The 115343-nt window shown below is 69.7% G+C and carries 77 protein-coding genes and 1 pseudogene (2 of these 78 only partly in view); 39 read left to right on the top strand and 39 right to left on the bottom strand.

Going from position 1 to position 115343, the window contains the following annotated elements; translation table 11 throughout:
• Together QXK92_RS28625 and QXK92_RS28620 are read right to left on the bottom strand one after the other, a co-directional pair.
• Positions 1-59: the beginning of a 3-oxoacyl-ACP reductase gene (locus tag QXK92_RS28625; protein ID WP_306247458.1), read on the bottom strand. The gene continues 847 nt to the left of window position 1, outside the view; only the first 59 of its 906 coding nucleotides appear in the window; the start codon lies at positions 57-59; its stop codon lies off the left edge, out of view.
• A gap of 25 nt (positions 60-84) precedes the next feature.
• Positions 85-276, bottom strand: coding sequence for a ferredoxin (locus QXK92_RS28620; protein ID WP_055581977.1), 192 nt, complete (start codon positions 274-276; stop codon positions 85-87).
• A gap of 215 nt (positions 277-491) precedes the next feature.
• Between QXK92_RS28620 and QXK92_RS28615 the strand changes: the two genes are divergently transcribed.
• From QXK92_RS28615 to QXK92_RS28600, 4 genes are all read left to right on the top strand, one after another.
• Positions 492-1673: an acyl-CoA dehydrogenase gene (locus QXK92_RS28615; RefSeq protein ID WP_306247456.1), complete on the top strand. Its 1182-nt coding sequence runs from the start codon at positions 492-494 to the stop codon at positions 1671-1673.
• A gap of 25 nt (positions 1674-1698) precedes the next feature.
• A complete protein-coding gene (locus QXK92_RS28610; protein ID WP_306247454.1) occupies positions 1699-2784 on the top strand; it encodes an acyl-CoA dehydrogenase family protein in 1086 nt (361 codons plus the stop codon).
• A gap of 99 nt (positions 2785-2883) precedes the next feature.
• Positions 2884-4386 carry a long-chain-fatty-acid--CoA ligase FadD17 gene (gene fadD17 / locus QXK92_RS28605; protein ID WP_306247452.1) on the top strand — a complete coding sequence of 501 codons (1503 nt, stop codon included), beginning with the start codon at positions 2884-2886 and terminating at the stop codon, positions 4384-4386.
• Positions 4387-4570: 184 nt separating this feature from the next.
• Positions 4571-8767: a PE family protein gene (locus tag QXK92_RS28600; protein WP_306247450.1), complete on the top strand. Its 4197-nt coding sequence runs from the start codon at positions 4571-4573 to the stop codon at positions 8765-8767.
• 145 nt (positions 8768-8912) lie between these two features.
• Here QXK92_RS28600 and QXK92_RS28595 read toward each other — a convergent pair whose 3' ends face one another.
• The 3 genes from QXK92_RS28595 to QXK92_RS28585 form a co-directional block, all read right to left on the bottom strand.
• Positions 8913-10460, bottom strand: a complete 1548-nt coding sequence (locus QXK92_RS28595; RefSeq protein WP_306247448.1) for an acetolactate synthase large subunit — start codon at positions 10458-10460, stop codon at positions 8913-8915.
• Positions 10457-11287 (bottom strand): amidohydrolase family protein, encoded by an 831-nt coding sequence (locus QXK92_RS28590; protein ID WP_306247447.1) that lies wholly within the window; start codon positions 11285-11287, stop codon positions 10457-10459. The genes QXK92_RS28595 and QXK92_RS28590 overlap by 4 nt, the downstream gene beginning before the upstream one ends.
• Before the next feature lie 464 nt (positions 11288-11751).
• On the bottom strand, positions 11752-12519 hold the full coding sequence (locus tag QXK92_RS28585) for a fructosamine kinase family protein (RefSeq protein WP_306247445.1): 768 nt from the start codon (positions 12517-12519) through the stop codon (positions 11752-11754).
• 223 nt (positions 12520-12742) lie between these two features.
• On the opposite strand from QXK92_RS28585, the gene QXK92_RS28580 reads away from it, so the two are divergent.
• The 3 genes from QXK92_RS28580 to QXK92_RS28570 all read left to right on the top strand — a co-directional run bounded on the left by QXK92_RS28580 (position 12743) and on the right by QXK92_RS28570 (position 44221).
• Positions 12743-20728: a PE family protein gene (locus tag QXK92_RS28580; protein WP_306247443.1), complete on the top strand. Its 7986-nt coding sequence runs from the start codon at positions 12743-12745 to the stop codon at positions 20726-20728.
• A 345-nt stretch (positions 20729-21073) separates the two neighbouring features.
• Positions 21074-32533, top strand: coding sequence for a PE family protein (locus QXK92_RS28575; RefSeq protein ID WP_306248035.1), 11460 nt, complete (start codon positions 21074-21076; stop codon positions 32531-32533).
• A gap of 1074 nt (positions 32534-33607) precedes the next feature.
• Entirely contained in the window at positions 33608-44221 is a 10614-nt protein-coding gene (locus QXK92_RS28570) for a hypothetical protein (protein WP_306248033.1), read from the top strand.
• 19 nt (positions 44222-44240) lie between these two features.
• On the opposite strand, the gene QXK92_RS28565 is transcribed toward QXK92_RS28570, so the two are convergent.
• Positions 44241-45881: an acyl-CoA synthetase gene (locus tag QXK92_RS28565; protein ID WP_306247441.1), complete on the bottom strand. Its 1641-nt coding sequence runs from the start codon at positions 45879-45881 to the stop codon at positions 44241-44243.
• 64 nt (positions 45882-45945) lie between these two features.
• Here QXK92_RS28565 and QXK92_RS28560 point away from each other — a divergent pair, with 64 nt between their 5' ends.
• The gene (locus QXK92_RS28560; RefSeq protein ID WP_055582018.1) at positions 45946-46755 is read left to right on the top strand and encodes a crotonase/enoyl-CoA hydratase family protein; all 810 of its coding nucleotides are present in this window, start codon (positions 45946-45948) and stop codon (positions 46753-46755) included.
• A gap of 257 nt (positions 46756-47012) precedes the next feature.
• Positions 47013-47879, top strand: a complete 867-nt coding sequence (locus tag QXK92_RS28555) for a hypothetical protein (RefSeq protein ID WP_306247440.1) — start codon at positions 47013-47015, stop codon at positions 47877-47879.
• Here the strand turns inward: QXK92_RS28555 and QXK92_RS28550 are convergent.
• Positions 47851-49071: a cytochrome P450 gene (locus QXK92_RS28550; protein ID WP_306247438.1), complete on the bottom strand. Its 1221-nt coding sequence runs from the start codon at positions 49069-49071 to the stop codon at positions 47851-47853. The genes QXK92_RS28555 and QXK92_RS28550 overlap by 29 nt on opposite strands.
• Before the next feature lie 45 nt (positions 49072-49116).
• On the opposite strand from QXK92_RS28550, the gene QXK92_RS28545 reads away from it, so the two are divergent.
• Complete coding sequence (locus QXK92_RS28545; RefSeq protein ID WP_306247437.1) at positions 49117-49827, top strand: acetoacetate decarboxylase family protein; 711 nt, start codon at positions 49117-49119, stop codon at positions 49825-49827.
• Between the two features lie 57 nt (positions 49828-49884).
• On the opposite strand, the gene QXK92_RS28540 is transcribed toward QXK92_RS28545, so the two are convergent.
• On the bottom strand, positions 49885-50916 hold the full coding sequence (locus tag QXK92_RS28540; RefSeq protein ID WP_306247435.1) for an LLM class F420-dependent oxidoreductase: 1032 nt from the start codon (positions 50914-50916) through the stop codon (positions 49885-49887).
• Between the two features lie 70 nt (positions 50917-50986).
• Here QXK92_RS28540 and QXK92_RS28535 point away from each other — a divergent pair, with 70 nt between their 5' ends.
• Genes QXK92_RS28535 through QXK92_RS28515 form a run of 5 tightly spaced genes read left to right on the top strand, consistent with a single transcriptional unit; the run spans position 50987 to position 55534 of the window.
• The gene (locus tag QXK92_RS28535) at positions 50987-51985 is read left to right on the top strand and encodes a Zn-ribbon domain-containing OB-fold protein (protein WP_306247433.1); all 999 of its coding nucleotides are present in this window, start codon (positions 50987-50989) and stop codon (positions 51983-51985) included.
• A gap of 15 nt (positions 51986-52000) precedes the next feature.
• Positions 52001-53062 (top strand): thiolase domain-containing protein, encoded by a 1062-nt coding sequence (locus tag QXK92_RS28530; protein ID WP_306247430.1) that lies wholly within the window; start codon positions 52001-52003, stop codon positions 53060-53062.
• Positions 53062-54255 (top strand): thiolase domain-containing protein, encoded by a 1194-nt coding sequence (locus QXK92_RS28525; RefSeq protein WP_306247428.1) that lies wholly within the window; start codon positions 53062-53064, stop codon positions 54253-54255. Before QXK92_RS28530 ends, QXK92_RS28525 begins: the two co-directional genes overlap by 1 nt.
• The gene (locus QXK92_RS28520) at positions 54252-55133 is read left to right on the top strand and encodes a TIGR03619 family F420-dependent LLM class oxidoreductase (protein WP_306247426.1); all 882 of its coding nucleotides are present in this window, start codon (positions 54252-54254) and stop codon (positions 55131-55133) included. Before QXK92_RS28525 ends, QXK92_RS28520 begins: the two co-directional genes overlap by 4 nt.
• The gene (locus tag QXK92_RS28515; protein ID WP_306247424.1) at positions 55130-55534 is read left to right on the top strand and encodes a nuclear transport factor 2 family protein; all 405 of its coding nucleotides are present in this window, start codon (positions 55130-55132) and stop codon (positions 55532-55534) included. The genes QXK92_RS28520 and QXK92_RS28515 overlap by 4 nt, the downstream gene beginning before the upstream one ends.
• A gap of 104 nt (positions 55535-55638) precedes the next feature.
• On the opposite strand, the gene QXK92_RS28510 is transcribed toward QXK92_RS28515, so the two are convergent.
• The gene (locus QXK92_RS28510) at positions 55639-56172 is read right to left on the bottom strand and encodes a gamma carbonic anhydrase family protein (protein ID WP_306247422.1); all 534 of its coding nucleotides are present in this window, start codon (positions 56170-56172) and stop codon (positions 55639-55641) included.
• A 123-nt stretch (positions 56173-56295) separates the two neighbouring features.
• Between QXK92_RS28510 and QXK92_RS28505 the strand changes: the two genes are divergently transcribed.
• Complete coding sequence (locus tag QXK92_RS28505) at positions 56296-57495, top strand: Rieske 2Fe-2S domain-containing protein (RefSeq protein WP_306247420.1); 1200 nt, start codon at positions 56296-56298, stop codon at positions 57493-57495.
• Positions 57496-57500: 5 nt separating this feature from the next.
• A complete protein-coding gene (locus QXK92_RS28500; RefSeq protein ID WP_306247418.1) occupies positions 57501-57941 on the top strand; it encodes a hypothetical protein in 441 nt (146 codons plus the stop codon).
• Between the two features lie 87 nt (positions 57942-58028).
• On the opposite strand, the gene QXK92_RS28495 is transcribed toward QXK92_RS28500, so the two are convergent.
• The 7 genes from QXK92_RS28495 to QXK92_RS28465 all read right to left on the bottom strand — a co-directional run bounded on the left by QXK92_RS28495 (position 58029) and on the right by QXK92_RS28465 (position 64462).
• Positions 58029-59174 carry a sulfotransferase gene (locus QXK92_RS28495; protein WP_306247416.1) on the bottom strand — a complete coding sequence of 382 codons (1146 nt, stop codon included), beginning with the start codon at positions 59172-59174 and terminating at the stop codon, positions 58029-58031.
• Positions 59174-59956 carry an SDR family oxidoreductase gene (locus QXK92_RS28490; protein ID WP_306247414.1) on the bottom strand — a complete coding sequence of 261 codons (783 nt, stop codon included), beginning with the start codon at positions 59954-59956 and terminating at the stop codon, positions 59174-59176. The genes QXK92_RS28495 and QXK92_RS28490 overlap by 1 nt, the downstream gene beginning before the upstream one ends.
• Positions 59953-61080: a hypothetical protein gene (locus QXK92_RS28485; protein ID WP_306247411.1), complete on the bottom strand. Its 1128-nt coding sequence runs from the start codon at positions 61078-61080 to the stop codon at positions 59953-59955. The genes QXK92_RS28490 and QXK92_RS28485 overlap by 4 nt, the downstream gene beginning before the upstream one ends.
• A 91-nt stretch (positions 61081-61171) precedes the next feature.
• Positions 61172-61474, bottom strand: coding sequence for a hypothetical protein (locus tag QXK92_RS28480; protein WP_306247409.1), 303 nt, complete (start codon positions 61472-61474; stop codon positions 61172-61174).
• 126 nt (positions 61475-61600) lie between these two features.
• A complete protein-coding gene (gene dmpG / locus QXK92_RS28475; protein ID WP_306247407.1) occupies positions 61601-62644 on the bottom strand; it encodes a 4-hydroxy-2-oxovalerate aldolase in 1044 nt (347 codons plus the stop codon).
• Positions 62641-63555 (bottom strand): acetaldehyde dehydrogenase (acetylating), encoded by a 915-nt coding sequence (locus QXK92_RS28470; protein WP_306247405.1) that lies wholly within the window; start codon positions 63553-63555, stop codon positions 62641-62643. The genes dmpG and QXK92_RS28470 overlap by 4 nt, the downstream gene beginning before the upstream one ends.
• 121 nt (positions 63556-63676) lie before the next feature.
• Positions 63677-64462, bottom strand: a complete 786-nt coding sequence (locus QXK92_RS28465) for a 2-keto-4-pentenoate hydratase (RefSeq protein WP_306247404.1) — start codon at positions 64460-64462, stop codon at positions 63677-63679.
• Between the two features lie 72 nt (positions 64463-64534).
• Between QXK92_RS28465 and kstD the strand changes: the two genes are divergently transcribed.
• Entirely contained in the window at positions 64535-66217 is a 1683-nt protein-coding gene (gene kstD / locus QXK92_RS28460; RefSeq protein ID WP_306247402.1) for a 3-oxosteroid 1-dehydrogenase, read from the top strand.
• 1 nt (position 66218) lies between these two features.
• Positions 66219-67079 (top strand): MaoC/PaaZ C-terminal domain-containing protein, encoded by an 861-nt coding sequence (locus QXK92_RS28455; protein ID WP_306247400.1) that lies wholly within the window; start codon positions 66219-66221, stop codon positions 67077-67079.
• A gap of 53 nt (positions 67080-67132) precedes the next feature.
• On the opposite strand, the gene QXK92_RS28450 is transcribed toward QXK92_RS28455, so the two are convergent.
• The 7 genes from QXK92_RS28450 to QXK92_RS28420 all read right to left on the bottom strand — a co-directional run bounded on the left by QXK92_RS28450 (position 67133) and on the right by QXK92_RS28420 (position 74027).
• The gene (locus QXK92_RS28450) at positions 67133-67978 is read right to left on the bottom strand and encodes an endonuclease domain-containing protein (RefSeq protein ID WP_306247398.1); all 846 of its coding nucleotides are present in this window, start codon (positions 67976-67978) and stop codon (positions 67133-67135) included.
• Between the two features lie 127 nt (positions 67979-68105).
• Positions 68106-69263 (bottom strand): lipid-transfer protein, encoded by a 1158-nt coding sequence (locus QXK92_RS28445; protein ID WP_306247396.1) that lies wholly within the window; start codon positions 69261-69263, stop codon positions 68106-68108.
• Positions 69264-69659: a MaoC family dehydratase gene (locus tag QXK92_RS28440; RefSeq protein WP_065047546.1), complete on the bottom strand. Its 396-nt coding sequence runs from the start codon at positions 69657-69659 to the stop codon at positions 69264-69266.
• Positions 69656-70606 carry a bifunctional MaoC family dehydratase N-terminal/OB-fold nucleic acid binding domain-containing protein gene (locus tag QXK92_RS28435; protein ID WP_306247393.1) on the bottom strand — a complete coding sequence of 317 codons (951 nt, stop codon included), beginning with the start codon at positions 70604-70606 and terminating at the stop codon, positions 69656-69658. Before QXK92_RS28435 ends, QXK92_RS28440 begins: the two co-directional genes overlap by 4 nt.
• A complete protein-coding gene (gene fadE29, locus QXK92_RS28430; protein WP_306247391.1) occupies positions 70603-71766 on the bottom strand; it encodes an acyl-CoA dehydrogenase FadE29 in 1164 nt (387 codons plus the stop codon). The genes QXK92_RS28435 and fadE29 overlap by 4 nt, the downstream gene beginning before the upstream one ends.
• Positions 71767-72771 (bottom strand): acyl-CoA dehydrogenase family protein, encoded by a 1005-nt coding sequence (locus QXK92_RS28425; RefSeq protein WP_306247389.1) that lies wholly within the window; start codon positions 72769-72771, stop codon positions 71767-71769.
• A 5-nt stretch (positions 72772-72776) separates the two neighbouring features.
• Positions 72777-74027, bottom strand: a complete 1251-nt coding sequence (locus tag QXK92_RS28420; protein ID WP_306247387.1) for a cytochrome P450 — start codon at positions 74025-74027, stop codon at positions 72777-72779.
• A gap of 132 nt (positions 74028-74159) precedes the next feature.
• Between QXK92_RS28420 and QXK92_RS28415 the strand changes: the two genes are divergently transcribed.
• From QXK92_RS28415 to QXK92_RS28405, 3 genes are read left to right on the top strand one after another with little or no spacing between them, the layout of a single operon-like run.
• Complete coding sequence (locus tag QXK92_RS28415; RefSeq protein WP_306247385.1) at positions 74160-75323, top strand: steroid 3-ketoacyl-CoA thiolase; 1164 nt, start codon at positions 74160-74162, stop codon at positions 75321-75323.
• A 3-nt stretch (positions 75324-75326) separates the two neighbouring features.
• Positions 75327-75713, top strand: a complete 387-nt coding sequence (locus QXK92_RS28410) for a hypothetical protein (RefSeq protein ID WP_306247383.1) — start codon at positions 75327-75329, stop codon at positions 75711-75713.
• A 9-nt stretch (positions 75714-75722) separates the two neighbouring features.
• Entirely contained in the window at positions 75723-76178 is a 456-nt protein-coding gene (locus QXK92_RS28405) for a nitroreductase family deazaflavin-dependent oxidoreductase (RefSeq protein ID WP_306247381.1), read from the top strand.
• A gap of 84 nt (positions 76179-76262) precedes the next feature.
• On the opposite strand, the gene QXK92_RS28400 is transcribed toward QXK92_RS28405, so the two are convergent.
• Together QXK92_RS28400 and QXK92_RS28395 are read right to left on the bottom strand one after the other, a co-directional pair.
• Positions 76263-77177, bottom strand: coding sequence for an SDR family oxidoreductase (locus QXK92_RS28400; protein ID WP_306247379.1), 915 nt, complete (start codon positions 77175-77177; stop codon positions 76263-76265).
• Between the two features lie 19 nt (positions 77178-77196).
• Positions 77197-77979 (bottom strand): SDR family oxidoreductase, encoded by a 783-nt coding sequence (locus QXK92_RS28395; RefSeq protein WP_306247376.1) that lies wholly within the window; start codon positions 77977-77979, stop codon positions 77197-77199.
• 66 nt (positions 77980-78045) lie between these two features.
• Between QXK92_RS28395 and echA20 the strand changes: the two genes are divergently transcribed.
• From echA20 to QXK92_RS28365, 6 genes and pseudogenes are all read left to right on the top strand, one after another.
• Positions 78046-78804: a (7aS)-7a-methyl-1,5-dioxo-2,3,5,6,7,7a-hexahydro-1H-indene-carboxyl-CoA hydrolase gene (echA20, locus tag QXK92_RS28390; RefSeq protein WP_055581943.1), complete on the top strand. Its 759-nt coding sequence runs from the start codon at positions 78046-78048 to the stop codon at positions 78802-78804.
• Position 78805: 1 nt separating this feature from the next.
• Positions 78806-78874 (top strand): annotated as a pseudogene (locus QXK92_RS28385) (16S rRNA (guanine(966)-N(2))-methyltransferase RsmD); the annotation flags it as partial.
• Complete coding sequence (gene ipdA / locus QXK92_RS28380) at positions 78872-79756, top strand: cholesterol ring-cleaving hydrolase subunit IpdA (RefSeq protein ID WP_306247997.1); 885 nt, start codon at positions 78872-78874, stop codon at positions 79754-79756. The pseudogene QXK92_RS28385 and the gene ipdA, both read left to right, overlap by 3 nt.
• Positions 79753-80496, top strand: a complete 744-nt coding sequence (gene ipdB, locus QXK92_RS28375; RefSeq protein WP_306247374.1) for a cholesterol ring-cleaving hydrolase subunit IpdB — start codon at positions 79753-79755, stop codon at positions 80494-80496. The genes ipdA and ipdB overlap by 4 nt, the downstream gene beginning before the upstream one ends.
• Positions 80496-81563, top strand: coding sequence for a (3aS,4S,5R,7aS)-5-hydroxy-7a-methyl-1-oxo-octahydro-1H-indene-4-carboxyl-CoA dehydrogenase (ipdC, locus tag QXK92_RS28370; protein WP_306247372.1), 1068 nt, complete (start codon positions 80496-80498; stop codon positions 81561-81563). The genes ipdB and ipdC overlap by 1 nt, the downstream gene beginning before the upstream one ends.
• A 30-nt stretch (positions 81564-81593) precedes the next feature.
• On the top strand, positions 81594-83603 hold the full coding sequence (locus QXK92_RS28365) for a fatty acid desaturase (protein ID WP_306247370.1): 2010 nt from the start codon (positions 81594-81596) through the stop codon (positions 83601-83603).
• 375 nt (positions 83604-83978) lie between these two features.
• On the opposite strand, the gene QXK92_RS28360 is transcribed toward QXK92_RS28365, so the two are convergent.
• From QXK92_RS28360 to kstR2, 3 genes are all read right to left on the bottom strand, one after another.
• On the bottom strand, positions 83979-84839 hold the full coding sequence (locus QXK92_RS28360; RefSeq protein WP_306247368.1) for an endonuclease domain-containing protein: 861 nt from the start codon (positions 84837-84839) through the stop codon (positions 83979-83981).
• 129 nt (positions 84840-84968) lie between these two features.
• Entirely contained in the window at positions 84969-86138 is a 1170-nt protein-coding gene (gene fadA6 / locus QXK92_RS28355; RefSeq protein WP_306247366.1) for a steroid 3-ketoacyl-CoA thiolase FadA6, read from the bottom strand.
• A gap of 2 nt (positions 86139-86140) precedes the next feature.
• Complete coding sequence (kstR2, locus tag QXK92_RS28350; RefSeq protein ID WP_306247364.1) at positions 86141-86743, bottom strand: TetR family transcriptional regulator KstR2; 603 nt, start codon at positions 86741-86743, stop codon at positions 86141-86143.
• A gap of 644 nt (positions 86744-87387) precedes the next feature.
• Between kstR2 and QXK92_RS28345 the strand changes: the two genes are divergently transcribed.
• The 4 genes from QXK92_RS28345 to QXK92_RS28330 all read left to right on the top strand — a co-directional run bounded on the left by QXK92_RS28345 (position 87388) and on the right by QXK92_RS28330 (position 95058).
• Positions 87388-89055: a PPE family protein gene (locus QXK92_RS28345; RefSeq protein ID WP_306247362.1), complete on the top strand. Its 1668-nt coding sequence runs from the start codon at positions 87388-87390 to the stop codon at positions 89053-89055.
• A 402-nt stretch (positions 89056-89457) separates the two neighbouring features.
• Positions 89458-91161 (top strand): PPE family protein, encoded by a 1704-nt coding sequence (locus QXK92_RS28340; protein WP_306247995.1) that lies wholly within the window; start codon positions 89458-89460, stop codon positions 91159-91161.
• Positions 91162-91556: 395 nt separating this feature from the next.
• Entirely contained in the window at positions 91557-93203 is a 1647-nt protein-coding gene (locus QXK92_RS28335; protein WP_306247360.1) for a PPE family protein, read from the top strand.
• Between the two features lie 199 nt (positions 93204-93402).
• Positions 93403-95058, top strand: a complete 1656-nt coding sequence (locus QXK92_RS28330; RefSeq protein WP_306247358.1) for a PPE family protein — start codon at positions 93403-93405, stop codon at positions 95056-95058.
• 9 nt (positions 95059-95067) lie between these two features.
• Here QXK92_RS28330 and QXK92_RS28325 read toward each other — a convergent pair whose 3' ends face one another.
• The 3 genes from QXK92_RS28325 to ipdE1 all read right to left on the bottom strand — a co-directional run bounded on the left by QXK92_RS28325 (position 95068) and on the right by ipdE1 (position 98315).
• A complete protein-coding gene (locus QXK92_RS28325; RefSeq protein ID WP_306247355.1) occupies positions 95068-95973 on the bottom strand; it encodes a hypothetical protein in 906 nt (301 codons plus the stop codon).
• Positions 95974-96381: 408 nt separating this feature from the next.
• Positions 96382-97170: a (5R,7aS)-5-hydroxy-7a-methyl-1-oxo-2,3,5,6,7,7a-hexahydro-1H-indene-carboxyl-CoA reductase gene (gene ipdF / locus QXK92_RS28320; RefSeq protein WP_306247353.1), complete on the bottom strand. Its 789-nt coding sequence runs from the start codon at positions 97168-97170 to the stop codon at positions 96382-96384.
• Positions 97167-98315 (bottom strand): acyl-CoA dehydrogenase IpdE1, encoded by a 1149-nt coding sequence (gene ipdE1 / locus QXK92_RS28315; protein WP_306247351.1) that lies wholly within the window; start codon positions 98313-98315, stop codon positions 97167-97169. The genes ipdF and ipdE1 overlap by 4 nt, the downstream gene beginning before the upstream one ends.
• Before the next feature lie 58 nt (positions 98316-98373).
• On the opposite strand from ipdE1, the gene fadD3 reads away from it, so the two are divergent.
• Genes fadD3 through QXK92_RS28290 form a run of 5 tightly spaced genes read left to right on the top strand, consistent with a single transcriptional unit; the run spans position 98374 to position 104143 of the window.
• Positions 98374-99954, top strand: a complete 1581-nt coding sequence (gene fadD3, locus QXK92_RS28310) for a 3-((3aS,4S,7aS)-7a-methyl-1,5-dioxo-octahydro-1H-inden-4-yl)propanoate--CoA ligase FadD3 (RefSeq protein WP_306247349.1) — start codon at positions 98374-98376, stop codon at positions 99952-99954.
• A gap of 1 nt (position 99955) precedes the next feature.
• Positions 99956-101089, top strand: a complete 1134-nt coding sequence (locus tag QXK92_RS28305; RefSeq protein ID WP_306247347.1) for an acyl-CoA dehydrogenase family protein — start codon at positions 99956-99958, stop codon at positions 101087-101089.
• Positions 101089-102027 carry an acyl-CoA dehydrogenase family protein gene (locus QXK92_RS28300; RefSeq protein WP_306247345.1) on the top strand — a complete coding sequence of 313 codons (939 nt, stop codon included), beginning with the start codon at positions 101089-101091 and terminating at the stop codon, positions 102025-102027. The genes QXK92_RS28305 and QXK92_RS28300 overlap by 1 nt, the downstream gene beginning before the upstream one ends.
• The gene (locus tag QXK92_RS28295) at positions 102024-102980 is read left to right on the top strand and encodes an acyl-CoA dehydrogenase family protein (RefSeq protein ID WP_306247343.1); all 957 of its coding nucleotides are present in this window, start codon (positions 102024-102026) and stop codon (positions 102978-102980) included. The genes QXK92_RS28300 and QXK92_RS28295 overlap by 4 nt, the downstream gene beginning before the upstream one ends.
• On the top strand, positions 102977-104143 hold the full coding sequence (locus QXK92_RS28290) for a pyridoxal phosphate-dependent aminotransferase (protein WP_306247341.1): 1167 nt from the start codon (positions 102977-102979) through the stop codon (positions 104141-104143). Before QXK92_RS28295 ends, QXK92_RS28290 begins: the two co-directional genes overlap by 4 nt.
• On the opposite strand, the gene QXK92_RS28285 is transcribed toward QXK92_RS28290, so the two are convergent.
• Positions 104108-104950 (bottom strand): arylamine N-acetyltransferase, encoded by an 843-nt coding sequence (locus tag QXK92_RS28285; protein ID WP_306247339.1) that lies wholly within the window; start codon positions 104948-104950, stop codon positions 104108-104110. The genes QXK92_RS28290 and QXK92_RS28285 overlap by 36 nt on opposite strands.
• 96 nt (positions 104951-105046) lie before the next feature.
• Here QXK92_RS28285 and QXK92_RS28280 point away from each other — a divergent pair, with 96 nt between their 5' ends.
• Together QXK92_RS28280 and QXK92_RS28275 are read left to right on the top strand one after the other, a co-directional pair.
• Positions 105047-108076 (top strand): serine/threonine-protein kinase, encoded by a 3030-nt coding sequence (locus QXK92_RS28280; RefSeq protein ID WP_306247337.1) that lies wholly within the window; start codon positions 105047-105049, stop codon positions 108074-108076.
• Between the two features lie 107 nt (positions 108077-108183).
• Positions 108184-108630, top strand: a complete 447-nt coding sequence (locus QXK92_RS28275) for a hypothetical protein (protein ID WP_306247335.1) — start codon at positions 108184-108186, stop codon at positions 108628-108630.
• Positions 108631-108738: 108 nt separating this feature from the next.
• Here the strand turns inward: QXK92_RS28275 and QXK92_RS28270 are convergent, their stop codons facing one another.
• The 7 genes in view from QXK92_RS28270 to QXK92_RS28240 are tightly spaced (at most 44 nt apart) and all read right to left on the bottom strand, a layout consistent with a single transcriptional unit that may run on beyond the window.
• Positions 108739-109443, bottom strand: coding sequence for a hypothetical protein (locus QXK92_RS28270; protein ID WP_306247333.1), 705 nt, complete (start codon positions 109441-109443; stop codon positions 108739-108741).
• Entirely contained in the window at positions 109440-110405 is a 966-nt protein-coding gene (locus tag QXK92_RS28265) for an MlaD family protein (RefSeq protein WP_306247331.1), read from the bottom strand. The genes QXK92_RS28270 and QXK92_RS28265 overlap by 4 nt, the downstream gene beginning before the upstream one ends.
• Complete coding sequence (locus tag QXK92_RS28260) at positions 110402-111406, bottom strand: MlaD family protein (RefSeq protein WP_306247329.1); 1005 nt, start codon at positions 111404-111406, stop codon at positions 110402-110404. The genes QXK92_RS28265 and QXK92_RS28260 overlap by 4 nt, the downstream gene beginning before the upstream one ends.
• The gene (locus tag QXK92_RS28255) at positions 111403-112527 is read right to left on the bottom strand and encodes an MlaD family protein (RefSeq protein ID WP_306247327.1); all 1125 of its coding nucleotides are present in this window, start codon (positions 112525-112527) and stop codon (positions 111403-111405) included. Before QXK92_RS28255 ends, QXK92_RS28260 begins: the two co-directional genes overlap by 4 nt.
• Before the next feature lies 1 nt (position 112528).
• The gene (locus QXK92_RS28250; RefSeq protein WP_306247326.1) at positions 112529-113485 is read right to left on the bottom strand and encodes an MlaD family protein; all 957 of its coding nucleotides are present in this window, start codon (positions 113483-113485) and stop codon (positions 112529-112531) included.
• 44 nt (positions 113486-113529) lie between these two features.
• Positions 113530-114546, bottom strand: coding sequence for an MlaD family protein (locus tag QXK92_RS28245; protein ID WP_306247324.1), 1017 nt, complete (start codon positions 114544-114546; stop codon positions 113530-113532).
• A protein-coding gene (locus QXK92_RS28240; RefSeq protein WP_306247322.1) for an MlaD family protein crosses the window boundary here: on the bottom strand, positions 114543-115343 show its 3' portion. 189 nt of this gene lie beyond the right edge of the window; the window shows 801 of its 990 coding nt (coding positions 190-990); the start codon falls outside the window, past its right edge; it ends in the stop codon at positions 114543-114545. The genes QXK92_RS28245 and QXK92_RS28240 overlap by 4 nt, the downstream gene beginning before the upstream one ends.

Genomic DNA, 115343 nt, shown 5'->3' with positions numbered 1-115343 from the left:
GCACCGGTCACCACCGCGACCTTGCCGGACAGATCGGTCGCGTTCGTAGTGCTACTCAATTTATGAATACCTCTAGTTTCTTCGTCAGTCCTCGCGCAGCAGTGCCGCCCGCGGGCATTCCGCGATCGCCTGCTCGGCCAGATCCTCCTGATCCGGCGGAATGGGATCGGTCTTCACGACGGCATAGTCCTCGTCGTCCAGGTCGAAGATATCGGGTGCAATTCCCAAGCACACCGCGTTACCTTCGCACCGGTCACGGTCGACGATCACTCGCATGGCACCCTCCTTGAAACCTGGGCTGGAGTAGGGAAACACGCCTGGTCCAAACTCGATCAGTATCCAGCACCACCCTAGGGCCCTGATACGGATGACCATAGGGTCGCTGGATTCCCAGACTAGAACGTGTTACAACCGGGAGAACGAATGGGTGGCCGCCGGCGTGGTTTCGGTGCCCGCCCACAGAGACGATCGCTCGATCGGAGGCGGCGGGAATGCGCATCAGTTACACCCCCGAACAGGAGGAGCTGCGTCGCGAGCTGCGGTCCTACTTCACCAAGCTGATGACACCGGAGCGCCGTGAGGCGCTGAGCTCGGTACAGGGCGAATACGGCACCGGCAACGTGTACCGCGAGACCGTCGCGCAGATGGGCAAAGACGGGTGGCTCACCCTGAACTGGCCCAAGGAGTACGGCGGTCAGGACCGCGAGCCGATGGACTCGCTGATCTTCACCGACGAAGCGGCGATCGCGGGCGCACCGGTGCCGTTCCTGACGATCAACAGCGTGGCCCCGACGATCATGGCCTTCGGCACCGACGAGCAGAAGAAGTTCTTCCTGCCCAAGATCGCCGCGGGCGAGCTGCATTTCTCCATCGGCTATTCGGAGCCGGGGGCGGGCACCGACCTGGCCAACCTGCGCACCACCGCGGTGCGCGACGGCGACGAGTACGTGATCAACGGCCAGAAGATGTGGACCAGCCTGATCGCCTACGCCGATTGGGTATGGCTCGCGGTACGCACCAACCCGGAAGCCAAGAAGCACCGCGGCATCTCGATGCTGGTGGTGCCCACCACCGCCGAAGGATTCTCGTGGACGCCGGTGCACACCATGGCCGGTCCGGACACCAGCGCCACCTACTACACCGACGTGCGGGTGCCGGTGACCAACCTGATCGGCGAGGAGAACGCGGGCTGGAAGCTGGTGACCAACCAGCTCAACCACGAGCGGGTCGCACTCGTCTCGCCGGCCCCGATCTTCATGTGCCTGCGCGAAGTTCGGGAATGGGCCCAGAACACCAAGGACGCCGGCGGCGGACGGCTCATCGACTCGGAGTGGGTGCAGCTCAACCTGGCCCGCGTGCACGCCAAGGTCGAAGTGCTCAAGCTGATCAACTGGGAGCTCGCGTCTGCGTCGAGTGAAAACCTTTCCCCCGCAGACGCTTCAGCGGCCAAGGTGTTCGGGACCGAACTGGCCACCGAGGCCTACCGGCTGCTCATGGAGGTGCTGGGCACCGCGGCGACGCTGCGTCAGGACTCCCCCGGCGCCCTGCTGCGGGGCCGGGTCGAGCGGATGCACCGGGCGTGCCTGATCCTGACGTTCGGCGGCGGCACCAACGAAGTCCAGCGCGACATCATCGGCATGGTTGCCCTCGGGCTGCCCCGGGCCAACCGCTGAATTTTCCGGCAGGAGAAGGATATTCATGGATTTCTCGACAACCGAAGCCGCACAGGACCTCGGCGGACTGGTCGACACCATCGTCAACTCGGTGTGCACGCCCGAACACCAGCGCGAGCTGGACAAGCTTGACCAACGCGTCGACCGCGACCTGTGGCGCAAGCTCGTCGACAGCGACATCCTGACCAGCGCGGCCGCCACCCAGGTGGGCGGCGACGGTTTCGGCGTCCTCGAACAGGTGGCGATCCTGGTCGCGCTCGGCCACCAACTGGCGGCGGTGCCGTATCTCGAGTCGATCGTGCTGGGCTCGGGCGCCCTGGCGCGGTTCGGTTCCGAAGAGCTGCAGCAGAGCTGGGGCTCCGACGCGGTGCGCGGTGAGAAGATTCTGACGGTCGCTTTGGACGGAGAAATGGGCGACGGGCCGGTGCAGGCGGTCGACGGCCGGCTCACCGGAAGCCGAACCCAGGTGTCCTACGGCCCTGCCGCCGACGCGTTCCTGGTGCCCGCTGAAACCGATTCCGGCACAGCGGTCTTCCTGGTCGCCGCCGACGACCCCGGGGTGACGGTGACGCCGCTGCAGACCACCGGGCTGGGCAGCGTCGGGCACCTGGCACTGGACGGTGTTGCGGTGGACGACGCGCGCCGCGTGGGTGGTGCCGAGGTGGTGCTCTGGCTGCGCACGATCTCGACCCTGGGCCGCAGCGCCTACCAGCTCGGTGTGCTGGAGCGCGGTTTGCAGATGACGGCCGAATACGCCCGCACCCGTGAGCAATTCGACCGCCCGATCGGCAGCTTCCAGGCGGTGGGTCAGCGGCTGGCCGACGGCTACATCGACGTCAAGGGCCTGCGGTTGACGTTGACCCAGGCCGCGTGGAAGGTCGCCGAGGACATCCCGGCCGAAATCGACGTGGCGTCCGCGGCATTCTGGGCGGCCGACGCCGGCCACCGGGTGGCGCACACGATCGTGCACGTGCACGGCGGTGTGGGTGTCGACACGGATCACCCGGTGCACCGGTACTTCCTGTCCGCCAAGGAAACCGAGTTCGCGCTGGGTGGAGCCACCGGGCAGCTGCGGCAGATCGGACGCGAACTCGCGGAGACTCCTGCTTAAAGGCGTGGGCCCGGCCCCGCTCCGGCGAGCGTGAAGCCAGCTTCACAGTCGACGTCGAACGTGAAGCCAGCTTCACATTCGAGATGAAGAGGAAGTGACGTGAGCGAACCCACGGTCACCGCACTGCTGCGACCACTGGCCGAAATCGACGACCGCGGCGTGTATTTCGAGGATTCCTTCACCAGTTGGCGGGAACACCTGCGTGACGCTGCGGCCCTGGTGGCGACGGTGCGGGAGCGCCTGGACCCCGCCCGGCCGCCGCACGTCGGCGTGCTGCTGGAAAACACGCCGTTCTTCTCGGCGGTGCTAGTCGCGGCCGGACTGTCCGGGATTGTGCCGGTGGGCCTCAACCCGGTGCGCCGCGGCGCGGCGCTGGCCCGCGACATCGGCCATGCCGACTGCCAACTGGTGCTTGCCGATACGAATTCCGCTGCGGCGCTGGACGGGATCGAGCACCTCAACGTCGACTCAACAGAATGGGCCGATGAGATCGGCGCTCACCGAGACGCCGATCTGGAGTTCCAATCCGCTTCTCCAGCAGACCTTTTCATGCTGATCTTCACTTCGGGAACCAGCGGCGAGCCCAAGGCGGTGAAGTGCAGTCACGGCAAGGTTGCCGGCGCCGGCTTGGGAATGGCGCAGCGCTTCCGGCTCGGCGCCGACGACGTCTGCTATGTGTCGATGCCGCTGTTCCACTCCAACGCGGTGCTGGTCGGTTGGGCGGTGGCAGCGGCATGCCAGGGTTCCGTGGCGCTACGGCGCAAGTTCTCGGCGTCCGGGTTCCTGCCCGACGTACGACGCTATGGCGCCACCTACGCCAACTACGTGGGCAAGCCACTGTCCTACGTGCTGGCCACCCCGGAGCAGACCGATGACGCGGACAACCCGTTGCGGGCCGTCTACGGCAACGAGGGCGTGCCGCGCGACATCGAGCGGTTCGCCTCCCGGTTCGGCTGCCGCGTTCAGGACGGCTTCGGATCAACCGAACTCGGAGTGGCGATCGCCCGCACCCCCGACACCCCGCCGGGTTCGCTGGGTCCGCTGCCGGACGGCGTGGAAATCGTCGACCCGGAAACCGGCGCGCCCTGCCCGCCGGGTGTCGTCGGCGAGCTGGTCAACACCAAAGGCGCCGGCGGTTTCGAGGGTTACTACAACGACCCTGACGCCGAGGCCGCCCGCATGGCCGGGGGCATCTACCACAGCGGTGATCTCGCTTACCGGGACGACGCGGGCTACGCCTATTTCGCCGGGCGACTCGGTGACTGGATGCGGGTGGACGGTGAGAACCTGGGCACCGCCCCGATCGAACGGGTGCTGCTGCGCCATCCGTCCGTGACCGAGGTCGCGGTCTACCCGGTGCCGGACCCGGTGGTCGGCGACCAGGTGATGGCGGCCGTCATCCTGGCACCCGGCACGCAGTTCGACCCGCAGGAGTTCCGGACGTTTCTGTCCGGGCAGACCGATCTCAGCCGCAAGCAGTGGCCGTCGTACGTACGGGTGAGCGCCGGCCTCCCCGGCACGATGACCTTCAAGGTGCTCAAGCGTCAGCTCTCGGCCGAAGGCGTTGACTGCGGCGAACCGGTATTTCAGATTCCCCGTTGAGCTGACGACCAGGGCTCCTGACAACCCCTCTCAGCAGCCGAAATGCACGATTTCTCGCTCAGATCGCGCTATTACGCGTGAATCCAACAACGCGCTGTGGAGACGCGATACGATCCGCGCCTAACACTTGCATCGCTGCTTGCCTGGCCGCCGCCGGGCCGCATTATTTCTTGCGAGGTGCCGGATGTCATACCTGCTGGTAATGCCGGAAACAGTGACGTCGGTGGCCACGAATCTGACCAGCCTGGGCTCGACCATCAGCGCCGCGACCCAGGCGGCCGCAGCTCCTACCACGGGGCTGGTGTCGGCCGCCGCCGACGAGGTGTCGACCGCCATCACCAACCTGTTCGCGCAGCACGCGCAGGGGTACCAGATGCTGGCGGGCCAGGCGGAGGCTTTCCACCAGCAGTTCGTGGCGGCGCTGACCTCCGGTGCGAACTCGTATGCCGCCGCCGAGGCGGTCAACCTCCGGCTGGCCGCGGCCGCTGCGACCGACCCCATCCAGGCCTTGCTGTCCCGCCCGATCATCGGAAACGGAGCCAACGCCACGACGCCGGGCGGCAACGGTGGCGACGGCGGGTGGTTGTTCGGTAGCGGCGGCGCCGGCGCTGCGGGAGGCCCGGGCCAGCCCGGCGGCAACGGCGGCTCGGCCGGGTTGTTCGGCAACGGCGGCTTCGGCGGCGCCGGTGGCAGCGGCGGGGCCCGCGGCGGTAACGGCGGAAACGGTGGCCTGCTGTTCGGCGCGGGCGGTGGCGGCGGCATCGGCGGCGTCGGCGCGGCCGGCGGCGGTCTGGGTGGTGCCGGTGGCACTGGGGGCAACAGCTCGTGTCTGTTCGGCGGCGGCGGTGTCGGGGGCGCCGGCGGCCAGGGCGGCGCGGGCGGCGGCACCGGCGGCCACGGCGGCGACGGCGGCAACGGGGCGTGGCTGTTCGGCACCGGCGGCAAGGGCGGCGCCGGTGGCATCGGCGCTCCGGGTGCCGTCGGCGGAGGCGGCGCCGGCAACGGCGGCACCGGCGGCAACGGCGGGGCCGGCGGCCTGTTCATGAACGGCGGCGACGGCGGTGCCGGCGGCCAGGGCGGTGACGGCGGTGCCGGCAAGGCCAGCCTCGTCGTCGGCGGCACCGGCGAAAACGGCGGTTTGGCCGGCAACGGAGGGGCCGGTGGACAAGGCGGCGCGGGCCCGGTGCTGTTCGGTCACGGTGGCGCGGGTGGCGCCGGAGGCCAGGGTGGTACCGGCGGAAGCGGCGGGCAGGGCGGCGCCGGTTCCACCGTGATCGCCGCCGGCACCGGCGGTGACGGCGGCAGCGGCGGCGCCGCCGGACCGGGCGGAAGCGCAGGGGTCTCCGGCACGCTGTCCAACGCAGGGCTGTCCGGCGGCGTCGGTGCCGGCGGTACCGGCGGGACCGGCGGACAGGGCGGCACGGGCGCCGACGGGGCCGCCCAACTGGTGGCCGGCAAAGACGGCAACAACGGCTTCGCCGGTGGCCAGGGCGGCAAGGGCGGGACCGGTGGTGCCGCCGTCACGGGTGGCGTTGCCGGCAACGGCGGCCTGGGCGGCGCCGGCGGACAGGGCGGCAACGCCAGCGCGGGAGCCGACGGGGCGGCAGGCGGTAACGACGGCGGCAACGGCGGGATCGGCGGCAAGGGCGGTGTTGCCGGTGCCGGCGGTTCGGCAGGCACCGGTGGCGGCGGCAAGGCCGGCGCGACCGGCGCCGGTGGCAACGGCGGCCTCGGCGGAGACGGTGGCAACGGCACCACGGGCGGCAACGGCGCCGACAACTCCGGCACGGCCAACGCGGCCGGTGGAGCCGGTAAGGCGGGCGGCAACGGCGGTAGCGGCGGTGCCGGTGGTGGCGCCGGTGGCGCCGGGGGCACCGGCGGCACCGGGGGCACGGGTGGCGACGGCGCGGGCGGCGGCACCGGCGGACATGCCGGCAACAACAGCACCAACTCGCCGACCGGCGGCATAGGCGGCGCGGGTGGTGCCGGCGGCGCTCCGGGCGCGGGCGGGGCAGCGAACGGTGGAACCGCGGGTGCCCTGGGCAAGGGCGGTAATGGCGGGCTGGGCGGTGACGGCGGCGGTGGCGGCAGCGGCGCCAACGGCGTCGGCGGCGGCGCCTCCGGCTTCGCGGGTGGCGACGGCGGTGCCGGCGGCGGCGGTGGCGCCAACGGCCTCAACGGCGGGCTCGGTGGCAGCGGTGGGAAGGGCGGCGCCGGCGGTAGTGGCGGCACCGGCGTTGCCGGGGGCACGGGCAGCACGGGCACCGGTGCCGCACCGGCCGGCGGCACTGGTCAGACCGGCGGTGACGGCGGGAACGGCGGTGCGGGCGGCGCCGGCGGTAGTGCCGGCGGCCCCGGGGGCAGCGGCGGAGCCGGTGGCGACGGCGGCAAGGCCGGCAACGCCGGCAACGGCGGCCAGGGGGGCAATGCCGTCCAACCCAACAGTGGCGTCAACATCGCACCGAACGGCGGCACCGGGGGCACCGGCGGAAACGGCGGCATCGGTGGCACCGGCGGGACCGGCGGCGCCGCGGGCGCCGGAGGTTCCGGGGGCGCCGGCGGCAACGGCGGAAACAGCGGCGACGGCGGCAAGGGCGGCGGCGGCGGCAAGGGCGCGCCGGGCGGCATCCTGGACACCGACGCTGCAGCCGGTTCCGGTGGAGCCGGCGGTCAGGGCGGCAATGCCGGCAATGGTGGCACCGGCGGTACCGGTGGTGCGGGCGCGACGAAGGCGCCCGCCGGCAACGGAGGCAACGGCGGCAACGGCGGTAACGCGGGCAGCGGCGGCAACGGCGGCCTCGGTGTGTCCGGCGGTAACGCCCTGGCGGCGTCGGGCAGCGACAGTGCCGGTGCCGGCGGCGACGGCGGCAATGCGGGCGTGGCCGGTAACGGCGGCGCCGGAGGCAAGGGCGGTAACGGTCTCACCGGCGGTTCCGGCGGCGCCGGCGGCAACGGCGGTACCGGCGGTACCGGCGGCATCGGCGCGAACGGCGCCGATGGCACCAACAGTTTCAATGTCTCGACCGGGCCGACATCGAACGCCGGCGACGGCGGTGCCGGGGGCGACGGCAGCAAGGGTGGCGGGCCTGGCGCCGGCGGGGCCGCCGGCGGCGCTGGCGGTAATGCGGGCAACGCGGGCAAGGGCGGCAACGGTGGTGCCGGCGGTCAAGCCGGCAACGGCGGCAAGGGCGCCGACGGCATAAACCTCCCGGTTCCGCCGACCTCAACGGCCGCGACAGGATTGCCTAACCCGGGTAACCCGGGTGGAACCGGGACAAACGGCGCCACCCAACTTCAGCAGGGCGGAACGGGCGGCGCGGGGATCGACTTGACGAATACCAACGACAACCAGTTCGCCTTCGCCGGAAACGCCGGCGCCGGCGGCACCGGCGGGCAGAGTGCGCCCGGCGGCACGGGCGGTGCCGGCGGCAATGCAACCGAATCCGGCAAGGGCGGCACGGCCGTCGGCGGCATCGGGGGCAACGGTGGGGCCGGCGGGGCCTTTGGCGCCGGCGGTAAGGGCGGCGCCGGCGGCACGGCCACCGCGAACAACGACAACGGGGTGGCTACCGGCGGCAATGGAGGCAACGGCGGCAACGCCACCGACGGCACCGAGACCATCAACCCCCCCGTCGGGCCGCCCATAGTCAAATCTCTCGGCGGCAACGGTGCCGCGGGGGGCAATGGAGGTAACGGTGGGGACGCGTCAGCGACTGGGACAAACGGCAAAGCGACCGGCGGCAATGGCGGCGACGGCGGCAACGGTGCCAGCGGTGGCATCAATGCGGGTAGAGGCGGCACCGGTGGCCTCGGCGGCCGTGGCGGGGACGGCGGCCTGAATGGCGGAAGCGGAGCCGTGGGGGGCGCGGGAGGCGTCGGTGGTGACGGCGGCAAAGGCGCGGTCGGTGGCAACGGCGGCAACGGCGGCAACGCCGGTACCGGCACAGGCGGGGCCGGTGGATCCAGCATCAACGGCACCGCCGGTGACGGCGGGGCCGGCGGAACCGGCGCCAGGGGCGGCGACGCTGGCGCTGGCGGTAACGGCGGTGCCGGTGGTCAGAGCGGGGGCGCTGGCGGTACAGCCGCGAATGGCGGCGCTGGCGGGTCCGGCGGTACAGGGGGTGCGGGTGGCACCGGCGGCAACGGCGGTTCCGCAGGACTAGGTGCCGGTGGCATCGGAGGTATAGGCGGTACCGGCGGCGACAGCGGGGCCGGTGGCACCGGCGGGAGCGGCGGGCTATCGGGAAGCAGTACACAGGGTCAATCGGGCATCGCCGGTGGATTGAGCAACACGGGTACGGCCGGCGTCGTCACAGCCGGTGGAGCCGGCGGGGCCGGGGGTGCTGCCGGTGCCGGAGGCTCTGGCGGCATTGCCGTTTGACCTCTTCACACATCGAGGTGCTGACGGGGTTAAACCGGACCGAATTCCAATAACGAGGGAATCGCGGACCTCAAGGCTGCAGCGAGTCAGGCGGGGCGTCTGAGCTCGGACCGGACGGCGGACGCTGCGCCTCAGTCACGATCAGCTACCCCAACAGCGACGGCACCACCGCGTCGATCAGGTGCGGGCCCGGTTCGGCGAAGGCGTCGCGCAGTGCGTCGGCGAGTTCTTCGCAGGTGGTGGCGCGTCGGGCCGGCACCCCCATCCCTTCGGCGATCTTGACGAAATCCATTGTGGGACGGGAGATATCGAGGAGATCTTTGGCTTTCGGCCCCGGCCCGGCCTCAACGCCGACGCGCTGCAACTCGAGCCGCAGGATGTCGTAGGCGCCGTTGTTGTAGATGACGGTGGTGACGTCCAGCAGTTCCCGTGCCTGTGACCACAGCCCGGAGATCGTGTACATCGCCGACCCGTCGGATTCCAGACACAGCACCGGACGGTCGGGTGCGGCCACGGCTGCGCCGACTGCGGTCGGGATGCCGTATCCGATTGCCCCGCCGGTCAGCGTCAGCCAGTCGTGGGCCGGTGCTCCGGCGGTCGCCGCCGGCAACATCAGGCCCGAGGTGTTGGATTCGTCGACGACGATGGCCCGCTCGGGTAACAGCGCGCCGATCACCTCGGCCGCCGACGCGGACGTGAGGGCGCCCGACGGCAGCTGGGGACGGGAGGCGGGCGCCAGCGGCGCGGTCGCGCCAGGCGCCACTTCGTCTGCCAAAGCGTCCAAAGCGGCTGCGGCACCGTCATATTCGGCCAGCACATGCACGTCGCAACCGGACGGGACCAGGTCGCTGGGCATCCCTGGATAAGCGAAGAAGGAGACCGGCGACCTTGCCCCGGCCAGCACCAGATGCTTGGCTCCGTCGAGTTGGGCCGCGGCGGCCTCGGCGAAGTAGCCCAGCCGCTCGATAGCCGGCACCCCGGCGCCACGCTCCAGTCGGGTCGGGAACGTTTCGCACAGCAGGCGGGCGCCGGTGGCCTCGGCGATCCGCACGGCCGCGGACAGTCCCGGTCCGCGGGTGGCGTCTCCCCCGACCAGGATGGTGGTCGGTTCACCCGAGCGCAGCACGTCGGCCACCTTGCTGACGTCGACGCTCACGGCGGACGGAGCGGCGCCGTCGACCGTCGCGGGCTGGGCGCCCTCGGACCAGGAGGCGTCGGCGGGCAGGATCAGCGTGGAGACGAACGACCCGGACATGCTGGCCGCGATGGCGTCGGCAGTGTCGGCGCCGACATCGGCCGCGGTCACAGTTCTGCGCACCCATCCCGACACCGTGCCGGCGACCGCGTCGATGTCGGATTCCAATGGGGCATCGTACTTTTTGTGGTAGGTGGCGTGATCGCCGACGACGACCACCATCGGTACCCGGGCGCGGCGGGCGTTGTGCAGGTTGGCCAGACCGTTGCCCAGTCCGGGCCCGAGGTGCAGCAGCACTGCCGCCGGGCGCCCGGCGATGCGCGCGTAACCGTCCGCAGCACCCGTGGCGACACCCTCGAAAAGCGTGAGCACGCCCCGCATTTGGTCGACGGTGTCCAGCGCCGCGACGAAGTGCATCTCCGAGGTGCCGGGGTTCGAGAAACACACGTCGACGCCGCCGTCGACCAAGGTGTTGATCAGAGCCTGCGCACCGTTCACGTGTCCACCTTTCGTTGCAACCTGAAAACCCGCTCGGCGTTGTCGTGCAGGAAGTCCCGCCGAGCCTCGTCGCTGAGTCCCAGTTCGTCAAGACCCGCCAGTGCGTGCTCGTGGGCAATCATCGGGTAGTTGGTCCCGAACAGGACTTTGCGTTGTCCGGTACCGGTTTTCATGAACCGGACCAATTCGCCGGGGAGCCGGCGGATGGTGTAGGCGGACGTGTCGATGTAGACATTCTCGTGTTTGCGGGCCACCGCGACCATTTCCTCGGTCCACGGGTAACCGACGTGCCCGCACACGATCACCAACTCCGGGAAGTCGAGAGCGACCTGGTCGATGTAGGGGATCGGGCGTCCGGTCTCCGATGGGCGCAACGGTCCGGTGTGCCCTACCTGAGTGCAGAACGGCACTTTCGATTCGACGCACTGGGCGAACAGGGGGTAGTAGCGCCGGTCGGTCGGCGGGGCGTTCCACAGCCACGGCACCACCCGCAACCCGACGAACCCCTCCTGCACGCGGCGCCGCAGCTCGCGCACGGCCTCCATCGGACGGTCCAGATCGACGGTCGCCAGGCCCTTAAAACGGTTGGGGTGCAGGTGAATCCACTCGCCGACCTCGTCGTTGGACACCAGGTCCTGGCCCGCCGGGCCGAGCCACGCGCTGAGCAGCCCGAGTTCGACGCCGGCGGCGTCCATCGCGGCCACGGTCACGTCGATAGGGATCTCGGCGTCCGGCATGGACCCACCGGTCCAGCGGCGCAGCGAGGCCAACATGTCGCTACGCAGGAACCGCTGCGTCGGATGCTGCATCCATACATCGATCGTCATCGCGCTCTGACACTAGCGCGATGAGGATGCCCGGCGGGGTTCGCAGTACGCGTGGCGGCCGATCCCTCAATCGCGGGAGAGAATTTCATCCGCTCAATCCACCATTCGCCCGCGAGACCTGCGGTCAAAGACGGGCGAAGTATCGGCGAGCCGAACAACGGCGCCGCAAGCGAATCCACTCAGCCAGGGGATAAATCAGGATGTCGGTCCTATTCGGTCCCCAGAAATGCTGTCGGCGCGCGTGACCGAGGTAGCAGGGATCGGTTCGCCATTACGTCTGCGAACGCGGCGCCCGCCCCTTTGACTGTGACAATCGATTCAGACCACACCGCGGGAGGCAGCGCAGGCGGCACCGGGGGCGTCGGCGCAAACGGCGCAGTCGCCGGGCTGGGCGGGCGGGCGGATCGGCGTCAACGGAAAGGCCAGCAGTCGGGGAAGGGGCAGGCTGCTCCGGCAGGTGGACCTCAGGCGCCCAACGCGGAGCGGGCGGCAGCCCGTGTCTGCCCGGCATACCCGTCGCCGAACAGCACCACGTGCGCCAGCAACGGGTACAGCTGATGCAGCCCAATCCGGTCGCGCCAGCCAGGTTTCAGCGATCGAGCCTGCTGATAGCCGGCCAGGACTTCGTCGCGGTGGTGGCAGCCGAACAACGCAAGCATCGCCAGGTCGGTCTCGCGGTGGCCGCCGTGAGCGGCCGGGTCGATCAGCACCACTCCGTCCCGCGTCCACATCACGTTGCCGCTCCACAGATCTCCGTGCAACCGCGCTGGCGGATCGTCGTCGTCGAAATCCCCTGCCTCACAACGCACCACGACGGCGTCGATCGCTTGCCGCGTCGCCGCGTCGAGCTGCCCGGCCGCCAGCTCCGCCATCGGCACCAATCGCTCGCGGGCATAGAACGTACCCCAGCGTTGGTGGTGTCGCAGGGACATCGGCAGTGGCTGCAGCAGCGGACCGAAGAACCCTGGCCCGTCCCAGCCGTCGGGTCCCGCACCGAACGCCGGGGCACCCGCGTCGTGCATCACGGCCAGCCGGGAGCCGAACTCGCGCGCCGCGTCGCGCCTCGGTGCTGCCGGCGCCAGCCGGCGCAGCGTCAGGCTGGTGGCATCGACGGCCAAGACCTGCGCGCAGGGCACTCCCCCGCCGACCTCGGAAAGCCACTGCAGCCCTGCCGCCTCGCACGCGAAGAAGCCGGCCGGTGCTGCCGGATTGCGTTTGACGAATTCGGTCACGAGGACGCCGACAGGACGATATGCAGCATGCGTTCGGACTGTAGACCGCTCCGCATTTCGAAAACCAGGCGGTCCGAAAGCTGTTGAGCATTTTGGAATCCCGTTCGACACCGCGGAAATACACCTCGAAAAAATTGGTGACTTATTGCACTGATGACGAATAAGATCCCGAGCTACGCGCCATTTCCGCGGGTTCTATCCAGCGTTGGTTGGGAGCTGTGCCATGTCGTTCGTAGCGATCTCACCGGAATTCTTAATAACCGCCGCTGGTGATCTGGCGCGGGTGGGATGGTCGCTTAACGCGGCCAACGCCACGGCCGCCGCGCCGACCACAGATTTGCTGGCCGCCGCTGCCGACGACGTGTCAGCCCAGATCGCTGCGCTGTTCGGCGGTTACGGCCGCGACTATCAGGCGCTCAGCGCACGGCTGGCTGCGTTTCAGGAGCAGTTCGTGGCAGCGCTCAGCGGCGGAACCGTTGCGTATGCGGCCGCCGAGTCGTTCAACGCCGAGCAGGCATTGCTCGGCCTCATCAACGCGCCCACCCAGACGTTGCTGGGACGTCCGCTGATCGGCGACGGAACCAACGCCACCACCCCGGGCGGCCGCGGTGGTGACGGCGGGATCCTCTACGGCAACGGCGGGAACGGCGCCGCCGGCGCGGCCGGGCAGGCCGGTGGTGCAGGCGGCGCGGCCGGCCTGTGGGGCAACGGTGGCGCGGGTGGCAACGGCGGATCCGGCGGGGCGACCGGCGGCGCGGGTGGTGCCGGCGGCTGGTTGGTCGGCGTCGGCGGCGCGGGCGGCACGGGCGGCATCGGCGGCGGCACCGGTGGGTCCGGAGGCAGCGGCGGGTTCTTGTGGGGCGGCGGCGGTGCGGGTGGCAACGGCGGGTTCGGTGGCGGCGCCGGCGGCGCCGGTGGTCGCGCCGAGTTGTTGTGGGGAGCTGGTGGGGCGGGCGGCCACGGTGGTGCCGGTGCCGATGGTGGCGCCGGCGGCCGGGGCGGCGCGGGTGGTGACGGCGGCTGGTTTGCCGGCGGTGGGGCCGGCGGCAACGGCGGAGCCGGAAGCGCGGGCGGCGACAGTCTCACCATCGGCGGCACCGGCGGGACCGGTGGAGCCGGTGGTGACGGCGGCGCGGGTGGTCGCAGCGCACTGTTCCTGGGGGCCGGTGGACAAGGGGGCCTGGGCGGGTCCGGAGGAATCGGCGGTGGCGGCGGCAACGGCGCCGACGGCAGCATCGCCGGCCTCGGTGGCATCGGTGGTGCGGGCGGCACCGGAGGTAACGGTGGCGCGGCCGGCCTGGGCGGGGCGGGAGGTGTCCGGCAGCTGTTCGGCCTCGACGGCGCGGCGGGTGCCTCGGGTACGGGCGGCACTGGCGGTTCCGGCGGCGCGGGTGGAGCCGGCGTGTCCGGCACGGACTCCCTGGCCGGCAGCGGTCTCGCCGGCGGCACCGGTTTCGCCGGCGGGGCCGGCGGCGCCGGCGGCGCGGGTGGCAATTCCGGTCCCGGCGGGGTCAACGGCTCCGGTGGCACCGGCGGGGTCGGCGGCGTCGGCGGCGGCGGTGGGGCCGGCGGATCGGGCACGCTCAACGGTTCGGTCGGTGGCAACGGCGGACAGGGTGGAGCGGGCGGCAACGCCGGCGCCGGGGGTTCAGCAGGGACCGGGGGCGCCGGGGGTGTTACCGGCAAGGCGGGTACGGGCGGCACCGGTGGTGCCGGTGGCGCGGGCGGGGCGGGCAGCGCTGGCGTCGACGCCATCGCCGGACTCGGCGGCTTCGGAGGTAGCGGGTTCGCCGGCGGCGAGGGCGGCGCCGGCGGTCAGGGCGGGAACAGTTTCGCTGGCGGCATCAACGGTTCCGGCGGTGCCGGCGGCGGCGGCCTCGGCGGGGCGGGCGGCGCCGGCGCGGACAACCTCACCGGATTCGGCGGCGCCGGCGGCGACGGCGGAGCGGGCGGCGGCGGGGGCAACGCCGGCGCCGGCGGACTGGCCGGCACTGGCGGTACCGGTGGCGCGACAGGCAGTTCCGGCAACGGAGGCAACGGCGGCGCCGGTGGTGACGGCGGAACCGGAGCGGCGGGGATCATCGCCGGACAGGACGGATTCGCCGGCGGTAAAGGCGGGTTGGGCGGTGCGGCGGGCAGCGCCGACACCGGCGGCACCAACGGCAGCGGCGGGGCGGGCGGTCGCGGTGGCGACGGCGGCGTAGGGCGAGCCGCCGTGCCGGGCACCGGCGCTTCGGGAGGCGCCGGTGGTACCGGCGGTGTGGGCGGCGACGGCGGCACCGCTGGCTTCGGCACGGGTTTGGGCGGTAGCGGTGGCGCGGCCGGGGCCGGCGGCGACGGCGGGGCCGGTGGCGCCGGCAGCGCCGGCGGTGCCCTTAGCGTCAACGGCGGTATGGGTGGTGCGGGCGGCACCGGCGGCCAAGGCGGCATGAGCGGCCTGAACAGCAATGGCCTGAGCGGCGTGAGCGGGACCGGAGGCAGCGGCGGCCAGGGCGGCACCGGTGGCGCCGGCGCCACCAACACGCTGGGCCCGGCAGGCAATGGCGGAGACGGCGGCGCGGGCGGTAACGCCGGCGCGGGCGGCGTGGCCAACCTGGGGGGCCTCATCGGAAGCGCCGGGACCGGCGGGACCGGTGGTGCCGGTGGTACCGGTGGTACCGGTGGCAACGGTGCGAGTGTCGCGCTGGACGGCTTCGGCGGTGGCAAGGGCGGCCAGGGTGGTGTGGGCGGCAGCGCCGACGCCGGCGGCACCAACGGCAGCGGAGGCACGGGAGGCCGCGGCGGTGACGGTGCGACCGGGAAGTCGGCCCCCGCCGGTACGGGCGCGACCGGCGGCAGTGGCGGCCTCGGCGGTTCGGGTGGCGACGGCGGCAACGCGGGCGCGGGTGCCGGAGCCGGCGGTGTCGGCGGAGCGGCCGGCACCGGCGGTAACGGCGGCGCCGGCGGTACGGGCGGCAGCGGTGCCCTCAACAGTGGCGGTGGTTTGGGCGGCCACGGCGGACAGGGCGGCCAAGGTGGAATGGCCGGCCTCGACACCTCCGGTTTCACCAGCGCTGCCGGCGGCACCGGAGGCAACGGCGGCCTGGGTGGCGCCGGTGGCGCCGGCGGAGCCGGCACCCTGATGACCGCAGGCAGCGGCGGCGACGGTGGCGCCGGTGGTGATGCAGGGACAGGGGGCTGGGCCAATGTCGGCGGAGTCGCCGGCAACGCGGGCACCGGCGGCACCGGTGGCAGCGGCGGCGCCGGGGGTACCGGCGCGAACGGCAGCGGCGCCGGCCAACCCGGCTTCGGAGGCGGAAGAGGTGGCCAGGGCGGGGCTGGCGGAAGCGCCGATATCGGCGGCACCAACGGTGCCGGTGGCGCCGGCGGCCGTGGCGGAGACGGCGGCGCCGGAAAGGCCGGGGCCGCCCTGACCAGCGGTGTGGGCGGCCAGGGCGGGTCGGGCGGACAAGGCGGCGACGGTGGCAACGCCGGCTCAGGTCTCGGGGCACTCGGCGCCGGAGGGACGGCGGGGGTCGGCGGCGACGGCGGTGCGGGTGGCGCAGGCGGTAGCGGTGCCGGTGGCGTCGACGGCGGCTTCGGCGGCAACGGTGGGCAGGGCGGCCAGGGTGGCATGGGCGGCCAGCAAACCGGCGGCTTCAGCAGCGTCGCCAGCGGTACCGGTGGCAACGGCGGCCAGGGAGGTGCGGGCGGCGCCGGCGGAGCGGGAACTTCGACGACGGCCGGGAGTGGCGGCACGGGCGGGACCGGCGGCGACGCCGGTCTGGGCGGCGTCGCCAACACCGGCGGCGTCGTCGGCAACGCCGGGACCGGTGGCACGGGCGGGACCGGCGGCGACGGCGGTGCCGGCAGCGGCGGGACCGCGCCCGGCCAGGCCGGTTTTGACGGTGGAGCCGGGGGCCTGGGCGGCAACGGTGGCAGCGCCGAGGCGGGCGGCACCAATGGCGCCGGAGGTGCGGGCGGTCGCGGCGGCGACGGCGGGGCCGGCAAGGCGGCCGCCGCGTTGACGGGGGCTACCGGAGGCAATGGCGGCAACGGAGGCGCGGGCGGCTCCGGCGGCATCGCCGGTTCGGGCAACGGCGCGGTCGCCGCCGGCGGCGCCGCGGGTAGCGGCGGAAACGGCGGGGCCGGCGGTGCGGGCGGCAGCGGAGCACTCAACACCGATGGCGGTGCGGGCGGTGCCGGCGGCAGGGGTGGCGAGGGAGGCGCCGGGGGCGTCGGCACCGGAGGGTTCGCCAGCGCCATCGGCGGCACGGGCGGCAACGGCGGACTCGGCGGCGCCGGCGGCGCCGGCGGGGCCGGCACGTTGAACACCGCTGGAAACGGCGGCGCCGGTGGTGCCGGTGGTGATGCGGGCAACGGCGGCTCGGCAAACATCAATGGGTTCGCCGGAAAGGCGGGCGTCGGCGGCACGGGCGGCGCCGGCGGCGCCGGCGGGACCGGCACCGCGGGCACCGGTGTCAGTCAGCCCGGCTTCGGCGGCGGACACGGCGGACAAGGCGGCGCTGGCGGCAACGCCGAGGTCGGCGGCACCAACGGCAGCGGCGGCGCCGGCGGCCGCGGCGGCGACGGTGGGGCGGGCAAGACCGGTCCGGCCACGACCAGTGCCACCGGCGGTGACGGTGGGAAGGGCGGCGATGGTGGTTACGGCGGCAATGCCGGCAATGGCGCCGGTGCATCCGGTGCAGGTGGTGCGGCCGGCGGCGGCGGCAACGGCGGTGCCGGCGGGGCCGGCGGCAGCGGCGCTCTGAACATCACCGGCGGGTTCGGCGGTGCCGGCGGCCAGGGCGGCCAGGGCGGCATCGGCGGTCTGGACACGGGCGGGGTCAGCAGTATCGCCAGTGGCACCGGCGGTAACGGCGGAGCGGGTGGCGCCGGCGGGGCAGGCGGTGCGGGCACGTTGGGCACGGCAGGCAACGGGGGCATCGGCGGGCGTGGCGGCGACGCCGGTAGCGGCGGCTTCGCCAACATCGGCGGCGTCGCCGGTAATGCGGGTACCGGCGGAGCCGGGGGGGCCGGTGGTGCCGGTGGCGCCGGCGCCGCCGCCAGCGGCACGGGACAGGCCGGTTACTCCGGTGGTGAAGGCGGGTTCGGCGGGAACGGCGGCACTGCCGACGTCGGGGGCACCAACGGCGCCGGCGGCGCCGGCGGTCGCGGGGGCGACGGCGGAGCCGGCAGAGCTGCCGCACCCGGCAGCGGCGCCATCGGTGGCGCCGGTGGCAACGGAGGCGGCGGCGGCATTGGCGGCAACGCGGGAAGCGGTGCGGGTGCGGCCGCCCTCGGCGGTGCTGCCGGTGCCGGCGGCAACGGTGGTGCAGGTGGCACCGGTGCCAGCGGGTCGGCCGACACCAACGGCAGCGACGGCGGCGCCGGCGGTCGCGGCGGCCAGGGCGGCATCAGTGGTCTCGACAGCAGCGGGCTCAGCAGCGCCGCCGGTGGAAGCGGCGGCAACGGCGGTCAGGGCGGCGCCGGTGGGGTGGGGGGTACCGGCACCCTCGGCACCGCCGGTACTGGCGGAAATGGCGGCGCGGGCGGCGACGCCGGGGCCGGCGGGTCGGCGAACCTCGGCGGGGTAGCAGGGAAGGCGGGTGCCGGCGGCAGCGGCGGGGCAGGTGGCAACGGCGGCAACGGCGCCAATGCCAGCGGCGTCGGCCAGGCGGGCTTCGGCGGCGGCCAAGGCGGTCAGGGCGGCCAAGGCGGGCTGGCCGATACGGGAGGTACCAATGGCGGCGGCGGCGCGGGCGGGCGCGGCGGCGACGGCGGCGCCGGCCGGGCCAACAGCCCGCTCAGCAGCGGCATCGGCGGCCAAGGCGGAGCCGGAGGCGCCGGAGGCGCCGGCGGCAACGCCGGCGCGGGTAGCGGCGCCTTCGCCGCCGGTGGCGCGGGCGGCACCGGCGGCAACGGAGGTGCCGGCGGGACCGGCGGCAGCGGCGCCGACAACACCAGCGGTGGCGACGGAGGTGCCGGCGGCCAAGGCGGTCAGGGCGGCATGAGTGGCCTGAACACCGGAGGCTTCAGCAGTGCACTTAGCGGCACCGGCGGCAATGGCGGCCAAGGTGGTGTCGGCGGTGCCGGCGGCGCCGGCGCGTTCAGCGGTGGCGGCACCGGTGGCACCGGCGGCGCCGGCGGCCAGGCCGGTTCCGGCGGCGTGGCTAATGCGGGCGGCGTGGCCGGCAATGCCGGCAACGGCGGCAACGGCGGCGCCGGCGGCAACGGCGGCACCGGAGCCGGCGGCGTCGGAGCAGGCCAGGCGGGCTTCTTCGGAGGCCAGGGCGGTCTCGGTGGCGCCGGCGGAGGCGCAGATACCGGCGGGATCAACGGCAACGGCGGGGCCGGCGGCCGCGGCGGCGATGGCGGAGCCGGTGTCGTCGGCACGCCGTCCTCCTCAGGTGGCCTCGGCGGTGACGGCGGGGCCGGTGGCAGCGGCGGCTTCGCCGGCTTCGGCAGCGGCGCGTCCGGCAGCGGCGGTGTCGGAGGGGCCGGTGGCAGCGGCGGATCGGGCGGCGCCGGTGGCAACGGCCCGCTCGACGTCAATGGCGGCGACGGTGGAGGCGGCGGCAGGGGCGGTGACGGCGGTATCGGCGGGGTGAACACCGACTTCAACAGCAGCGCGGTGAGCGGCACCGGAGGCAATGGCGGTCAAGGCGGCGCCGGCGGCAAGGGTGGCGCGAGCTCAACCTTCGGTGTGGCAGGAAACGGCGGCACCGGCGGCACCGGCGGTAACGCAGGCACGGGCGGTGCCGCGAATGTCGGAGGGGTGCGAGGCAATGACGGGGTCGGCGGAACCGGTGGCGCGGGCGGTGCGGGCGGTAGGGGTGCCGACGCCGTCTTCCCGGGCCAGGCCGGTGCAAACGGCGGCCACGGAGGAGGCGGCGGAGCGGGCGGCAACGCCGGTTTGGGCGGTGCCAACGGGGTCGGCGGTGCCGGTGGCCGCGGCGGCGACGGCGGGGCCGGATTCGAGGGCGCAGGCAACGCCGGTGGCACTGGCGCTCCCGGTGGCAACGGCGGCGACGGCGGAATGGGCGGTAACGGCGGCAACGCCGGCAGCGGCGGCGGCGTTATCGCAAATGGTGGTGCAGCAGGGAACGGCGGCAACGGCGGTGCCGGCGCCAAGGGCGGTCTCAGCACTCTGGGCGCAGTCGGCAGCCAAGGCGGCCAAGGCGGCCAAGGCGGGCAGGGCGGCATGGCCGGCGCGAATTCCAACGGATTCAACGGCGCCGGTGGCGGCGGCGGAAACGGTGGTCAAGGCGGCACCGGCGGCACCGGTGGGGCAAGCATCAGCAGCACTGGCGGTAACGGCGGCACGGGCGGCAACGGGGGCGCGGCCGGTGCCGGCGGCAGCGCCGGTTTCGGCGGCACCGTCGGCAAAGCGGGCGTCGGCGGCAACGGCGGCGCGGGAGGCGCCGGCGCCCCAGGCAGCATCGGTGACCCGAACGGCACAAGCAACGGCTACGACGGTGGCGCCGGTGGCCAGGGCGGACTCGGGGGTGACGCGGGCGTCGGGGGCATCAACGGCAACGGCGGGACCGGCGGACGCGGTGGCGACGGTGGAGCCGGTACGCAGCCACCGCCGGTTGCGATTGGTCCGGGCGGCAACGGCAGCAACGGCGGCAACGGCGGCAACGGCGGCAACGGTGGTTTGGCCGGCTCGGGCGCCGGCACGGCAGGCAAGGGCGGAGCGGCCGGGGACGGCGGCGACGGCGGAACCGGTGGGGCCGGCGGGGTCGGGGGCCCTTCTGCCTTCGGTGGCACCGGCGGCACCGGCGGCAACGGCGGTCAGGGCGGCGTGGGCGCCCCGGCCGTCGGCAACAACGCCAACGGTGGCGACGGCGGCAACGGCGGCGGCGGTGGTCTCGGCGGCGCAGGCGGCAAGGGCGGCCTGAACGCCAATGGCGGCAACGGCGGCCTGGGTGGCAACGGCGGTTCGGGTGGCGGCGGCGGTTCGCCCACCGGCAGCGGGGCAGGCGGTGCAGGCGGCGACGGTGGCAACGGCGCCGCCGGCGGCAAGGGCGGCGACGGCTCAGGCTCTCCCGCCGACGGCGGCATGGGTGGCAACGGCGGTAACGGCGGCAGTGGCGGCGACGGAATCGGCGCCCCGGGCGGACCGGGCGGCGCCGCCGGCGATGGTGGCCTCGGTGGCACCGGCAGCGGTGGCGGCAACAACGGCGTCAGTGGTGACCCAGGCACCCCGGGAAATCCAGGCGCGTAGCGCGGCCAGCCGGCGCTAATCGTGGCCTTACATCGTCGCGCAGATATCCGGCGACGTTTGCCAGCAGCAAACCTTCCTGTCCCGCTTCGGCATCCCGCCCGTCCTCTGGGCCATCTGCAATCAGCAGCGTTCTCTCATAGCGATGTCCGCCCAGCGTTATCCAAGGTCAATAAACGAAATCGAGCCGACAGACTCAACCATGAGTGGATCAATCAAGATCACACCTTAGGTACCGAGTGTGCTCAAAACAGTGACATAAAGCCCGGCAAATCATAAGATCCGCGCAAGCGATCCCGGCGTGGGGCGGAATTGTGAACTCGTCCCCTGCTGCCTGGAGCCGTTTCGATGTCGTTCCTCTGGGTCTCCCCCGAAGCCGCCGCCGCCGCGGCAACGGACCTCTCGAGACTCGGCGCTTCGGTTGCTGCGTCCAGTTCGGCCGCCGCCGTCCCGACGACTCAGGTGCTGGCAGCGGCCAGCGATGAGGTGTCGCTTCGCATCGCCGCCCTGTTCGGTGCCCATGGCCGCGAATATCAGGCTGTCAGCGCTCTCGTGGAGCAGGTGCAATCCCAGTTCACCCTGACTCTGCGGGCCGGCGCGGGCTCGTACGTGTGGACAGAGGTGGAGAACGCCCAGCGGGCCGTGCTCGGTGTGATCAACGCGCCCACGATGACGCTGCTGGGCCGGCCGCTGATCGGTGACGGCGCCAACGCCACGACGCCGGGAGGTGCCGGAGGCGACGGCGGGATCCTGTTCGGCAACGGCGGTGCCGGAGCGGCCGGCGCTGCTGGTCAGGCCGGCGGGGCCGGTGGGTCGGCGGGTCTGTGGGGCAACGGTGGGCCAGGCGGCGCGGGCGGCGCGACTGCCAGCGGTGGAGCCGGCGGTAACGGTGGATGGCTGCTCGGTGTCGGAGGCACCGGCGGGATGGGCGGGACCGGCGGCGGCACCGGGGGGGCCGGCGGTAACGGTGGCTTGTGGTGGGGCGGCGGCGGCACCGGCGGCACCGGCGGCATCGGTGGCGGCACCGGGGGCGCCGGCGGGCGGGGTGAGTGGTTCTTCGGCGCGGCCGGTGACGGCGGCGCGGGTGGCTCCGGCGGCGGCGTCGGTGGGGCCGGCGGTGACGGCGCGCTCGTCTGGGGCGGTGGGGGCGCCGGCGGCAGCGGCGGGTACGGCGGCGGCACGGGCGGGACGGGCGGACGTGCCGCGCTGCTGTTCGGCTGTGGTGGCGCCGGCGGCGCGGGCGGTATCGGCACGACGGGTGTTCTCGGCGGCGACGGCGGGGCCGGGGGGGCCGGCGGCACTGGGTGGTTATTCAGCGGCGGTGGTGCCGGCGGGGCTGGCGGAGCAGGCGGAACCGGCATTGCCGGGGCGGACGGCGGCGCACTCGGCGGGCTTGGCGGGACCGGTGGCAGCGGAGGTGCCGGCGGCGTCGGCGGCCGTGGCGCGCTGTTGTTCGGTCCCGGCGGTCACGGCGGTACCGGAGGAGCCGGTGGTATCGGCGGCATCGGCGGCCGGGGTGGTGACGCCGCTCTTGGCGGGGTCGGCGGCACCGGCGGCACCGGTGGCACCGGCGGTACTGCCGGTCAGGGTGGAGCGGGCGGAGCGGGCGGTTTCCTGAGTTTCGGCGGCGTGGCAGGTGGAACGGGCGCTAACGGAACCGGTGGCGCAGGCGGTGCCGGCGGTGCGGGCGCCGCCGGAACGGACGCTGCAGCTGGTTCGGGCGCTGTCGGCGGTACTGGTTTCGCCGGTGGCACGGGCGGCGCGGGCGGTGTCGGCGGAGGCAGCGGAGCGTTGCAAGGAGCCGGCGGCGCCGGTGGCCAAGGCGGGGTCGGCGGCACGGGCGGCGCCGGAGGTTCGGGTTCGTCCGGCGGTCTGAACACCCCCGGCGTGGCCGGCGGACAGGGTGGCACCGGTGGGACCGGGGGCGCGGCAGGACTCGGTGGCGCCGGATCAGTCGCGGGGGCCGCGGGCCTCGCCGGCGATGGTGGTGCGGGCGGCAAGGGCGGTACCGGCGGATCCGGTGGGGCGGGGTTGGACGCTGTCGCGGCGGGCGCCCAGGGCGGTCAGGGTGCGGCCGGCGGCGCCGGGGGCCAGGGCGGCACGGGCGGAGCGGCGGGGGCTGGAACCGGCGGTCACCAAGGTGCTGGCGGCACTGGCGGTCAGGGTGGCCGGGGTGGGGTCGGTGGTTCCGGGGCAGACGGTGCTGACGGCAGCGATCCTCTGGTGGCTGCACAGGCCGGTGGTCAAGGGGGCACCGGCGGCTCTGGTGGCGCGGCCGGAGCCGGCGGGACCGGCTTCAGCAATGGAGCGGCGGGAACGGCCGGGGACGGCGGGGCCGGTGGTGCGGGCGGCAGCGGCGGTAAGGGCGCTGACAACAGCACGGTCGCCGCGACCGGAACGCAGGGCGGCCAGGGTGGTGCCGGGGGTGCCGGGGGCAGCGGCGGTACTGGCGGCGCCGCGGGCGCCGGAACCGGCGGCCAACAGGGTGCCGGCGGTGCCGGCGGCAATGGCGGCGCAGGCGGTGGGGGTGGCCAGGGCGGCAGTGGCGCAAAGGGCACCGACCCGCTCGTTGCTGCTCAGGCGGGGGGTCAGGGCGGGACTGGCGGCACCGGCGGAGCGGCCGGAGCGGGCGGGTCGGGTTCGTCGAAAGGCTCATCAGGAGTCGCCGGTGACGGCGGCGCCGGTGGCGTCGGGGGCACCGGCGGCCAGGGCAGCGATAACAACACGATCGTGGCGCCCGGCGCCCAGGGCGCGCAGGGCGGTGCCGGCGGTGCCGGTGGCCAGGGCGGCAGCGGCGGCGCTGCCGGGTCGGGCGGCGGCGGTCAGCAAGGCGCCGGCGGCAAAGGCGGTCACGGCGGGCTCGGCGGCACCGGCGGCGTCGGCGGTACCGGCGCAACGGGCACAGATCCGCTGGCCGCTGCTCAGGCCGGTGGAAAGGGTGGGACCGGCGGGACTGGTGGCGCGGCCGGAGCGGGCGGTTCCGGATCGAGCACGGGCGCAGCGGGCACTGCTGGTGACGGCGGCGCCGGTGGCGTCGGCGGGACTGGCGGCAAAGGTGCGGACAACACCACTGTTGCGACAACCGGCCAACAGGGCGCTCAAGGCGGTGCCGGTGGCGACGGTGGGCGCGGTGGTGATGGCGGAGCTGCCGGGTCGGGTGGCGGTGGTCAGCAGGGGGCAGGCGGCAAGGGCGGCGTCGGTGGAGTCGGCGGCACGGGTGGCGCGGGTGGTTCCGGTACCGACAACAACGCGAACCTTGGGGTCGTCGGCGGCACCGGCGGCACCGGCGGCGTGGGTGGTGCCGGCGGTGCCGCCGGCCTGGGCGGTTCCGGTTCCACCGCAGGAGCGTCGGGCACTGCCGGCGATGGCGGCGTCGGCGGGGTTGGCGGTGTGGGCGGCAAAGGTGGTGCCGGCAGCGCCGGTGCCGCGGGTGGCGGTGCTGGTGGGCAGGGCGCTGCCGGTGGCGACGGCGGCCAGGGCGGTGCCGGCGGGGCAGCCGGCGCCGGCGGCGGTGGGCAGCAGGGAGCCGGCGGCAAGGGCGGCATTGGTGGCGTCGGTGGCGTCGGCGGCGTTGGTGGTGCCGGCGTGGACAACAGCACCAACCCAGGTGTGGCGGGTGGTGCAGGGGGTATCGGCGGTGCCGGTGGTACCGGCGGTGCCGCCGGTGTCGGCGGGACCGGATCGAGCACCGGCACATCGGGCAGCGCCGGTGACGGCGGGACCGGCGGCATCGGTGGCACCGGCGGCAAGGGCGGTGCCGGAGTCAGTGGTGTCGCGGGTGGTGGCGCTGGTGGCCAAGGTGCTGCCGGTGGCGACGGCGGCCAGGGCGGCGCCGGTGGCGCGGCAGGAGCCGGTGGCGGCGGCCAGCAGGGAGCCGGCGGTAAAGGCGGCACCGGTGGTGTCGGTGGCGTCGGCGGCGTCGGCGGTGCCGGCACCGACAACAGCACCAACCCGGGTGTCGCGGGTGGCGCCGGTGGCATTGGCGGCGTCGGCGGCACCGGCGGCGCAGCAGGCCTCGGCGGCACCGGCTCGACCCTCGGCGCATCCGGAACAGCCGGTGACGGCGGCGTTGGCGGTGGCGGCGGCGTCGGCGGCAAGGGCGGTGCCGGCAGCACCGGCGCCGCGGGTGGCGGCACTGGCGGTCAAGGTGCCGCGGGTGGTGACGGCGGCCAGGGCGGCGCCGGCGGCGCGGCCGGAGCCGGTGGCGGTGGCCAGCAGGGAGCCGGCGGCAAGGGCGGCATCGGTGGCATCGGTGGCGTCGGCGGCGTCGGCGGTGCCGGCACCGACAACAGCACCAACCCGGGTGTTGCAGGTGGCGCCGGTGGCACCGGCGGCGTCGGCGGCACCGGCGGCGCAGCAGGCCTCGGCGGCACCGGCTCGACCCTCGGCGCATCCGGAACAGCCGGAGACGGCGGCGTTGGCGGTGGCGGCGGCGTCGGCGGCAAGGGCGGTGCCGGCAACACCGGCGCCGCGAGTGGCGGCACTGGCGGTCAAGGCGCCGCGGGGGGTGACGGCGGCCAAGGCGGCGCCGGCGGCGCGGCCGGAGCCGGTGGCGGCGGCCAGCAGGGAGCCGGCGGTAAAGGCGGCACCGGCGGCGTCGGCGGCGTCGGCGGCGTCGGCGGTGCCGGCACCGACAACAGCACCAACCCGGGTGTCGCGGGTGGCGCGGGCGGCACCGGCGGCGTCGGCGGCACCGGCGGCGCAGCAGGCCTCGGCGGCACCGGCTCGACCACTGGCGCATCCGGAACAGCCGGAGACGGCGGCGTTGGCGGTGGGGGCGGCGTCGGCGGGGGTGGCGGTGTTGGCAGCACCGGCGCCGCCGGTGGCGGTGTTGGAGGTCAAGGGGCCGCGGGTGGCGACGGCGGAAAGGGCGGCACCGGCGGCGCCGCTGGAACCGGCGGCGGCGGCCAGCAGGGAACCGGCGGCAAGGGCGGCACCGGTGGCGTCGGCGGCGTCGGAGGCGTCGGCGGTGCCGGCACCGACAACAGCGCCAACCCGGGTGTGGCAGGTGGCGCCGGTGGCACTGGTGGCGTCGGCGGTACCGGCGGCGCAGCCGGTCTCGGCGGCTCCGGCTCGACCATCGGCGCATCCGGAACGGCCGGAGACGGCGGCGTTGGCGGCGGGGGCGGCGTGGGCGGCGGCGGTGGGGCTGGCAGCAGCGGCACCGCGGGTGGCGGCGCCGGCGGTCAGGGAGCCGCGGGTGGTGACGGCGGCCAGGGCGGCGCCGGCGGCGCAGCCGGAGCCGGTGGCGGCGGCCAGCAGGGAGCCGGCGGCAAGGGCGGCATCGGCGGCGTCGGCGGCGTCGGCGGCGTCGGCGGTGCCGGCACCGACAACAGCACCAATCCGGGTGTGGCAGGTGGCGCCGGTGGCGCCGGCGGGATCGGCGGAACCGGCGGCGCAGCCGGCCTCGGCGGGTCCGGCTCGAGCACCGGCGCATCCGGAACATCCGGAGACGGCGGCGCTGGTGGCATTGGTGGTACCGGCGGCAAGGGCGGAGCCGGAATTGGCGGTGTCGCGGGTGGTGGCGTTGGTGGTCAGGGTGCCGCGGGTGGCGACGGCGGGCAGGGCGGTGCCGGCGGTGCAGCAGGAGCCACCAACGGCGGCGCGGCGGGCACCCAGGGTGCCGGCGGAAAGGGCGGGATCGGCGGTACCGGTGGAACCGGTGGGCAAGGCGGCACCGGCACGGACAACAGCACAAACCCAGGTGTCGCAGGTGGCGCCGGCGGCACCGGCGGGATCGGCGGTACCGGCGGCGCAGCCGGTCTGGGCGGGTCCGGATCGAGCACCGGCGCATCGGGCACCGCCGGTGACGGCGGCGTTGGCGGTGCGGGCGGCACCGGCGGCAAGGGTGGTGCCGGAGTTACTGGTACCGCGGGTGGCGGAACCGGCGGCCAGGGCGCGGCGGGTGGAGTCGGCGGAAAGGGCGGCGCCGGCGGCGCAGCGGGAGCCACCAACGGCGGCACCGCCGGTATCCAAGGCGTGGGCGGCCACGGCGGCGTAGGAGGCACTGGTGGCGTCGGCGGCCAAGGCGGCGCCGGCACCGACAACAGCGCCAACCCCGGCGTCGCAGGTGGCGCGGGCGGCGTCGGCGGCGTCGGCGGGACAGGCGGTGCCGCTGGTGTAGGCGGGTCCGGATCGAGCACCGGCGCATCGGGCAGCGCCGGTGACGGCGGCGTTGGCGGTGCGGGCGGCACCGGCGGCAAGGGTGGTGCCGGGGTTACTGGTACAGCGGGTGGCGGAACCGGCGGCCAGGGCGCAGCGGGTGGAGACGGCGGAAAGGGCGGCGCCGGCGGCGCGGCCGGATTCGGCGGCGGCGGTCAGCAGGGCGCAGGCGGTCAGGGCGGCATCGGCGGCGCCGGTGGCGTCGGCGGCCAAGGCGGGACCGGCACCGACAACAGCGCAAACCCGGGCGTGGCCGGCGGCGCGGGTGGCATCGGCGGCATCGGTGGCACCGGAGGCGCGGCAGGCCTCGGTGGCTCCGGATCGAGCACGGGAGCGTCCGGCACCGCGGGTGACGGCGGGGTCGGCGGCGTCGGCGGGACCGGCGGCAAGGGCGGCGCCGGGGTTACTGGTACCGCGGGTGGCGGAACCGGCGGTCAGGGCGCGGCCGGTGGCGACGGCGGAAAGGGCGGCGCCGGCGGCGCAGCCGGATCCGGCGGCGGAGGGCAACAGGGCGCTGGCGGCCAGGGTGGCGCCGGCGGTGTCGGTGGTGTCGGAGGCGTCGGCGGTGCCGGCGTCGACAACAGCACCAACCCCGGCGTGGCCGGCGGCGCCGGTGGTGTCGGCGGCGTCGGCGGCACGGGAGGTGCGGCCGGCCTCGGAGGCTCCGGGTCAACCGTCGGCGCGTCCGGCGCGGCCGGTGACGGCGGTGTTGGCGGTGTCGGTGGGACGGGTGGCAAGGGTGGTGCCGGGAGCACCGGCGCCACAGGCGGCGGTGTCGGTGGCCAAGGTGCTGCCGGAGGTGACGGCGGGCAAGGCGGCGCCGGCGGCGCGGCCGGATCCGGCGGCGGCGGGCAACAAGGCGCTGGCGGCCAGGGCGGCACCGGTGGTATCGGCGGCATCGGCGGCCAAGGCGGGACCGGCACCGACAACAGCGCCAACCCAGGTGTCGCAGGCGGCGCGGGTGGCATCGGGGGTGTCGGCGGCACTGGCGGCGGCGCCGGTTTTGGCGGCTCCGGGTCCAGCACCGGCGCCTCAGGTACCGCCGGCGACGGCGGCGTTGGCGGCGCCGGCGGGACCGGTGGCAAAGGCGGTGCCGGCAGCGTCGGCACCAGCGGTGGTGGCACCGGCGGTCAAGGGGCGGCTGGAGGTGACGGCGGCAAAGGTGGCGCTGGAGGCGCAGCCGGAGCCGCCAATGGCGGCACCGCCGGTATTCAGGGCGGCGGCGGACAAGGCGGCATGGGTGGCGCCGGCGGAACCGGCGGCCACGGCGGGACCGGCACCGACAACAGCGCCAACCCGGGTGTCGCAGGCGGCGCGGGTGGCATCGGCGGCACCGGCGGCACTGGCGGCGCGGCCGGCCTCGGCGGGTCCGGGTCCAGCACCGGCGCCTCCGGCACGGCCGGCGACGGCGGGGTCGGTGGTGTCGGCGGCACCGGCGGCAAGGGCGGACAAGGCAGCACCGGGACCGCCGGTGGCGGGACTGGCGGTCTGGGCGCGGCCGGTGGTGACGGCGGCCAGGGCGGTGTCGGCGGCGCAGCCGGAGCGACCAACGGCGGCACCGCCGGTACCCAAGGCGTGGGCGGTCAGGGCGGCATCGGTGGTGTCGGTGGCGTCGGTGGCCTTGGCGGTGCCGGCGTCGACAACAGCACCAACCCCGGCATCGCCGGCGGAGCCGGGGGCACCGGCGGCATCGGAGGCACCGGAGGCGCAGCCGGCCTCGGCGGATCAGGATCCAGCACCGGCGCCTCCGGAACAGCCGGTGACGGCGGCACCGGTGGTGTCGGCGGGACCGGCGGCAAGGGCGGCGCCGGGGTTACTGGTACCGCGGGTGGCGGGACCGGCGGTCAAGGGGCGGCTGGCGGTGACGGCGGCCAGGGCGGTGCCGGCGGCGCAGCCGGAACTGGCGGCGGCGGCCAGCAGGGCGCGGGTGGCCAGGGCGGTGTAGGCGGCGTCGGTGGGACCGGTGGCGACGGCGGTGTTGGCACCGACAACAGCACTAACCCAGGTGTCGCAGGCGGCGCGGGCGGTATCGGCGGCGTCGGAGGCACCGGAGGCGCGGCCGGCCTCGGCGGATCCGGGTCCAGCACCGGCGCCTCCGGCACGGCCGGCGACGGGGGCACCGGCGGCGTCGGCGGCACCGGCGGCAAGGGCGGTGCCGGGGTTACTGGTACCGCGGGTGGCGGGACCGGCGGTCAAGGGGCGGCTGGCGGTGACGGCGGCCAGGGCGGTGCCGGCGGCGCAGCCGGAACGGGCGGCGGCGGCCAGCAGGGAGCAGGTGGCAAGGGCGGTATCGGCGGCGTCGGTGGCACCGGTGGCGACGGCGGTGCCGGCACCGACAACAGCACTAACCCCGGTGTGGCTGGCGGCGCGGGCGGCATCGGCGGTGTCGGTGGCACCGGTGGCGCAGCCGGTCTCGGCGGATCCGGGTCCAGCACCGGCGCCTCCGGCACGGCCGGCGACGGCGGGGTTGGCGGCGTCGGCGGCACCGGCGGCAAGGGCGGTGCCGGGGTTACTGGTACCACGGGTGGCGGGACCGGCGGCCAGGGCGCAGCCGGCGGTGACGGCGGCCAGGGCGGTGCCGGCGGCGCAGCCGGAACGGGCGGCGGCGGCCAGCAGGGAGCAGGTGGCAAGGGCGGTATCGGCGGCGTCGGTGGGACCGGTGGCGACGGCGGTGTTGGCACCGACAACAGCACCAACCCGGGTGTGGCCGGCGGCGCGGGCGGCGTAGGCGGCGTCGGTGGCACCGGAGGCGCGGCCGGCCTCGGTGGCTCCGGCTCCAGCACCGGCACATCCGGCACGGCCGGTGACGGCGGGGTTGGTGGTGTCGGCGGGACCGGCGGTAAGGGCGGCGCTGGAAGCACTGGGACCAGCGGTGGCGGGACCGGTGGCCAGGGCGCGGCCGGTGGTGACGGCGGCCAGGGCGGTGCCGGCGGCGCGGCCGGAGCGACCAACGGCGGCACGGCCGGCACCCAAGGCGTGGGTGGCCAAGGTGGCATCGGTGGCGTCGGTGGCGTCGGCGGCGTTGGCGGTGCCGGGACCGACAACAGCGCCAACCCCGGTGTCGCGGGTGGCGCGGGCGGCATCGGCGGTGTCGGCGGCACCGGCGGCGCGGCCGGCCTGGGCGGGTCCGGCTCGAGCACCGGCGCATCCGGAACAGCCGGTGATGGCGGCACCGGCGGTGTCGGCGGCACTGGCGGCAAGGGCGGACAAGGCAGCACCGGCACCACGGGTGGCGGGACCGGCGGCCAGGGCGCAGCCGGCGGTGACGGCGGCCAGGGCGGTGCAGGCGGCGCAGCCGGTGCCACCAACGGCGGCACCGCCGGAACCCAAGGCGTTGGTGGCCAAGGTGGCATCGGCGGAACCGGCGGCCAAGGCGGCCACGGCGGGACCGGCACCGATAACAGCACCAACCCCGGCATCGCGGGTGGCGCGGGCGGCGTCGGCGGTACCGGCGGCACGGGCGGAGCAGCCGGCCTCGGCGGGTCCGGCTCGAGCACCGGCGCCTCCGGCACGGCCGGTGATGGCGGCACCGGCGGGGTCGGCGGCACCGGCGGCAAAGGCGGACAAGGCAGCACCGGCACCACGGGTGGCGGGACCGGCGGCCAGGGCGCAGCCGGCGGTGACGGCGGCCAGGGCGGCGCCGGCGGCGCAGCCGGAGCGACCAACGGCGGCACCGCCGGAACCCAAGGCGTTGGTGGCCAAGGTGGCATCGGTGGTGTCGGCGGTGTCGGTGGCGTTGGCGGTGCGGGCGTCGACAACAGCACTAACCCCGGCATTGCGGGTGGCGCGGGCGGCGTAGGCGGTATCGGCGGCACGGGCGGCGCGGCCGGCCTCGGCGGGTCCGGCTCGAGCACCGGCGCATCGGGCACCGCCGGCGACGGCGGGGTCGGTGGCATTGGCGGCACCGGCGGCAAGGGCGGCGCCGGAAGCACCGGCACTACGGGCGGCGGTGCTGGCGGTCAGGGCGCGGCCGGTGGTGACGGCGGAAAGGGCGGCGCCGGCGGCGCGGCCGGAGCCACCAACGGCGGCACGGCCGGCACCCAGGGTGCAGGTGGCCAGGGCGGCATCGGTGGTGTCGGCGGCCAAGGCGGCCACGGCGGGACCGGCACCGACAACAGCACCAACCCCGGCGTCGCCGGTGGCGCGGGCGGCACCGGCGGTATCGGCGGCGCCGGAGGCGCAGCCGGCCTCGGCGGATCAGGATCCAGCACCGGCGCCTCCGGCACGGCCGGTGACGGCGGGGTCGGTGGCATCGGCGGGACCGGCGGTAAGGGCGGCGCTGGAAGCACTGGGACCAGCGGTGGCGGGACCGGTGGCCAGGGCGCGGCCGGTGGTGACGGCGGCCAGGGCGGCGTCGGCGGGGCTGCCGGAGCGACCAACGGCGGCACCGCTGGCACCCAAGGCGTGGGCGGTCAGGGCGGCATCGGTGGTGTCGGTGGCGTCGGAGGCGTTGGCGGTGCCGGCGTCGACAACAGCACCAACCCCGGCATTGCGGGTGGCGCGGGCGGCATCGGCGGTATCGGCGGCACGGGCGGAGCCGCAGGCCTCGGTGGATCCGGGTCCAGCACCGGCGCCTCCGGCACGGCCGGTGACGGCGGCACCGGTGGTGTCGGCGGGACCGGCGGCAAGGGCGGGGCCGGGACCGCAGGGAGCAGCGGCGGCGGGACCGGTGGCCAGGGCGCGGCCGGTGGTGACGGCGGCCAGGGCGGCGCCGGCGGCGCAGCCGGATTCGGCGGCGGCGGCCAGCAGGGCGCGGGCGGTCAGGGCGGCATCGGTGGTGTCGGCGGCGTCGGTGGCCATGGCGGGACCGGCACCGACAACAGCGCCAACCCGGGTGTGGCTGGCGGCGCGGGCGGCGTCGGCGGTATCGGCGGCACCGGCGGCGCGGCCGGCCTCGGCGGATCAGGATCCAGCACCGGCGCATCCGGCACAGCCGGTGACGGCGGGGTCGGTGGCATCGGCGGCACCGGCGGCGCTGGTGGACAAGGCAGCACCGGCACCGCCGGTGGCGGAACCGGCGGCCAGGGCGCGGCCGGCGGTGACGGCGGCCAGGGCGGTGCCGGCGGCGCAGCCGGATCCGGCGGCGGCGGCCAGCAGGGCGCGGGCGGTCAGGGCGGCATCGGTGGTGTCGGCGGCGTCGGAGGCGTTGGCGGTGCCGGCACCGACAACAGCACCAACCCGGGTGTGGCTGGCGGCGCGGGCGGCGTCGGCGGTATCGGCGGCACCGGCGGCGCGGCCGGCCTCGGCGGATCAGGATCCAGCACCGGCGCCTCCGGCACAGCCGGTGACGGCGGGGTCGGTGGCATCGGCGGCACTGGCGGCGCTGGTGGACAAGGCAGCACCGGCACCGCCGGTGGCGGGACCGGCGGCCAGGGCGCGGCCGGTGGTGACGGCGGCCAGGGCGGCGCCGGCGGCGCAGCCGGAGCGACCAACGGCGGCACCGCCGGCACCCAAGGCGCCGGTGGCCAGGGCGGCATCGGCGGCATCCGGTGGAGTCGGTGGCGATGGCGGTACCGGCACCGACAACAGCGCCAACCCGGGTGTTGCCGGTGGCGCGGGCGGCCTAGGCGGTATCGGCGGCACCGGCGGCGCAGCCGGCCTCGGCGGATCCGGGTCCAGCACCGGCGCCTCCGGCACGGCCGGTGACGGCGGGGTCGGCGGCATCGGCGGCACCGGCGGCGCTGGTGGACAAGGCAGCACCGGCACCGCAGGTGGCGGGACCGGCGGCCAGGGCGCGGCCGGTGGTGACGGCGGCCACGGCGGCGCCGGCGGCGCAGCCGGAGCGACCAACGGCGGCACCGCCGGCACCCAAGGCGCCGGTGGCCAGGGCGGCATCGGCGGAATCGGCGGCGTCGGAGGCGTTGGCGGTGCCGGCACCGACAACAGCACCAACCCGGGTGTTGCCGGTGGCGCAGGCGGCATCGGCGGCATCGGCGGCACCGGCGGCGCAGCAGGCCTCGGCGGGTCCGGGTCCAGCAACGGCGCATCCGGCACGGCTGGTGACGGCGGGGTTGGTGGCGTTGGCGGCACCGGCGGCTTGGGCGGGGCCGGAACCGCAGGGAGCAGCGGCGGCGGGACCGGCGGCCAAGGCGCGGCCGGTGGAGACGGCGGCCAGGGCGGCGCCGGCGGCGCAGCCGGAACGGGCGGCGGCGGCCAGCAGGGCGCGGGTGGCCAGGGCGGCATCGGTGGTGTCGGCGGCGTCGGAGGCGTTGGCGGTGCCGGCGTCGACAACAGCACCAACCCCGGCATTGCCGGCGGCGCGGGGGGCATCGGCGGTATCGGCGGCACCGGCGGCGCAGCCGGCCTCGGCGGGTCCGGGTCCAGCACCGGCGCCTCCGGCACCGCCGGCGACGGCGGGGTTGGCGGCGTCGGCGGGACCGGCGGCGCTGGTGGACAAGGCAACACCGGCACCGCCGGTGGCGGGACCGGTGGCCAAGGCGCAGCCGGCGGTGACGGCGGCCAGGGCGGTGCCGGCGGCGCTGCCGGAGCGACCAACGGCGGCACCGCCGGCACCCAAGGCGTGGGTGGCCAGGGCGGCATCGGCGGCGTCGGCGGCCAACGGTGGCCACGGCGGTACCGGCACCGACAACAGCACCAACCCCGGCATCGCCGGCGGCGCGGGCGGCACCGGCGGTATCGGCGGCACCGGCGGCGCAGCCGGCCTCGGCGGATCCGGCTCCAGCACCGGCGCCTCCGGCACAGCCGGTGACGGCGGGGTCGGTGGCGTCGGCGGCACCGGCGGCAAGGGCGGCGCTGGAAGCACTGGGACCAGCGGTGGCGGGATCGGTGGCCAGGGCGCGGCCGGCGGTGACGGCGGGCAAGGCGGTGTCGGCGGTGCAGCCGGAGCCACCAACGGCGGCAACGCCGGCACCCAAGGCGCGGGCGGCCAAGGCGGCATCGGCGGAGTCGGCGGCCAGGGCGGCCACGGCGGGACCGGCAGCGACAACAGCACCAACCCCGGCATTGCGGGTGGCGCGGGCGGCATCGGCGGTATCGGCGGCACCGGCGGCGCAGCCGGCCTCGGCGGATCCGGATCCAGCACCGGCGCCTCCGGCACAGCCGGCGACGGCGGCGTCGGTGGCATTGGCGGCACCGGCGGCAAAGGCGGACAAGGCAGCACCGGCAGCACAGGTGGCGGGACCGGTGGCCAAGGCGCAGTCGGTGGTGACGGCGGCCACGGCGGCGCCGGCGGCGCAGCCGGCGCCACCAACGGCGGCACCGCCGGCACCCAAGGCGCAGGCGGCCAAGGCGGCATCGGCGGCGTCGGCGGCCAACGGTGGCCACGGCGGGACCGGCACCGACAACAGCACCAACCCCGGCATCGCGGGTGGCGCAGGCGGCACCGGCGGCATCGGCGGCACCGGCGGAGCAGCAGGCCTCGGCGGATCCGGCTCCAGCACCGGCGCATCCGGAACAGCCGGCGACGGCGGCACCGGCGGTGTCGGCGGCACCGGCGGCAAAGGCGGACAAGGCAGCACCGGCACCAGCGGCGGCGGGACCGGCGGCCAAGGCGCGGCCGGTGGCGACGGCGGCCAAGGCGGCGCCGGCGGCGCAGCCGGAGCCACCAACGGCGGCACCGCCGGCACCCAAGGCGCAGGCGGCCAAGGCGGCATCGGCGGCGTCGGCGGCCAAGGCGGCCACGGCGGGACCGGCACCGACAACAGCACCAACCCCGGCATCGCCGGTGGCGCAGGCGGCACCGGCGGCATCGGCGGAACCGGCGGCGCCGCAGGCCTCGGCGGGTCCGGGTCCAGCACCGGCGCATCCGGAACAGCCGGTGACGGCGGCACCGGTGGTGTCGGCGGGACCGGCGGCAAGGGCGGCGCCGGGACCGCAGGGAGCAGCGGCGGCGGGACCGGCGGCCAAGGCGCGGCCGGCGGTGACGGCGGTCAGGGCGGTGCCGGCGGCGCAGCGGGCGCCACCAACGGCGGCACCGCCGGAACCCAAGGCGCCGGCGGTCAAGGCGGCATAGGCGGCGTCGGTGGCCAGGGCGGCACAGGCGGCACCGGCATTAACAACACCACCAACCCCGGCATCCCCGGCGGTGACGGCGGTGCGGGCGGCGTTGGCGGAACGGGCGGCGCGGCAGGAAAGGGCGGCACTGGCTCGAGCACCGGCGCGGCCGGCACCGCCGGCAACGGCGGCGTAGGTGGCACCGGCGGCACCGGCGGCCAAGGCGGGCAAGGCAGCACCGGCACCGCAGGTGGCGGCACCGGCGGGCAAGGCGCGGCCGGTGGAGACGGCGGCCAAGGCGGCGCCGGCGGCGCAGCCGGAGCCACCAACGGCGGCACCGCCGGCACCCAAGGCGCAGGCGGTCAAGGCGGCATAGGCGGCGTCGGCGGCCAAGGCGGCACGGGCGGCACCGGCGTCGACAACAGCACCAACCCCGGCATTGCGGGTGGCGCAGGGGGCACCGGCGGGATCGGCGGAACCGGCGGCGGTGCCGGCAAGGGCGGCACTGGCTCGACCACCGGTACGGCCGGCACCGCGGGTAACGGCGGAGTCGGTGGCACCGGTGGCACCGGCGGCAAGGGCGGGCAAGGCAGCGCCGGCACCAGCGGTGGCGGCATCGGCGGCCAGGGCGCGGCCGGTGGTGACGGCGGCCAAGGCGGCACGGGCGGCGCAGCCGGCGCCACCAACGGCGGTACCACCGGTATCCAGGGCGCCGGCGGCAAGGGCGGCATCGGCGGAATCGGCGGCCAAGGCGGCACCGGCGGTATCGGTACCGATAACAGCGCCAACCCCGGCATCGCCGGCGGAGCCGGTGGAACCGGGGGCACCGGCGGCACCGGCGGCGCAGCCGGCAAGGGCGGCACCGGCTCCACCATCGGTACGGCCGGCACCTCCGGCAGCGGCGGCGTAGGCGGGACCGGCGGTACCGGCGGCCAGGGCGGACAAGGCAGCACCGGCACCAGCGGCGGCGGCATCGGCGGCCAAGGCGCGGCCGGCGGCGACGGCGGCCAAGGCGGCACGGGCGGCGCAGCCGGCGCCACCAACGGCGGCACCGCCGGAAACCAGGGCGCCGGCGGCAAGGGCGGCATCGGCGGAATCGGCGGCCAAGGCGGCACCGGCGGTATCGGTACCGACAACAGCACCAACCCCGGCATCGCCGGCGGCGCGGGCGGTACCGGCGGCACCGGCGGCACCGGCGGCGCAGCCGGCAAGGGCGGCACCGGCTCCACCATCGGTACGGCCGGCACCGCCGGCAGCGGCGGCGTAGGCGGGACCGGCGGCACCGGTGGCCAGGGCGGACAAGGCAGCACCGGCACCAGCGGTGGTGGCACGGGCGGCCAGGGCGCGGCCGGCGGCGACGGCGGCCAAGGCGGCGCGGGCGGCGCGGCGGGAGCCACCAACGGCGGCACCGCCGGAAACCAGGGCGCCGGCGGCAAGGGCGGCATCGGCGGAATCGGCGGCCAAGGCGGCACCGGCGGTATCGGTACCGACAACAGCACCAACCCCGGCATCGCCGGCGGCGCGGGCGGTACCGGCGGCACCGGCGGCACCGGCGGCGCAGCCGGCAAGGGCGGCACCGGCTCCACCATCGGTACGGCCGGCACCGCCGGCAGCGGCGGCGTAGGCGGGACCGGCGGCACCGGCGGCCAGGGCGGACAAGGCAGCACCGGCACCAGCGGCGGCGGCACCGGCGGCCAGGGCGCGGCCGGCGGCGACGGCGGCCAAGGCGGAGCCGGCGGCGCGGCGGGAGCCACCAACGGCGGCACCGCCGGAAACCAGGGCGCCGGCGGCAAGGGCGGCATCGGCGGAATCGGCGGCCAGGGCGGCACCGGCGGTATCGGTACCGACAACAGCACCAACCCCGGCATCGCCGGCGGCGCGGGCGGTACCGGCGGCACCGGCGGCACCGGCGGCGCAGCCGGCAAGGGCGGCAGCGGCTCGACGACAGGAGCCGCCGGCACAGCCGGCGACGGCGGCGTCGGAGGCACCGGCGGTACCGGCGGCCAGGGCGGACAAGGCAGCACCGGCACCAGCGGCGGCGGCACCGGCGGCCAGGGCGCAGCCGGCGGCGACGGCGGCCAAGGCGGAGCCGGCGGCGCGGCGGGAGCCACCAACGGCGGCACCGCCGGAAACCAGGGCGCCGGCGGCAAGGGCGGCATCGGCGGAATCGGCGGCCAAGGCGGCGCTGGCGGTATCGGCACCGACAACAGCGCCAACCCCGGCATCGCCGGTGGCGCCGGAGGCACCGGCGGCATCGGTGGCACGGGCGGGGCGGCCGGCCTGGGTGGTGCCGGATCAAGCACCGGCGCGGCCGGCACCGCCGGCAACGGCGGCGCAGGTGGCACCGGAGGAACGGGCGGCAAGGGCGGACAAGGCAGCACCGGCACCAGTGGTGGCGGCATCGGCGGCCAGGGAGCAGCCGGCGGCGACGGCGGCCAGGGCGGTGCCGGCGGCGCAGCCGGCGCCACCAACGGCGGCACCGCCGGAAACCAGGGCGCCGGTGGCAAGGGCGGCATCGGCGGAATCGGCGGCCAAGGCGGAACGGGCGGTAACGGCGTCGACAACAGCGCCAACCCCGGCACCGCAGGTGGTGCCGGCGGCACCGGCGGCAGTGGTGGCACCGGCGGCGCAGCGGGCAAGGGCGGCTCGGGTTCGACCACCGGCGCGGCCGGCACCGCCGGCAACGGCGGCGCAGGTGGCGCCGGCGGCACCGGCGGCAAGGGCGGACAAGGCAGCACCGGCACCAGTGGTGGCGGCATCGGCGGCCAGGGAGCAGCCGGCGGCGACGGCGGCCAAGGCGGTGCCGGCGGCGCAGCCGGCGCCACCAACGGCGGCACCGCCGGAACCCAAGGCGCCGGTGGCCAGGGCGGCATCGGCGGCACGGGTGGAACGGGCGGCCAGGGCGGCGTCGGCACCGACAACAGCGCCAACCCCGGCACCGCAGGTGGTGCCGGCGGCACCGGCGGCAGTGGTGGCACCGGCGGCGCAGCGGGCAAGGGCGGCTCGGGTTCGACCACCGGCGCGGCCGGCACCGCCGGCAACGGCGGCGTGGGCGGCGCCGGCGGCACCGGCGGCAAGGGCGGACAAGGCAGTACCGGCACCAGTGGTGGCGGCATCGGCGGCCAGGGTGCGGCCGGCGGTGACGGCGGCCAAGGCGGTGCCGGCGGCGCAGCCGGAGCCACCAACGTCGGCACCGCCGGAACCCAAGGCGCCGGTGGCCAGGGCGGCATCGGCGGCACGGGTGGAACGGGCGGCCAGGGCGGCGTCGGCACCGACAACAGCGCCAACCCCGGCATCGCGGGTGGCGCCGGCGGCACCGGCGGCAGTGGCGGCACCGGAGGCGCAGCGGGCAAGGGCGGCTCGGGTTCAACCACCGGCGCGGCCGGGACCGCCGGCAACGGCGGCGTGGGTGGCACCGGCGGCACCGGCGGTAAGGGCGGTGCCGGTAGCGCCGGCGCGATTGGCGGCGGCGCCGGCGGCCAAGGCGCGGCTGGCGGTGACGGCGGACAGGGCGGTACCGGCGGCCTAGCCGGGACAACCAACGGCGGCACCGCCGGAACCCAAGGCGCCGGCGGACAGGGCGGCATCGGCGGAATCGGCGGCCAAGGAGGAACGGGCGGTACCGGCGTCGACAACAGCGCCAACCCCGGCATCGCCGGTGGCGCCGGCGGCACCGGCGGCAGTGGCGGCACCGGAGGCGCAGCGGGCAAGGGCGGCTCGGGTTCAACCACCGGCGCGGCCGGCACCGCCGGCAACGGCGGCGTGGGTGGCACCGGCGGCACCGGCGGTAAGGGCGGTGCCGGTAGCGCCGGCGCGATTGGCGGCGGCGCCGGCGGCCAAGGCGCGGCTGGCGGTGACGGCGGACAGGGCGGTACCGGCGGCCTAGCCGGGACAACCAACGGCGGCACCGCCGGAACCCAAGGCGCCGGCGGTCAGGGCGGCGTCGGCGGCCAAGGCGGCGTTGGCGGCCAAGGCGGGTTCGGCACCGACAACAGCACCAACCCCGGCATCGCGGGTGGCGCCGGGGGCACCGGCGGCAGTGGTGGCACCGGCGGCGCGGCCGGCAAGGGCGGTAGCGGTTCGACGACGGGTGCCGCCGGCACGGCCGGCAACGGCGGCACCGGTGGCACTGGCGGCATCGGCGGCATGGGTGGACAAGGCAGCACCGGCGCGATCGGTGGCAGCACCGGCGGCCAGGGAGCCGCCGGCGGCGACGGCGGACAAGGCGGTGCCGGCGGCGCAGCCGGAGCCACCAACGGCGGCACCGCCGGAACCCAAGGCGCCGGCGGACAGGGCGGCGTCGGCGGCAAGGGCGGACAGGGCGGCACCGGCGGCATCGGCACCGACAACAGCACCAACCCCGGCACCGCCGGCGGTGCCGGGGGCACCGGCGGCAGCGGCGGCACCGGCGGCGCGGCCGGCAAGGGCGGCAGCGGTTCGACGTCAGGAGCCGCAGGCACGGCCGGCAACGGCGGCACCGGCGGCACCGGAGGCACCGGCGGCATGGGTGGACAAGGCAGCGCCGGCGCGATCGGTGGCGGCACCGGCGGCCAGGGCGCCGCCGGAGGCGACGGCGGACAGGGCGGTGCCGGTGGCGCCGCGGGTAAAGCGAACGGCGGCACGGCTGGCGTCCAGGGCGCCGGCGGACAGGGTGGCTTCGGCGGCAAGGGTGGCCAGGGCGGCACCGGCGGCATCGGCACCGACAACAGCACCAACCCCGGCATCGCCGGCGGCGCCGGGGGCACCGGCGGCACCGGCGGCACCGGCGGCGCAGCCGGACTCGGTGGGACCGGCTCGACCACGGGCGCGGCCGGCAGCGCCGGCAACGGCGGCACCGGTGGCACCGGCGGCACCGGCGGCATGGGCGGACAAGGCAGCGCCGGCGCGATCGGTGGCGGCACCGGCGGCCAGGGCGCGGCCGGCGGCGACGGCGGACAGGGCGGTGCCGGTGGCGCCGCGGGCAACGCCAACGGCGGCTTCAACGGCGTCCAGGGCGCCGGCGGACAGGGTGGCTTCGGCGGCAAGGGCGGCCAGGGCGGCACCGGCGGGTTCGGCACCGACAACAGCGTCAACCCCGGGGTTGTCGGTGGCGCCGGCGGCACAGGCGGCGTCGGTGGCACGGGAGGCGCGGCAGGCAAGGGCGGCGCCGGCTCGACGGCAGGAGCCGCGGGCACGGCCGGTAACGGCGGCACCGGTGGCACCGGCGGCACCGGCGGCATGGGTGGACAAGGCAATGCCGGCGCGATCGGTGGCGGCACCGGCGGCCAGGGTGCCGCCGGCGGCGACGGCGGACAAGGCGGCGCCGGTGGCGCCGCGGGCAACGCCAACGGCGGCTTCAACGGCGTCCAGGGCGCCGGCGGACAAGGTGGCCTCGGCGGCAAGGGCGGCCAGGGCGGCACCGGCGGGTTCGGCACCGACAACAGCGTCAACCCCGGGGTTGTCGGTGGCGCCGGCGGCACAGGCGGCGTCGGTGGCACGGGAGGCGCGGCAGGCAAGGGCGGCGCCGGCTCGACGGCAGGAGCCGCGGGCACGGCCGGCAACGGCGGCACCGGTGGCACCGGCGGGACCGGCGGCATGGGCGGACAAGGCAATGCCGGCGCGATCGGTGGCGGCACCGGCGGCCAGGGCGCGGCCGGCGGCGACGGCGGACACGGCGGTGCCGGTGGCGCCGCGGGCAACGCCAACGGCGGCTTCAACGGCGTCCAGGGCGCCGGCGGACAGGGTGGCCTCGGCGGCAAGGGCGGCCAGGGCGGCACCGGCGGCATCGGCACCGACAACAGCGTCAACCCCGGGGTTGTCGGTGGCGCAGGCGGCACCGGCGGCGTCGGTGGCACGGGAGGCGCGGCCGGCAAGGGCGGCGCCGGCTCGACGGCAGGAGCCGCGGGCACGGCCGGTAACGGCGGCACCGGTGGCACCGGCGGGACCGGCGGCATGGGCGGACAAGGCAATGCCGGCGCGATCGGTGGCGGCACCGGCGGCCAGGGTGCGGCCGGCGGCGACGGCGGACAGGGCGGTGCCGGTGGCGCCGCGGGCAACGCCAACGGCGGCTTCAACGGCGTCCAGGGCGCCGGCGGACAGGGTGGCTTCGGCGGCACCGGCGGCCAGGGCGGCACCGGCGGCAACGGCTCCGACAGCATCAACCCGAGCACAGCCGGTCAAGCCGGCGGCCAGGGCGGCACCGGAGGCGACGGCGGCGCAGCCGGCAAGGGCGGCACCGGCTCCACCACGGGTGCCGCAGGCTCCGCCGGCAACGGCGGCACCGGCGGCCTGGGCGGCAACGGCGGCAAGGGGGCCGACAACACCACCGCCGCATCCGCCGGCCAGCAAGGCGCCCAGGGCGGCACCGGAGGCGACGGCGGCCAAGGGGGCGCTGGCGGGGCCGCCGGCAAGGCGAACGGCGGCTTCAACGGTGCCCAAGGCGCCGGCGGCCAGGGCGGCGTCGGAGGCACCGGCGGCAAGGGTGGCACCGGAGGCAACGGCACCGCCAGCACCAACCCGAGCACAGCCGCTCAAGCCGGCGGCCAGGGTGGCACCGGAGGCAGCGGCGGCGCAGCCGGCAAGGGCGGCACCGGCTCCACCGCGGGTGCCGCAGGCACCGCCGGCAACGGCGGCACCGGCGGCCTGGGCGGCAACGGCGGCAAGGGGGCCGACAACACCGCCATCGCTTCCACCGGCCAGCAAGGCGCCCAGGGCGGCGCCGGAGGCGACGGCGGCCAGGGAGGCACCGGAGGCACAGCCGGAGCCACCAACGGCGGCACCGCCGGAACTCAAGGCGCCGGCGGCCAGGGCGGCGTCGGCGGCACCGGCGGTAAGGGTGGCACCGGCGGCAACGGCACGGACAACAGCGCCAACGTGGGCATCGCCGGCGGCACCGGCGGAAAGGGCGGCACAGGAGGCACTGGTGGCGCCGCCGGACAGGCCGGTGTCGGCTCTACGGCAGGCACCGCCGGTACCGCGGGCAACGGCGGCGCGGGCGGCCTGGGCGGCAACGGCGGAAACGGCGGCAACGGGACCACAGGAAGCAGCGGCGGCGGTGTCGGCGGGCCCGGTGCCGCCGGCGGCGACGGCGGCCAGGGCGGTTCCGGAGGCTCAGCCGGCGCCACCAACGGCGGCACCGCCGGCATCCAAGGTGCCGGGGGCCAGGGCGGCAACGGCGGCAACGGCGGAACGGGCGGAACGGGCGGCCAAGGTGCCACCGACACCGGCAGCGGTGCAGGCACCGGCGGCACCGGCGGCCTGGGCGGCAACGGCGGCAAGGCCGGCGCGGCGGGAACCGGCTCTACGCCGGGCACCCAGGGCAACGGCGGCAACGGCGGCAAGGGTGGCGACGGCGGCCAGGGTGGCACGGGCGCGGCGGGGCCCAACGCCGCCACCGCCGGCAATGGCACCGGCGGTGGCACCGGGGGCACGGGTGGCCAAGGTGGTAACGCCGGCACCGGCCTTACCAACGGTGTCAACGGCAGCGGTGGCAACGGCGGCGTAGGCGGAACCGGCGGACAGGGCGGTGTCAGCACCACAGCCGGCGGTAGCGGCGGCAATGGCGGCCAGGGCGGCAAGGGGGGCACCGCAGGGATCGCCGGCACCGGCGGCACGGGTGGCACCGCCGGCAACGCCGGCAACGGTGGCACCGGCGGCAATGGCGGTGCCGGCACAGCAGGGACGTCCGGGGCGGCCGGCAGCGGGGCTGCGGGTACCAACGGCGGCCAGGGTGGCGCCGGCGGCCAGGGTGGCAGCGGCGGCAACCCGATCGGCACCGGCGGCGCCGGCATCGGCGGCAACGGCGGTCAGGGTGGCGCCGGCGGGGCAGGCGGCAATGGCGGTAGCGGTGGGTCGGGCGCATCGGCCGTCGCCGGCGGGAATGCCGGCAACGGTGGTGCGGGCGGCGCCGGTGGCGCTTCTGGCGGCGGCGGGACGGGTGCCAACAGGGGTAGCGGCGGTACCGGCGGCGCCGGCGGAGCGGGTGGCACCGGCGGCGACGGCGGAATCGTGACTGCCTCGGGTGCGACCGGCAAAGCGGGTGGAAACGGTGGTGCGGGCGGTGCCGGTGGGCAGGGTGGGGCCGGACTCACCAGCACCGGCATCAACGGCAGCGGCGGTGTAGGCGGCAACGGTGGCAACGGCGGTGCCGGCAGCAGCGGCGCCACTAACACCGGCACCGGCGCCGGCGGCGCAGGCGCCAATGGCGGCACCGGAGGCAACGCCGGTAACGGCGGCAATGTCGGTGGTGGGGGAACCGGCGGGGACGGCGGTCAAGGCGGCAGCGGCGGGACCGGTGGCACCGCCGGCAACGGCGGCAACGGCGGCAACGCGACAACCCCCGGAGCTACCGGCGGCACCGGTGGAAATGGCGGCCAAGGCGGAAACGGCGGCAACGCCGGCAACGGCGGCAACGGCAGCGCGACCGGTAAGGGCGGAAATGCCGGTATAGCCGGTAACGCCGGCATCAACGGCAACGGCGGCAACGGCGGCAACGGCGGCAACGCAACGGGAGCGAACAACGGCGGCAAGGGCGGCACCGGCGGCAACGGCGGCAACAGCGGGGCCACAGACCAGATCGGCGGCAACGGCGGCAACGGCGGATCCGGCGGAACGCCTGGCAACGCCAGCGCAGGCGGAGCCGGCTCCGTCGGCGGTCAGGGCGGCAAGGGCGGCGCCGGCGGTACAGCGGTGAACGGTACCGGAGGCGCCGGCGGCACCGGCGGAATCGGCGGGGACGGCGGCACCGGCGGCACCGGCGGCACCGGCGGCCTCAGCCTGACGGCCACAACGCCCGGCGCGAACGGCGGAGCAGGCGGCGCCGGTGCCAATGCCGGGGCCGGCGGACAGGGCGGCGACGGCGGCGCCTCGAGCAAAGGCATCGGCGGTACCGGCGGCATCGGCGGCGCGGGCGGCAGCAACCTCGGCGGCGCGAACGGCGGCAACGGCGGCACCGGCGGTGGCAGCGGGGTCGCCGGCGGCATCGCCGGCAACGGCGGCGACGGCGGCGCCAACGGGGTAGGCGGAACGGGCGGCAACGGCGGCAAGGGCGGAACGGGCGCCACCAAAGCGGGTGCCGGCGGCGCCGGTGGGGCCGGCGGCCAAACCGGCGGCGGCAGCGGCTCAAGCACCGCCACGATCGGCAACGGCGGTGCCGGCGGAACCGCACCCGTGGGCGGCACCGGCGGTACCGGCGGTAAAGGCAGCACTGGCGGCGCCGGTGGAATGGGTGGCACCGGCGGTATCAGCGGCAGCGGCAACACCGGCAAGTCCGGCACCGGCGGCGCCAGCGGTTCGGCAGGCGGAAATGGTGCGGCGCCGAGTGGCAACACCGGCGGCAAGGGCGGAACGGGCGGCCTGGCCGGTCTCAGTGGCGGCGCCGGCGGGGCCGGCGGCGCGCCCTAACCGCGAAAAACGTTATGCGTCAGGCAGTCGCGTGCGCGGCGTGCACATCGTCGGCCGGCCGTGCCTCAGTCTGCTCCTTGGCCCACCGATAGTCGGGCTTGCCGGCCGGTGACCGTTTCACCTCGTCGACGAACCAAAGACTGCGTGGCACTTTGTATCCCGCGATCTCAGAGCGAACGAAGCTGTCCAGCTCGGCCAGCGACGGGCGCGCCCCTTCCCGGGCCTGCACCACTGCCGCGACGTGCTGGCCGTAGCGCGGGTCCGGCACCCCCACCACCAGTGCGTCGAACACGTCGGGGTGACCCTTCAACGCAGCCTCGACCTCTTCAGGGTAGATCTTCTCGCCGCCGCTGTTGATCGACACCGACCCACGGCCCAGCATCGTTACGGTGCCGTCCTCTTCGACCAACGCGTAGTCGCCCGGAATCGCATAGCGCACACCGTTGATGGTCTTGAACGTCTCGGCAGTCTTCTTCTCGTCCTTGTAGTAACCGACGGGGATGTTGCCTTTCTTCGCAATGAACCCGCGCACACCCGAACCCGGCTTCACCTCGTTGCCTTCGTCGTCGAGCACGACGGTGCGGTGATCGATGGTGACCCGCGGGCCACCGCTGTGCGGCGCGTCCTTGGCGACGATGCTGGTGCCACCGAACCCGGTCTCCGACGAGCCGATCGAGTCGGTGATGACGCGATTGGGCAGCAGCTCAAGGAGTTTCTCCTTGATGCTCGGCGAGAACAGCGCCGCAGTGCTGGCCAGCAGGAACAGCGACGACAAGTCGTAGTCGTTGTTCTTCTCCAGCGCATCCAGTAGCGGCCGCGCCATCGCGTCACCGGTGAAGAACAGCAGGTTCACCTTGTGCTTGTGAATCGTGCGCCATACCTCGTCGGCGTTGAATTCCGGTGCCAGCACCGTGGTTTGGCCTCCGAAGATCGACATCCAGGTGGCCGATTGGGTGGCCCCATGGATCATCGGTGGAATCGGGTACCGAACCATGGGCGGATTCGCCGCGGCGGCCTTGGCGAGGTCGTACTCGTCCTTGACGAATTCCCCAGTGGCGAAATCGGTTCCGCCGAGTAGCACGCGGTAGATGTCTTCGTGGCGCCACATCACGCCTTTCGGGAAGCCGGTGGTGCCGCCCGTGTAGAGGAGGTAGATGGCGTCGGCGGTGCGCTCGCCGAAGTCGCGCTCGGGCGAACTGTCAGCGATCGCGGAGTAGAACTCGACGCCCCCGTAGCGCTGGTAGTCCAGATCGCTGCCGTCCTCGACCACCAGCACCGTCTTGACGTTCGGGGTGTCCGGCAGCACGTTGGCGACCCGGTCGGAGTACTGGCGCTCGTGCACCAGCGCCACCATGTCGGAATTGTCGAAGAGATAGCGCAGTTCGCCCTCGACATAGCGGAAGTTGACGTTGACCAGGATGGCCCCCGCCTTGATGATGCCCAGCATCGCGATCACGATCTCGATGCGGTTGCGGCAGTAGAGGCCGACCTTGTCGCCCTCGCGCACACCTTGGTCGATCAGGTAATGCCCGAGGCGGTTGGCCTTCTCTTCCAGTTGGGCGTAGGTCAACTGCTCGTCACCACAGATGAGAGCAACACGATCCGGCACAGCGTCTATGGCGTGCTCGGCAAGGTCAGCAATATTCAGAGCCACGGCCACCAAATTAGAACGTGTTACATTTCTTGACAAGCTCACACCCCATGTCGAAGAAGAGGCGGTAGCCGTGGCGGAGCAGCCAGCAAACGAATCCGGGCCGGACGCGCTGGTCGAGCAGCGCGGTCACACCCTCATCGTGACGATGAACCGGCCGCACCGCCGCAACGCTCTGAGCACTGAAATGATGCAGATCATGGTGGAGGCGTGGGACCGCGTGGACAACGATCCCGACATCCGCTGCTGCATCCTGACCGGTGCCGGTGGCTACTTTTGTGCGGGCATGGACCTCAAGACCGCAACGCAGAAGCCGCCGGGTGACTCCTTCAAGGACGGCAGCTACGACCCGTCACGCATCGACGCCCTGCTCAAAGGTCGCCGGCTCACCAAGCCGTTGATTGCGGCGGTGGAGGGACCGGCGATCGCCGGCGGCACCGAGATTCTGCAAGGCACCGATATCCGGGTGGCCGGCGAGAGCGCCAAGTTCGGCATCTCCGAGGCCAAATGGAGCCTGTACCCGATGGGCGGTTCGGCCGTCCGGTTGGTCCGGCAGATCCCCTACACCGTCGCATGCGACCTACTGCTGACCGGACGGCACATCACCGCTACCGAGGCCCTCGAGATGGGCTTGATCGGGCACGTCGTCCCCGACGGTCAGGCCTTGACCAAGGCGCTCGAACTCGCCGAAATCATCGAGAACAACGGCCCTCTCGCTGTGCAGGCGATCCTGCGGACCATCCGCGAGACCGAAGGTATGCACGAGAACGAGGCGTTCAAGATCGATACTCAGATCGGCATCCAGGTCTTCCTGTCCGACGACGCGAAGGAAGGGCCGCGGGCGTTCGCCGAGAAACGCAAGCCCGAGTTCAAAAACCGCTGACCCATTTTCGCGCCGGGCGTGGCCCCTCGCGCGCTCAGCGTCGCCCCCTCGCGCCTCGCGCCCCGCGCCTCGCGCCCAGCGCCCCCTCGCCCCCAGCGCCCCCTCCTCGCGCCCGCGCCCCCTCGCGCCCCGCGCCCCCTCGCGCCCCGACTCCCCCTCCTCGCCGAGCGTGAACATACTGCGAAAATTACGTGCATTTTTCGCAGCCAGTTCACGTTCGGCGGGGCTGTCGGACCCTTACGACAGAGTGCGGAGCCGTGACGGGACCATTCATCGGCAGCGAAGCCATCGCAAAGGGCATTCTGACGCCATACCAGCTGCGCAGCCGCTACCAAGCAATCCATCCGGACGTCTATATCGCAAAAGGCACCGAACTGACCGCGATACAGCGCGCCTACGCCGCTTGGCTGTGGTCGAAAGGGCGCGGGATCGTGGCCGGACAGTCCGCGGCCGCGTTACACAAAGCCAAATGGGTCGATCACCGGAAGCCTGCGGAGCTCCAGTACGAGAATCGGCACCCCCCGAAAGACATTGTGATTTGGTCGGACCGGGTTGCGCCGGAGGAAACGCAGGTGGTCGCGGGCGTACTTGCGACCACCCCCACTCGCACGGCCTTCGATCTCGCCTGCCACTATCCACTCAACAAAGCGGTCGCGGCGATCGACGCACTCGCACGTGTCACGAAGCTCCAAACCGCTGACGTAGAGCCTCTTCTCGCGCACTACCGAGGCCACCGCAACATCCGCCGAGCCCGAAAAGCCCTGGCCCTCGTCGACCCGGGCGCACAGTCCCCGAAAGAGACCTGGCTGCGGCTGCTGGTCATCCAGGCCGGCTATCCGCGCCCGCAGACGCAGATCCCAATCTACGGCCGATACCAAGAACTCGTCGGCATTGTCGACATGGGCTGGGAGACAATAAGAGTCGCGCTCGAATACGAGGGCGAGCATCATCGGAGGCCAGGGCAGTTCGCCAAAGACATCGCGCGCTACGAAACGATGACGACCGATCTTGACTGGATCGTCCTCAGAGTCACCAGCCAGGACACCGCGGGAGGCATTCTGGGCCGGCTTGCCGTCGCGTGGTCGACCCGCGCGTCTACCCCAACACCGGCGCGCTCGGCGTGAACACCACCGGCATCGACTCCAGGCCGGACACGAAGTTCGCCGGCCGCAACGGCAACGCGGACTCGTCGGCCAAGCGCAGATCAGGCAACCGCTGCAACACCCGCGACGTCATCAACGACAACTCCAGACGGGCCAGCTGGTTACCCATGCAGAAGTGGGTGCCGAAGCCAAAAGCCAAGTGGCTGTTCGGATTACGACGGATATCGAACTTCTCCGGCTGATCGAAGACCGACTCGTCGAAGTTCGCTGCCTCGAACAAGAGCATGATCTTCTCCCCCGCCCTCAACGAGGTGCCGTGAAAGTCCGTGTCTGCGGTCAAAGTCCGGCACATGTTCTTCACCGGCGACGTCCAACGCAGCATCTCCTCGATGGCACCCGGCAGCAACGAAGGGTCGGCCACCAGATCCGCGAACTGATCCTGATGCCGCACCAGCTGCTCGGTCCCGCCACTCAACGTATGCCGGGTGGTTTCGTCCCCGCCGATCAGGATCAGCAAGGTCTCCATGACGATCTCTTCGTCCGACATCCGCTGACCCTCGACCTCGGCATTGATCAGGATCGAATAGAGGTCGTCGGTGGGCTCCGCACGGCGCTTGCCGATCAGGTCCATGGTGAAGGCCGTATAGCCGGCGAATGCCTCCATGACCGTCTGGAACTCCGCCGAGGTCGGGTCGATGTGCGACGACAGCCCGCACACCAGATCATCCGACCATTTGAGCAACATGCCCCGCTCTGAAGGCAGCACGCCGAGCATGTCGCCGATCACCGCCATCGGCAACGGCGCGGCGATGTCGCGGACGAAGTCGCACTCCCCCCGCTCACACACCGAGTCGATCAGGGTGTCGCACAGCTCCGCGATCGACGCCTCTTTGTCCTTGACCCGCTTGCGGGTGAAGCCCGCGTTGACGAGCTTGCGACGCACCAGGTGCGCTGGGTCGTCCATGTCGATCATGTAGGGCATACCCGGCTGGTCGGGACGGATGCCCCCGGTGCTGGAGAACAGCTCCGGGTTGCGCTCGGCGTCAAGGATCGCCTGATACGTTGTCGCACCTGCCAATCCGTTGCGGTCCCGGAACACCGGCTGGTTGGCCCGCATCCAGCGGTACGCCTCCCGCGCCGCAACCCCGTCGGCATAGAAGTTGCCGTCCGCCAGATCGATGTTCAAGATCGTGTCCGGAATCGTTGACGTCATCTACAGCCTCCAGTTTTCTGCCTCGAGGCCATTACAGTAAGCCCCATGCCTGTCTCGCAACACACCATCGCCGGAACGGTTCTCACCATGCCGGTCGTCATTCGCAAAGCCGATCAGCATTCCGCGATGTTCTCCGTCGACGCCGACGCAGCCCAGCGCCTCATCGACTACAGCGGCCTCGAAGTCTTCCAATACCTGCCCGGCCGGGCCATTCTGCTGCAACTGCTGGTCCGCTACATCGACGGCGATCTCGGCAAATACCACGAGTACGGCACCGCGTTCATGGTCAACAGGCCAGGCACCCACGACAAAGGCATCCGCGCCATGGCCGGCGCGGCCACCTTCATCCACCAACTGCCGGTCGACCAGGAGTTCACCCTCGAGGCCGGCCGCACCATCTGGGGATACCCAAAGATCATGGCGGACTTCAACGTTCGGGAGGGACGCAAGTTCGAGTTCGACGTCAGCGCCGACGGTCAGTTGATAGCTGGCATCGAGTTCAGCCGCGGACTGCCGCATCCGGCGCCCAAACCCCAGACATTGACGACCTACTCCTGCCTGGACGGCGTGACCCGCGAGACCACCTCGACCATGCAGACCACGGGTGTGCGGACCCGGCTCGGTGGTGCCAGGATCCGTCTCGGCGAGCACCCCTACGCCAAGGAACTGGCGACGCTGGGACTGCCCAAGCGGGCGCTGATGACGCAGTCGGTCACCAACGTGGAGATGTCGTTCGGCGACGCACGCGCCGTCTGACACCATCTCCATCCGGCCAATCTAGAACGTGTTCTAGCGAGGCCGCAAGCACCGGCCTCAGGTCAGCGCGGCGAGGTCGCGCACCTGCTCAACGCTGCGAGCACCGACCACCATCATGGTGACGCCGGATGCCTCCCAGGCCACGATCTGCTTACGCACGTAGTCCAGATCCCCGACGATCATGGCGTCGTCGACCAGCTCGTCCGGGATCACCTTCGCCGCCTCATCCTTGCGGCCTGACCGGAACAGCTTGGTGACATCGTCGACCACCTCGGAATATCCCATCCGGCGGTAGACGTCGGCGTGGAAGTTAGTGTCTTCGGCGCCCATGCCGCCCATGTAGAGCGCCAGGTACGGCTTGACCGCCTCGAACGTCCCGGCACGGTCCTCGGTCACCACCACCTGTGCGGTCGCGCAGACCTCGAAGTCCTCCCGCCTGCGGCGGGCGCCGGGCCGGGCGAATCCCTCGTCCAGCCACTCGTTGTAGGTGTCGGCCATCCGCGGCGAATAGAAGATTGGCAACCAGCCGTCGCAGATCTCGGCGGCCAGCGCTACGTTCTTCGGCCCTTCCGCGCCCAGCATGATCGGGATGTCGGCGCGCAGCGGGTGGGTGATGGGCTTCAGCGGCTTACCCAAACCCGTTGTCCCCTCGCCGGTCAACGGCAACGGGTAGTGCGGCCCATCGCTGGTCACCGGCTTCTCCCGGGCCCACACCTGGCGCACGATGTCGATGTATTCGCGGGTACGCGCCAGTGGCCTGGGGAAGCGTGCCCCGTACCAGCCCTCGACCACCTGCGGGCCGGACACGCCCAGGCCGAGGATGTGCCGGCCGCCCGACAGGTGGTCCAACGTCAACGCCGCCATCGCGCAGGCGGTCGGGGTGCGCGCGGACAGCTGCACCACCGAAGTGCCCAGCCGCACGCGCTGCGTCTCCCGGCCCCACCACGCCAGCGGCGTGTAGGCGTCGGAGCCCCATGCCTCGGCGGTGAACACGGCGTCGAAACCGGCCTCCTCGGCGGCCGCGACGAGCTCCGCGTGGTTCTCCGGCGGCTGAGCGCCCCAATAACCCAGTTGCAATCCGAGCTTCATGCGTCGCCTTCCCAAGGCCTTCCAAAGGGCCTAGTTGAAACCATTCTTAGAACCTGTTCTACTCGAATGCGTGACAGCCAGCTCAAGCGGCCCGGCCCTGATCGATCACCCTGAGCCGCCCCTCTCTGCCCCGTTGACGTTGTCCTTCGACTACACCCGTTCGGTGGGTCCCACGCTGGGCAAGTTTTTCACTGCACTGCGTGAGCGCCGCGTTCTGGGAGTACGCGGTTCCGATGGCCGGGTACATGTGCCGCCGCCGGAATATGACCCGGTTACCTACGAACCGCTGGGCGAAATGGTACCGGTGGAAAGCGTCGGCACCGTCGTTTCCTGGACCTGGCAACCCGCGCCGATCGGCGGTGAACCGCTGGACCGGCCGTTCGCCTGGGCGCTGATCAAGCTCGACGGTGCCGATACTCCGCTGATCCACGCCGTGGATGTCGGAGCCGCCGGTCCTTCGGGCATCAAGACCGGCGACCGGGTGCACGTGCACTGGGCCGACGAGACCGTCGGCGCCATCACCGACATCGCCTACTTCGCACCCGGCGACCAGGCCGAGGACGTGCCGGAACCCCAGGCCGGACTGGACCCGGTCAGCATGATCATCACGCCGGTCTCGCTGACCATCCAGCACACCGCATCCCACGAGGAGAGCGCCTACCTGCGGGCGATAGCCGAAGGAAAGCTGTTGGGCGCCAGGACAGGTGAGGCCGGAAAGGTCTACTTCCCGCCGCACGGCGCCGACCCGGCCACCGGCCTGCCGACCACCGAGTTCGTCGAGCTGCCGGACAAGGGCACGGTGACGACGTTCGCCATCATCAACATCCCCTTCCAGGGCCAGCGCATCAAGCCGCCCTACGTCGCGGCCTACGTGTTGCTCGACGGTGCCGATATTCCGTTCCTGCACTTGGTCGCCGACGTGGACGCGCACGAGGTACGCATGGGGATGCGGGTCGAGGCCGTATGGAAACCCCGCGAGGAGTGGGGATTCGGGATCGACAACATCGAATTCTTCCGGCCCACCGGCGAACCGGACGCCGAGTACGACACCTACAAGCACCACCTGTAAAGGGCACAGCTACACATGAGTGATCGCAATGTCGCGGTGGTCGGCTTCGCCCACGCGCCGCATGTTCGCCGTACCGACGGCACCACCAACGGCGTCGAGATGTTGATGCCGTGCTTCGCACAGCTTTACCAGGACCTCGGCATCAACAAGTCCGACATCGGCTTCTGGTGCTCGGGCTCCTCCGATTACCTTGCCGGGCGTGCGTTTTCGTTTATCTCGGCGATCGACTCGATCGGCGCGGTGCCGCCGATCAACGAGTCACACGTCGAAATGGATGCCGCCTGGGCTCTTTTCGAGGCCTACATCAAGATCCTCACCGGCGAGGTCGAAACCGCGCTGGTGTACGGCTTCGGAAAATCCTCGGCGGGCATTCTGCGCCAGGTCCTGACCCGCCAGACCGACCCCTACACCGTTGCGCCGCTGTGGCCCGACTCGGTGTCGATGGCCGGGTTGCAGGCCCGGATCGGGCTGGACTCCGGCAAGTGGACACCCGAGCAGATGGCTCAGGTCGCGCTCGATTCGTTCGCGCAGTCCGAGCGCAACGACTCCGAGAAGCCGGCCAAGAGCATCGACGAACTGCTGGCCCGCCCGTTCTTCAACGACCCGTTGCGCCGCCACGACATCGCTCCGATCACCGACGGCGCCGCCGCGATCGTGCTGGCCGCCGATGACAGAGCCCGGGAACTCCGCGAAAACCCGGCCTGGATCACGGGAATCGAGCACCTTATCGAGACGCCGGTGCTGGGTGCGCGCGACCTCACCACCTCGCCGTCCACCGCGGCGTCGGCAAAGGCCGCCACCAACGGCGACACCGCCATCGACGTCGCCGAGATACACGCGCCGTTCACCCACCAGCACTTGATCCTGGCTGAGGCGATCGGGTTGACCGACAAGACGAAGGTCAATCCGTCCGGCGGTGCGCTCGCGGCCAACCCGATGTTCGTCGCCGGACTGGAGCGTATCGGCCTGGCGGCACAACACATCTGGAACGGATCGGCACAGCGGGTGCTCGCGCACGCCACCAGCGGGCCTGCGCTGCAACAGAATCTGGTCGCGGTCATGGAAGGACAGAACTGATGGCCGGCGCAGGAGCGCACCTCGCCGCGGTACTCGGTACCGGGCAGACCAAGTATGTGGCGAAGCGCAAAGACGTGTCGATGAACGGCATGGTTCGCGAGGCCATCGACCGGGCGCTGGAAGATTCGGGCTGCACCTTCGACGACATCGACGCCGTCGTCGTCGGCAAGGCACCCGACTTCTTCGAGGGCGTCATGATGCCCGAGTTGTTCATGGCCGACGCAGTCGGCGCGACGGGCAAGCCACTCATCCGGGTGCACACCGCGGGTTCAGTGGGTGGCTCCACCGGCGTGGTGGCGGCCAGTCTGGTCCAGTCCGGCAAGTACCGGCGGGTGCTGGCGATGGCCTGGGAGAAGCAGTCGGAATCCAATGCCATGTGGGCACTTTCGATCCCGATTCCGTTCATCAAGCCCGTGGGTGCGGGCGCCGGTGGGTATTTCGCCCCGCACGTCCGGTCCTACATCCGCCGGTCGGGCGCGCCGCTCAACATCGGTGCCATGGTCGCGGTCAAGGACCGGCTCAACGGGGTGCGCAACCCGCTGGCCCACCTGCACCAGCCCGACATCACCGTGGAGAAGGTGATGGAGTCCCCGATGCTGTGGGACCCGATCCGGTACGACGAGACGTGCCCGTCCTCGGACGGTGCCGCCGCCGTCGTCATCGGTGACGAGGAAACGGCCGATGCCAAGGTGGCTGAGGGCCGTCCCGTCGCGTGGATTCACGCCACCGCGTTGCGCACCGAGCCGCTGCAGTTCTCCGGCCGTGACCAGGTCAGCCCGCAGGCCAGCCGTGACGCGGCCGCCGCGCTGTGGAAGGCCGCCGGCATCACCAGCCCGATCGACGAGATCGACGCCGCGGAGATCTACGTGCCGTTCTCCTGGTTCGAGCCGATGTGGTTGGAGAGCCTCGGTTTTGCCCCCGAGGGCGAGGGCTGGAAACTCACCGAGGCGGGCGAGACCGCTATCGGCGGACGAATCCCGGTCAATCCGTCCGGCGGCGTGCTGTCCTCCAACCCGATCGGCGCCTCCGGCCTGATCCGCTTCGCCGAGGCTGCCATTCAGGTTATGGGCAAGGGCGGTGACCATCAGGTGCCCAATGCCCGTAAGGCGTTGGGCCACGCCTATGGCGGCGGTTCGCAGTATTACTCCATGTGGGTAGTCGGCAGCGACAAACCGGAGGAAGCTTCGATATGAAGTACACGCTCAGTATCGCGTTCAGCCCGATCGAGCAGATGACCGAGCTCGCCAAGACGGCAGAGGAAGTCGGGTTCGACTCCATCGCGTTACCGGATTCGATCTTCTACTTCGAGCAGCAGTCCGTCGACTATCCCTACACCGCCGACGGCAAGCGGATGTTCGACGAGAACGCCCCCTGGGTCGATCCGCTGATCTTGGCGGGCACGATGGGCGCGGTTACCTCGAAGCTGCGGTTCTACACCAACGTGATGAAGCTGGGTTCGCGCAACCCGCTGCTGCTGGCCCGTCAGGTCGGCTCGGTGGCCAACCTGACCAACAACCGCTTCGGCTTCGGTGTGGGAATCGGCTGGGCACCAGAGGAATTCGAGTGGTGCGGGGTGCCGTATGCGCGTCGCGGCAAACGCGTCGACGAGATGATCGAAGTGATCAAGCTGGTACTGGCCGGCGGGATGGTCGAATTCCACGGCGAGTTCTACGATTTCGACCGCCTGCAGATGAGTCCCGCGCCCAGCGAGCCGGTGCCGTTCTATGTCGGCGGCCACACCGACGTCGCCCTCAAGCGCGCCGCCCGGGTCAGCGACGGGTGGACCAGCGCGATGATGACGCACGCCGAACTGGACGAGACCATCAAGAAGCTCAAGGCACTGCTCGCCGAAAACGGCCGCGCGGACGATCCTTTCGAGTACCAGGCCGTCTGTATGGACAAGTCCGGCGTGGACGGCCATCGGGAGCTGGCCGAGATCGGGGTGACCGACTACATCACCATTCCGTGGGTGTTCGACGGCCTGGCCTTCGATCCGCCGCTGGACAAGAAGCAGGACTCGATGAAGCGGTTCGCCGACACCTACATTCATTCCGGCTGGCAGGACAAGTGACCAATCCGGCGCACGAGGCGGGCCGGCGATCCCGCGAGGCGGTCGCCGCTCGCGACAAAGACGCCTGGCTGGCCGTCTTCGCCGATGACGCCATTGTCGAAGACCCCATCGGCCCATCGGCTTTCGACCCGGAAGGCAAGGGCCACCGCGGCCTTGAGGCGATATCCGCGTTCTGGGACAAGGCAATCGCGCCCACCACGAAGATCGAGTTCTTCTTCCGCGACACCTACCAGTGCGGCAACGAGGAAGCCAACGTCGGGCACATTCTGATCACCACGGGCGACTACCAGACCACGGCCGAAGGCGTTTTCACGTACAAGGCCAACGACGAAGGCCAGATGGTGGCACTACGCGCGTACTGGGAGATGGACCGGGCCGCCGCCGCCACCCGCCGAGTGTGAAGCCAGTCTCCCCCCGCCGAGTGTGAACCTGGCCGCACATTCGGCCACGAGCGTGCAGCTGGCCGCACATTCGGCCAGGGCTAGGCCGGCTCATTCGGCCAAAGCTAGGCCGGCTCGATCGGCTCCACCCCGGCGATATGCCGCTGCGCCAGGTCCCGATAAGCCTGCGGGTTGACGTTGACCCACATCTCGGCGCCGGTGCCCTCGATCGGCCCCTTCACTTTCGCGGGCGCGCCGGTCACCAGCATGCCGGGCGGAATCTGGGTTCCACCCACCACCACAGCACCGGCCGCCACCATGCAGCGCGCGCCGATCACCGCGCCGTCGAGCACCGTCGCATGGTTCGCGATCAACGCCTCGGAGCCGATGTGCGCGCCGTGGATCACGCACAGATGCGCCACGGTGGCCCCGGGACCGACGTCGACGGGGATGCCCGGCGGTGCGTGCAGAACCGACCCGTCCTGCACGTTCGCGCCCTCACGGATCACTACGGGCGCGTAGTCGCCGCGCAGCACGGCGTTGTACCAGACGGACGCCCCCGCCTCGACGGTGACGTCACCGATCAGGGTCGCGGTCGGCGCCACGAACGCGGTGGGATCGACCTTCGGCGAGCGGCCTTCGAAAGAGAACAGCGGCATCAGTTACATATACCGCAATGCGCATACGCCCCCAGCAAACTCAGCCAGACTCGCCGTCGTTGCGCTTCCCCGCCCCAAAACTGTAACGTGTTCTAGTTAGTACCCGTGATCTGGAGGTGACAGGTGAGTACCGACACAAGTGGAGTCGGTGTCCGGGAGATCGATGCCGGCGCGTTGCCGACCAGATATGCCCGAGGATGGCACTGCCTGGGCGTGGCCGAAGACTTCCGTGACGGCAAGCCGCACTCGGTTCAGGCGTTCGGCACCAAGTTGGTCGTCTTCGCCGACTCCACGGGCGACATCAAGATCCTGGACGGCTACTGCCGGCACATGGGCGGCGACCTGTCCGAAGGCACCATCAAGGGCGACGAGGTCGCCTGCCCCTTCCACGACTGGCGGTGGGGCGGCGACGGCCGCTGCAAGCTGGTGCCCTACGCCAAGCGCACCCCCAAGACGGCGCGCACCCGGGCGTGGACGACGGACGTTCGCGGCGGCCTGTTGTTCGTCTGGCACGACCACGAGGGCAATCCGCCGGACCCTGCGGTCCGGATCCCCGAGATTCCGGAAGCCCACAGCGACGACTGGACCAATTGGCGCTGGAACCGGATCCTCATTGAGGGATCCAACTGCCGGGACATCATCGACAACGTCACCGACATGGCGCACTTCTTCTACATCCACTTCGGCCTGCCGACGTACTTCAAGAACGTCTTCGAGGGCCACATCGCGTCGCAGTACCTGCACAACGTGGGACGCCCCGACGTCAACGATCTCGGCACCTCGTACGGCGAGGCGGAATTGGACTCGGAGGCCTCCTATTTCGGCCCGTCCTTCATGATCAACTGGCTGCACAACAGCTACAGCGGCTTTAAGTCCGAGTCGATCCTGATCAACTGCCACTACCCGGTGACTCAGGACTCCTTCGTCCTGCAGTGGGGCGTCATCGTCGAAAAGCCCAAGGGCATGGACGAAAAGATGAGCGACAAACTGTCCCGAGTCTTCACCGAGGGTGTGAGCAAGGGCTTCCTGCAGGACGTCGAGATCTGGAAGCACAAGACCCGCATCGACAATCCGCTGCTGGTCGAAGAGGACGGCGCCGTCTACCAGATGCGTCGCTGGTATCAGCAGTTCTACGTCGACGTCGCCGATGTCACCCCGGAGATGGTGGAGCGCTTCGAGATGGAGGTCGACACCGCCCGGGCCAACGAGTTCTGGAACGCGGAAGTCGCCGAGAACCTGAAAGCCAAAGAGGCCGAAGCGGTTTCCGACGAAGCGGTTTCCGACGAAGCGGTTGCCGACGAAGTGCCGGCCGAACAACACTGACCGAAATGTCCGACGATCAGCCGGCGGTTCCCGACGTCGATAGGCTCGCCCGGTCGATGTTGATGCTGCACGGTGATCACCATGATCACGACGAGCCGCACGGCTCCAACGGAGGGTCCGGTTCGTGGTCGAAGTCACGGGATTTCGCCGACGATCCGCAGCGGGCCGCGGCGGTGGCCGAGGCCAGCCGCGCGGACCGGGAGCGCTATCTCACTGGCGGGCTACGCCCGGTGGACTGCCGCTTCTGTCACGTCACCGTATCGGTGCGCTGGTTGGGTCCGGGTCACACTGCGGTGCAATGGAATACCGAGGCGTCGCAGCGGTGTGCGCACTTCGCCGAGGTGCGGGCCTGCGGTGGGAACACTGCACGCACCCGTTCCTGCCCCCGGCTCTCCGACAGCATCGAACATGCGGTGGCCGAAGGGATCCTGGAGGCTGCGGAGTAGTTGTCGCTACGGGGCCGGGCAACGACACTGGCCAACAGCCGAAGTCGAGTGCCGCGCTGCCCGAGTAGCAGCGACAGGCAGCGCCGATCACAGCCCGGCGAACCGCTCCTTGACTTGCTCGGCGGTCAGCCCATAATCGGCCAGCGAGTACTTGTGCTTGGGCGCACGCGCACCGGTCTGACTCTCGGCGTGACTGTCCTCCATCGCCTTTCGCGCCTCGTCGGTCAGTGTCAGACCGAAATGGCGGTATACCGAGGCGACCGTGCCCAACGGGTCGGCGATCAGATCACGGTAGTCCACATCGCAGAACTGAGCCGGATTGTGCGACGCGCGAACGGTATTGAAGCGCTCCAGCCCCCGCGACCAGGTTTCCATCGAGTCGGCGCCGATCTGGGCGCCGGTGAACGACGTCGACCAGCCTTCAACGGTGTGCTGCGCCAACGAGCACATTGACGCCATGATCGTCTCCACCGGCCGGTGGGTCTGGATCACCAAAGCGTCAGGATAGGTCGCCATCAACGCGTCCAGCGCGAACAGATGGCTGGGATTCTTGAGCACCCAACGCTTGTCGGCGTCATTCATTCCGATGAGCTGGAGATTGCGGCGGTGCCGTTGGTAGGACGGGGTCCAGTCCTGTTGCGCAAGCCACTGTGCGTAGCTCGGTACGTGGGCCAACGTCTCGTAGGACACCGAATGCAGCGACTGGCGCAGCAGCTGCCAGCATTCCTCCAGCTCGTAGGCAGCCATGAAGTGCAGCCCGGTGTACTCCGGGTTCTCCTGGTGGTGTTTGTTGAACTGCTCATTCAGCTGGCTGTACCAGGGGTTCGAGTCCCAGGTGTCCCGGGGCGGGCGGGGCTGCGGGAACTCGGCCAGCCACAGATGCAGTCCTTGGTGCGCCGGATCGGCGCCCAGCAGCCGGTGCAGCACCGTCGTGCCGGTGCGCGGCAGTCCCGTCACGAAAATCGGCTGCTTGATGGCCACGTCCGCATAGGCCGGGTACTGCTTCCATGCCGACTCCGACAGCAGCCGGGCCACCAGCGCGGCGCGCAGGAATACCCGATTCATCTTGCTGCCCAACGCCGTCAGGCCCGCTTCGCGCTTGTAGGCGTCCAGCAGCACGCTCAGCGCTTCGCGGTAGTTGTCGTCGTCAGTGCCGAAGTCGTCCAGACCGGTCATTTTGGTCGCCGACGCGTGCAGGTCGTCGACGGTTCCGACGTCAGTTCGCTCGGCCATTAGTTGTGGTACTCCCCGCAATTGACGTCCAGCGTCTGTCCGGTGATGCCGCTGGACAGGTCGCTGGCCATGAACAGAATCGCCGAGGCCACCTCGTCCTCGGTGGGTAGCCGCTTCAGATCCGAGTTCGCAGCGGTGGCCTGGTAGATCTGCTCGGCGGTGGTGCCGTACTTACCGGCCTGGTGGTTGAAGTAACCCTGCAGCGTGTCGCCCCAGATATAGCCCGGTGCCACGGAATTGACGCGAATACCTTGCTCGCCGAGTTCGGTCGCCAGCGACTGCGACATCGACAGCAGTGCCGACTTGGCCATCTTGTAGGCCCCGTACTTGGCCTGGGAGTGCCGGATCACCATTGAGTTGACGTTGACGACGGAACCATTCGACGCGGCCAGCGCGGGCGTGAATCCCTGGATGAGCCGCAAGGCCCCCAGCGCACTGAGCTCGATGGCGTCGCGGATGTGCTGAAATGTCGTGCCCGCCAACGGCTTCATCGACGGCACCCGGAACGCATTGTTGACCAGCACGTCGACCTTGCCGTACGCCTGCAGGGACGCCTCCACCAGGTTGCTCACCTGGGCGTCGTCGGTGATGTCGGTGGGCACCGCGACCGCCTTGCGACCCAGATCGACGACCTGCTTGGCGACGTCGTCCAACCGGTCCGCGCTGCGCGCTGCCAGCACCAGGTCGGCCCCTTCGAGGGCACATCGGCGCGCCAGCGTCGTGCCCAGGCCCGGGCCGACGCCACTGATCACTACCACCTTGCCGTCGAGCATGTCGGTCATCCCAGCATCCTTGCCGCAATCTGCAACTGGCGCAGCGCGATCCGCGTCCGCCAGTCGTCCTCGGAAATCTTGTTGTGCTCGAAATAAGGCAGCGAAGCCGGCACCGCGTCGACGTCGACCAGCTCGACGGTCGGGCCGTCGGCCTCAGTCAGCTCCCGGGACACCCGCTGCCACCGGAACTGCAGGAACCCGCGCCGATGGCCCAGCGTCTCAACCCAATTGGTCACTCCGGGATTCTGTTCGCTGACGACGATGCGGACCTTGCCGTCCGGATCAGCCTGCGCCTGAGTGTTGTTCAGCGAAGTCTGGTGGTTGATGTAGTCCAGCGAGATGTACCACATGCTGCCCAGCTGGAAGCCCAGATACGGGGCGTCACTCACAGGCACCGTGATCACCAGCGCTTGTTCCGGTTGCAGGTCGAAGTGGCCAACCGACGAGTACTGGGTCGCCAGACCGCCGGGAGTCAGTCGCGGCGGCACCATGGTGTTGACCGGGATCTTGAGGTAGAACCACTGCGGAAACTGCAGCCACGTCTTGACCCGGTTGACCAGCTGTTTACCCGCTGTGGCATAACGCTTTTCGATCAGCTCGCGGGTCAGCGGCGGTGGCGCGGTGCCCGCGGTGTCCACCCGTTCGATGGTCAGCGTGCCCCGGGTGGCCGACCAGTCACCGTAGACCTCGCGCATCACGAGTTGTCCCGGGCTGGTCGGCCGCAACCGCCACTCGAAGGTGCCGTCGGCAGCGATGTCGAGTTCGCGGTCGTCGAACGCGGCCTGGCTGGCGGGCACGTTGTCGTCGGTGTATTCACCACCTAGCAACTGAAAGCTCAGGTCGGTGGTGGTACCGCGCACCCCACGCACCACGTAGTCGTGGTCAGCGTGGACGCGGGTGCCGAAGTAGAGGGTGTCCGGATTGTCCAAGCCCATCTTGGTGAACGGGCCGGTTCCGGACTGCAGGAAGGGATGGTCGCGTTCGTAGTCGAAGGCCAGATGCATGCAGCCGGTCACACAGCCGGCCAGATACTGCAGTCCTTCGAGGAGGTCGGCTTCGGTCTCGATGTGCGGGGCGGCAGCCACAAGCTTCTCGGCTTCCGCGATCGCTTCGGTGAGCGCGTCAGAAAACACGTAACTGACGCTAGAACGTGTTCCTATTTTGAGTCAACCGCGAACATTTGCGCGTGTCGCGCATAACGCTCACCGACGAAGCCCGATCACCTCAGGACGTGCACTCGTTGGCCAGTGTGATCAGCGCCTGACGTACGTCCGGGTGCCGATTGAGGTAGTCGACCAGATTGGTGCCCGACCCAGACGCCTGCGAACGCGCGGTGATCTCCGCCTTCACGTCGGGGTGCTTGTTCAGGTAGCCCTGTACCTGTTCGGACGCCGTTTGGCCGAAGGTGGTGTTGCACTGCTGGCCAGGGTCGGCGGCGGCCACAGGCATCACGATCAGCGCGGCACCGGCGGCACTCAGCAGTCCACCAGCCAGCATCCTGGAAATCCTCGAAGGCAGGGTCAACATCGGAATGCTCCTTCACGCGGCACGGGTTCTGCAGTCGAGGGTACTCGCGCGCAGGTGACAAAAACCGCGGCAAAAATGCACCACGGCCACGATGAGCGGCCGCTGCTGACGCTCCAACCAGGCGCTTTAGGCGTTCGCCTCCTGCTCGCGCTTGATCTCCAGCGCGATGTCGATCAGCTGGTCCTCCTGGCCGCCGATCAGCTTGCGCTGACCCGCCCGGTGCAACAACTCATGTGCCGGGACGCCGTAGCGCTCGCCCTGACGCACGGCGTGCTTGAGGAACGAAGAGTACACCCCGGAGTAGCCCATGATCAGCGCGTTGCGGTCCAACAGGCATTCGGCCGGCATGGCCGGGCGCACCACGTCCTCGGCGGCGTCGGCAATGTCGAAGAAGTCGATTCCGGTCTTGACGCCGATCTTGTCGAACACCCCGATCAGCGCCTCTACCGGCGCGTTGCCCGCACCGGCACCGAACCGGCGCACGCTGCCGTCGATCTGCTTGGCGCCGGCGCGCACCGCCTCGACCGAGTTGGCCACCCCGAGTCCGAGGTTCTCATGTCCGTGGAAGCCCACCTGCGCGTCCTCGCCGAGTTCGGCGACCAGCGCCGACACCCGGTCGGCCACACCGTCGAGCACCAGGGCCCCGGCCGAGTCGACGACGTAGACGCATTGGCAGCCGGCGTCGGCCATGATGCGGGCCTGTGCGGCCAACTTCTCCGGCGGGATGGTGTGCGCCATCATCAGGAACCCGACGGTTTCCAGCCCGAGTTCGCGGGCCAGCCCGAAGTGCTGGATGGAGACGTCGGCCTCGGTGCAGTGGGTGGCGATGCGGCAGATCGAACCACCGTTGTCCTGCGCCTCTTTGATGTCTTCTTTGGTGCCGACACCGGGCAACATCAGGAAGGCGATCTTGGCTTCCTGGGCGGTCTCGGCGGCGAGCTTGATCAGTTCCTGCTCGGGGGTCTTGGAGAAGCCGTAGTTGAACGACGAGCCCCCGAGGCCGTCGCCGTGCGTCACCTCAATTACCGGCACCCCGGCGGCGTCGAGCGCCGTCACGATGGAGCGCACTTCGTCCTTGGTGAACTGGTGCCGCTTGTGGTGCGACCCATCGCGCAGCGAGGTGTCGGTGATCCGGACGTCCCATGCGCCCTCGAAAATGTGGCCGCTCATCGTGCGCCTCCCGTCACAGCCAGCGTCTCTTTGGCGATCTCCTCGCCGACCTTGGTCGCGGCCGCGGTCATGATGTCCAGGTTGCCGGCATACGGCGGCAGGTAGTCGCCGGCGCCCTCGACCTCCACGAACGTGGTCACCACGTGGTTGCCGCCGTTGACCACCGACGGTTCGTCGAATTGCGGCTCATTGAGCAACCGGTATCCCGGCACATAGGTCTGCACCTCGGCCACCACGTCGTGAATGGACTTCGCGATCGCGTCGCGGTCGGCGTCCTCGGGAATCGCGCAGAAGATGGTGTCGCGCATGATCATCGGCGGGTCGGCCGGGTTGAGGATGATGATCGCCTTGCCGCGGGCCGCACCACCAATGGTCTGGACGCCGCGCGAGGTCGTCTTGGTGAACTCGTCGATGTTGGCCCGGGTGCCCGGCCCCGCGGACACCGACGCCACCGACGCCACGATCTCGGCGTAGGGCACATCCACGACTCGGGACACGGCATAGACGATCGGAATGGTCGCCTGCCCGCCGCAGGTGATCATGTTGACGTTCGGGGCGTCCAAGTGTGCGCGCAGGTTCGCCGGCGGAATCACCGCCGGGCCGACCGCGGCCGGGGTCAGGTCGATGGCGCGGATGCCGGCCGCCTCATACTTGGGCGCCGCCGCCTTGTGCACGTAGGCGCTGGTCGCCTCGAACACCAAATCGGGCTTCTCGTCCTGTTCCAGCAGCCAGTCCGCCCCCTTGTGGCTGGTCTCCAGCCCCAGCTTGCGGGCCCGTGCCAAGCCTTCGCTCTCGGGGTCGATACCCACCATCCAGCGGGGCTCCAGCCAGTCGGATCGCAGCAGCTTGTACAGCAGATCGGTGCTGATGTTGCCCGATCCGACAATGGCCACACTCGCCTTAGCCGGCATATTGCTCCTAACCCCATGGTCGCGACCCGCTTCGCCCGGCTACGCCGCGCTCGCGATCGCTCCTATTCTGTTTGGTCGCGACCCGCTTCGCCCGGCTACGCCGCGCTCGCGATCGCTCCTCCTATTCGAAGGAAAGCCGAACGGTACCGAGGCCCGCGAAGTCCGCGACGAACTCGTCGCCGGCCCGCGCGTCGACGGCAAAGGTGCACGATCCAGGTAGAACGATGTCACCTTTCTTCAGCCGCACACCAAAACTTTCCACCTTGCGGGACAGCCAGGCAACGGCGGTGACCGGGTTGCCCAGCACCGCGTCGCTGCGGCCCTCGGCAATCAGCTCCCCGTTGCGGGTCAACTTCGCGTCGATCGCCTTCACGTCGACGTCGCCCGGCGATACCCGGGCCTGTCCCAACACGAAGCCCGCCGAGGAGGCGTTGTCGGCGATGGTGTCGCAGATCTTGATCTGCCAGTCCTTGATCCGGGTGTCGATGAGCTCGATCGACGGCACCAGCGCCTCGGTGGCGGCCAACACGTCCTCTTCGGTGCACTCCGCACCAGGCAGGTCACCCGACAGGATGAAGCCCACCTCGACCTCCACCCGCGGCAGCAGATACCGGGACGTAGGCACCGGGACATCCTCGAACACCTGCATGTCATCCAGCAGATGGCCGTAGTCGGGCTCGTTGACGCCCATCATCTGTTGCATCACCGGCGACGACAGACCCACCTTGTGCCCCACCACCCGGGCACCGTCGGCGATCCGCCGGCGGATGTTGAGCAACTGAATCTCGTAGGCGTCGATGACGTCGATGTCGGGGTACGCGGGCGAAATCGGGGCGATTCCCTCGCGGGTCCGTTCGGCCTGGGCCAAGTCGGCAGCTAGCGCTTCCCGGGTCGCATCAGTGAGCATTTACCGAAGTTCCTTCGTCCGCTTGACCGGGCCAGTAGCGCCCAGCCCGGGCAATTCTATAACGTGTTCTACATGACAGCACAGGAGTACGACGTCGTCGTGGTGGGTAGCGGCGGCGCCGGTATGGTGGCTGCCCTCACCGCCGCGCACCGCGGCCTCTCGACAGTAGTCATCGAGAAGGCGCCGCACTATGGCGGCTCGACCGCCCGCTCGGGCGGCGGCGTGTGGATCCCGAACAACGAGGTTCTGCGGCGCGACAAGGTGAAGGACACCACCGAGGCCGCCCGCACCTATCTGCACGGCATCGTCGGCGACGTCGTGGAGCCCGAACGCATCGACACCTACCTCGAGCGCGGGCCCGAGATGCTCTCCTTCGTGCTCAAGCACACGCCGCTGAAGATGTGCTGGGTGCCGCGCTATTCCGACTACTACCCGGAGGCGCCGGGCGGACGGGCCGACGGCCGGTCCATCGAGCCCAAGCCGTTCAACGCGCGCAAGCTGGGTCCCGACGAGGCCGGTCTCGAACCCGCCTACGGCAAGGTCCCGCTCAATGTGGTTGTCATGCAACAGGACTACGTGCGACTCAACATGCTCAAGCGGCACCCGCGCGGCGTGCTGCGCAGCTTGAAGATCGGCGGACGCACGATGTGGGCCAAGGCAACCGGCAAGAATCTGGTCGGCATGGGCCGGGCGTTGATCGCGCCGCTGCGAATCGGGTTGCAGCGGGCCGGAGTTCCGGTCGTGCTCAACACCGCGCTCACCGACCTCTACGTCGAGAACGGCGTGGTACGGGGCGTCTACGTGCGTGACGCGGGAGCTCCGGAGTCTGCGGAGCCACGGTTGATCCGGGCCCGGCGCGGCGTCATCCTGGCCTCGGGCGGTTTCGAGCACAACGAGCAGATGCGGGTGAAGTACCAGCGTGCCCCGATCACCACCGAGTGGACGGTGGGCGCCAAAGCCAACACCGGCGACGGCATCGTTGCAGGCGAAAAACTGGGTGCTGCATTGGATTTGATGGAAGACGCCTGGTGGGGGCCGACGGTGCCGCTGGTGGACGCCCCGTGGTTCGCGCTGTCGGAGCGTAATTCGCCTGGTTCGATCATCGTCAATATGTCCGGCAAGCGGTTCATGAACGAATCGATGCCCTACGTCGAGGCATGCCATCACATGTACGGCGGCCAGTACGGCCAGGGCCCGGGGCCCGGCGAGAACATTCCTGCCTGGCTGGTGTTCGACCAGCAGTACCGGGACCGCTACATCTTTGCCGGATTGCAGCCCGGACAACGGATTCCGCGTAAGTGGATGGAGTCCGGCGTGATTATTCAGGCCGACACGCTGGAAGAGCTGGCCGGTAAAGCCGGGCTACCGGTCGACGAACTCAGCAAGACCGTGGCGCGTTTCAACGGATTCGCGCGCTCCGGCGTCGACGAGGACTTCCATCGCGGGGAAAGCGCCTACGACAAGTACTACGGCGACCCGACCAACAAGCCGAATCCGAACCTCGGCGAGATCACCCACGCGCCCTACTACGCCGCCAAGATGGTGCCGGGCGACCTGGGCACCAAGGGCGGCATCCGCACCGATGTCCACGGACGCGCCCTGCGCGACGACGGCAGCATCATCGAAGGGCTTTACGCCGCAGGCAATGTCAGCGCTCCGGTAATGGGACACACCTACCCCGGCCCCGGCGGAACCATCGGGCCGGCCATGACGTTCGGATACCTGGCGGCACTACACATCGCAGGAGAGCGCTGACATGCCGATCGACGTCGAAGTCGCGCTCGCCGCGGAACTGGATCCCATCGAGTTCTCCTGGACGAGTACCGACATCCAGCTCTACCACCTCGGCCTGGGTGCCGGCGCCGACCCCATGGACCCGCGCGAACTGCGCTACCTGGTCGACGACACGCCGCAGGTGCTGCCCACCTTCGGTAACGTCGCCGCGACCTTCCACATGACCAAGCCGCCCACCGTGCAGTTCCCCGGTATCGACATCGAGTTGAGTAAGGTACTGCACGCCTCGGAGCGGGTGGAAGTGCCTGCGCCGCTGCCACCTTCGGGCTCGGCGACGTCGGTCACCCGGTTCACCGACATCTGGGACAAGGGCAAGGCCGCGGTGATCTGGAGTGAGACCACGGCAACGGCGCCGGACGGCACCGTGTTGTGGACGCAGCGGCGGTCCATCTTCGCTCGCGGCGAAGGTGGCTTCGGGGGTGAACGTGGGCCGTCGGGTTCGGACGCCGCACCCGACCGCGCGCCGGATCTCGAGCTGGCGATGCCGATTCTGCCGCAGCAGGCGCTGCTGTACCGGCTCTGCGGCGACCGCAACCCGCTGCACTCCGACCCTGAATTCGCTGCTGCCGCAGGCTTTCCGCAGCCGATCCTGCACGGCCTGTGCACCTACGGCATGACGTGCAAGGCCATCACCGACGCCCTGCTCGACGGCGACACCTCAGCCGTCGCGGCCTATGGCGCCCGCTTCGCGGGCGTGGCGTATCCGGGCGAGACGTTGCAGGTCAACGTCTGGAAGGAAGACGGCCGTTTCCTGGCCGGCGTTATCGCGCCTGCGCGCGACAACGCCGTCGTGCTCAGCGGCGTGGAGTTGGTGCCCGCCTAAACCCCATTCCGCCGAGTGTGCGGCCAGCCGCGCGTTCGGCCTCCGGTGTGCGGCTAGCAGCACATTCGGCTCCCCAATGCTGAGCGAACACGACTGATAATGTCGGCGGACTTGTCGCCGGCCAGCACTCGAATCACAGTCCAGCCAAGACGCTCGAGCATTTCCCGCCGCCGGCTGTCCCATTTGTACTGCCGCTGATCGGTTCTGTGCTGCTCACCGTCGTACTCAACTGCGACTTTCAAGTCGGGCCAGCCCATGTCGAGATACGCAAAAACGTCGCCAAACTCGTCGCTCACCGGAATTTGGGTCTGGGGCCTGGAAAAGCCGGCTTGCACAAGCAGCACCCGCAGCCAGGACTCCTTCGGAGATTGCGCACCGGCATCGAACAAGTCGATTGCCCGACGCGCACGCACGATGCCTCGTCGTCCACTGTATCGACGCGACAACAGCTCTACGTCCGCCGCCTTGATGTCGGTCGCCCGAGCCAGCGCGTCAATGGCCGCTACCGCTCTCGTCGTTGGATACCAGCAGCCGAGATCCAAGGCAGTCCTTACCGGGGAGGTGACAACCATGCCGTCGATAAGCTGGATCTCGTCTTCATCTATGCGGTCGCGGTGCACACGGATCCCGGGTGGGCACCGACGATTACCGTGCAGCAATTCCACTGCCTGACCATCGTCGACCCATCGGCTGCCGTGCAGCACCGCCGCCGAGTATCCCGCGAGTACTCCACAGCGACCCGTCCACAGCCACCCGGCCTCGGCTCGTGACGAGGCGGTAACCGCCGCATTCCGCCCCACATAGACGTCTGGAAACAGGCGGCGATAGCGGGTAGACAGTTCAGACTTGGTCAGGACTCCCGTAGCGAGGGCCTCGCTACCAATGAACGGCTCACGCACGGTGGCAGCCTCGCACGCAGGGCCGCGGCGGTCACTTCAACTGTCTACACCCCGCCGAGTGTGCGGCTCGCCGCACCTCCGCAGTCGAGTGTGCGGCTAGCCGCACACTCGCCGAAGGCAACAAGGCTCAGCCGAGGATCAGCCCGGACGTCGGCACACCCGTCCCCGCGGTGACGAGCACGTGCTCGACGTCCGGAACCGGGTTCACCGACGTTCCACGCAATTGCCTTACACCCTCGGCGATTCCGTTCATCCCATGGATGTAGGCCTCACCCAGTTGACCGCCGTGCGTGTTGATCGGCAACCGCCCACCGATCTCGATCGCCCCGTCGGCGATGAAGTCCTTGGCCTCACCGCGGCCGCAGAACCCCAACTCCTCCAACTGAATCAGCGTGAACGGGGTGAAATGGTCGTACAGCACCGCGGTCTGAATGTCAGCCGGCGAAAGGCCGGACTGCGACCACAGTTGATCCCCCACCACCCCCATTTCGGGCAGCCCGATCTCGGGCCGGTAGTAGCTGACCATCGTGTACTGGTCCGGGCTTGATCCCTGGGCCGCCGCCTCGATGACGGCCGGCCGGTGTTTCAGGTCGCGCGCCCGCTCCGCCGACGTCACCACGATCGCCACCGCGCCGTCGGTTTCCTGGCAGCAGTCCAGCAGGCGCAGCGGCTCGGCGATCCACCGCGAATTCTGGTGGTCCTCAATGGTTATCGGCTTCTCGTAGAAATAGGCCTTGGGGTTGTTCGCCGCGTGCCTGCGGTCGGCCACCGACACCGCGCCGAAGTCCCGGCTACCGGCGCCCGACCAGTGCATGTACCGCCGGGCGATCATCGCCACCTGCGCGGCCGGAGTCGAAAGACCATGCGGGTACGAGAACGAGTTGTCCACACCGGTCGAATCGGCGTTCTCGGTCAGCCGGGTCTGCACCTGGCCGAACCGCATGCCGGAGCGCTCGTTGAAGGCGCGGTAGGCCACCACTACGTCGGCCACCCCGGTGGCCACCGCGATCGCGGCCTGCTGGACGGTGGCACACGCCGCACCGCCGCCATACCCGATCTTGGAGAAGAACTTCAGATCACCGATGCCGGCCGCGCGCGCCACCGCGACCTCGGTGTTGGTGTCCATGGTGAAGGTGGTCAACCCATCGACGTCCGAAGGCGAAAGCCCCGCATCATCCAACGCGTCCAAAACGGCTTCCGCAGCCAGCCGCAGCTCGGAACGGCCGGAATTCTTGGAGAAGTCGGTGGCGCCGATCCCGACGATGGCCGCTTTACCGGACAACATCTACGCGTCCCCCATCGTCAGCGTCACGGTCGCAATGACATGGTTGCCAAGGCTGTTGGCGCCGATCACCTTTACCGTGATCAACCCGTCCTCGACCGCCGTCACCTCACCGGAGAAGGTCACCGTGTCGTAGGCGTACCACGGCACGCCGAGCCGCAGCCCGATCGACTTGATCAACGCCGACGGCCCGGCCCAGTCGGTGATGTAGCGCTGCACCAGACCGGTATCGGTCAGGATGTTGACGAAGATGTCCTTCGAGCCCTTCGCAACAGCCTTGTCCCGGTCGTGGTGCACGTCCTGAAAGTCGCGCGTAGCCAACGCTGTTGAGATGATGAACGTCGGGTCGCCGTACAACTTCAACTCGGGCAGGGCAAAGCCCACAGCAGGCGCGCTCATGCCTCCGGCTCCCAGGCGTACAGGGTCCACTCCGGCCCAGATTCCCCGGCCGGGAAATCGATATACGTTGCATGGACCGGCATTCCGATCTCCACCGCGGCGGGATCGACGCCGCGAAGTTCGCCCAGCATCCGGACGCCTTCCTCCAGTTCCACCAGCGCGATCACGAAAGGCAGTGTGCGGCCAGGCACTTTCGGCGCATGGTGCACCACGAAGCTGTACACGGTGCCGCGTCCGCTGGCCACCGCATAGTCAATGGGATCGGCCGGGTCCTGCCATACCGCCGGCACCGGCGGATGCTGCAGCGAACCGTCGGCCAGCTTCTGGATTCGCAGCTCGTGCGCCTTGACGCCCTCCCAGAAGAACGCGGTGTCGCGTGACGACGCCGGGCGCATCATCGCATCCGCGTCCAGGTCGTCGGGCACCGCAGCACCAGAAGACCCTGAAGCGGGCTTGAATTTCAGTATTCGCCAATTCATCTCGGCGACGTCTTCATCGCCGACCCGCCACACGATGTGCTGGTTGATGAAGAAGCCCTCACCCAGAGCGGTCTGCTTCGGCCCCACCACGTCGCCCATTTCGGAGGTGATGCTGACGTCCTCGCCGGGCCGCAGATAACGGTGATAGGTCTGCTCGCAGTTGGTCGCGACCACCCCGATGTAACCGTTGTCGTCGAACAACTTCATCATCGGGCCCATCGGGTCGTCGTCCGGGCGAGCGCCGTTCAGGCCGAACATGGTCCACACCTGGATCATTGCCGGTGGCGCCACCAGTCCCGGGTGACCCGCCGCACGGGCCGCGGCCTCGTCGACGTAGATCGGGTTGCGGTCGCCGATCGCTTCCACCCAGTTGTTGATCATCGGCTGGTTGACCGGGTCTCGCCCGGTGCGCGGCTTACCACCACCTGCCGCGACGATCTCGGCGATGGCTTCTTGGAGTTCGCTCATCGAGGCACCCTCGGCACCTTCAGACCCGCCGCCGCGATCATCTCGCGCATCACCTCGTTGACCCCGCCACCGAAGGTGATCACCAGGTTGCGTTTGGTCTGCGAGTCCAGCCACTCCAGCAGCTCCGCGGTGTCCGGCTCGGCCGGGTTGCCGTACTTCCCGACGATCTCTTCGGCGAGCCGTCCGATGTACTGAATCTTCTCGGTACCAAAGACTTTCGTCGATGCCGCATCGGCCACGTTGATGTCCTCGCCGGCCGCGGCGACCTGCCAGTTCAACAGCTCGTTGACCCGCCACAGCGAGTAGATCTCCCCGAGCGCCCGCTTGACGTCGTGGTGGTCGATCGGAGTGACGCCATTGCCGCCGGGCTTGGACGCCCAGGCGTGCAGGCGATCGTAGATGCCAGCGGTACGACCGGCCGGCCCGAGCATCACCCGCTCGTTGTTGAGCTGGGTGGTGATCAGCCGCCAGCCGCCGTTCTCCTCGCCGACCAGCATGTCGGCCGGGACTCGCACGTCGTTGTAGTACGTGGCGTTGGTGTGGTGCGCGCCGTCGGACAGGATGACCGGCGTCCAGGAATAGCCGGGATCCTTGGTGTCCACGATCAGGATCGAAATACCCTTGTGCTTCACGGCTTCCGGGTCGGTGCGGCAGGCCAGCCACACGTAGTCGGCGTCGTGGCCGCCGGTGGTCCACATCTTCTGGCCGTTGACGATGTACTCGTCGCCCTGGCGCACCGCCGAGGTCCGCAGCGAGGCCAGGTCGGTGCCGGCCTCCGGCTCGCTGTAACCGATCGCGAAGTGCACCTCGCCCGCGAGGATCGCCGGCAGGAACTTCTTCTTCTGCGCCTCGGTGCCGAACTGCTGCAGCACCGGACCCACCGTCTGCAGCGTCACCGCGGGCAGCGGCACGTCGGCCCGGTGCGCCTCGTTGACGAAGATGGATTGTTCGATCGGCCCGAAACCCAAGCCGCCGTACTCTTTCGGCCATCCCACGCCGAGCTTGCCGTCCTTGCCCATCCGGCGGATCACCGCTCGATAGGCCTCGTTGTGGCGGTCCTGCTCCATCGCTTTCGCCTCGTCGGACGAAATCAGATTGGTGAAATACTCCCGCAGCTCGGCCTGCAGCTGGCGCTGCTCAGGGGTCAAGTCGATAAACATTTACACTCCCACCAGATCTAGTCGGTGTGATGACCCGCCCAGCAATCGGGTCAGGTCCTTGATCGTGGAGTAGTACCGGTGCATCGGGTAGGTGATGTCCATACCCATGCCACCGTGCAGGTGATGACATGTCTGCATCACCGGTGGCGCCTGCGAAGCCAGCCAGTATCCGAGCACGTCGAGATCGGAACCGGCGTCGCGTCCCTCGGCCAGTTTCCAGAGCACCGCCTTGGACGCCAAATCGAGTGTGCGCGAAGCGATGTAGACCTCCGCCAGCTGCGCCGCAACGGTCTGGAATGTCGAGAGCGGCTTGCCGAACTGCTTGCGCCCGGCCACATAGTCAGCCGTCAGCCGCAACGCTCCGGCCACCAGGCCGGCGGCATAGGCACCGGTCATGGCCAGCACCAGTTGGTTGACCCGCGCCGCCGTAGCACCGGCCAGCACGTCGGCGTCGGCGACCGCGACATCGGTGAAGGTCACTGTGTACTCGTCGGAGCCGCTGGATGTCGGGGTACGGACCAGGCGCACGCCATCGGCATTGGGCGACACCACCACCACACCGGTGTCGGCCGTCACCAGCATCCAGTCCGCCGACTCCGCGTACCCGACAGCGACTTTCACCCCGGACAACCGCCCGCCGCTGAACGCAACCGAAGGCCGGTCCGGCAGTGGGGAACCGGGTTCGTTCAGTGCCGCGGTCAGCACCCCGCCACCGGAAACTGCGGCCAGGTAGCGGTCCTGCTGCTCCTGCGACGCCAGTTCGAGCAGCGGCACCACGCCGTAGCCCAGCGTGACCAACGCCGGTGTGATGGCGCCGTGGCGGCCTGCTTCGGTGAGCACGGTGCCCACCTCCGCCAGACCTACCCCGTCCCCACCCAGACGTTCGGGCACCGCCAATGCCGTCACTCCGCCGTCCGCCAGTGCGGCCCATGACAATTCGCGGCTCAGTACCGACTTCACGACGTCGGCGACGGCCTCCTGCTCTGCGCTGAGATTGAAGTCCATCGTGATCAGTGCGCCACCGCGTTTTTGCCGGTGTAGTCGACCTGCCAGTGCTTGATTCCGTTGAGCCAGCCCGAGCGCAGCCGCTCGGGCTCACCGACCGGGGTGAGGTCCGGCATGTGATCGGCCACCGCGTTGAAGATCAGGTTGATGGTCATGCGGGCCAGGTTAGCGCCGATGCAGTAGTGGGCGCCGGTGCCGCCGAAACCGACGTGCGGGTTCGGGTCGCGCAGGATGTTGAAGCTGTGCGGGTCGTCGAACACGTCCTCGTCGAAATTGGCCGACCGGTAGGACATCACCACCCGCTGGCCCTTCTTGATCTGCACGCCGCCCAGCTCGGTGTCCTCGCTGGCGGTGCGCTGGAACGCCGAAACCGGTGTGGCCCAGCGGATGATCTCGTCAGCGGTGGTCGACGGCCGCTCCTTCTTGAAGAGCTCCCACTGATCGGGGTTGTTCGCCAGGGCGATCATGCCGTGGGTGATCGAGTTGCGCGTGGTCTCGTTGCCGGCCACCGCGAGCATGATCACGAAGAACCCGAACTCGTCGTCGGAAAGCTTTTCGCCGTCGATGTCGGCCTGGATGAGCGTCGTGACGATGTCGTCGGTGGGATTCTTACCCCGCTCGTCGGCCATCGCCATCGCGTACACGATCAGCTCCATCGAGGACTGAGCCGGATCGACGGTGGCGTACTCCGGGTCGGTGCCACCGGTCATCTCGTTGGACCAGCGGAAGAGCTTGTCGCGGTCCTCCTGGGGAACGCCGAGCAGGCCGGCAATGGCCTGCAATGGCAATTCGCATGCCACCTGCTCGACGAAGTCGCCGCTACCCGCACTGGCGGCGGTCTTGGCGATGTTCTGGGCCCGCTGGGACAGCTCCGCTTCCAGCCTCCCGATGGCCCGGGGGGTGAAGCCGCGGGAGATGATCTTGCGCAGCCGGGTGTGGTGGGGTGCGTCCATGTTCAGCATGACGCTGCGCTGCAGTTCCACCTGCTCGCGCTTCATCTCCGGCGGCCAAGTCGGGATGGCGCCGTTCATCCAGCTGGAGAAGAGGTCGCTACGCCTCGACACCTCTTTGACGTCTGCGTGGCGGGTGACGAGCCAATAACCGTGGTCCTCGAACCCACCCGCGCCGCCGGGGATGTCGACCCAGTGGATCGGCTCCGCCTTGCGCAGCCAGGCGAGCTCCTCGACGGGCAAACCTGCGAGGTTGACGTCGGGGTCGAGGAAGTCGAAGTCGGCGGGAATATTGGGGGGTGCCATGTAGGGTGCGCTCCTTTTACAACACTATTTGCAACGTGTTCTAGTGCCAGTAAAACACGGCTCCTGCGCAGATAAAAGGCAGGTAACCATCCTTGCTTGTCATAGTAATGAAACGTGTTCTAGCCTGGCTTCATGGGTAACCCGGTAATCGTCGAAGCCACTCGCAGCCCTATCGGCAAGCGCAATGGATGGCTCTCAGGACTGCATGCCACCGAACTGCTCGGGGCGGTGCAGAAGGCACTGGTCGAGAAGGCCGGTATTGAGGCCGGAGACGTCGAACAACTCGTCGGCGGCTGCGTCACGCAGTTCGGCGAACAGTCCAACAACATCACCCGGGTGGCGTGGCTGACGGCCGGACTGCCCGAGCACGTCGGCGCCACCACGATCGACTGCCAGTGCGGCAGCAGCCAGCAGGCCAATCACCTGGTCGCCGGGTTGATCGCCACCGGTGCCATCGACATCGGCATCGCCTGCGGTATCGAGGCGATGAGCCGGGTGGGTCTGGGCGCCAACGCCGGCCCCGACCGCGCGGCGATCCGCGCGGCATCCTGGGACATCGATATGCCGAATCAGTTCGAGGCCGCCGAGCGCATCGCCAAGCGCCGTGGCATCACCCGCGAGGAGATCGACGCATTCGGCTTCGCCTCCCAGGCGAAGGCCAAGCGGGCTTGGGAGGAGAACCGGTTCGAGCGGGAGATCTCGCCGATCGTGGCGCCGGTGCTCGACGAGAACAAGCGGCCGACCGACGAGCGCGCGCCGGTCACCCGCGACCAGGGTCTGCGCGACACCACGTTGGAGGGGTTGAGCCAGCTCAAGCCCGTGATGGAGGGCGGCATTCACACGGCGGGCACCTCGTCGCAGATCTCCGACGGCGCGGCCGCGGTGCTCTGGATGGATGAGGACAAGGCCAAGGCGCTCGGGCTGCGGCCGCGGGCCCGAATCGTCAGCCAGGCCAACGTCGGCGCGGAGCCCTACTACCACCTCGACGGTCCCGTGCAGTCGACGGCGCGGGTGCTGGAGAAGGCCGGGATGAAGATGGGCGACATCGACATCGTGGAGATCAACGAGGCTTTCGCGTCGGTGGTGCTGTCCTGGGCGCGGGTGCACGAGCCCGACATGGACCGGGTCAACGTCAACGGCGGCGCCATCGCCCTGGGCCACCCGGTGGGCTCCACCGGAGCCCGGCTGATCACCACCGCGCTGCACGAACTGGAGCGCACTGACCAGAGCACCGCGCTGATCACCATGTGTGCGGGTGGCGCGCTGTCGACCGGGACCATCATCGAACGCATCTAGACCGTGCACGTCTCCGAGGAGAGTCGCATCGCCGCGGCTCAGAGCTACATCGATGCACTCGTCAGCCACGACGCCGAAGCCGTTCCGTTCGCCGCCGGATGCACCCGCATCGAATTGGGCGTGAAGAACGGCTTCTCCGGTAATCACCTACGGCGCGGCCTGAATCGCGGATTGCAGTACCGCGTCATCGCCGATGCCACGCCCCCGCACTACCGCATCGAGGGCGACGAGGTACACGCCCGCTACGACGTCTTGAGCAAGGCGGCGCTCGCCGGTCGGCGAATCGCCGCGCGGGTCGACGAGACGTTCGTGATTCCGGCCGAAAGCCCCACCGGCAAAGCCGAAATCCAGCACATCAGAGCCAGTTTCACGCCGTTCATCCAGCACTAGGATCAATTCATGCCGAAATCTCCCCCGCGCTTTCTGAATTCGCCGCTGACCGACCACTTCATCAAGTGGATGTCGCGACTGAACACGTGGATGTACCGCCGCAACGGCGGCGAAGGTCTCGGCAGCACATTCCAGAAGATCCCCGTCGCCCTGCTGACCACCACCGGTCGCAAGACCGGTGAACCCCGGGTCAGCCCGCTCTACTTCCTGCGCGACGGTAACCGCGTCATCGTGGCGGCATCGAAGGGCGGCTCGGCCAAGAACCCCATGTGGTACCTCAACCTCAAGGCAAACCCCAAGGTGAAGGTGCAGATCAAGAAGGAAATCCTCGACCTCACCGCACGCGACGCCACCGACGAGGAACGCGCCAAGTACTGGCCGAAGCTGGTGGACATGTACCCGACCTATGAGGACTATCAGGCCTGGACCGACCGGACGATCCCGATCGTCATCTGCGACCCGTAAAAATCCCGCGACCGCGTTGATTCTGCGTCCAGGGCGCGACGCACCCGCACATTCGCACCCTGTACGCAGAGTCAACGCAAAACGCTAGGCCCCGTATACCGGAACCGGCGTCCGTGACTTGGCCAGCAGGTCGGTGACCACCGGCCCCAGCTCGGTGGGATCCCACTTCGCGCCCTTGTCGATCTGTGGTCCGTGCGCCCAACCCTCGGCGACCCGGATCAGCCCGCCCTCGACTTCGAAAACCTTTCCGGTGACGTCCCGGGACTCGACGCTGCCCAGCCACACCACCAGCGGCGAGACGTTCTCCGGGGCCATCGCGTCGAATCCACCGTCCTCCGGGGCGGCCATCGTCTCGGCGAACACGGCCTCGGTCATGCGGGTACGGGCGGCGGGCGCGATCGCATTGACCGTGATGCCGTAGCGCCCGAGTTCGGCGGCGCCGACGAGAGTCAGCGCCGCGATTCCGGCCTTGGCGGCGGAGTAGTTGCCCTGCCCGACACTGCCTTGCAGGCCGGCGCCGGAGCTGGTGTTGATGATGCGGGCATTCAGCTCGTCCGGGCCGACGGTGCCGGCCTTGATCTGCCGGCGCCAGTAGCCGGCCGCGTGCCGCAGGGTGGCGAAGTGACCCTTGAGATGCACACGGATGACCGCGTCCCACTCACTTTCGCTGGTATTGGCCAGCATCCGGTCACGGATGAATCCGGCGTTGTTGACCAGCACGTCGAGGCCGCCGAAGGTGTCGACCGCCGTGTCGATCAGGTTCTGCGCGCCGGTCCAGTCGGCGATGTCGTCGCCGTTGGCCACGGCTTCCCCACCGGCGGCGGTGATTTCGTCGACCACCTGCTGCGCCGGGCTTTCGCCGGCCGATCCGTCCAGGCCCACGCCGATGTCGTTGACCACCACCCGTGCGCCCTCGGCGGCGAACGCCAGGGCATGCGCACGGCCGATGCCGCGGCCCGCGCCGGTAACGATGACCACTCGGCCGTCAACCAAACCCATTGCCAATACTCCTTTTCCGTCATTTGTTGGCGCTCGAGGCGGCCAGATACTGCGGCGGCTCCCCACCGCCGTGCACCTCCAGCGTCGCCCCACTGATGTACGACGCCACGTCGGATGCCAGAAATGCTGCCGCCCAACCGATGTCGACAGGCTTGGCCAGCCGGCCCAGCGGCACGGTGGCCGCGACCCGGGCGACCGAGTCGGCGTCGCCGTAGAACAGTTCGGACTGTTCGGTCTCGACCATGCCGACCACCACCGCGTTGACGCGGATCTTGGGTGCCCACTCGACAGCCAGGGTGGTGGTGAGGTTTTCGAAGCCGGCCTTGGCCACGCCGTAGGCGGCGGTGCCCGGCGTGGGCCGGCGCCCGCTGACGCTGCAGATGTTGACGATCGAGCCGCCGTTCGGCTGGTTCTGCATCACCGCGTGCGCATGCTGCGAAACCAACAGCGGTGCAAGCACATTGAGCTCGACGATCTTGCGGTGGAAGTTGTGCGTCGCCTCGGCGGCCAACACGTACGGAGAACCGCCGGCGTTGTTGACCAGCACGTCCAGACGCCCGTGCTGCTCCACTATCGTCCCCACCAGGCGCTTGACCGACTCCTCGTCGCGAATGTCGCAGCTGTGGAACTCGTGCGGAAAGCCCTCGACCGGGCGTCTCGCACAGGCAACGACCGTCGCGCCCTGCTCGGCGAAAACCGAACTGATACCGGCGCCGACGCCGCGAACGCCGCCAGTCACCAGCACCACACGCCCGGCCAAACCCAGATTGATGCTGCCGGGGGCTGATTGGGGTTCGGTCACTGTGCTAGCGTACCAAGCAAGTGCTTGCTTAGGTAACTGACCCCAGCGGACTCAGCAGGAAGTGCCATGACGATCACCTCCACAACGACAGAACCCGGAATAGTCGCGGTCACCGTCGACTACCCGCCCGTCAACGCCATTCCGTCACAAGGATGGTTCGAACTCGGGGACGCCATCACGGCCGCCGGCCGGGATCCGCAGACCCATGCGGTCATCCTGCGGGCCGAAGGCCGCGGCTTCAACGCCGGCGTCGACATCAAGGAAATGCAGCGCACCGAGGGCTTCACGGCGCTGATCGACGCGAACCGCGGGTGCTTCGCGGCATTCCGTGCGGTCTACGAGTGTGCGGTGCCGGTGATCGCCGCGGTCAACGGCTTCTGCGTTGGCGGCGGCATCGGCCTGGTGGGCAACGCCGACGTCATCGTCGCCTCCGACGACGCGATCTTCGGGCTGCCGGAGGTGGAACGCGGCGCACTCGGCGCGGCCACCCATCTGTCCCGCCTGGTGCCGCAGCACATGATGCGGCGCCTGTTCTTCACCGCCGCCACCGTGGACGCCGCGACGCTGCACCACTTCGGCTCGGTGCATGAGGTGGTGCCGCGCGCTGAGTTGGACGAAGCCGCGCTCAGAGTGGCCCGCGATATCGCCGCCAAGGACACCCGCGTCATCCGCGCCGCCAAGGAGGCGCTGAACCTGATCGACGTGCAACGCGTCAACTCGAGCTACCGCATGGAGCAGGGGTTCACGTTCGAACTCAACCTCGCCGGTGTCGCCGACGAGCACCGCGACGCGTTCGCCGGAACGGCAAAGGGCAAGAAGGAATGACGCCGGCGACGATGCAGTGGGGGTCCCGCCCGCTTGCGGGGGACGAAGCGATGAGGAGGAGCGGCGCATGACCCGCGACAAGACGACCACTCTGGACGACGCCGTCGCGCACGTAGAGAGCGGCATGACGATCGGCATCGCCGGCTGGGGATCGCGCCGCAAGCCAATGGCCTTCGTGCGGGCACTGTTGCGCACCGACGTCACCGACCTGACCGTCGTCACCTACGGTGGTCCGGACTTGGGCCTACTGTGCTCGGCCGGCAAGGTCAAGCGGGTCTACTACGGGTTCGTCTCCCTGGACTCGCCGCCCTTCTACGACCCGTGGTTCGCCAAGGCCCGCACCAGCGGCGCCATCGAGGCCCGCGAGATGGACGAGGGCATGCTGCGCAACGGCTTGCAGGCGGCGGCACAACGGCTGCCGTTCCTGCCGACCCGCGCGGGGCTCGGCAGTTCGGTGCCGGACTTCTGGGAGGGCGAACTCAAGACCGTCACCAGCCCCTACCCCACCGACGGCGGGTACGAGAAGCTGATCGCGATGCCGGCGCTGCGGCTCGACGTCGCGTTCGCCCACCTCAATCTCGGTGACAACAGGGGCAATGCCGCATACACCGGCATCGACCCCTACTTCGACGACCTGTTCCTGATGGCCGCCGACCGTAGATTCCTGTCGGTGGAGCGCATTGTGCCTACGGAGGAACTGGTCAAATCGGTTCCCCCGCAGGCGCTTTTGATCAACCGGATGATGGTCGACGGCGTGGTGGAAGCGCCTGGTGGCGCTCACTTCACCACCGCCGCACCGGACTACGGCCGCGACGAGAAGTTCCAGCGGCACTACGCCGAGGCCGCTTCCACCGAAGAGGGCTGGCAGCAGTTCGTAGCCACCTACCTGTCCGGCGGCGAAGAGGATTACCAGGCCGCCGTGCGGAAGTTCGCCGAGGAGGCAGCGAAATGAGCGGCACCCGAGCAGAAGTATGCGCGATCGCCTGCGCCGAGTTGTTCAGGGACGCGGGCGAAATCATGATCAGCCCGATGACCAACATGGCCTCCGTCGGGGCCCGGCTGGCACGGCTGACCTTCTCCCCCGACATCCTGCTCACCGACGGCGAGGCGCAATTGCTGGCCGACACCCCGGCACTCGGCAAGACCGGACCGGTCGAAGGCTGGATGCCGTTCGGTCGGGTCTTCGAAACCCTCTCCTGGGGCCGTCGGCATGTCGTGATGGGCGCCAATCAGGTTGACCGCTATGGCAATCAGAACATCTCGGCGTTTGGCCCGCTGCAGCAGCCGACCCGGCAGATGTTCGGGGTCCGCGGCTCACCAGGCAATACCATCAACCACGCCACCAGTTACTGGGTCGGTAGCCACTCCAAGCGGGTGTTCACCGAAACCGTCGACGTCGTCTCCGGCATCGGTTACGACAAGGTCGATCCGGACAACCCGGCGTTCCGGTTCGTCAACGTCTTCCGGGTGGTGTCGAATCTGGGTGTCTTCGACTTCGGCGGACCGGACCACACCATGCGGGCACTGTCCCTGCACCCCGGTGTGTCCCCCGACGACGTCCGCGAGGCCACCTCGTTCGAGGTGCACGGCCTCGACGAGGCCGGTGAGTCCCGGCAGCCCACCGACGACGAACTGCGACTCATCCGTGAGGTCATCGACCCGAAGGCGCTGCGCGACAGAGAGATCCGGTAGTGAGGATCAAGACGCCGCTGACCGAGCTGGTCGGCATCGAACACCCGGTGGTGCAGACCGGGATGGGATGGGTGGCCGGTGCCCGGCTGGTGTCGGCCACGGCCAACGCCGGCGGGTTGGGCATTCTCGCCTCGGCCACCATGACGCTCGACGAACTGTCGGCGGCCATCAAGAAGGTGAAGGCCGCGACGGACAAACCGTTCGGCGTCAACATGCGTGCCGATGCCGCCGACGCCGGCGACCGCGTCGAACTGATGATCCGTGAGGGCGTCAAGGTGGCGTCCTTCGCGCTGGCGCCCAAACCCGAATTGATCGCCCGGCTCAAAGAGGCCGGGGCCGTGGTCATTCCGTCGATCGGGGCGGCCAAGCACGCTCGCAAGGTCGCCGGGTGGGGCGCCGACGCGATGATCGTGCAGGGCGGTGAAGGCGGCGGACACACCGGTCCGGTTGCCACGACCCTGCTGCTGCCGTCGGTGCTGGACGCGGTCAAGGGCACAGACATTCCGGTGATCGCCGCGGGCGGGTTCTTCGACGGACGCGGACTGGCAGCAGCGCTGTCCTACGGCGCAGCCGGGGTTGCCATGGGCACCCGCTTCCTGCTCACCTCGGATTCCACGGTGCCCGACGCCGTCAAACGGCGTTACCTGGACTCGGCACTGGACGGCACCGTGGTCACCACCCGCGTCGACGGCATGCCGCACCGGGTGCTGCGCACCGGCCTGGTGGAGAAGCTGGAAAGCGGCTCGCGGGCACGTGGTTTCACCGCGGCGGTACGCAACGCGGCCAAGTTCAAGCAGATGTCGCAGATGAGCTGGCGGTCGATGATCCAGGACGGTCTGGCGATGCGGCACGGCAAGGAGCTGACCTGGTCGCAGGTGGTGATGGCGGCCAACACCCCGATGTTGCTCAAGGCGGGACTGGTGGAGGGCAACACCGACGCCGGCGTGCTGGCATCCGGCCAGGTGGCCGGCATTCTGGACGACCTGCCGTCGTGTGCCGAGCTGATCGAATCGGTCGTCGCGGAGGCCATCGAGCATCTGCAGGCCGCGGCGAAGCTAGTGGAGTAGTTGACGCGTGTCGACTAAGCTCTTCCAGCTATGTCGACCGTCGAGCAGGCACCAGCGACCTCCGGGTCCGCCGCGCAGCACGCGCTGCCCGATCCGGGTGAAGCAGTTCCCAAGCTCGCGCTGCCCACCATCGGGATCTTTCTCGCGTCGCTGACCGCGTTCGTCACCACGACGGTCGGCTACATCAACGGCTGGTCACCCTGGTGGGTGACCATTCCGGTCAACGCCGCCGTGACGTTCGTGATGTTCACCGTCGTGCACGACGCGTCGCACTACTCGATCAGCTCCGTGCGCTGGGTCAACGGTCTGATGGGGCGGCTGGCCTGGCTGTTCGTCGGCCCGGTGGTCGCCTTCCCGTCGTTCGGCTACATCCACATTCAGCACCACCGGCATTCCAACGACGACGACCGGGACCCGGACACCTTCGCCTCGCACGGCAAGTGGTGGCAGCTGCCGCTGCGCTGGTCGATGGTGGAGTACTTCTACTTGCGGTACTACCTGCCGCGCGCCCGCAGCCGGCCGGTCGTCGAAGTGGCCGAGACCGTCGTGATGATGACGCTGTCCATCGCCGGACTGGTCGCGGCGATCGTCACCGGAAACTTCTGGATCCTGGCCGTCGTCTTCCTGATCCCGCAGCGGATCGGCCTCACCATCCTGGCGTGGTGGTTCGACTGGCTGCCCCATCACGGTCTGGAAGACACTCAGCGCACCAATCGCTACCGCGCAACCCGCAATCGCGTCGGCGCCGAATGGCTGTTCACCCCGGTGCTGCTGTCGCAGAACTACCACCTGGTGCACCACCTGCACCCGTCCGTGCCGTTCTATCGGTATCTGCGGACGTGGAAGCGCAACGAAGAGGCTTACCTGGAGCGCAACGCCGCCATCAACACCGTCTTCGGGCAGCAACTGAATCCCGACGAGTACCGGGAGTGGAAGGACCTCAACGGCCGGCTCGCCAAGCTGCTGCCGGTTCGGATGCCGTCACGCTCGAGTTCGCCGCACGCCGTCCTGCACCGCATCCCGGTCGCGTCGGTGGACCCGATCACCGCCGACAGCACCCTGGTCACCTTCGCGGTGCCGGAGGACCTGCAGGACGCGTTCCGGTTCGAGCCGGGTCAGCATGTGACGGTGGTGGGCGCCGAGGGTGTTCGGCGCAACTACTCGATCTGCGCCCCGGCGACCCGCGCGCAGTTGCGGATTGCGGTCAAACACATTCCAGGCGGCGCCTTTTCGACGTATGTGGCCGAACGACTGCAGGCCGGTGACGTGCTCGAGCTGATGACCCCGACCGGACGGTTCGGCACCCCGTTGCATCCGCTGAACCGCAAGCACTACGTCGGCCTGGTGGCCGGCAGTGGCATCACGCCGGTCTTGTCGATCCTGGCGACGACCCTGGAGATCGAAACCGAGAGCCGGTTCACGCTCATCTACGGCAACCGCACCAAGGAATCGACAATGTTCCGCGCAGAGCTCGACCGCCTCGAGTCGCGCTACGCCGACCGGCTGGAGATCCTGCACGTGCTGTCGGGCGAGTCGTTGCACACTCCGGAACTGCGCGGCCGGATCGACCGCGACAAACTCAACCTGTGGCTGACCGGCAACCTGCAGCCCGAGGCCGTGGACGAGTGGTTCATCTGCGGGCCGATGGAGATGACGACATCGGTGCGCGAGTCGCTGCTCGAGCACCGCGTGGATCCCGAGTGCATCCACCTCGAGCTCTTCCATGGGTTCGAAACCGGTTCCGCCGCAGAGCATTCCTACGAGGCCGCGACGGTGACATTCACGCTGTCCGGTAAGCAGTGGACGTATGACCTGACCCCCGGCGACTCGATCCTGGAGGGAGCGCTGCAGGTTCGCGACGATGCGCCGTACGCCTGCATGGGCGGTGCGTGCGGAACCTGCCGGGCGAAGCTGGTCGAGGGCAACGTCGAGATGGACCACAACTTCGCGCTCGGGCAGGCCGAACTGGACGCGGGCTACATTTTGACCTGCCAGTCGCACCCCACGACGCCGTTCGTCTCGGTCGACTACGACGCCTAGGGCCAGCGCCCCGGCCCCCAGCGCCCCTCGCGGCCCCTCACGGCCCCGGCCTCGCCCCTCGCGGCCCCTCGCTCCGCCCCTCGCGGCCCCTCGCCCCGCCCCTCGCGGCCCCGGCCTCGCCCCTCTTCGCCGAGTGTGAATCTCACGACGCGACACGCCGGCGGAGCGTCGTGAGATTCCCACTCGCGGTAATACCCAGCGCCATTAGCCATCCTGGCGACTCTCACACCCCGCTTCCCTTCGCCGAGTGTGAATCTCACGACGCGACACGCCGATTCGGCGACGTGAGGTTCACGTTCGCGACTTCCCATGCCTCGGCCCCGCGGCCCCGCGGAGTCCCGGAGTCCCGGACCGCCCGCCTCGCGGGGTCCAGGGTCACCAGCGCCATCCGGCCGCCTGCATGGCCGCGACAACTCGAGCAATGAACGTTGCCTCCCGGTAGCGGAGCAGGTCGTTGCTGACCCTGACGATTGTCCACCCCAGGTCCATCAGTGCGGCGTGCCGGTCGATATCCCGCGCACGTTGTTCCGGATCCGTCCAGTGCTGCGGGCCGTCGTATTCGATGCCAACGCGCAGCTCCTCGTAGCCCATGTCGATGCGGGCCACGAAGTCGCCGTATTCCCCATGCACCCGGATCTGTGTCCGTGGTTTCGGTAGCCCCGCGTCGATCAACACCAATCGGGTCCGCGTCTCTTGCGGTGACTCCGCCCCTCCGTCGACCAACGGCAATATGCGGCGAAGCCGGACCAACCCGCGCGCACCGCGATGTCCGGCAACGACGGCCTCTACCTCAGCGAACTTGAGATCGGTGGCGTTCACCAAAGCGTCGAGGCGCTGTACGGCATGTAAGCGGTCAGCGGTTCGCCGGCCGATATCGAATGCCGTGCGCGCCGGAGTGGTGACCGTGATCCCGTCGACAATCAGTACCTCGTGCGGCGCCAAACTGTCGGTATGAACGACGATGCGCGCCGGGGGTTTTCGATTGTCGTGCACCAGTTCCGCGTCGAGCGCCGGGCCGACCCACTTGGCGCCCAGCAGCGCCGCGGCCGAGTTGCCGGCGACCACGCCTCGTCGGCGCGACCACAACCACGCGGCCCGTGCGCGCTGGCCTGCCGTCAGCTCAATACCGGCCGGGCCGTACACCCCGGGATAAACGGGCTCGTACAGACAACGCAGTGCGCGCTCGCTGATCGCCTTGCCGGCCAGGGCTTCGGCGCCCAGAAACGGCCAGTCCATCCGGGCATGCTGTCAGCCGGGCGCGTTCACCGCCGTCGCCCATCCCCAACCATCGCCGACTGTGAATTCCACGACGCGAAACGCCGACGGAGCGTCGCACGTTCCACACTCGACCCCAGGTGCGAGGACCTAGAGGCGCTCGATGATCGTCACGTTCGCGGTGCCGCCGCCCTCACACATCGTCTGCAGTCCATAGCGACCGCCGATGCGCTCCAAGGTGTTCAGCATGGTGGTGAACAATTTCGCACCGGTGGCGCCCAAGGGATGCCCGAGTGCGATCGCGCCGCCGTTGGGATTGACCTTTTCCGGGTCGGCCTTGATCTCCTTGAGCCAGGCCATCACGACAGGGGCGAAGGCCTCGTTGATCTCGACGGTGTCGATGTCGTCGATGGATAGGCCCGTCTTCTCCAGCGCATAACGGGTGGCGGGGATGGGACCGGTGAGCATGAACACCGGGTCGGCGCCGCGGGTGCTGATGTGGTGGATGCGGGCACGCGGCGTCAGACCATGGTCTTTTACCGCCTGCTCGGACGCCAACAGCACCGCGGATGCCCCATCGGAAATCTGGCTGGCCATCGCCGCGGTCAGGCGACCACCGTCGACCAGGGTCTTCAACCCCGCCATCTTCTCCAGCGACGACTCGCGGGGACCCTCGTCCACCCGGAACGGGCCGGTTTCGGTTTCGACGGTGAGGATTTCGTTGTCGAAGTTGCCGCCGCGAATCGCGGCGAATGCCCGCTCGTGACTGGTCAGCGAGTACTGCTCCATCTCTTCCCGCGACAGGTTCCACTTCTCCGCGATCATCTCCGAGCCACGGAACTGGGAGATCTCCTGGTCACCGTACCGGTGCAGCCATTGCTTGGATTCGTTTGTGGGCGAGGTGAATCCGAACTGTTCACCGACAGTCATCGCCGACGAGATCGGGATCTGGCTCATGTTCTGCATGCCACCGGCGACGATCAGATCCGCGGTACCCGACATGATCGCCTGCGCGCCAAAGGAAATGGCCTGTTGACTGGATCCGCATTGCCGGTCGACGGTGACGCCTGGCACCTCTTCCGGATAGCCGGCGGCCAGCCACGAGAGTCGGGCGATGTTGCCTGCCTGCCCGCCGATCGCGTCCACGCAGCCGGCGATCACGTCGTCAACGGCAGCCGGGTCGACGTCGGTCCGCTCCAGCAGTCCCCGCCACCCCAGGGCACCGAGATCGACGGGGTGGATTCCTGCCAGCCCGCCGCCACGCTTGCCAACCGCGGTACGCACCGCATCGATGACATATGCCTCGGAAAACCCAGCCATGTTCAGACTCCTTCTTTTGCAATTCCGCCCAGAACGATGGCGAGATATTTCTGACCCACCTGATGTGCGGTGAGCGGTCCGCCGGGTTGATACCAGCGGACCGACACCCACGTGGTGTCACGGATGAAGCGATAGACCAGGTCGACGTCCAGGTCGGGCCGGAAGTAACCCTCCTTGACGCCCTGTTTGAGCAGCTCGACCCACATCGCGCGCTGCTGCTTGTTGCGTTCGTCGATGTAGGAGAACCGTGGCTGCGACGAAAGCCGCTGCGCCTCATCCTGGTAGATGACGACCTGGGCGTGCCGATGTTCGATGGCCTCGAACGACGCCATGAACAAGCCTTTGAGCCGCTCCAAGGGGTTGGGTTCGCTGTCGACGATCTCGCGGTAACGTGCAAACAGCCAGTCGAGAAATCCGCGCAGCAGCTCGTCGACCATCTCCTCCTTGGAGGCGAAGTGGTGATAGAGACTGCCGGAAAGGATCCCGGCGCCGTCGGCGATGTCACGCACGGTGGTGGCGCGCAGGCCGCGCTCGGCAAACATCACCGCGGCGAGTTCCAGTAACTCGTCTCGGCGGCTGTTAGCCTGACCGGCCACTCGCTCCACCCGCCCAGCCTATCAACCAAGCGCTTGCTCGGCCAACACCGGTCATGTCATCTGTTCGTCGATCTCACACTGAGCGCACAGGGAGCACCGGCCTGGGCAACCCGGATCGGGCCAACGCGGCTTCGAGAGAGCGGGAACTTGAACACCCCGCCGGCAACCCGGGCTCCGATCACACCGCGGATCGGACCCGATGCCGGGCAGGCGTGCGGCTTTTTCGATTCAATCGGCGCGGGGGTCGGCGCCGAACAGGCGAGTTTTTGGACCTTCCGACAAGGCTGCGACCGCGTCCGTGAAGGGTATGCCGCCGGAGCATCACCTGTGCTTTTCTCGATATAGAAACCAGTCCGGCGGGCGTATTCAGCCGCACCCGGCCGTCGCCGATACTTTAAATCCATTTTTCGGCCCTGCGACTGAGCAAGGCGCCCGGGTAATTCCCGCAGAGGCATGTCGTCCGTACCGATATACCCGGTCTCAACCACGGCGCCAGCAACCGCCGCAAAGCGTCTGACACCCAAAGAACGCCCACTCCGCCCGGAATTCTCGAAACTTTTAGCAAAAACGAAACATGGCAGGTAGCGCAGTCGTATTGTCTGCGGCGTCGGGCTTACTCGTCGCGGGCGGCGGGTTTAACGGAGGTCAGCGCTATGAACTTTTCCATGCTTCCACCAGAGGTCAACTCCCTACGGATGTTGTGCGGCGCTGGGTCAGCACCCATGCTCGAAGCCGCGGCGGCCTGGTCGGGCCTGGCCGAGGAATTAGGTTCGGCGGCAGACTCATTCGCCTCGGTGACCACCGGGCTGACCAGCCAGGCCTGGCAAGGCCCGGCCGCGGCGGCGATGACCAAAGCAGCCAGCCCCTACTCGGCGTTCCTGCGTGCGGCGTCCACCCGCGCCCTGACCGCCTCCGTCGGCGCCAAAGCCGTCGCCGAGGTCTTCGAGGCCTGCAAATCCGCGATGGTGCACCCCGAGGTGATCTCCGCCAACCGCCAAGCCATGGTGCAAGCGGTCCGCACCAACTTCTTCGGCTTCAACGCCCCCTTCATCGCCGCCGCCGAGGCCGCCTACGAGGAGTTCTGGGCCACCGACGTCGCCGCAATGTTCGGCTACCACGGCGGCGCCTCCGCGGTGGCCGCCCAGCTGTCGTCCTGGCAGCAGACCCTGCAGGGCCTACCCGGCATCGGGCAGCTCTTCGGCGGCGTCAAGGGAGCCGCACCGGCTGCGCCCGGGGACCCCAACATCGGCATCGGCAACAAAAACGGTGGCCTGAACGTCGGCAACGGCAACAACGGCAGCAACAACGTCGGGAACGGAAACAAAGGTGACCTGAATCTCGGTGGCGGCAACACCGGCAAGAGCAATGTCGGCAGCGGCAACAACGGCAACAACAACTTTGGCTTCGGGAACGCAGGTAACGGAAACTTCGGACTCGGAAACGTCAACAACTCTGCCACCGCGCGCGGGAATTTTGGCCTGGGCAATATCGGCAATAGCAATACGGGCATCGGAAATAACGGCATCGGGAACCAGGGGGCCGGCAACACCGGCAATAACAACATCGGGTTCGGCCTAACTGGCAACAACCTGGTCGGTCTAGGCAACGCCTACTTCAACACAGCGAACGGCCAGTTCGTGTTCAACGGTCTGAACTCTGGCGCCGGCAACATCGGCTTCGGGAACTCGGGCACCGGCAACATCGGATTCTTCAACTCCGGCGACGGCAACCTCGGTTTATTCAACTCAGGGTTCAACGTTAATCCCGCCAACTTGGGCCAACTCCAGGGCCTTGGTATCGGAAACAGCGGCTTCGGGAACATCGGTCTCGGTAACAGCGGCCAAGGTAACTTCGGCTTCGGGAACACCGGCGCCCTGAACACCGGCCTCGGGAATGTGGGTACCGCAAATACCGGCTTCGGGAACAGCGGCGCTTTCAACACCGGCCTGGAAAATTCCGGGAGCTTCAACACCTTCGACGGGAACTCGGGCAACACAAACACGGGTTTCTGGAATTCAGGCAACGTGAACACGGGCTTCGGGATGACCACCAATAGCGGGGCGGCGCACTCCGGTTTTGGCAACACGGGCAGTCAACCAAGCTCGGGATTCTTCAACACCGCTTCCGGCGGCGGTTTGAACGGCCTTATGTCTGGTTTCTTCAATAGCGCCAATGGAGGCACCGTGTTGAACGGCCAAATCTCAGGCTTCTTCAACCATGGCGCGGGTACCCCCATTGCCGGCCAAATTTCTGGACTGTTCAACACAGGTACGCAAATGGGAGGCTTCTTCAGCATCGTACAGGCGCTGAAGAACCTCTAGGGCGGCCTAACGGCTTCTTCAGTGCGCCAACCCAACTACTATTAACGCACGCCAGCGCCTAGGCTGCGGCCGCTCGCCAACACCGGCAGCGGCAACGCAGAACAAGGTGCCGGAAAATCGGCAACACGGTTGGATTCGGCTGGGCCGGAAACAATCCGACCGGCACCGGTGATGCCGGTCGCCAGAGAAATACCGGCTAATACCAGTTCGCCGGCCTCGACTCGGGCGTAGAAAACGTCGGCCCAGACGCGGCGCGGGCTGTAGCGAAATGTCGGCCGGGCAGCGACGTCGATATTTTTCGCAAAGTCGAACCAAATGGATCGGGCAGCTCTATTGTCTCTCTGTCGGGCTTACTCGTCGCGGGCGACAGGGTTAACGGAGGTCAGCGCTGTGAACTTTTCCATGCTTCCACCAGAGGTCAACTCCCTACGGATGTTGTGCGGCGCTGGGTCAGCACCCATGCTCGAAGCCGCGGCGGCCTGGTCGGGCCTGGCCGAGGAATTAGGTTCGGCGGCAGACTCATTCGCCTCGGTGACCACCGGGCTGACCAGCCAGGCCTGGCAAGGCCCGGCCGCGGCGGCGATGACCAAAGCAGCCAGCCCCTACTCGGCGTTCCTGCGTGCGGCGTCCACCCGCGCCCTGACCGCCTCCGTCGGCGCCAAAGCCGTCGCCGAGGTCTTCGAGGCCTGCAAATCCGCGATGGTGCACCCCGAGGTGATCTCCGCCAACCGCCAAGCCATGGTGCAAGCGGTCCGCACCAACTTCTTCGGCTTCAACGCCCCCTTCATCGCCGCCGCCGAGGCCGCCTACGAGGAGTTCTGGGCCACCGACGTCGCCGCAATGTTCGGCTACCACGGCGGCGCCTCCGCGGTGGCCGCCCAGCTGTCGTCCTGGCAGCAGACCCTGCAGGGCCTACCCGGCATCGGGCAGCTCTTCGGCGGCGTCAAGGGAGCCGCACCGGCTGCGCCCGGGGACCCCAACATCGGCATCGGCAACAAAAACGGTGGCCTGAACGTCGGCAACGGCAACAACGGCAGCAACAACGTCGGCAGCGGCAACATCGGAAACCAGAACATCGGCGGCGGCAACATCGGCAGCGCCAACGTCGGCAGCGGCAACAACGGGAGCCGGAACTGGGGCTCCGGCAACATCGGAAACCAGAACATCGGCTTCGGAAACCTGGGCGACGCGACCACCAGCTCCAACCCAGGTGCCAACGTCGGCCTGGGCAACCTCGGTAACGGGAACTTCGGCCTCGGCAACCACGGCGACTCCAACGTCGGCGGCGGGAACACCGGAAATGGCAACATAGGGTTCGGGCTTTCCGGTAACAAATTGATCGGCATCGGGGGTACCTACTACGACTCGGTCACCGGCCAATTCCACTTCGACGGCCTGAACTCCGGCACCGGCAACATCGGCTTCGGCAATTCCGGCACCGGAAATATCGGATTCTTCAACTCCGGTGATGGCAATCTCGGTCTGTTCGGCTCTGGATTCCATGCGCCTACCGACCCTGAATTCGGGAAACTACAAGGCATCGGCATCGGCAACTCCGGCTACGGCAACATCGGCATAGGCGAAAGCGGAACCGGGAACTTCGGCTTTGGCAACTCGGGCACCCTGAACACAGGGTTCTTCAACTCGGGTGACGTCAACACCGGAGCCGGCAACGCCGGAGGCGGTATCCTCACCGGAGGCAACACCGGCTTCTGGAATTCCGGTCACACCAACACCGGTAATGGCAATTCGGGCAATGTGAACACCGGCTTCTGGAACTCCGGAAACTTCAACACCGCGTTCGGTTCCACTACCGACGTCAGTGCCACGTCGTCGGGCTTCAACAACATCGGTTCCAATGTCTCGGGCTTCAACAACTCGGCAAGCGGCGGGGTGGGACACGGCTCCGTCTCAGGCATCGGAAACACCGCCAGCGGCGGCTCGTTATTCAACGGCTACACCTCCGGCTTCTTCAACACCGGCGTCACCGGTCCCCTCCTCACATTCCCGAGCGGTTTAGTCAGCGGCTTCAACTCGGGCGCGTTCAACTCGGGTACCGGCATTCCTGGGTTCTTCAGTCTCATTGCCCGATTGCAGCAACTTTGAGCCCCAACGGGCGCTGAAGTCCAAGTGGCCGAGAGCCTTTCACACAGCAAGTAGCAGGTCGCGTTCATTTCGCGGCGGATCGGCCCTAGTGTCGAGGTCAGTTCGCTGCGCGGCACGTTAGCGACAGCTGCTGCAGCGCTCAGGTGAGATCGGCCGGCCAGCGTTGGTCGGCCCAGACGCGGACGTCCGTTTGATCGGGGCTCTTCGATCTCCGGGATCGTCCACCTCAGCCGGCCTGGAGCGCCCGCGCACACCCCCGCCACCTGCGCAAATTGATTAGCAAGCGTAAATTTTCCCGAAATGCCATGTGGCGTAGCCACGCTCACCGTAGTGTCGGTCAAAATTTGCGCGACAGCGGTCATGGGGGGCCGCCGCGAATCAACCGGGGGGAAAGCGTGTCGAACTTTGCGGTGTTGCCGCCTGAGGTCAATTCGTTGCGGATGTTCATCGGTGCAGGTTCGGCGCCGATGCTCGATGCAGCCACCGCCTGGGCGGGTCTCGCCGATGAGTTGGCAACGGCCGCCGAGTCTTTTTCCACGGTGACCGCAGGACTGGCCGGCCAGTCCTGGCAGGGCCCGGCTGCGGCAGCAATGGCTGCGGCTGCGGCGCCGTACGCCGGATTTCTCAGCGCCGCATCGGCCAAGGCGCTACTCGCCTCCAGCCAGGCAAATGCAGTGGCAAGCACTTTCGAGGCCGCCCGTGCCGCGACGGTCCATCCGCTCGCGGTAGAGGCCAATCGCAAAGCCTTCGTGCAACTCGTGCGCTCAAACTTCCTCGGGCTCAATGCACCTGCGATCGCGGCGGCCGAGAGCATCTACGAAGAGATGTGGGCCGCCGACGTCTCGGCAATGACCGGCTACTACACCGGCGCGTCGGCCGCGGTCACCGACCTGATTCCGATTCCGGCTGGGCTGCAACAGATTATCAACACGCTGCCCAACCTGGGCCTCGGCAACATCGGCAACGCCAACCTGGGCGGCGGCAATGTCGGCGGCGGCAACGTAGGTAACGGGAACTCGGGCAGCTCCAATCTGGGCGGCGGAAACAACGGCAGTAAGAACATCGGCAGCGGTAACGTCGGCAGCGGAAACATCGGCGGCGGAAACTTCGGCCAGAACAACATCGGGTTCGGGAACAGCGGCCTCGGCAACGGCTTTCGGTTCGCCGGTGATGGCGACAACAACATCGGTTTCGGTAACAGCGGAAACAACAACGTCGGCCTGGGCAACAGCGGCGACCGAAACCTCGGTGGCGGCAACAGTGGCAACAACAACATCGGATTCGGTCTCACCGGCGACAATCTGCTCGGGTTCGGCAACGCCTACCTCGACCGGTCGACCGGTCAATTCGTCTTCACCGGACTGAATTCCGGCAACGGCAACTTCGGTCTGTTCAACTCCGGCAACAACAACATCGGGTTCTTCAACTCCGGCGACGGCAATGTCGGTCTCTTCAGCTCCGGCTCAAATCCTTTCGCGCCCGGCAGCCTCAACAACCTGGGCTTGGGTAACTCCGGCACCGGTAATCTCGGGCTGTTCAACGCGGCCTTCGGCAACACCGGCGTAGGCAACGGGGGCAGCGTCAACACCGGCTTCGCCAACGGAGGCAGCGTCAATACCGGCTTCGCGAACGCGGGAAGCTGGAACACCGGTTTTGACAACGCGGGTCTCGCCAACACGGGGATCGGAAATACGGGCGACTCGAATACCGGGCTGTGGAACTCCGGCGGCCAGAACACCGGTTTCGGCGCGGTCACCGACAGCGGCGCCGCCGGCTCCGGCTTCTTCAACAGCGGCGCGGGCACGTCGGGGTTCTTCAACTCCGCCAGCGGCCCCGGCAGCGGTTTCCTCTCCGGCATCGGGAACAGCGCCAACGGGTCACCGGAGGTGAACGGCCGAGGCTCGGGCTTCTTCAACTTCGGCCTACCGACCCCGGCGAGCACCGATCCCCTGGACGGTGTCATCAGCGGCTTCAACTCCGGCCTGCTCAACTTCGGGTCGTCGTTGTCCGGCATCTTCAGCCTGGGCCGCCTGCTCGGCTAGCTGGTCTCGGCCGCGTGGGAAAAGCCCCACGCGGCAGGCCGATTTAGCGTCGGACAGTTCACGTCGGCGCGCCAGCTAATGCCCAGGCGATACTGACAAATATCCTTCGGGACCGTCGTAGCATTTTTGCTGCACTCCCATTTCCATTCGGGCACGGTCGCCTCGCTCGGCGGCCGGTGGAAAGGGCTGGAGGTCGGTCATGGTCAGCTATCCGATGTTGCCGCCGGAACTCAATTCACTGCTGATGTTCAGCGGTGCGGGGCCCGCACCGATGCTGCAGGCGGCCGCCGGCTGGGACGCATTGGCCGACGAATTGGCCACTGCGGCAAACACATTCACGTCAGTGACATCCGGACTTGCCGGGCAGGGCTGGCAGGGACCGGCCTCCCTGGCAATGACCGCGACGGCTGAGTCGTACGCGGCCTGCCTCAGCGTGGCATCGGTCCGCGCGTCAGCGGCTGCCGGGCAAGCCCAGGCGGTGGCCAGCGCCTTTGAGACAGCGCGCGCGACAACGATCCACCCGTTGGCCGTCGCGGCCAATCGCAGTGCCTTCGTCCAGTTGGTAAGGTCGAACATTCTCGGGCTGTTGGGTCCCGCGATCGCCACCGCGGAGGCACAGTACGAGCAGATGTGGGCGGCTGACGTCGCGGCGATGACGGGTTATCAAGCCAGTGCAGCGGCGGCGGCCGCGCAGTTGAACCCCTTCGCCCAATTGCTCGCGGCGCTGCCGAACCTAGGCCTCGGCAACAAGGGCGGTACCGGCAACATCGGCAACGGCAACAACGGCACCGCCAATATCGGCAGCGGCAACACCGGTAGCGGAAACATCGGCGGGGGCAACGGCAGAACCGGCTTTCCCGCCGTCGGAAACTTCGGGAGCGGCAACAACGGAAACAACAACGTCGGCTCCGGCAACGTGTCGAACGGCAACGTCGGGTTCGGAAATACCGGAGATGCGTCAAGTCCTAACCCCGGCAACAACTTCGGCCTGGGTAACGCGGGCAACAATAACTGGGGCCTGGGCAACCGCGGCAACGACAACCGGGGCGGTGGGAACATCGGCAGCAACAACATCGGCGGCGGAAACAACGGCAACGGAAACATCGGCTTCGGCAACACCGGAAACAACAACGTCGGCATCGGCCTGACGGGCAACAACCAGATGGGCATCAACCTGGCCGGCCTGTTCAATTCGGGCAGCGGCAACATCGGATTCGGCAACTCAGGCACCGACAACATCGGCTTCTTCAATTCAGGCCACGGCAACATCGGCATCTTCAACTCCAGCACCATCTCGACCACCCTCGCTCCCAATCTCGGCATCGGTAACGCCGGTCAGGGGAACGTGGGCATCGGCAATTCGGGCGCCGGAAACTTCGGCTTAGGGAACGCCGCCAATTTCAGCACCGGCTTCGGCAATTCCGGCGCGGAGACCACGGGCTTTGGGAACGGCGGAACCGTCAACACCGGTTTCTGGAATTCCGGCGTCCTGAACACGGGGTGGGGGAATTCGGGCGGCCTGAATACCGGTTTCTGGAATTCGGGCAACGTGAACACGGGCAGCGGGCTCGCCACCGACGTCGGCGCCATCCAGTCGGGCTTCAACAACACCGGGCCCGGAGTGTCGGGATTCTTCAACAGTGCCACGGGCCCGGGCGCCGGCAACATCTCCGGCTTCTTCAACAAGGCAAGCGGCGGAACGACAAACGGCCTGGTCTCGGGCTTCGGGAACACCGCGGTACCGGGGTCGCTTCCCAATCCCAACGTCAGCCAATTCGTGTCGGGCGTGCTGAACACCGGCAGCTTCCTGTCCGGGGTATTCAATATCGAGCAACTGCTCAAGCAGCTGCTGTAGTACCCGGGCTCAGCGCACGGACACTTGCGGCGGATCCTGCGAGACGTCGGCCTTGACGCTCATGAAGCTCCGCACCACGCCGGACTTGTCCCCGCCCGATTTGGTCTTGGCCGTAAGCGGGAACAGCACATCACCGCTGTAGCGCGCATCGAGGTGGTAGGGATCGAAGATGCTGAGCTTGAGCCCGCTGGTATCCGGTGGACCCCAGGTGACGGTGCCGTCGACGATGTCTGAATCGCGCGCTCGCTGGGGGCAGTTGGGCGGTGCCAACTGCGTTGACTTCGTGCAGCCGGACAGGGCCGCCGTGATGGCCGACATCGTTGCCGACTGCCCCGCGTCGCTGAGCGTGAAATCGAAGTCGTTGAAATAGCCGCCCGACACCGAAAGTCCGTCGAGCAGATACAGCTTCTTCTGCTTCACCGCGAGGTTCGAGTTGTTGCTCGACGCGTCGATGTAGCCCGGGAACACGTACACCGGGGCGGTGCCGACGGGACGGCCGAAGAAGAGCAACGTCTTGAGCGCATCGTTTTCCAAGCTGCCGAGCGGTTCGATCTTGGTCGCGGCATGCTCGAGCTTCCACGTCTTCCCGGATTTCTTCACCGACATCGTGACGTCTGAGGTGTTCTCACCGAACTTCGCCACCACATGGACCCGGGCAAATCCCAGACTGTGCTCGGAGTCGTCGCTGAGAATCTTGACCCCGCTGATCGGCCAGCGCGCGATCTGCTTCCTGAGGATGTCGTCCGACAGGAATTCGTCAGAACCCGGTTGATCGCTGCTGTAACTCAATGCCGCGGCGGCGTCTCCCCGCGCCAGCGCATCCAGGTAACCCTTGACGGCGTCACCGGCCTTGCCCGAGCCACTGTCACCGGTTGACGCCAGCACCACGACGAGTGTCACCACCGCGAGAATCACACTCGCAATGACACTTAGCGCGATGACGAGCGGCTTGCGACTTCGCCGCCCGGGTATGGGCGGCGGGCCGAACTGACCAGGCATCGGCGGCCCTGCCGGCCAGGCAGGCGGTCCCTGCGGAGGGAGACCGGGCGGCACCGCTGGATTCGGCTGCCCAGGCCACGCCGGCGGGCTCGGCGCAGGCTCGGCAGGAAGCCAGGCGGCCTGAGTCGAGCCGTCTGCGGGATTGGGCGGGTTTTCCCACGGGTACGGGTCCGGCCTGTAGGTCACCGAACGACTCCTACCAGCAGTAACGTACTGCGCATCATTTCCCCCGGGTGTGGACGGCGCCGAGCGGCCGTCGTGTGAACTGCCTCTTAGCCTAAGGCGCACCTGCGGGTAAAAAACGCGCGAAAATTGAGCCGAAGCTCACGCGTGCTGGTTGGATACCGAGATCACTTCTCCGGTCAGATAACTCGAGTAGTCGCTGGCCAGGAATGCAATCGTGGCCGCCACTTCCCACGGTTCGGCCGCACGTCCGAACGCCTCCTGCGCCTCCAGCCGGTCCAGCAGCTCGGCCGAGGTCGTTTTGTCCAGGAACTTGTGCCGCGCCAAGCTGGGCGACACGGCATTGATCCGTACCCCGTACTCAGCGGCTTCGATTGCGCTGCAACGGGTCAGGGCCATCACGCCCGCTTTGGCCGCGGCATAGTGCGACTGCGAGTGCTGGGCGCGCCACCCGAGCACGCTGGCGTTGTTGACGATCACACCGCCGTGTGGCGCGTCCCGGAAGTACCGCAATGCCGCCCGGGTGGCCCGGAAAACGGACGTCAGCGACACGTCCAGCACCCGGTCCCACTCCTCGTCGGTCATGTCGGCCACCGGTGTCTGCCCGCCCAGTCCAGCATTGTTGACCAACACGTCCAACCGGCCGAGGCGCGCGGTGCACGACGAGATCAGCGCGTCAACCTGAGCGGTGGACGTCACGTCGCACACCACATGCTCCACCCGGCCCAGTCCCAGAGCCGACAACTCCGCGGCGGTCTCGCCCAGCCTGCGCTCGTGGTGATCGGAGATCAGCACATCGGCGCCTTCGGCCAGCGCACGGCGCGCGGTGGCCGAGCCGATGCCGGTGCCCGCAGCAGCGGTCACGACCACTACCTTGCCCTGCAGAAGCCCGTGTCCCGCAATCTCTTCCGGCACTTCGGACAAGCTCACCCCTTGACCTCCCTCGGCAGACCGAGCACCCGCTCGGCGATGATGTTGCGCTGAATCTCGTTGGACCCGCCATAGATGGTGTCCGCGCGGGTGAAGAGGTACAACCGCTGCCATTCGTCGAATTCGCCGTCGTCCAAAATCAGCCCCGGCTTGCCGATCACGTCCATGGCCAGCTCGCCGAGCGCACGATGCCAGTTGGCCCACAACAACTTCGACACGTTGTCCTGACCGGGTTGCTCAACGTCCATGGTGGCCAGCGCATAGGACCGCATGGCGCGCAACCCCGTCCAGGCCCGCGTCAGTCGTTCCCGGATGAAGGGGTCAGCGGTTGCGCCGGTGCGCTCGGCCAGCTTGGCCAGGTTGGAAAGTTCGCGGGCATAGACGATCTGCTGGCCCAGCGTCGAGACGCCGCGCTCGAAGGTCAGCGTCCCCATCGCGACCCGCCATCCGTCACCCGGCTGACCAACCACCAGCGAGGCCTCGGTCCGGGCGTCGTCGAAGAACACCTCGTTGAACTCGGCGGTACCGGTGATCTGGATGATCGGCCGCACCTGAACACCCGGTTGATCCAGTGGCACAAGCAGATACGACAGGCCGGCGTGACGCTTGGAGCCCTTCTCGGTGCGTGCGACCACGAAGCACCACTGGGACAGGTGGGCAAGCGAGGTCCACACCTTCTGGCCGTTGATCACCCACTGGTCGCCGTCCAGTTCAGCGGTGGTCGCGACGTTGGCCAGGTCGCTGCCGGCGCCGGGCTCTGAGTAACCCTGGCACCACAACTCGGTCACATCGAGGATTTTCGGCAGGAAGCGTTGCTGCTGCTCCGGGGTCCCGTACGCGATCAGCGTCGGCCCGAGCAACTCTTCACCGAAGTGGTTCACCTTGTCGGGGGCATTCGCGAGTGCGTATTCCTCGTAGAACGCGACCCGGTGTGCGGTCGAAAGCCCGCGGCCGCCATGCTCCACCGGCCAGCCCAGGCAGGTCAGTCCCGCCTTGGCCAGGTGCTGATTCCACGCCCGGCGTTCTTCGAACGCTTCGTGCTCGCGCCCCGGGCCACCCAGGCCCTTCAATGCCGCGAATTCGCCGACCAGATTGTCGGCCAGCCATTGGCGGACCTCCGCCCGGAACTCTTCGACGTCCTGCATAACCTGTAGGCTAACCTACCAAGCACTTGCTTTGTTAGCCCGGCAGGAAGGAGCGGCCATGTCCTGGGGGCAGTCCCCTGCAGGGCGGGGACCCGACCCGCTTGCCGGAGACGATCCCCGCACCATTCCCGCGGCGCTGGATCGTTTCGCGAGCGAACTTCCCGACCACGACGCGCTGATCACCGATGACCGCACCTTCACCGCCGCCGCGCTGCGCGACGAGGTACGCCGGGCGGCGGCCGCGCTCATCGCGTTCGGCGTGCAGCCGAAGGACCGGGTGGCCATCTGGTCGCCGAACACGTGGCACTGGGTGGTGGCATGCCTGGCCATCCATCACGCCGGTGCTGCCATGGTGCCTCTGAACACGCGCTACACCGCCGCCGAGGCATCCGACATCATCGCGCGGACCGAGGCACCGGTGCTGTTCGCGGCGGGGAGGTTCCTGGGTGCCGACCGGGCCGCGGACCTGGACCGCCAAGCGCTCCCCGCGTTGCGCCACATCGTGCGGATCCCGATCGACGAAAACGACGGCACCTGGGACGAGTTCATGGCCCGTGGTGGCGACGTCGCCGCGGTCCAGGCACGCGCGGCGGCGGTCGAGCCCGACGACGTCAGCGACATCCTGTTCACTTCCGGTACCACCGGCCGCAGCAAAGGGGTGCTGTGCGCGCACCGGCAGTCGCTCGCGGCTTCGGCCGCCTGGGCGGCCAACGGCAAGATCACCAGCGCCGACCGCTACCTCTGCATCAACCCGTTCTTCCACAACTTCGGCTACAAGGCCGGCATCCTGGCCTGCCTGCAGACCGGTGCGACGCTGATCCCGCAGCTGACCTTCGACCCGGTGCGCGCCCTGCAAGCCATTGAGCAGCACCGCATCACCGTCCTGCCCGGACCGCCCACCATCTACCAGACCCTGCTCGATCACCCGGCCCGCGGTGACTACGACCTGAGCTCACTGCGGTTCGCGGTCACCGGGGCGGCCACCGTGCCGGTGGTGCTGGTGGAACGCATGCAGTCCGAACTCGACATCGACATCGTGCTGACCGCCTACGGGCTGACCGAGGCCAACGGCATGGGCACGATGTGCCGCGCCGAGGACGACGCGGTGACCGTCGCCACCACCTGCGGACGCCCGTTCGCCGGATTCGAACTTCGCATCAAAGACGCCGAAGAGGGCGAAGCGGGCGAAGTGCTGCTGCGCGGGCCCAACGTCATGTTGGGCTACCTCGATGATCCCGAGGCCACAGCTGCGGCAATAGATCCCGACGGCTGGCTGCACACGGGCGACATCGGTGTGGTCGACGAGGCCGGTAACCTGCGCATCACCGACCGGCTCAAGGACATGTACATCTGCGGCGGCTTCAATGTCTACCCCGCCGAGATCGAACAGGTACTGGCCCGGATGGACGGCATCGCCGACGCGGCGGTGATCGGCGTGCCCGACCCTCGACTCGGTGAGGTCGGACGAGCGTTCGTGGTCGTCCGGCCCGGTGCCACCCTGGACGAAGCGGCGGTAATTGCCTACACCCGTGAACATCTGGCGAACTTCAAAGCACCGCGTTCGGTGCGGTTCGTCGACGCGTTGCCGCGCAATGCCGGCGGCAAGGTGGTCAAACCACAACTGCGAGAGTTGGCCTGAATTGGATCTCACACTGGACGAAGAAACGCTGGCCTTTCAGGCCGAGGTCCGCGAGTTTCTCGCGGCCAACCGCGAGCACATTCCGACGAAGTCCTACGACAACGCCGAAGGCTTTGCCCAGCATCGGGTTTGGGACAAGGTGCTGTTCGACGCCGGCCTGTCGGTGATCAACTGGCCGGAAAAGTACGGCGGTCGCGACGCGCCGCTGTTGCACTGGGTGGTCTTCGAGGAGGAGTACTTTCGCGCCGGAGCGCCCGGGCGGGCAAGCGCCAACGGCACTTCCATGTTGGGGCCCACGCTGTTCGCGCACGGCACCGAAGAACAGCTGGACCGGATTCTGCTGAAAATGGCTAGCGGCGAACAGATCTGGGCGCAGGCCTGGTCGGAGCCGGAATCCGGCAGCGATCTGGCATCGCTGCGGTCCACCGCCACCCGGACCGACGGCGGCTGGCTGCTCAACGGGCAGAAGATCTGGAGTTCGCGGGCGCCGTTCGCCGACATGGGCTTCGGGCTGTTCCGCTCGGATCCGTCCGCGCAGCGGCACAACGGGTTGACCTACTTCATGTTCGACCTGAAGGCCGAGGGCGTCACAGTGCGCCCCATCGTCCAGCTCGGCGGCGACACCGGCTTCGGCGAGATCTTCCTCGACGACGTGTTCGTGCCCGACCACGACGTCATCGGCGCTCCCAACGACGGCTGGCGCGCGGCCATGAGCACGTCGAGCAACGAACGCGGCATGTCGCTGCGCAGCCCGGCCCGATTCCTGGCCGCGGCCGAGCGACTGGTGCGGCTGTGGAAAGACAGCGGGTCACCGCCGGAGTTCGCCGAACGCGTGGCCGACGGCTGGATCAAGGCGCAGGCCTACCGCCTGCAGACCTTCGAGACCGTCACCCGTCTGGCCGGCGGCGGCGAGCTGGGGGCCGAATCGTCGGTGACGAAGGTGTTCTGGTCAGACCTTGACGTGGAGTTGCACCAGACCGCACTGGACATTCGCGGCGCCGACGGCGAACTCGCCGGGCCGTGGACCGAAGGACTCCTGTTTGCGCTCGGTGGCCCGATCTACGCCGGCACCAACGAGATTCAGCGCAACATCATCTCGGAACGACTGCTGGGCCTACCCAGGGAGAAGCGCTGATGGATTTCGCGATAGACGAACAACAGCGAGACTTCGCTGCCAGCATCGACGCCGCGCTGGGTGCCGCGGATCTCCCGGCGGCCGTGCGCGCCTGGGCTGCCGGTGACACCGCACCCGGCCGCAAGGTGTGGGAACAACTGGCCAACCTGGGCGTCACCGCGTTGATCGTGCCGGAGCGCTACGACGGTATCGATGCCTCGCCGGTCGATCTGATGGTCGCGATGGAGCGGCTCGGACACTGGTGCGTGCCGGGCCCGGTGACCGAATCCATCGCCGTGGCCCCGATTCTGCTGGCGGACGATCAGCGCAGCGCGGAGCTGGCCTCCGGCGACCTGATAGCGACTGTCGCGCTTCGGCCGCACGTGCCGCGTGCCGTCGACGCCGACGGCGCCGGACTGGTGCTGCTGGCGGATCAGGGCAGCGTCAACGAGTGCACAGCGAACCAGCGACACGACTCGGTGGATCCCAGCCGCCGGCTCTACGACGTCGCCGCCTCGGGCGATGCGTGGTCAGCGGATACCGAAAAGGCCTACGAATTGGGCGCGCTGGCCACCGCGGCCCAGTTGATCGGCGCGGCCGGGGCGCTGCTGGCCGGTAGCGTCGACTACGCCAAACAGCGCTCCCAGTTCGGCCGGGTGATCGGCTCGTATCAGGCGATCAAGCACAAGCTCGCGGACGTACACATCGCGGTCGAACTGGCCCGGCCGCTGGTGTACGGCGCGGCGCTGTCGCTGGAACCGCGCGACGTCAGTGCGGCCAAGGTCGCCGCGGGTGAGGCGGGACTGCTGGCGGCACGCTCGGCATTGCAGACCCACGGCGCCATCGGCTTCACCCAGGAGCACGACCTGTCGCTGCTGCTGTTGCGGGTGCAGGCACTGCGATCCGCCTGGGGTACAACGGAATCACATCGACGCCGAGTACTGGAGGCGCTGTCATGACTTCCTCTGAAGAACGGGAGATGCTGCGGGAAACCGTGGCGGCCCTGGTGGCCAAGCACGCAAGCCCGGCTGCGGTGCGCGCGGCGATCGAGTCGGATCGCGGCTACGACGAGTCGCTGTGGCGGCTGCTGTGCGAGCAGGTCGGCGCGGCGGCCCTGGTGGTCCCCGAGGAACTGGGCGGGGCGGGCGGCGAACTCGACGATGCGGCAACCGTTTTGCAGGAGCTCGGGCGCGCTCTGGTGCCCTCTCCCCTGCTGGGCACCACGTTGGCCGAACTGGCGTTGCTGGCCGGGACCGAACCCGACGCCGAGACGTTGGCAGCGCTCGCCGAGGGCAGCTCCATCGGGGCGCTGGTGCTCGACCCCGATTACGTGGTCAACGGCGACATCGCCGACGTCGTGGTCGCCGCCGACGAGGGACGGCTCACCCGGTGGACCCGGTTCAGCGCGCAACCGCTGGCGAGCATGGACCTCACCCGGCGGCTCGCCAGGCTCGAGCCCGAGGAAACCGAGCCGCTGGGCGACGACCCGGGCCTGGCCGACTTCGCGGCAATCCTGTTGGCCGCCGAGCAGATCGGCGCTGCGGAGCGTTGCCTCGACCTCACCGTCGAGTACGCCAAGAGCCGGGTGCAGTTCGGCCGGCCCATCGGCAGCTTCCAGGCGCTCAAGCACCGGATGGCCGACCTCTACGTCGTGGTCTCCGCCGCCCGCGCCGTCGTCGACGAAGCCTGCACCGCGCCCGGCCCCACCAACGCCGCCACCGCACGACTGGCGGCCACCGAAGCGCTCAACACCGTTGCAGCCGAAGCCATCCAGCTGCACGGCGGCATCGCGATCACCTGGGAGCACGACATGCATCTGTATTTCAAACGGGCGCATGGCAGTACCCAATTGCTCGCGTCGCCGCGAGAGCTGCTGGACCGACTAGAATCCGAAGTACTCTCGACACCGTGAACGATCATGTCGCCCAACGGGCCGGCATCCCACCGTTCTATGTGATGGACGTGTGGCTGGCGGCCGCCGAGCGTCAGCGCACCCACGGTGACCTGGTGAACCTGTCGGCCGGCCAACCCAGCGTGGGCGCCCCGGAACCGGTGCGGGCCGCAGCCGCGGCCGCATTGCATCTCAACCAGTTGGGCTACACGGTGGCGCTGGGCATACCGGAGCTGCGGGCGGCGATCGCCGCGGATTACCAGCGCCTGCACGGCATCTCCGTGGAACCCGATGCGGTTGTGATCACCACCGGTTCCTCAGGCGGTTTTCTGCTCGCGTTTCTGGCGTGCTTCGACGTCGGCGACCGCGTCGCGATGGCCAGCCCCGGTTATCCCTGTTACCGAAACATCCTGTCGGCGTTGGGATGTGAGGTGGTGGAGATACCGTGTGGGCCGGAATCGCGGTTTCAGCCCACCGTGCAGCTGCTGGCGGAACTCGATCCCCCCGTCAAGGGTGTCATCGTCGCCAGTCCGGCCAATCCGACCGGCACGGTGATCCCCCCTGAAGAACTGGCCGCGATCGCCTCGTGGTGCGACGACTCGGGGGTGCGGCTGATCAGTGACGAGGTGTACCACGGCCTGGTCTACGACGGTGCGCCGCCGACCAGTTGCGCGTGGCAGACATCGCGAAACGCGTTGATCGTCAACAGCTTTTCCAAATACTTCGCGATGACCGGGTGGCGGCTCGGGTGGCTGGTGGTACCGACGGAGCTGCGCCGCGCGGTGGACTGTCTCACCGGGAATTTCACGATCTGTCCGCCGGTGCTGTCGCAGATCGCCGCGGTATCGGCGTTCAGCCCCGAGTCGATCGCGGAGGCCGAGGCCAACCTGCAGCACTACTCCGTCAACCGCTCGATGCTGCTGGACGGTCTGCGCCGGATCGGTGTCGACCGGCTGGCGCCCACCGACGGAGCGTTCTACGTCTACGCCGACGTCTCCGACTTCACCACCGACTCGTTGACGTTCTGCTCGAAGCTGCTGAAGGAAACCGGGGTTGCGATCGCACCGGGCATCGATTTCGACCCGGCACGCGGGAGTTCCTTCGTCCGGCTGTCCTTCGCCGGTCCGACGAGCGATATCGAGGCGGCGCTACGCCGGATCGGTTCCTGGCTGCCGGGCCAGTAGCGCGTCCACCCGCGCCTGAAGGCCGCCGGGATCGGGTACCTCGATCCCGAACCGCGTGCGCACGGTGTCCACCACCGCGGCCCCGTCCTCCAGCAGGATTTTTTCGCTGCCGTCAGTCCGGTGGATCGTCAGGGTGCGCCCCGCCAGGTTCACGCGGGCATCATCGGTGACTGCGGCCACCATCAGACCGGTCACGAAGTGCGACGACGGGTGCGTGGAGACGTACCAGCTTCCCACCGTCAGATCGATCGGCGGGCGGGTCTGGGTGGTGAACTCGTACAACGCCTGCCACTGGCCGCGGACTTCGGCCTGCAGGACCATCCCGTCGCCGCGGTCTTCGAGCCGGAACCGTTCATGTGCCGTCTGCTGCACGCCGCCGGTTGCCAGGCGCAGCGGCGACGTTGGCGTCTGGCCGCCGAAACCGACATCGACCAGGTACGGTCCCGCGCAGCCGGGAAAGCTCACCGCGAGCAGGGTGTGTGTCTGGGCCGGCACCGGCGCGTCCGGCGGACTCATCCACACCACGCGTCCGCCGAGCCGGCGCACCTGAAAGCCGAGTTCGGCCAGCACATAGCCCATCAGGCCGTTCTGCTCGTAGCAGTAACCGCCGCGGCGCCGGTGAACGAGCTTGTCGGTCAACGCATCTGCGCTCAGATCGTCGACCGGCACGCCCATGAAGGGGTCGAGGTTCTCGAACGGGATGGTGCGGGTGTGGGCGGTGACCAGCGCCTGCAGCACGTCGAAAGTCGGCTCGGCCGCACCCTCGTAGCCGACCCGGTCGAAGTATGCGCTCACATCCACTGCCATGAAGCCATTCTGGCCTGAACCGCGACCACGTAGGTTCAGGTTCGCTACTGTTGACCTCGCGAAACAACCATCGCGCGGAGGGGAAGCGTCGAATACATGCCTGAAGAAACCGACGGCGCGCCAGTTTCAGGCGGCCTCGCCGACGAGCTGACCGCCGCTGGCTTCGAGGACGCACGGCAGGTGGGCCGCGGCGGCGCAGGCGTGATCTACCGCTGCTACGAGACGGCCCTCGGGCGACACGTCGCGGTCAAGGTCCTGCCGTCGCACTTCGACCAGGAGAGCAGGGAGCGGTTTCTGCGCGAGGGTTACGCGATGGGCGGGCTCTCCGGACATCCGAACATCGTGCACATCCTGCGGGTCGGGATGACGGTGAGCAATCGGCCATACATCGTGATGCCCTATCACGCCGCTGATTCCCTCGCGGTCCGGCTGCGTCAGGAGGGGCCGGTGCCCTGGCCGGAGGCGCTGCGCATCGGGGTGAAGCTCTGCGGGGCACTGGAAACCGCACACCGCAACGGCACCCTGCACCGCGACATCAAGCCCGCGAACGTACTGATCAATGATTACGGCGAGCCCCAGCTGAGCGACTTCGGCATCGCCCACATCGAAGGCGGATACGAGACGGCGACCGGGTTCTTCTCCGGCACCATCGACTACACCGCCCCGGAAGTCATGACCGGCAATCCGGCCACGGTGGCCGCGGACATCTACTCGCTGGGCGCCACCATCTATGCGCTGATCGCCGGCAACGCCGCGCACGAACGACGCAAAGGCGAGGACCTGATCGCGCAGTACCTGCGGATCAGCTCCACCGGCATCCCGGACATGCGGCCCGACGGCATCCCCGATGCGGTGTGCTCAGCGATCGAGCACGCGATGTCGGTGGACCCGGAGCAGCGGCCGGCATCGGCGGAGGCCTTCGGACGGGAACTGCAGGCCGCCCAGCGCGCCAGCGGGTTGAAGCCCGACTCGATGGCGATCACCAGCGTGGGGGACAACACCGGGCGCACGTCGGTCGCGGCGCCGGGTGTCTCGGTCACTCCCCCGGCGGCCACGGGAATGACGCGGGAGATCCCGCCCCCGGGACGGGACGAAGGCCCCACGTCCGCGATCAGCCGGTCGATCCCCCCGCCGGCTTCGGATCCCGCCATCACGAGCAACCCGGCCGAGGCCGCGCGGATCCTGCGCGACGCGCACGGCACCCACACTCAGGCGATGGTGACGCCGACCCCGACCACACCCCCCACCAAACCCGCCAACCGCAAGAATCTGCTGCTGATCGGCGCGGCGGTGCTGGTGGTGCTGCTGTTGGTCGCCGGCGGCGTCTTCCTCGCGGTGTCGGGCGACGACAAGAAGACCAGCGCCTCGAGCCAGTCGCGGACCCAGGCACCGGTCCAGTGGAAGGCGATCACCAATGCGCGCATCGCGCGCGACGCAGCGGCGACCACGCAATCGGACGGCACCATATGGATTTTCGGCGGCGTCGGCAGCGACGGCAACGTCACCGGACGTCACGAAGGGTACGACCCGGCCATCGACGAATGGAAGGGCGGCGACGACCTGCCCGCTCCCGTTCAGCGCGCCATGGCGGTGACCTGGCAGGGCAACCCGGTCGTGCTCGGCGGCTGGAAGACGACCGGCGCCAAACCCGTTGCCACTGACCAGGTTTGGCGAGTGGTGAACAGCCATTGGGTCGAGCTGCCGCACCTGCTGCAACCCCGCGCAGCCGCGGCCGCGGCGGTAATCGGCGACCGGATCGTCGTCACCGGCGGAGTGGACGCCAGTGGCGCGCTGCTGAACACGACCGAGATCTTCGACGGCAATTCCTGGTCGCTGGGCGCTCCGCTGCCTACGCCGCGCCAGATGCTTGCCGCCGCCACCAACGGCAAGCTGATGTACGTGGTCGGCGGCTCCAGCGGGAGCACCGACTCGGCCGCCGTCGAGGCCTACGACCCGGACGCGAAGACGTGGTCGACGTTGCCGCCGCTCCCGCGGCCGCGCAGCGATCTCGGTGTCGCGATCGCCGACGGACGATTGGTGGCGGTCGGTGGTCTGTCCGGGGGCGAGGTCCTCAAAAGTGTGTCGGTGTTCGACTTGATGGCCAAGACCTGGGACGGGTTGCCGGACATGGCGACCGCGCGGCACGGAATGGCGGTCGCCGCCGTGGAGAAGACGGTGTATGCGATCGGCGGCGCCACCGGGCCGGGCGATCAGCAGGTGGTGTCCGCGGCCGAGGCGCTCACCCTGCCGGCACGCAAGACGCAGCCCGCCGCGCAATGGCGCACGCTGCCGGACGCGAAGAGTCCGCGGCTGATGATGGCGTGGACGGTGCAGGGCGACAAGATCTGGCTGATCAGCGGCTTGTACAACGGATCGGTTCTGACCACGGTCGAAAGTTATGACCCGCGCAGCGGGGTCTGGGAGACCGGGCCACCCCTGCCCATACCGCTGCACCACGCGGCGGCGGCCACGTACCGCAACGAGGTCGTGGTGCTCGGCGGTGCGAGCGACAATATCGCCGATGCCTCCAACAGGGTCTTCGCGTTGCGGGGCGGTAGCTGGGTCGAGTTGCCGAGCCTGACCCACGCCCGGGCCGCACCGGCGGCCGCGGTGGTCGGCGACAAGCTCGTGGTCGTGGGCGGACAGAACGCCAAGCAACTGGTGCAGCAGACCGAGGTGTTCGACGGCACGTCGTGGAAGGACGCGGCCAAGATGCCGACCCCGCGCGAGCACCTCGCGGCGGTGTCCGACGGCACCTACGTCTACACCGTGGGCGGCCGGTTCCTGTCGGCCGACAAGAACTCGGCGGCGTTCGAGCGGTACGACCCGCAAGCGGACGCCTGGACGAAATTGGTCGACATGCCGACCCCGCGCGGAAGTTACGGCGCCACGTTCATCGACGGCCGCGTGGTCGCGGTCGGCGGTGAGGAGCCGACACAGGTGCTGGCCGTGGTGGAGGCGTATGACATCGCCGACGGCAAATGGTCGACGTTGCCGCCGATGCCGACGGCGCGCCACGGCGAGGCGGTGGCGACCGTCGGCCACACGATCTACGTGATCGGCGGGGCCAACCGGCCGTCACATGAGGGCGGCACGGCGACGGTGGAGGCACTGGACTTCATGTAGCACTGCTCAGGGCTTGTTTTATTTCTGTGGAATATGGGGATCCGCTCCAGACGGCCCTCCGGACGGCCACGGCACAACAGCAAACCGCCCTAGCAATGGAGCTCACCATGAGTACCAGCAATATCGTCCTGATCGTGGTTGCCGCACTGGTGATTATCGCGGTGATCGTCGCACTGATCGTCGTGTCCACCAAGGCAAAACGGCGTCGCCAGATCCAGCAGGCCGAGGAGATCCGCGAACAGGCCAGAGTGGAGTCTGCCCGCGTCGAGCGTAGGGAAGCGCTGGCCGAGGAAACGGCGGCGCGGGCCCGCGCCGCGCAGGCCGAGGCGGAGGCCAAGGCCGCCGAAGCAAAACGTCTGCAGGACCGCGCGGCCGCCCATCAGAGTGAGGCCGCGACGTCGCGCGAGCAGCTCGATGAGCAATGGAAGCGCGCCGACACCATCGACCCGAACACCCGGCTCGAGCGCGCCGAACAGTCCCAGGCCCAGGACGCGGTCGTCACCCGCGAAGGTTCCTACGACGACACCGACCATTACCGCGGGGCGCGCACCTAGCCTCTCCGGCACCGGGCCGTCAGCCGGAACGGGAGTTTTCCGCAGCTCCCGTTCGGCTGGCGGCCCGAAAGCTGTTTGTACCGGGGGCGCCCTGGTGGATCCGCCCCCTTAGCGCCCCGGCGGCGGCCCGGGGTTCAGCGGGCCGACCGGGTCAGCGCCGGCGTGACTGCCCGTCTTCGGCCCGATGTCGGAGACCTGCCAATGGTCGCCCACCTTGTTGACGGTGACCTGCAACAAGATCACCGATACCCGCGACTTCGGGTTCTGCAGGTTGCGGGTCGTCTGTGCGGCCGACACCACCACCTGATACACCTGCCCGGGCTGGGCTACCGCGTCGGTGGCGAGCACTTCACCCGTCGAGGTGACCTGCGCCTGCGTCATGATGCCCTTGAGCAGATCGGTGGCGTTGACGTACTTGTCCTTCAGCGTCTGTGACACACCGTCTTCTACCGAACGGAAGAAGGCGTCGGGGTCCTCGAAGGTGTAGGTCAGCGACTTCAGCGCGTAATCCTTGGCAAGCTTGGCCGCGGCGTCGCGGTCGGAGTCGGCCTGACGCACGGCGGCCAGTTCACCGGCCACGGTCCGGTACTTGTCGAATCCGAACCAGCCACCCGCGAGAGCCGCGATCACAGCCAGCGCGAGCACCCAGAACCGCTTGGTGCGCAACCGGTTCGGTGGATCAGACTCAGCGGCCCCGGTGTCCTGGCTGGCCCCGGTGTCCTCGGTGGCCTCGGTGTCCTGGCTGGCCTCGGTGGCCTTCGTGGCCTCCGTGGTCTCCGTGGTCTCGTCTTCGTCGATCAACGTGTTGCTCATCGGTTTCCTTCCGGGACGCTCACCTGCACGCGGACTCCGCCTGCATCGCTGAAAGTCGACTCCCACACGTCGACGAAGTGCCCCGCATCGACCTTGAAGCCCCGTAACGGTGCGGTCGCCGGTTCCAAAGCCGCCGCAAAGGTACTCAGCGGCCCCGACAACATGTCGAGATATTGCTTGAGGTTGGCGACCAGGGTGGGAACGGGGGCGCCGGGGGCGAACACGCCGTCGGCGCTGTGGGCATACGTGTCGACCTCGCGAGTCAGCTTGGCCAGCGCCAAGATTGAGCTCGGCAGCAGTCTGCCGCTGCGACTGAGCACGCCACCGACGTCCTGGTCGCTGATGTCGGTGGTCAGTGTGGCCAGGTTGCCGAAGAGCGTGGCGAGTATCTGCTTGTTGTCGCGTTCGATCTTGGCTGCCCCGGCCGCGGTGGTGGCCAGTGAGTCGATGGCGGCGTCGTTGCCGGCGAACACCTGCGAAACGGTACCGACAATATTGTTGACGTGCGTCGGGTTGAGCACCGAGAGCAGCGCATTGGCCTTGTTGAGCAGGTCGCTCACCGTGACCGCGGAAGCCACCCGTTCGGCGGGGATCACGGTGCCGTCGCTGAAATAGGGCGGGGCAAGGTGTTTCGGGGTGAAGTCGATGTACTGCTCGCCGACCAGCGACAGGTTCTGGATGCTGATCGCGCTGTCGGCGGGAATCGGATGCCCCTGGTCGAGGTCGATCGACACCTTCAATCCACTTGCGGTGGTGCGGATCCCGGTCACTTTGCCAACCCGGATGCCGCGCATCGTCACCTGCGAGGTCGGCATCAACCCACCGGAATTGTCGAGCAGCAGCGTCAGCCGGGTGCGCTGGGCGGTCGGCTCCGCCTTGAGCACTCCGAATGTCAGATATCCCGCGCCCAGCAGCGTCGCGACCGCGAGAATCACCACGGTGACGGCGGCATTGAATTTCATGGCAGCATCCCCATCGTCCGCATTGCGGCTATCGCCTCGTCCGCCCTCGCACCGGGGCTGACCGACACGCTCAGTCGCGGACCACCGTTGCTGTAGAACGGGATCAGCTTGTCGCGGATCAGCGCGACCATCTTGTCGGCCATCGCCGGCAGCGACGTGTCGGCCGACGCGATCGTCCGTACCGTCGGCGTGATGTAGGACAGCATCTGCAGGAAGTCGGGTGTGTTCGGTACCAGCAACTCGCCGCCGTAGCGGCCCAGATCCTGCGCGCACACCAGCAGTTGGACGATGCTCGGCAGCACCGCCGACATCGCCCGCAGACGCACCGGCCCCTCGTTGATCAAGCGGTCGAAAGCACCGGTTTCGGCCAGCAGGTCATTGCTGACACGCTCTGTGCTGCCCAGGATTTCGTCGATCTTGTCCTCGTTGGCGGCCAGGTCGCGCAGCATTCCGGACAGCTTCTGACGCATCCGGTCCAGCTCGGCCGGGTCCTTGGAAAATGCTTTGTTGAAGTTGACGACTGATTCTTCCAACGTGTTCAGCGACCCGCCCGACACCAGAGTCGACACCGAGCGCAGGATGTCCTCGACGTTGTCGGACGGCACGGTGTTGCGCAGCGGTATGGTGTCGCCGTTATGCAGGTGACCTGGCGCCGGGGTCTCAGCCGGCAACAACGCGATGTAGATGTCCCCCAACACTGTCGCCTGCCGCAACTCCGCCCGCGTGTTCTGGGGCAGTTTGACGCTGTTGTCGACGTCGACGTAGGCGACCGCCGTGCTGCCTACCAATTGGACGCGGTCCAGCACACCCACCTGGACACCACCGAGGTCCACTTTGGCGCGCGCCGGAAGATTCAGCACACTCGAGAATTCGATCTTGACGGTGTACTTACCGGCCGGCACGTACGCTCCGGGCACCGGTAGCCGGGCCGGATCGAGCGAACAACCCGAGAGCAGGCACGCCAGCGCCAGCGACAACGCGGCAAGCCAACGCCTGGTCATGACGCCGCCCCGAGCAGGAGGTCGGTCATCCCCAGGGTGACCGAATCAGAGTTCGCACCGGGTGCGCACGCGTCCTCGGCGCCCGGCACATTGCGCTGCCGCAGCACGCTGCAGATCGTGCTGGCCTGCGACGGCGACATCGCCACCTGCGGTGGTAGGTAGGTGACACGGTGCGATCCCCAGGCCGGCTGATACTGCGACGCAACCCAATTGGTGACCGGCGGCAACGCGTTGATGAAACCCACGATCTGGGGGGTGTATGCGGTCAGGACATCCCTGAGCCACGGGATCAGCTTGTCGCCGATGTTGTTGTACGCCCTGGGCCCGAACCGGTTCAGCGCGTCGACCAGCAAGGGTAAGGAGTGCGCGAGATGCGCGAGCGCCGAACCGAACCCGTTGGACAGGCCCTCGATCATGCGCAGGCTCTCCGGCAGGGTCTGCAACACGGTGGTGAAGGTATCCCAGTGCGCGAGCAGGTCGGAGGTCAAAACCTCGCTGTTGGACAGCAGTTGCCGGTACTCGGCATCGGCATGGTCGGGGTCCCCCACCAGGGCGACGAGATTGCGCAACGTCTGGTTGGTCTGTGGGCCGGTGCCCTCCAGCGAACGGCTCAATGCCGCCAGGCTCTGATTGATCGCTTGGGCACCAGGCGCTTTCGCCGGATCCGGCCCATCTCCCAGGATGGTGCCCGCGAGTTTGTCGACGGCGGAGAAGGTTTGACTGACGCTGATCGGCGTCTTGGTGGATTCCAGCCTGATGCACTGGGCACCAGAAAACTTCGGGCCACCGGCGTAGGGCTTGGTGAGCTCGACGTGCCGGTCGGCGACAATCGACTGCGAGTAGGTGAGCGCCCCCACATCGGCCGGCAATTCGAGATCACCCGGCACGGTGAAGTCCACCTGGACGTAGTCGGGCTTGTTGGCGATCGCTGTCACCGAACCCACGTCGATGCCCAGCAACTGCACCTTGTTACCGGGGTAAAGCCCTACCGCATCGCTGAATTCGGCGCACAGCGCCCTCGTTTCCGGCGCCATCGCTTTGGCACCGGTGACCGCGGCGGCCACGATCCCGACGACCACGGCGAACAAGGCGGCACCGATCCAGGTGGATTTCTTGTTCATGTCAGCACTGCTTCACCATGTTGGGCAGACAGACCGGGGCCTGCACCACCCGGTTGCTCTGGTCTACGACGACGCCGTGTCCCTGCAGCATCGGCAGCATCACATTGACGATCTGGGAAAGGCCCTCGCTGGCCTTGCCGACCCGCTCCGGGTGCGCCACCAGTGCGGTGATGATGTCGTCGATGCCGTTGATCGACGGCGCCAACTCGCGGTTGTAGAACACCATGACCCGGTCGATGATGCGGGTCAACTCGCCGAGGAGCGTGAAGAATTCGACGATGTCGACCGACTTGGTGGTGTAGCGCTGCCCGACCAATGCGAACTGCTCGATCAGGGCGGTGAGTTGCTCACGTCCCGAAGCGAAGGCGCTCGCCGCATCGTTGACGAAATCCAGTCCACGGTGGAAATCACCACTCATTTTGCTCAAGGATCCGGTCAACTCATTGGCAGACTGCAGGATCTCGCGCAGCGCATCGGGGTACTTGTTGGTCGCGTTGGCGAGTTCGGTGAACGTGTCATGGATGACCTGTCCGTTGACATCCCGCAGAAACGGGGTCACGGCCTGGATGATGTCGTTGCCCTCGAACGGCGTCTTGACCCGCTGCGGCGGAATGACGTTGTGGCCCAATGGCGTACTGCCCTGGGGATCGAGGGCCAGGTAATGACCGCCCAGTGGCGTCAACAACCGGATGTCCAGTGTCGAATCGCGTCCGACCACCACCTCGCGATCGACGTCGAATGTCATCTCCACCAGCGTCCGGCTCAACCGGACCGCGGTCACCTTGCCCACCGGGACACCGGCGATACGGACCTCATCACCGACGCGCACCCCGCCCGACGTCCCCGCGTGCGCCGTGTAGCCGGCCTGCCCTGCCGGATTGACGTACGCCAGCCCGGTGGTGACCAGGGCAACCACGATCGCGAACACACCCACGATGCCCAGCCGGCGGTTGCGCACAGCTTCACCGCGATCGTCGAGAACCCGGCGTCTACGGATGCCTATCATCGGCACACCACCAGATCCTGTTGCGCGAAGGACACTTCGCCGATGCCCGGCAGCCGCACCTCGCCGTTGGAACAGGCGAACGCTGGGCGCTCGTCGTCGACCAGGGAGTCGCGCAGCCCCTGAATGAGCGTGGGGGTCAGGGACAGCCCGGCGATCACGGTGGGTGTCTGCGGGAATAGTCGGGTAGCCAATCCGTACAGCGGCGACGTCGACCCGTCGAAACCGCGTTCAGCGGTCTGCAAGACCCGGACCAGGCTGCGCAACATCGGCAACTCGATGTCGATCGAGGTGCGGAACTGCTCAGCCTTGGACGTGAAAGTGGCCAGCGCGCCGTTGAGCGCGTTGATGAGTTCGAACAGCTGCTGCGACTTGCCGCCGAGATCGTGCGACAGGTCGCTGAGGTTGTGCAGTAGCAGGGTGATGACGGCCTGCCGATTGACGGCGTACTTGGAGATGGCGTCGAGATCACGGAGCACCGGCCCGATTCCGGTGTCGTCGCCCTGGATGAGCCGTAGCAGATTCTCACCGAACTGATTGAGCTGTGCCGCATCCAGCGTCTGGAACACCGGACGGAAACCGTTGAAGAGTTTGGTGATGTCGAACGAAGGTACCGTCTGCCCCACCGGGATGGCTGCGCCGTTGGGCAGTCGCTGCCCGGCCCGTTCAGCTGAGGAGGACGTCTGCACCAACTCCACGTAGCGCTGACCCAGCAGGTTCTGATAACGCACGGCCGCAATGGTGTTGCGGTACAACGGGTGTTCGTTGAGCGCACTGAATTGCACTCGGGCAGTGCGCCCTTCGAGCGTGATCTGCTCCACCTTGCCGACCTGCACTCCGGAGATGCGGACGTCGTTGCCGACGTCCAGGCCGGAGACGTCGGTGAACGTCGCCGAATAGTGCGAGACCGCACCGTTGACCGGACTGCGCAGCGCGGTGAGCAGCAGCACCGCGCACACGGTGGCGACCGCGGTGAACACCGTCAGCCAGAACACCGGCCTGGCCAGCTTCCTCATCGGTGCGGCCCCCCGTCCAGGGAGACTTCAGTACGCAGCCGGACCTGGCCGTCGACCACTGTCAGCGCACCGTCCGCGCGATCGACCAGGCTGAAGAGCCGGTCATAGGCGGGTGCCAGGCTTCCGGCGGCGAACGACGCCGGTATGCCGACATTCATGATCGCGTTGACCAACTGGATGATCCAGGTGTTGTTCTCCCCGGCCAGCCGGCCGACATCGACCAGCAGTTGCCCGGTCTGCCCGAAGACCAGGTTGGTGCGCTCGACACCACCGGGACCCACCAGCGGAGTCAGCCCGTCCACCAGGTTGGTGCTCAGCCCGACCAGCGGAATCGCGTCACCCAAGCCGGTCACGAACGATGCCAGCACCGAAAGCGACTGGGCGACAGGCATGGTGTCGGTGTCGGCGATGATCTTCGCCAGATCCGATCCGGCCCTGGCCAGCGGCTCGACGACGTCGGCGTGCCGGCGCAGCACCTCGATGACATGGTCGAATTCGGGGTTATCGAAACTGCGGCTCAGCTTCAGGCCCTGACGCAACAGCCCGGTGATCGATGCTGCCTGCACGTCGGCACTCATCACCAGGGTCTGGTTCGACCGCAGCGCAGGACCGTTGCCGTCGCTGACGAGTTCGACCGCGGCCGTGCCGAATACGTTCGACGAGGTGAACCTGGCTTTGGTATCGGTGGTCAGCGCCGCGGCCTGGTGCGGGTCGAGTACCACCGTCATCCGCTGCCGGTTGTAGCCGACCGACTCCAGCTCCTTCACCGAGCCGATGGCCAGGCCGTGGAACTTGAC

It is taken from the genome of Mycobacterium sp. TY815, from assembly GCF_030755135.1.
Taxonomy (GTDB): domain Bacteria; phylum Actinomycetota; class Actinomycetes; order Mycobacteriales; family Mycobacteriaceae; genus Mycobacterium.
This window is presented reverse-complemented; position numbering and strand designations above follow the sequence as displayed.

Coding starts and splice junctions, on each gene's coding strand:
- QXK92_RS28620 (WP_055581977.1), bottom strand. CDS start 276: ATGCGAGTGATCGTCGACCGTGACCGGTGCGAAGGTAACGCGGTGTGC.
- QXK92_RS28615 (WP_306247456.1), top strand. CDS start 492: ATGCGCATCAGTTACACCCCCGAACAGGAGGAGCTGCGTCGCGAGCTG.
- QXK92_RS28610 (WP_306247454.1), top strand. CDS start 1,699: ATGGATTTCTCGACAACCGAAGCCGCACAGGACCTCGGCGGACTGGTC.
- QXK92_RS28600 (WP_306247450.1), top strand. CDS start 4,571: ATGTCATACCTGCTGGTAATGCCGGAAACAGTGACGTCGGTGGCCACG.
- QXK92_RS28590 (WP_306247447.1), bottom strand. CDS start 11,287: ATGACGATCGATGTATGGATGCAGCATCCGACGCAGCGGTTCCTGCGT.
- QXK92_RS28580 (WP_306247443.1), top strand. CDS start 12,743: ATGTCGTTCGTAGCGATCTCACCGGAATTCTTAATAACCGCCGCTGGT.
- QXK92_RS28575 (WP_306248035.1), top strand. CDS start 21,074: ATGTCGTTCCTCTGGGTCTCCCCCGAAGCCGCCGCCGCCGCGGCAACG.
- QXK92_RS28550 (WP_306247438.1), bottom strand. CDS start 49,071: ATGACGTCAACGATTCCGGACACGATCTTGAACATCGATCTGGCGGAC.
- QXK92_RS28545 (WP_306247437.1), top strand. CDS start 49,117: ATGCCTGTCTCGCAACACACCATCGCCGGAACGGTTCTCACCATGCCG.
- QXK92_RS28540 (WP_306247435.1), bottom strand. CDS start 50,916: ATGAAGCTCGGATTGCAACTGGGTTATTGGGGCGCTCAGCCGCCGGAG.
- QXK92_RS28530 (WP_306247430.1), top strand. CDS start 52,001: ATGAGTGATCGCAATGTCGCGGTGGTCGGCTTCGCCCACGCGCCGCAT.
- QXK92_RS28525 (WP_306247428.1), top strand. CDS start 53,062: ATGGCCGGCGCAGGAGCGCACCTCGCCGCGGTACTCGGTACCGGGCAG.
- QXK92_RS28520 (WP_306247426.1), top strand. CDS start 54,252: ATGAAGTACACGCTCAGTATCGCGTTCAGCCCGATCGAGCAGATGACC.
- QXK92_RS28510 (WP_306247422.1), bottom strand. CDS start 56,172: ATGCCGCTGTTCTCTTTCGAAGGCCGCTCGCCGAAGGTCGATCCCACC.
- QXK92_RS28500 (WP_306247418.1), top strand. CDS start 57,501: ATGTCCGACGATCAGCCGGCGGTTCCCGACGTCGATAGGCTCGCCCGG.
- QXK92_RS28495 (WP_306247416.1), bottom strand. CDS start 59,174: ATGGCCGAGCGAACTGACGTCGGAACCGTCGACGACCTGCACGCGTCG.
- QXK92_RS28490 (WP_306247414.1), bottom strand. CDS start 59,956: ATGACCGACATGCTCGACGGCAAGGTGGTAGTGATCAGTGGCGTCGGC.
- QXK92_RS28480 (WP_306247409.1), bottom strand. CDS start 61,474: ATGTTGACCCTGCCTTCGAGGATTTCCAGGATGCTGGCTGGTGGACTG.
- dmpG (WP_306247407.1), bottom strand. CDS start 62,644: ATGAGCGGCCACATTTTCGAGGGCGCATGGGACGTCCGGATCACCGAC.
- QXK92_RS28470 (WP_306247405.1), bottom strand. CDS start 63,555: ATGCCGGCTAAGGCGAGTGTGGCCATTGTCGGATCGGGCAACATCAGC.
- QXK92_RS28465 (WP_306247404.1), bottom strand. CDS start 64,462: ATGCTCACTGATGCGACCCGGGAAGCGCTAGCTGCCGACTTGGCCCAG.
- kstD (WP_306247402.1), top strand. CDS start 64,535: ATGACAGCACAGGAGTACGACGTCGTCGTGGTGGGTAGCGGCGGCGCC.
- QXK92_RS28455 (WP_306247400.1), top strand. CDS start 66,219: ATGCCGATCGACGTCGAAGTCGCGCTCGCCGCGGAACTGGATCCCATC.
- QXK92_RS28445 (WP_306247396.1), bottom strand. CDS start 69,263: ATGTTGTCCGGTAAAGCGGCCATCGTCGGGATCGGCGCCACCGACTTC.
- QXK92_RS28440 (WP_065047546.1), bottom strand. CDS start 69,659: ATGAGCGCGCCTGCTGTGGGCTTTGCCCTGCCCGAGTTGAAGTTGTAC.
- QXK92_RS28435 (WP_306247393.1), bottom strand. CDS start 70,606: ATGAGCGAACTCCAAGAAGCCATCGCCGAGATCGTCGCGGCAGGTGGT.
- fadE29 (WP_306247391.1), bottom strand. CDS start 71,766: ATGTTTATCGACTTGACCCCTGAGCAGCGCCAGCTGCAGGCCGAGCTG.
- QXK92_RS28425 (WP_306247389.1), bottom strand. CDS start 72,771: ATGGACTTCAATCTCAGCGCAGAGCAGGAGGCCGTCGCCGACGTCGTG.
- QXK92_RS28420 (WP_306247387.1), bottom strand. CDS start 74,027: ATGGCACCCCCCAATATTCCCGCCGACTTCGACTTCCTCGACCCCGAC.
- QXK92_RS28415 (WP_306247385.1), top strand. CDS start 74,160: ATGGGTAACCCGGTAATCGTCGAAGCCACTCGCAGCCCTATCGGCAAG.
- QXK92_RS28405 (WP_306247381.1), top strand. CDS start 75,723: ATGCCGAAATCTCCCCCGCGCTTTCTGAATTCGCCGCTGACCGACCAC.
- QXK92_RS28400 (WP_306247379.1), bottom strand. CDS start 77,177: ATGGGTTTGGTTGACGGCCGAGTGGTCATCGTTACCGGCGCGGGCCGC.
- echA20 (WP_055581943.1), top strand. CDS start 78,046: ATGACGATCACCTCCACAACGACAGAACCCGGAATAGTCGCGGTCACC.
- ipdA (WP_306247997.1), top strand. CDS start 78,872: ATGACCCGCGACAAGACGACCACTCTGGACGACGCCGTCGCGCACGTA.
- ipdB (WP_306247374.1), top strand. CDS start 79,753: ATGAGCGGCACCCGAGCAGAAGTATGCGCGATCGCCTGCGCCGAGTTG.
- QXK92_RS28365 (WP_306247370.1), top strand. CDS start 81,594: ATGTCGACCGTCGAGCAGGCACCAGCGACCTCCGGGTCCGCCGCGCAG.
- QXK92_RS28360 (WP_306247368.1), bottom strand. CDS start 84,839: ATGGACTGGCCGTTTCTGGGCGCCGAAGCCCTGGCCGGCAAGGCGATC.
- fadA6 (WP_306247366.1), bottom strand. CDS start 86,138: ATGGCTGGGTTTTCCGAGGCATATGTCATCGATGCGGTGCGTACCGCG.
- QXK92_RS28345 (WP_306247362.1), top strand. CDS start 87,388: ATGAACTTTTCCATGCTTCCACCAGAGGTCAACTCCCTACGGATGTTG.
- QXK92_RS28340 (WP_306247995.1), top strand. CDS start 89,458: ATGCTTCCACCAGAGGTCAACTCCCTACGGATGTTGTGCGGCGCTGGG.
- QXK92_RS28330 (WP_306247358.1), top strand. CDS start 93,403: ATGGTCAGCTATCCGATGTTGCCGCCGGAACTCAATTCACTGCTGATG.
- ipdE1 (WP_306247351.1), bottom strand. CDS start 98,315: ATGCAGGACGTCGAAGAGTTCCGGGCGGAGGTCCGCCAATGGCTGGCC.
- fadD3 (WP_306247349.1), top strand. CDS start 98,374: ATGTCCTGGGGGCAGTCCCCTGCAGGGCGGGGACCCGACCCGCTTGCC.
- QXK92_RS28300 (WP_306247345.1), top strand. CDS start 101,089: ATGGATTTCGCGATAGACGAACAACAGCGAGACTTCGCTGCCAGCATC.
- QXK92_RS28295 (WP_306247343.1), top strand. CDS start 102,024: ATGACTTCCTCTGAAGAACGGGAGATGCTGCGGGAAACCGTGGCGGCC.
- QXK92_RS28285 (WP_306247339.1), bottom strand. CDS start 104,950: ATGGCAGTGGATGTGAGCGCATACTTCGACCGGGTCGGCTACGAGGGT.
- QXK92_RS28280 (WP_306247337.1), top strand. CDS start 105,047: ATGCCTGAAGAAACCGACGGCGCGCCAGTTTCAGGCGGCCTCGCCGAC.
- QXK92_RS28275 (WP_306247335.1), top strand. CDS start 108,184: ATGAGTACCAGCAATATCGTCCTGATCGTGGTTGCCGCACTGGTGATT.
- QXK92_RS28270 (WP_306247333.1), bottom strand. CDS start 109,443: ATGAGCAACACGTTGATCGACGAAGACGAGACCACGGAGACCACGGAG.
- QXK92_RS28265 (WP_306247331.1), bottom strand. CDS start 110,405: ATGAAATTCAATGCCGCCGTCACCGTGGTGATTCTCGCGGTCGCGACG.
- QXK92_RS28260 (WP_306247329.1), bottom strand. CDS start 111,406: ATGACCAGGCGTTGGCTTGCCGCGTTGTCGCTGGCGCTGGCGTGCCTG.
- QXK92_RS28255 (WP_306247327.1), bottom strand. CDS start 112,527: ATGAACAAGAAATCCACCTGGATCGGTGCCGCCTTGTTCGCCGTGGTC.
- QXK92_RS28245 (WP_306247324.1), bottom strand. CDS start 114,546: ATGAGGAAGCTGGCCAGGCCGGTGTTCTGGCTGACGGTGTTCACCGCG.